Here is an 89057-nt window from a genome sequence, read left to right on the forward strand (position 1 = left end):
TGCTTGTTACCTATGGTGCAGCTCAGGAGGACAGTCTTAATGTATTCGACCGTGCCAACGAGCTTCTGGAGAATCAGAAATACGATGAGGCTTTGAAGGCTTATGAATTCTTCTTGTACGAGAATCCTGACCACCATCTCGTGCCTGCTGCCAAATGGGCGATCGCCAACATATTTTTCACCGTCAAGCAGGACTACCATAAAGCGGCGATCGCGTATCAGAATATCGTGAGTAAACATCGGGATACGGGTTGGGAGATTTTCTCGTTTGACCGTCTGGGTTTGTGTTATGAGAGACAAGACAAGTGGGAAGAAGCGGCACGAGTCTACGAATCCGCGCTGGAAAGACTCGCCGAACCGGTTCATTATGAATTGGCTGAGGACTGGAACGATGCATTCAACTCGAAACTGCTGGCATGCTACCGAAGGCTCGGTAATCAGTCCGGCATGATAACCATCTATGAAAGATCGTTAGAAAAGGATCCTGACGGACCATGGGCACCACAGTATCAGTTCGAACTCGCCAGTGTTCATCTCGAAATGAATGAAACAAGGGAGGCAGCAAGTCATTATGCGAGGGTTGTGGATCGCTATCCTCTGTCTGGTTATGCCGAAAGGGTTCGGGCTGAACATTTTGATCTCTTGATATCGCAGCTTGGCTATGACTGGATGCCGTTTTCCATCTTCAAGACCAGCGTGGAATTGAGCCAGTCAGGTCAATTTGATGAGGCATACAAGGGATTTGACCGGGTGATCGAAGAGAAACAGGCGACGGGTATGGATTATGCCGCCAGGTTCCAGCAGGCATTGACTGTTTTTCGCAGAACCGGCGATGCTGTTGCCCTGAGCGATATCGTCAGGACAAAGCGGAATGAATTTCCTTACGGAATCGGTGGTATTACTGAAGAGCGGTTCATCGGTATTCTGGATGCCATTATTGAGACTGAGAAGGTTACTACTTCGGACCCCGAGAACGCGGAGGCCTACCAGCGCATGGCATCTGCTTACTACGAAACCCAAGCATATTATCCTGCGATCGAAACATACAAGAGGGCAATAGAACTTCACCCTGAGAATAATGGTCTGTATAACATGCTCGGTTATTGCTACATTGGTATAGGGGCGTATGATGATGCAATAAATACATTTGGCAAAGTGATAGAAACGTCGCCGGATGACCCAAATTCTTATGACAGTATGGCAGAAGCCTATTTCAGGAAAGGCGATAGTGAACAGGCGATTCGTTACTACAAGAAAGCTGTGTCGGTGGATGTCAACTTCACGAATCCATACTATATGCTTGGGGAGATCTATCATGATATGAACAAGGACGATGTAGCCAGAGATTATCTGCAGAGATATCTTGAACTCGACCCTGGTGGCTTCAGAGCGGATGCCGCTCGCATGATTCTGAGCCAGATACCCGTGCGGTGATCATGGTAGGCGGTAGTTAATGGGTTTTTAGAGTCTGGAGGATTGATGTCAAACAAACAAGATAATGCATTTTCAACCTTCTATGAATCCGTCCGTAACAACAAATTACTCACGCAGGATACTACACTCATGCTTCACCTGGCGGCGGCAATATCTGTTGGATGTGTGTCTTGAGTGAAAAATTACCTTGGCGTGGCCAGGGAGCAGGGAATCACTGACGACAAAATAGAAGTTGTACGTTCAGTGGTCATGGCAATATCTGCATGCAGTGTTGCCAATCGGGCAGAAACTAGCAGCGTGCTGCCAGAAAAACAGAAGAAGGCTTTTTCTGATTTCTACGAATCGACACAAAAGAATCAGGTGTTGGGATTGCGCACCACGCGATTGATCCAGATGGCAGCCGCATTCGTGAATGGCTGTCCGACATGAATAACTCGCTTGCTTGGCGTTGCCAGGCAGGAGAAGATAACAGATGATGAGATCGGGGTTGTTCTTGCGATTGCGATGGCGGTATATGCAGGGGGAGTGAGGGGTCGCACAAAGGATGCTTTCAAAGCTAACTGAGGTGTCATGAACATAAGGATCTTTGTTACCGGTGGTACTTTCGATAAGGAGTATAACGAGTTAACCGGGGAGCTTTATTTCAAAGAAACTCATGTTCCCCATACCCTTATGCTCGGCAGGTGCCGCGTGGCAGTTGATGTGAGGACGCTGATGATGGTTGACAGCCGGGAGATCAGCGATGAAGACCGAGAGACGATCGCGCGAAACTGTGCTAAGGCAAAAGAGGAGCGTATTGTTATCACACACGGTACTGACACAATGGTCGATACGGCCCGGGTTATCGCCGAACAGGTCAAGAACAAGACGGTTGTGCTAACCGGTGCAATGGTGCCCTATACCTTTGGCAGTTCTGACGGACTGTTCAATTTGGGCAGTGCCCTGGCATTTGTCCAGACCCTGCCGAACGGCATATATGTAGTAATGAACGGACGATATTTCCACTGGGATAAAGTGCGCAAGAATACAAAGACGGGTGAATTTGAGGAGATCGAATAGTCCCATTTAACATGCGGAGGGTAATACTATGCTTCGAAAGTATCTGACTATCTACTTGACCGTTTTGCTGCTTGTTTCGTGTGCGCCCCGGCACGATGATGGCGTCAATGTATTGATCCTGGCGCCGCAGAACCTGGGGGCGAATTATTATCTGCTGCGTGATGTCATTGAAGAGTACGGATGGAACGTGACGCATACCGGTGTCCTGGACAGCATTACACCCTGTCCATGGTTTGCCAATCACGGTCAAATCTATCCACTTATTCCTGATGTGAAAATTGAGGACCTGGAAGACATCGGACATTATGACTGTTTGATGATTGCCCCGTCAACCGGCAACGCGGCTCCGGTTGAATACCCGGTTGGTGATATAATTGACAGTCCTGAAGCATTACACCTCATCAGGCGGGCGGCGTACTACGGACTGGCCGTCTTCGCTACTTGTGTTGGAGTCCGGACACTGGCCGCTGCTGATGTCATAAGAGGACGTTTCATCGTCGGGTCGCCGAGATTCCGTCAAGAGTACATCGACGCAGGCGCCAATTATATTGGGCGTCCGCAAAATGATAACCCTCCGACAATTGACGGGAACATTATCACCTGTGCGCGAGGACAATACTACAATTATGCAAATGTGATGGCAATCGCTACCGTTATCGAGAGTAATCAAGGTCGAGGTCATAAAGATGTCTTGAACGCAGAATACATCAATGCAAGGGATGTTGATTTTGAGAGGGGTCATGTGGTCTGGGCGAAAAATTACGGCGGCGCCGGTGCCGATGGTGGTCGTGCCTTTTGCATGACGCGGGATGGAGGTTTTCTTCTCGTTGGTTATACCTTCGCGCCTGGTGCTCCCGATGCGGATATGCTGGTTATTAAGACTGATGCAGATGGCAACATGACCTGGTCCAAACGCTTCGGCGGCGCAGGAGCGGAATATGGTAACGCATGTACGGAGACCGAGGATGGGTATCTAGTACTTGGTTACACCACTTCATTTGGTGCTGGGTCCAAGGATGTCTATTTGTTAAAGATTGATGATGAAGGGAATGAGGTCTGGTCAAAGACATTCGGCGGGACGAGTTGGGACGTTGGTACGGCATTATGCCAGGCTGTAGATAAACAATATTTCATATGCGGTTTCACTCACTCTTTCGGCTACAGCGAAGAAGACATTTATGTTCTCAAAATTGATGCACAGGGTAATACTATTTGGTCCAAAACATTCAGCGGGTGGCGCATAGATATGGCTAATTCGGTTCACGCCACGGATGATGGTGGTTGCGTGATTGCAGCGAGTAGCGGCAGCCACAGTGCGAACACTGATTTCTATTTGGCAAAAATAGACGAAGCTGGTGAAAAAGAGTGGTCACAGTCCTACAATGCACTAGGTGAGCATGGTCATGGATTTGATTGGTGTAAGGGTTCTTCACCCGCCGCAGATGGTGGTTGGATATTGACCGGATATTCTGACTGTAATGATATGATGGATGTGGTGGTCGTCAAGACCGATTCGCTTGGAAATGAACAATGGCTGACCTCGTTTGGCAACAAACCTTTCTATGAATATGGCAATGCGGTATGTCAGGATGTTGACGGTGGTTACGTTATCGTTGGCATGACAAAAGCAATGGTTCGGCCGACCGAGTACAACAAAAGAACATATAATAATGATATGTATTTGGCTAAGCTCAATACTGAAGGTGCTATTGTCTGGGATAAGGCAATCGGCGGGCATGGCGTGGAATGGGCAAATGCGGTTCGTATGAGTCCCGACGGTGATTTATTAGTGGTTGGACATTCGGATGGTGGCGCTGCGGGTTCGCTTGATGTTCTATTGGTAAAAATCGAAGGTTCTGCAGTTAGCAGTTTTTGACCGGGAGAAGTTTGAAGAATATGATTCCGTTCGAGGGAGCGTTTCCACATTGCTCGTATGGATAATATCAACAGATTATTGAGGGGCGACAAGAAGGTCATCGCCAGGACGATCAGCGCTGTGGAGAATAATACGGCCGAGAATCTCCTGGAGAGTATTTTCCCCCATACCGGTCGTGCATACCATGTTGGCATAACCGGCCCACCAGGTGCGGGTAAATCGACGCTGGTCAGTGCGATCGCAAAGCGGCTGCTTGCCGAGAAAAAGAAGGTTGGTATCATAGCGGTCGATCCTAGTTCACCTTTCTCCGGCGGGGCGCTACTCGGTGACCGGGTGCGCATGACCGAGCTTGCCTTAAATGAGAATATATTCATCCGGAGCATGGCATCACGCGGCAGTATGGGGGGTCTTGCGCAGGCAACGAAAGACGTTGCTCTCGTGCTTGATGCTGCGGGTATGGACTATATTCTCATCGAGACGATTGGTGTCGGGCAGGTTGAGTTGGATATTGCACAAGTCTGTGATACGACCGTCGTTGTATTGGTCCCGGAATCAGGTGATAGCATTCAGGCTATGAAGGCGGGACTCCTGGAGATCGCCGACATTATGGTCGTCAATAAGGGTGACCGTGAAGGAGCCGAACGTTTCATTACGGAGCTAAAGTTCGCTTTCGAAATGAGAGAACAGCACGCCGGGTGGGATCACCCGATTTTGAAGACAACTGCAACAAAGGGTGAGGGCGTGGAAGAACTCGTTCTGGCGATGGAATCACACGCCGGTTATTTGACGAAAACAGGGAAATTGGAGCATGAAAGAAAGAGAAAATTGTTGATCCGCATGCACGAGCTGATCGAACGGATGATAAGGTCGCATGTGGAGGCGAATGTAATGCCTAAAAATGATATATCCGGATTGCTGGAAAGTATGTACAAACGTCAGCTCAATCCCTATCGAGTCGCAAAGAATATCGCTCGAAGGATCATCAGGGGTAGCCGGTAGGAGGTTTGTATGAAAAGGCAAGAATGGAATGAGAAGTTGAAGACGTGCGAGGAGAGGCATGTGGAATTCACGACCGTCTCCGGTGTGCCGGTGAGAGTGCTGTATACGCCGGATGATATCGCCGATATGGAACACAATAGAGATTTGGGGTATCCCGGTGAGTTTCCATACGTGCGAGGTGTCTACACTAATATGTATCGGGGTCGTCTGTGGACGATGAGGCAGTTTTCAGGTTTCGGGACTGCCAAGGACACCAACCGGCGTTACAAATATCTCCTGAAACACGGCCAGACCGGTTTGTCAGTAGCGTTTGATTTTCCGACGCTTTACGGACGTGATTCGGACGATTCCTTTTCCCACGGGGAAGTAGGTAAATGTGGAGTGGCAATAGATAGTCTGCGCGATATGGAAATTCTTTTTGATGGTATCCCTCTCGACAGGATTTCCACATCTATGACTATCAATCCTCCTGCGGCAATGTTATTGGCTATGTATATTGCAGTAGGAGAAAAACAGAATATTCCTGCGAGAATTCTTACCGGCACCATTCAGAATGATATGTTGAAAGAGTACCAGGCCCAGAAGACATGGATCTACCCGCCCGTGCCGTCGATGAGGATTATTTCTGATATTCTCGAGTATTGCTCCGAACATGTCCCTAAGTGGAACTCGATATCAATTTCCGGATACCATATTCGTGAGGCAGGTTCGACTGCGCTGCAAGAGCTCGCCTTCACGCTGAAGAATGGTTTCACGTATGTGGAGCAAGGTATCAAGGCAGGTCTGTCCGTGGATAAATTTGCTCCTCGTCTTTCATTTTTCTTCAATGCGCATCTTGATTTTTTCGAGGAAATAGCGAAGTATCGCGCGGCGCGAAGGATATGGGCACGTATGATGCGCGAGAAATACAGCGCTGAAGATCCGCGGTCCTACTTGATGCGTTTCCATACACAAACTGCAGGATGCACGTTGACCGCGCAGCAGCCTGAGAACAACATAATTCGTACTGCTTACCAGGCGCTTTCTGCTGTCCTCGGCGGCACTCAGTCCCTCCACACCAATTCAATGGATGAAACCTACGCCCTGCCAACGGAGAAGGCAGCGAAGATTGCCCTGCGTACTCAGCAGCTATTGGCCTACGAGGCGGGTGTGGCCAATACGATTGATCCGCTGGGTGGCTCATATTATGTGGAATCCCTGACGAATGAACTGGAGAGAGGTGCCTACGAGTACTTCGCAAAGATCGACAAGTTAGGTGGTGTGATCCCGGCAATTGAAAAGGGATTTTTTCAGAAGGAAATATCGCGAAGCGCATACTCATACCAGAAAGCATTGGAGCGAAAGAATAAATATCATGTTGGTGTGAATATTTTTGAGGAAGAAGACAAAGCAGAGATCGATATATTGAAGATATCACCGCAGGTTGAGAAGGTTCAAAGAAAAAGGCTCAGAAAACTCAAGAAAGACAGGAACGGCAAGCGTGTAAAAGAGAAATTGCTGATGTTGCGAAAAGCGGCAAGAGATGGTGAAAACATCATGCCGCGGATTCTCGATTGTGTGCGTGAGTACGCGACACTCGGTGAAATGTGTAACACATTGAAGGAAGAATATGGTGTATATCATGAGCCGATCATATTCTAGAAATTTCGAAATGCGAAATTGTTTTCGGGAGGTTTTATGAGTGGTAAGATTCGGGTTTTAGTTGGCAAGCCAGGTCTTGATGGACATGATCGGGGAGCAAAAGTCGTTGCTGCAGCGTTGCGTGATGCGGGGATGGAGGTAATATACACTGGTTTGCATCAGACCTGCGAGAGTATTGTTGAAGCGGCAGTGCAGGAGGATGTGCAAGTCATCGGTCTTTCGATCCTGTCGGGTGCACACATGACGATTTTCCCCAAAATATTGAAGTTGCTGATGGCCAAAAAAGCTACTGACATACTAGTGATAGGCGGTGGTATCATCCCTGTCGACGATATGAAAAAACTTCGGAGAATCGGTGTGCGCATGCTCTTTGGCCCGGGAACGTCGACCTCTGAGATTGTGTCGTGGATAAAGGACAATACCTGTGAACCTAAGAAAACTGCGGCGCAGAAGAAAAGAACAGTCCGGAAGAAAGTCACCAGAAAGAGAAAGAAATAGATGAAGTTCGGCAAATTTGAATTATTTCCGATATCTGATGGATACTTCTGGCTCGACGGAGGATCGATGTATGGCGTTGTGCCTAAGGTCTTATGGGATAAGGTCTCTCCGGCCGATAAACAAAATAGAATTAGACTTGCCATGAATTGCCTTTTGATAAGGACAAACGACAAACACATACTAGTAGATACCGGGATCGGTGAGAAATTCGGTAGAAAGCTGAAGGAAATATACAGGCTTGATCGTGACGTGAATTTGATTACATCGCTGGCTCGGTACGGAATCAGCCCCGAAGATATCGATTACGTGATCAATACTCATCTCCATTTTGATCACTGTGGAGGCAATACCTGTAAAAACGTCGGGAAGTATGTTCCCACGTTTCCCAAAGCGAAATACGTCATACAGCAGCAGGAATGGTTTAGTGCGCAGAATACGGATGAGAAGACAAGATCAAGCTACCGGGTCAGTGATTTCCTGCCGCTGGAAGCGGCCGGACAGGTTTTGTTTGTCGACGGTGATTTTGACATTATGCACGGCATAAAGGTCTTGCTTACCAACGGTCACACACTCGGTCATCAGTCGGTGTTGATCGACGGCGGCAATGGCAGTGCACTGTATCTCGGCGACATCATACCCACGGTTTATCATCTAAAGCCTCACTATTTGACTGGTTTTGACCTGTATCCTGTTGATCTCATGTTGCGGAAGAAGGATATAATCGAAGCTGCCGTTAAAAACGACTATTTACTGATCTTCGAACACGATCCGAACATCGTTTTTGCACGCTTGAGGAAAACCGACGGCGTCTTGAAAGTGGCAACGGTCGACGGTGACGGCAATCGAGGTGGTGAACGGAAGGTAAGGAAGGCTGTAAAAACCCGTCGCCGGGGAAAAAAGCGACCATCAAAGTGAACTAAGGGATGCATTATCGCCTACGCTGGTTTGTGCAAATTTGCTGGTATGAATTATGTTTGAGTGACTTGATTATCATCGATTATGTTTTGCCCGGTGATTTGGTGAAGTGGGAGGATTGATGAAAGGCGACGACAAGATCAAGAGCCTCGAAGAGCTCGAGAAGGAAGCGCTGCTCGGTGGTGGTGAGGAAAGAATAAAGGCACAGCACGATAAGGGCAAGCTGACCGCACGGGAACGTGTACATCTGTTGCTCGACGAGAATACTTTCAGGGAAACTGATAAGTTCGTAACCCATCGGTGTGCTGATTTTGGTCTTGACAAGAACAAGGTGCTCGGTGACGGTGTAGTAACAGGGTACGGCCGAATAAACGGTCGAGTGGCGTGTGTTTTCGCTGAGGATTTCACAGTATTCGGCGGTTCTCTGTCTCTGGCCTATGCCGGGAAGATAGTGAAATTGCAGGATTTGGCAATGAAAATGGGATGTCCTATCATTGGTCTCAAAGATTCAGGTGGGGCACGTATTCAGGAAGGTGTAGACAGTCTTGCGGGTTACACGGATGTTTTTCTCCGGAACGTACTCGCTTCTGGTGTTATACCACAGATATCCGCGGTAATGGGTCCCTGTGCTGGAGGTGCGGTATACTCGCCAGCGATGACCGATTTCATAATCATGGTTGCCGGTTCCTATATGTTTCTGACCGGACCCGATGTCGTTAAAGCCGCGACACATGAAGATGTTACGTATGACGAGCTTGGTGGTGCAATGGTTCATAATGAGAAATCTGGCGTCGCGCATTTTGCGGTTGATTCGGAATTGGAGTGTATCGAACTCCTGAAGAAACTGTTTTCATTTATGCCTCAGAACAACTTGGAAGATCCACCATCTCTTGAACCAACCGATGATCCGAATCGCATGGATAAGAGTCTTGATACGATCATACCGGAGAGCCCTAACAAACCATATGATATGCTTGAGGTTATTAGAAAGATCGTAGATAACGGAGATTTTCTTGAGGTACACAAACATTATGCACCGAATTTGATCGTTGGGTTTGCTCGTTTCAATGGCAAAGCCGTCGGGGTTGTGGCTAATCAGCCCGCAGTTCTGGCAGGAGTTTTGGGACGAAACTCAGGCATGAAGGGCGCGCGTTTCGTTCGTTTTTGTGACTGTTTTAACATCCCGATCGTTACTTTTGTAGACGTCCCCGGATTCCTTCCCGGCACGGTACAGGAATGGGGCGGTGTGATCAAAAATGGAGCGAAGCTGCTTTACGCTTTTTGTGAGGCTACGGTTCCGCGAGTGACGGTCATTACCCGCAAGGCATATGGCGGCGCGTATTGCGTTATGAGCTCCAAACACACACGTGCCGATGTGAATTTTGCGTGGCCGAGTGCAGAGATTGCGGTCATGGGACCGGATGGTGCAGTGAAGATTCTCTACCGGAAGCAGCTGAAAGAGGCAAAAGATCCGAAGGCTCTGGAGAAAAAACTCATAGACGAATACACGAAGAAGTTCGCCAACCCATTTGTCACGGCCAGTAAGGGGTATATAGATGCTGTAATACGACCATCGGAATCAAGGCCCCGCATCATCGAATCTCTAGAAATGATAGAGAACAAGCGCGATTCAAATCCTCCGAAGAAACACGGGAATATACCACTTTAATATGCATAACATGCAGGATCGCTATACTCGCAGTAAACGCTGTAGCACTACGTTCGCCGTATCATTGCATTCGAAGGAGACGTCAGTGCGAGCATATGCGATGCTGCGAGGGCGGAGTGCCCGGTACTGCGAAGTTCAACTGGAGTTGAATTGGTTCTGCGAATCCGTTGAGGATGATACTGCTTTTTTGAGGAGATCATGTTCAATAAGATCTTAGTTGCCAACCGAGGTGAAATTGCGGTGCGGGTACTGAGGGCATGTCGTGAAATGGGTATCCAATCCGTAGCCGTGTACTCCGATGCAGATCGTAACGCCTTGCATACGCGTTACGCAGATGAGGTGTATCATCTCGGCGCGGCGCCGGCAACCGAAAGCTACCTCAAGATAGATAAGCTTATTCACGTCGCCCGAGAATCTGGTGCCGAGGCGATCCATCCAGGATATGGGTTCTTGGCTGAGAATACTGGTTTTGCGCGTGCTTGTGAGGAGAGCGGCATCGTATTCATCGGTCCGAACAGCCGGGCCGTCGAGCTGCTCGGCGACAAGATCGAGTCAAAGCGAACGATGAGCAATGCAAATATCCCTGTTATTCCGGGGAGTGAGGGTCCGGTCGTAAAAGAGGATGACGCCCGCAGGATCGTTGAGGACATCGGATTTCCGGTGTTGATAAAGGCTGCCGGTGGCGGTGGCGGAAAGGGTATGCGCGTCGTTCGTGAAGAGCAAGATCTCGGTAGCGCGATGAAACAGGCAGTGGGTGAAGCAAGGTCGGCGTTCGGCAATCCAACGATATTCATTGAGAAATTTTTGGAATCTCCACGGCATATTGAGTTTCAGATCCTTGCCGACAATCACGGCAATGTTGTACATTTATTTGAGCGCGAGTGTTCGGTGCAAAGGCGCCATCAGAAATTGATTGAAGAATCTCCATCCACCGTAATGACCGCTAAGTTAAGGGCGAGAATGGGTGAAGCAGCAGTGAAAGCGGTGAAGGTATCGGGTTATAACAATGCAGGCACGGTGGAGTTTATGGTAGATAAGGATAGGAATTTCTATTTTCTTGAGATGAACACACGATTGCAGGTTGAGCATCCCGTCACGGAGTTGATAACAGGTATTGATATAGTCAAGGAACAGCTCAAAATCGCGGCCGGTGAACGTTTGAATCTGACTCAAGATGATATTCGTATGACAGGTGCTGCGATCGAATGCCGCATTTCTGCCGAGGATCCTGAAAACGACTTTGCCCCATCCACCGGCAGGATCTTAGAATTGATCGAGCCGGGCGGTATTGGCGTGAGGGTCGACAGTGGGATCTATGAGGGATTCGAGGTTCCCATTTACTACGACCCCCTGGTCGCGAAATTACTGGTCTGGGCTCCAACAAGACAGGAAGCTATAATGCGCATGAAGAGAGCATTGAGCGAATACGTGATCAGGGGAATCAAGACTTCGATACCTTTTCATATTCTGGTCATGGGTCATCAAAAATTCATCGAAGGTGACTATGATACCACTTTCATTGATAAGGTTGTGAAGAAGATAGAATACAAAAAGCATCACCATGATGTGGCGGCTATTTCGTCGGTGTTGGGCAGGATCTTGAGCGACCAGCGTGCACGATTGCCGCAGAGTAAGGGAGGCAGGACCGCTAACCCGTGGAAGATGTCGGGGCGTAGAACAATGATGGATCGAGGCTAGTATGGCATACATGGTTGATGTTGATGGCAGAGAATTCCGTGTGGACGTCAAGAAGGAAGACGGCCGCTTAATCGTGTCTCTTAACGGTGAGGAAGTGGACGTCGAAATCGCCCATGAACAGGGTTCTCAATTGATGCTCATTGTAGAAGACAGGCCTTTTGCCGTCGTCGTTGAGTCTGATAGCCAGGTGATTGTGAATGGTGAGGCTTATACGGTTGATGTCGTCGACGAGCAAATACAGCGTATGATAAAGGCGAGTCCAGAATTAGCACATAAGAAGGAATTGGCTGTTAAGGCGGTTATGCCGGGTCTGGTAGTAGAAGTCAATGTGCAAGAAGGTGATTTTATTAAGAGCGGCGACGGATTACTCGTTATCGAAGCGATGAAAATGCAGAATGAAATAAAAGCGGCCCGCGACGGTTTGCTCAAAATGATCAACGTCAAACAGGGACAGACCGTGAATACTGGTGATACATTGCTCGTTATCGAGTGAGGGCATCATGCACTCGCGCTGTCTCTGAATACTGTTAATGAGGGATTATGATATTTTCACCTGAGGATTTGAGGGATTTCATACACGAACGGGATTTGGGCAAGCCCGGTGAGTATCCGTTTACCCGAGGCATCTATCCTTCGATGTACACGGGCAGGCTCTGGACAATGCGCCAGTACGCAGGCTATGGTACTGCCGAAGAGTCAAACAAACGCTACAAATACTTGCTTGCTCATGGCCAGACCGGACTATCCGTCGCATTCGACTTACCAACTCAGATGGGCTATGATTCGGACAATCCGCTGTCCGAGGGCGAGGTCGGCAAGACCGGCGTGGCGATCGACAGTCTTGCAGACATGGAGATTCTGTTTGACGGTATACCCCTGGACAAAGTCAGTACGTCGATGACCATCAATGCTACTGCTGCGATCATTCTCGCTATGTATATTGTGGTTGCCGAAAAGAAGGGCGTGAGTCCATCTGTGCTGGAAGGAACCGTACAGAATGATATCCTCAAGGAATATATTGCGCGCGGTACCTATATCTTCCCGCCTCTTCAGTCGATAAACATGACCGTCGATATTATCTCTTATTGCAGCAGAAATCTGCCAAAGTGGAATACGATATCGGTGTCTGGTTATCACATAAGAGAAGCCGGTTCGACGGCTGCGCAGGAGGTTGCATTCACCCTTGCGAACGCGATTTCTTACGTGAGGGCAGTGATCGATAAAGGGGTGCTGGATATTGATGAATTCGCGCCGCGTCTTTCGTTTTTCTTCAACGCCCACGTTGATTTTTTCGAGGAGGTGGCAAAATTCCGTGCCGCAAGGCGTATATGGGCGAAGGTGATGAAAGAAAGATTCGGAGCAAAGAACCCGAGGTCATGGATGCTGAGATTCCATACTCAGACCGCGGGGTCTTCGCTCACCGCACAAGAACCGTTGAATAATGCGATCAGGGTAACGCTTCAGGCCCTGGCTGCGGTGCTTGGAGGTACCCAGAGTCTTCATACGAATAGCTTCGACGAGGCGCTCTCGCTACCGACGGAGGAGGCCGTGCGCCTCGCATTACGTACTCAGCAGGTCATCGCGTATGAGAGTAACGTACCAAAAGTCATTGACCCCGTGGGAGGTTCCTACTACATTGAATCTCTGACCAATAGAATGGAGGTCGATGTCAATCGTTATCTTGAGGAAATAGACGGGATGGGGGGGTCAGTGAATGCCATTGACAACGGCTATTTTCAGAAGGAGATACACAAAAGCGCGTATGAGCATCAGCGGGCGATGGAACGCGGCGAGGTTAATGTCATTGGTGTAAACAAATTCTCAGATAACAGGTCGGCAAAGAAACACACAACGATGAGAGTATCGCCGGAGTCTGTACGTAAGCAAAAGGCAAGGACAGATGGGATCCGGAAGAAGAGGAATAAAGCAGAAGTGAAATATGGGCTTGAGATACTGCATCAGAAAGCGATGTCAGGCGAAAATCTTATGAATCAGATCATCGCTTGCGTCAGGAACTACGCAACTGTTGGTGAAATCTCCGACATCTTACGTGGTGTTTATGGTCAATTCAAGGAAAGACCCATATTTTAGATTTACACAGAGCTTAATAGAAACAAGGAGGATACATGCAGTTTGGTGTCCCTAAGGAGATACCACCATTCAAGGGAACCGATGAGTATCGCGTTGGTCTTTCGCCAATGGGCGCCCAGGAATTGACACTATGCGGCGCCAAGGTTTATGTCGAGAGCAAAGCGGGGGAAGGCGCGGGCTTCTCGGATGGAGATTATGAGAAAGCCGGAGCGACTATAGTATATTCGAAAGAAGAAGCCTACCGGCGGGCGGAAATCCTGCTAAAGGTAAGAAGACCCCAACAGGATGAATATGATTTCATCAAAGAGGGTCAGGTGATCATGGGTTTCATTCATCTGATAACGGCACGCAAGGAATTTCTGAAAACGATTTCGGACAAGAAGATCACGCTTGTCGGATATGAAATAATGCAGCAACCAGATGGTCGTCTTCCAATTGTCATACCATTCAGTGAAATGGCGGGTAAACTCTCGGTGCAAATTGCCGGAAGGCTTCTGGAATCTCCGCATGGGGGGCGGGGTATATTACTAGGCGGCATAGCAGGTATCCCGCCTGCCGAGGTCGTCATTTTGGGCGGTGGTACGCTTGGCTGCAATGCGGCAAAGACGTTTGCTGGCACCGGTGCCAACGTCTACGTGCTTGATGTCGATCGTAATAAGCTGGACCATCTCGCCTGTCATTCGACGAATATGAAAGTCACGACGCTTTTTGCCACGAGACACAACATTGAAAAGCTTGTGAAATTTGCCGACGTCGTGATCGGCGCTGTTTTGTTACCTGGTAGGCGGTCGCCGGTTCTTGTTACGGCTGATATGGTCAAGACAATGCGTAGAGGTTCGGTGATCATTGATTTCTCGATTGACCAGGGGGGATGTATCGAAACAGCGAAGATATCGCCGAGCGGAAAGTTCATCTACACGGTCGATGATGTCATTCACTTCTGTATGCCTAATGCGACAACGCTGATCGCTAGGACCGCTACCCACGCACTCACATCGAGTGTTTTTCCTTATCTTAAGATGATCACGGAAATAGGCTTTGAAAAAGCAGTACACGAGAATAAAACCCTTGCCAGAGGTCTTTACGCCGAGAAAGGCGAGATAAAGAAGGAGTTCCTGCCATGAGCTGGTTTGACGATTATAAAAAGAAATTGTGTTCCTTCGAAGAAGCCGTATCTGTAGTAAAAAGTAAAGACCGAGTTTATATAAGTGGCAATGCTGCAACGCCATTCCGATTGACCGAGGCGCTGGCTCAGCGAAAGGATAAACTCAGCAATGTTGAGATCACTCATGTGCTTCTCCTCGGTGATGACCCTCTGTCAAAACCGGGTATGGAACCACATTTCAGGCATAATTCACTTTTCGTCGGACCGGCCGATCGTGCTGCTGTCAATGACGGCCGCGCTGATTATACACCGGTGTTCCTATACGAGATACCCACACTATTCTACAGGAATCTGCTGCCTCTCGATGTTGCGTTTCTTCACGTATCGCCACCAGATGAACATGGATTTGTGAGCTTGGGTGTTGAGTGTCTGGGTTCGAAAGCAGCAGCAGAGACGGCAAAAATAGTTGTTGCCCAGGTGAATGACCGCATGCCAAGGACACTCGGTGATTCATTTCTTCATGTTTCGAGATTCGCGAAACTTGTTGAAGTTTCGGATGAACTGCCTGAATTGAACATTCCGCCGTTTACCGAAGTAGAAAAGAAGATCGGATACCATATTGCCAGCCTGGTGGATGACGGGTGTACGCTCCAATTAGGTATTGGTGGTATTCCCAATGCTGCGTTGAAGGCAATGTTCAGTAAAAGAGACCTGGGGATTCACACCGAGATGGTCTCTGACGGTATCGTCGAGGCGATAAACGCAGGTGTGGTTACTGGGTCAAAGAAAACGCTGCATCCGGGAAAAGTGATAGCAACTTTCTACTTCGGCACAAAGGATCTGTACGATTTTATTGACAACAATCCGATATTCGAAACACATCCTACAAACTACACCAACCATCCGTTCATTGTAGGTCAGAACGAAAAGATGATCGCAATAAACTCGGCCATTGAGGTGGACCTTACTGGACAGGTGTGCTCAGATTCGATCGGAACGCGTATCTATTCCGGGTTCGGTGGCCAGGTAGATTTCATCCGTGGTGCTGCTCAGTCTAAGGGTGGTAAACCGATCATCGCGCTTCCTTCCTCAGCAAAGGATGACACCATTTCAAAGATCGTGCCTACACTCAAGGTCGGGGCAGGGGTGGTTACAACGCGAGCAGATGTTCACTACGTTGTCACGGAGTACGGCATTGCTTACCTGCACGGAAAAAATTTGAAAGAAAGGGCTAAGGCGCTGATCGGGATCGCTCACCCCAATTTCCGTACAGCGCTTGAAGATGATGCCAAGAAGAGAAAGCTCATTTAAAATCGGATTGTCGGTTTTGGGTCACGATGCCCGTATCGATTTAAAGGTTTACGTTAATCGTCCATACAAACGTAACCGTAGTCCGCTTGATGGAACGGGTTTCGTATCCGACAACCGTCTTACGATCTTTGTTATATTAGCTCATGTCTAAGCTAAAGGATGAATATGGCAGTAAGTAATTCAGTGATGTGCAGATTCTTCTTACTTACTACTTCCTGCTCACTACTTTGTATTATATGAAACTCGAACATATAGGTATTGCTGTTAAGAGTATTGAGAGTCATCTGAAAACCTGGCGTGACACTTTTGGTTTTCGTTTGAAGATGATCACGGAAGCTCCGGAACAGAAAGTGAAAGTGGCCATGCTTGATGTCGGAGGAGTGACCGTTGAACTCTTAGAACCGACAAGCAAAGATAGTACGATTCAGAAGTTCATCGAAAAGAGGGGAGAAGGTCTGCATCATTTGAGTTTTGAGGTCGAGGATATCGAAAAGGCGATCGAAGATCTAAGGAGCAAGGGCGCGAGAATGATCGATGCAATTCCCAGGAAAGGCGCACATGCTGCTAAAATTGCATTTATTCATCCTCACTCTACTGGAGGTGTTTTGATCGAGTTAAGCCAGAAGTAGAATAGTGATTAGGAGGTGTGATGCATATCGAAACAGATGTTGTGCACGGTGGTCAACATCCGGATAAACATACCGGAGCCTTGTCACCGCCAATCTATCAAACCTCCACTTTTGTATTTCGTGACGCCGACCACGGCGCCCGATTATTCAAGGGGGAGGAACAAGGTTATATCTATACACGGATCAGTAATCCGACGATTGAGCTTCTTGCGTCGAAGATCGCTTTTCTTGAGTCCGCGCAAGCAGGGTCGGTATTCGCATCGGGCCTCGCTGCAATATTCAATGTTGTTGTCTCGGTCGTCAAGTCGGGAGAGAACGTCGTGTCAGACGATACCATTTACGGAGGGACGTATACCCTTTTCAAGAACGTGTTGCCTAATCTTGGCATCGAGGTTATTTTCGTTGACGCAAGTGATAGCGAGCAGGTCACGGCTTCGATCAATGAACGTACCAAACTCATGTTTGTCGAGACCCCAGCCAACCCAACATTGAAGATTATTGATATCGCTCAATGTGCAGAAACGGCATGTAGTAGAGGTATACCCCTGTGTGTGGATAATACTTTTGCCACACCTTACCTTCAAAAACCGATCGAAATAGGGGCTGATATCGTTGTCCATTCTGCAACGAAATACTTCGGCGGCCACGGCGACATCATAGGTGGTGTTGTTGTGGGCAAGCAGGATTTCATCAAAGATATGTGGAAGAGCGCAAAGGACATAGGTGCTTGCATATCTCCATTCAATGCCTGGTTGATACTGCGAGGTTTGAAGACATTGGCGGTCCGTATGGACAGGCACTGTATGAACGCGCAGAAGGTTGCTGAATTTCTTGCGCAGCACAATAAGGTAGAACATGTTTACTACCCGGGATTGAAATCCCATCCTGGATATGATGTCGCGTGCCGTCAGATGCGTGGGTTTGGGGGGATGGTTGGTTTTGATGTTAAGGGCGGCAAGGAAGCCGGCAAGGCGATCATGAATTCGGTGAAGTTATGTACTCTTGCGGTCAGTTTGGGTGACGTCGATACTCTTATTGAGCATCCCGGATCAATGACTCATTCCGGGTACAGCGAAAGTGAACTACTGGAAAGCGGGATCAATCCTGGATTTGTTCGTATCTCAATCGGTCTTGAGCACGCTGATGACATCATCGAAGATCTGGACCAGGCTTTGGAGAGGATATAGATAACTTGCGATGATAATGGCAGTTGTTAAGAAATGCGGAGGAAATAATGAATGAGGGCGTACAAAAGTACGTGGACAAGGCGAAGAAGGCTCTTGCCGAGCATCGTCGATATATTGATGAGGAAGTGAAGAAATGGAAATTCGATACGATTGCGGTGCACGGTGCGTACTCGGTACAGGAGGCGATAGAGAATAATCAGGGTTCTATCATCGAACCGATATTCATGAGTTCATCTCAGGCCTTCCGCGACAGCGATGAAATGGAAGCAGCATTAGCTTACTTGATACCGTCGTGGACGTACAGCAGAATTCATAACCCGTCTATTGGTTATCTCGAAGCTACACTGGCGTTGCTTGAGGGATATGGTTTTAGCGGCGAGACAGGATGCACTGTTGCGTCGTCAGGCATGGCTGCCATCGCCAGCGCCACTGACCCCTTTTTGGTCAAGAAGACTAAAGTATCCAGCGAGGCGATCAATTTTGTTTCTAACGCACAGATATACGGAGGGACTTTCCAACAGTTCAATATCCGCAAGATGCAAGAACGCGGTATCGAGTGCCGCTGGGTCGTAGAGCCTAACAGCATCGATGAATGGGCATCGAAGATCGACGGTAACACCCGTTTTCTTTTCGGTGAGCTTCCTTCGAATCCTGGCTTATCGTTCTTCAATCTCAAGAAGGTCATTGACCTCGCGCATGAACGCGGAATTCCCGCGATCTTTGATACAACGATAGCAACACCGGCGTTGCTGCGGCCCATTGCTCTGGGCGCTGATATTGTAATACATTCGGTAACCAAAACGCTCACTGCGAGTGGTTTTGGTATTGCGGGAGCCGTAATTGCACGAAAGCAAATCGTGTCCAATGTCGATAACGATGAGATGAAAGAAGATTTTGCGACGTATATTAAGCTGCTCCCAAACAGGGATGTTGGGTGGTGTTTGTCTCCAATGCAGGCGATTCTGACACTCAATGACATGCGGACCCTGCGCTCTAAGATGGATATTCTTAGTCAGAATTCGATGAAAGTCGCCGAATTCCTTGACGGTCATCCGAAGGTATCAGCGGTTAACTATCTGGGTTTGAAAAATCACCCCCTTCATGAGGTTGCTGCAAAATTTCTCTGGCTTGTCGACGCGGAATACGATGATCAATACAAAAAGCAGGTTAACAGATATGGCCATTTGATGTCATTCCAACTGAAGGGCGGTATTGCGTCGGCGCGCACTTTCTTCGATCATCTGAAGCGTATCTGGCGCGCAACCGATTTGGGACGGATCAAATCGGTGGCTACGATACCATCGATTTCCACCCATCAGCAAATGGGTGAAGATCTGCGTTCCATGGCCAGCATTCCTGTAGATTTGATAAGATTGTGTATCGGAGCCGAACATCCGGATGATATGATAGTCGATCTGGAACAAGCGCTCGAAAGCACATAAGCACGAAGCACTAAATCCTAAATTCGAAACAATACCGAATGACCAGAATACCAAATTCAAAACCGTTTTGAACATTCGTATTTAGGATTTGTTTAGTATTTCGATATTAGTATTTTGGATTCTCCATTGGAAGGAGGTTTGATGGTTGGTATTGTTGGATATGGTTCTTATCTACCCAGGTTCAGAATAAAGGTTGATGAGATTGCCAGGCAATGGGGTCGTGATGCAGAGGCCGTACGAAGGGGTCTCTTGCTGAAGGAAAAAACGGTCCCCGCTCAGGACGAAGACACGATTACGATATCCGTAGAAGCTGCCAGAAATGCCCTCCGCAGGGCAGAGATAGATCCTGCAGATATTGGTGCTGTCTATATTGGTTCAGAATCTCATCCTTATGCAGTGAAACCATCCGGTACTGTCGTTGCTGAGGCACTTGGTATAGTACCGGAAGTGCATGTTGCTGACTATGAGTTTGCGTGCAAGGCTGGTACCGAGGCAATGTTTGTAGCCTACAGTCTTGTCAAAGCAGATCAGATGAAGTACGCGTTGGCGATCGGTGCTGATACATCTCAAGGCGCCCCTGGTGATGCCCTTGAATTCAGCGCATCTGCGGGCGGTTCCGCATTCATATTCGGCAAGGAAAAAATCGTGGCCGAATTGCATCATACATACTCCTACACGACCGATACGCCTGATTTCTGGCGTCGCGAGGGAGCTTTCTATCCCTTACACGGCGGAAGATTCACCGGGGAACCTGCATATTTCAAGCATATTTTAGGTGCAGGTCAGGGTATACTGAAGAAGAGCGGTCTTAAGGCTTCGGATTTCAATTATGCGGTTTTTCATATGCCAAATGGGAAATTCCCGTTGACCGTCGGTAAGAAGCTTGGCTTCAAGAGGGAACAACTCGAACCAGGGTGGATAGTTCCTCTTATGGGTAATACATACTCAGGCTCATCGCCAACAGGTTTTTCGGCGACGCTAGATGTTGCCAAGAAAGGCGACATGATCCTCCTCGTTTCATTCGGTTCTGGTGCTGGCAGCGATGCATTTGTCTTCAAAGTTACCGAGCGAATAGACGAAGTACGGGACAGGGCAGACAAGGTCCGTGATATGCTGGAGACGAATCGTATCTACTTAGACTACGGCCACTATGCAAAATTCCGCGGTAAGATAATAATGAACGACTGAATAAAGGGGGTACAGATGCGTGAAGTTGTTGTTATTGGTTGTGGCATGACAAAATTCGGTGAACTTTGGAAACAATCCTTGAGAGATATTTTTGTGGAAGCAGCGTTAAAAGCCATCGATGATGCAGGGGTTGACCATATTGCTTCTATGTATGTAGGTTCAATGACTCCCGGTCTATTCGTGGGGCAGGAACATGTTGGAGCTTTGATGGCAGATTATCTCGGGACACCACAGATCCCTGCCGTAAGAGTTGAATCAGCTTGCTGCTCTGGTGGCATGGCATTTCGTCTCGGTTTATTCGAAGTCGCTTCCGGGCATAGTGAGGTCGTTTTGGTCGGAGGCGTTGAAAAGATGACCGATGGTGCAGACGTTACCTACGCCCTGGCAACTGCCGCTGATCAGGAATATGAGGTGTACCATGGTGTAACATTCCCGGGTTTGTACGCGATGATCGCGAGAGCACATATGCACAAATACGGTACAACCCGGCAGCAACTTGCATTGGTTTCGGTCAAGAACCATCATAACGGAGCGCTCAATCCAAATGCGCAGTTCAGAGGCGAGGTCACGGCAGATCAAGTAATCAAAGCAACTATGGTGGCTGATCCTCTTACAGTGCTCGACAGTTCTCCGGTTTCAGACGGGGCGGCGTGTGTGATTCTGGCATCGATGGATATTGCTAAAAAAATGAAAAAGCCGGCCGTGAAAGTGCTCGGTACTGGCGCGGCCACTGACACGCTCGCACTCCACGCGCGTGAGGACATAACTACGCTCAAAGCAGTCAAGAAGTCGGCTGAAGCAGCTTACAAGATGGCGGGTCTCAAACCTTCAGATATAAACCTTGCCGAAGTTCATGATTGTTTCTCGATCGCCGAGATATGCATCATCGAAGAACTGGGTTTCGTTGAGAAGGGAAAAGGCGGTTTGTTCACGGAGCAAGGTCATACCGCGTTGACTGGCAAGATTCCGGTGAATCCTTCGGGCGGGTTGAAATCGAAAGGACATCCGGTCGGTGCCACAGGTGTCGCGCAGGTAGTTGAGGTCGTCGAACAATTACGCGGCGATGCTGAAAAGCGCCAGGTCAAGAACGCGAAAATCGGTTTGACCCAGAATATGGGTGGTTCAGGTGCGTCATCGGTAGTTCACATCTTCTCAAATGCCTAGATGCCAAAAAAACTGAAGACCTAAATGGCCAAGAAGTTAAATAATAAGTATAGCATAAGTGATGAGTTGAAAGAAAGAACATTCTCGGACGGATTCAGGTATTTACTTTGATTCAGGAGGTATAATGCCATCACCAAGATATCATAGAGAAATGCCTCAGAGATACCGGCTTGAGGCTGCAAAATGCAATGGCTGTGGGCGAGTCGCTTTTCCCCCACGTTTGGTGTGCAATTGCGGGTCCCGCGAATTCAAGGGAGAAAGGATATCGGATTACGGTAAGATATTGACTTTCACGACAATCCGCGTTGCTCCAAAGGATTTTGAGACGGAAGTGCCCTATAGCGTAGCCATTGTAGAATCAGATAATGGCGTGAGGTTCACGACGCAAGTTGTTGACTGCCAACCGGAAGAACTGAAGATCGGCAAGAAAGTGAAGTTTGTTTTCCGGAAATTGTACGCAGAAGGACACACCGGTATTATATGCTATGGATATAAGGCTATACTCGTTTAAGACATTGTCATTTGTCGTACGGTTTGGCTGCCAGTATGGTTTTATGTCATTGTTAATGGCCGAAAGACCGTGGACAAATGACCAAACGGGCTGCGATGACGCATAACAATCAACCTTAGACTTTAGGATTATTATGTACAAAATTGAATCGAAAATAAGCACGAAGAGCGCAGAGTTCAGGGAAAACAAGACCGTCATGGAGGAGGCCGTACGCACCTTGAAAGAGCATCTGGAAAAGGTCAGAGAGGGTGGCCCCGAGTACATGCACAGGAAACACAAGGAAAGAGGCAAGTTGTTTGTCCGTGACAGGCTCAAACAGCTGTTCGATCCTGGCACTCCATTTCTCGAACTGAGCAATCTGGCGGCATGGGAGATGTATGATAACGAGCATCCTTCAGCCGCGATTATCACCGGTATAGGTGTCGTCCATGACCGTGAAGTGATGGTTGTTGCTCACGATGCCACGGTAAAAGGTGGTACCTATATTCCGGAAACAATTAAGAAGCACATTCGCGCGCAGGAGATAGCGATTGAGAACCGGCTGCCGTGTATTTATCTGGTTGATTCAGGCGGGATATTCCTTCCACTACAGGTTGGAACTTTCCCGGACAAATATCACTTCGGTAGAATATTCTACAATCAAGCGCGCATGTCCGCGGATAATATACCGCAGATATCAGTAGTGCTCGGTTTCTGCACCGCCGGGGGTGCCTATCAGCCAGCGATGAGCGATGAGGTGGTGATTGTCAAAGGAGTAGGCACTATATACATCGGAGGACCTCCTCTGGTAAAGGCGGCAACAGGAGAAGTCGTCAGCGAAGAGGATTTGGGTGGCGCCGATGTTCACTGCCGTATCTCAGGAGTTTCAGATCACTTCGCAGTCAATGATGAACATGCTCTGGAGATAACGAGAAATATCATTGAGAACCTTCCGAAAACTGGGAAATACTCTCTCGACCGTGCACAGCCGGTAGAACCTGCGTACGATCCTTCGGAACTCTATGGTATTATCCCGAGCGATTTGAGAAAACCCTTTGATGTGCGCGAAGTCATAGCGCGCATTGTGGATGGCAGTGAATTCCATGAATTCAAAACCCTTTACGGCACGACACTGGTCTGCGGTTTCGCGAGGATCATGGGATATCCGGTTGGCATCCTTGCGAATAATGGAGTTTTGTTTTCTGAATCTTCACAGAAGGGAGCGCATTTTGTCTCGATGTGCTCAGTGCGGAAGATACCCATTCTCTTTCTTCAGAATATCACAGGCTTCATTGTCGGCAAACGCTATGAGCACGGTGGCATTGCCAAGGATGGAGCCAAATTGATCCATGCTGTAGCAAACTCGCAGGTACCCAAGTTTACCATTATCATCGGTAATTCTTACGGCGCAGGCAACTACGGAATGTGTGGCCGTGCTTATGATCCACGCCTGCTTTGGATGTGGCCGACGGCAAAGATTTGTGTGATGGGTGGTGAACAGTCCGCGGGGGTATTGACCGACATCAAGGTCCGGTCTTTGATTAAAGAAGGAAAGAAACCAACCGAAAAGGAGATCGAAGAGATCAGAAAACCGATACTGGCCAAGTACGAAAATGAGTCAAGCGCTTACTATTCGACGGCACGGCTCTGGGATGATGGTATAATCGATCCCAAGGACACGAGAGTAATATTGGGCCTTGCCATTTCCGTGTCGCTGAATGCACCGATACAAGACCACAGGTTCGGAGTGTTCAGAATGTAATCTCTAATGAAAATACGAAGCACGAAATCCGATTCCGCAGCTACTCAAATCTTAGATCTGATTGTATATGCGAGAATACCCGTAAGGGTGAATTCTAAACAATCTCAAATGACAGAAATCATAAATTCGAAACGTTTTGGTCATTGTGAATTTGGATTTGTTTCTAATTTCGATATCAGGATTTCGAATTTAATATGAAGGGGGTAGTGTGGCGAAGATCAATCTGAAGAAAATTATCAAAGAGATCAAGGAACCCTGGCAACCCAGGGATATTCTGCACGTCCATGATACCGCACTACGGGTGGCAAAGATCGACGGCGCATATGATTGGCACGTGCATCTTAAAGAAGATGAATTCTTCTTAGTACTAAAGGGCAAGATATATGTTGATACTGAAAAAGGTTCGACCGAGGTTAAGGAAAATGAAGGGTATCTTGTGAAAAAAGGTGTAAGACATCGTTCGCGCGCAAAGAAACCAGCCTGGGTATTGCTGATTGAGCCAGTGCTTACTCGAACGAAAGGCGATATTGGTTAGTACCTATATAACATAACTGTGTTAAGAAGGGCTTACTATGCAAGAAAAAAAGTATGAAACGATACGCTGCGAGGCGAAGAAAAATATTGCGAATGTGGTATTTAATCGTCCGGATGTGCACAACGCCTTTGATGATGTAATGATCCGCGAGCTGGCCGAGGTGTTCGATCAGCTGGCAATGCGATCAGAGGTAAGGGCGGTCGTTCTGACCGGTGAGGGTAAGTCATTCTGCGCGGGTGCCGATTTAAATTGGATGCGCAGGGTCAAGGATTATTCGTATGAGGATAACCTGCGAGAATCACTGGAGTTATCTGACATGCTCTACAAGATCTATTCTTGCCCAAAACCGACGATTGCGCGAGTTAACGGCGCCGCGATTGGCGGCGGCACAGGTCTTGTTGCTGTATGCGATATTGCTGTAGCTGCTCGCAGCGCCAAGTTCAGTTTTAGCGAGGTTAAGCTTGGATTGATACCGGCTTGCATATCGCCTTACGTTATTAAGAAATGCGGTGAGGGTAAGTGCCGCGAATTTTTCCTAACAGGCGAGAGATTGTCTGCAGATAAGGCGTTATCGGCCGGATTGGTGAATGCCGTGGCCGAGCTCGAAGGGCTTGATGTTGTGATCGATCAATACCTGGCGCAGCTAATCTCCAGTGGACCTGAAGCAATAGCAACGTGCAAGGAACTTCTACGCAAGGTACCGCAGATGTCATACGATGATTTGAAGAGGTACACAGCCGAGATTATTGCCCAAATACGCATTTCTGAAGAGGGGCAGGAAGGCATGGCAGCATTTTTAGAGAAGCGCAAACCTGAATGGACAGAATGAAGCGCTGGATCACGCCGCTCGCAGTAAACGCAGTAGCACTTCGTTCACAGTATCATTACATTTGCAGATAGAGGTCCGATACTGCGAAATCAACTAAAGTTGAATTGATACTGCGAAGCCATCATGGATGATACTGGATTGTGAGGAATTATGTTCAAAAAAATATTGATCGCAAATCGTGGTGAGATTGCTATAAGGGTAGCCAGGGCATGCAGAGAACTTGGCATTTGCCCGGTCGGAATATTTTCAAGTGCGGACGAGTATTCCAGACATCTGCGGCACATGGACGAAGCGTATCTCGTGGGTGATCCTCCTCCTCAGGAAAGTTATTTGAATATACAAGCAATCATGGCCGCAGCGGAAGAGGCAGGTGTTGATGCGATACACCCAGGGTATGGATTCCTTGCTGAGAACCCGAGATTTGCAGAGGCATGTGAGGCGAGTGGCATTGTATTCATAGGTCCTAGTTCGAAGGCGCTTGCTCTGGTCGGTGACAAAGTTGCGTCGCGGAGCACCGTTAAGAAGGTTGGTGTTCCCATCATACCGGGTATGCAGATTGCCGAAAGGGAGATGACTTCTTTCAAGAAAATTGCCGAGCAGGTTGGCTATCCGGTGATTGTTAAAGCCTCGATGGGCGGTGGCGGTAAAGGCATGCGTATTGTCCGCACCGAGAAGGAACTCGAGGCAAGTATCGAAGCAGGGAAGAGAGAGGCAAAGAGTGCCTTCGGTGACGAAACCGTCTATCTTGAAAAGTACATCGAAAGGCCGCGTCACATTGAATTTCAAATACTCAGGGACAAGCATGGAAACACGTTGCATTTGTTCGAGCGGGAATGTTCAATACAGAGGCGCCATCAGAAGATAGTGGAGGAGACTCCGTCGACTGTCCTCGATGCTGAGCTGCGTCAGCGCATGGGCGAAGCAGCCAAAAAGGTTATCGAGGCTTCAGAATATACCAACGCTGGTACCGTGGAATTTTTGCTTGATGAGAGCCGCAACTTCTATTTCCTCGAGGTCAATGCCCGAGTCCAGGTTGAACATCCGATTACTGAAATGGTCACGGGAGTTGATCTTGTCCGTCACCAGATAATGATTGCAGCGGGTTCTAAAATCGATCTTAAACAAAGCTCGGTCGAACAACGCGGTCATGCGATCGAAGCAAGGATCTACGCCGAAGACCCTGAGAATAACTTCTTGCCGTGTCCTGGGAAGATTCTTTTTTTGAATGAACCAGATGGACCCGGGGTGCGAGTTGATTCTGGTATATATCAGGGGTGGGACGTCCCGCCGTATTACGACCCAATACTGTCGAAGTTGATCGTCTGGGCAGAGAACCGCGACATGGCGATAAAGCGCATGTCCAATGCGCTGAATAATTATGTAATTCTGGGTATCAAGACAAATCTTGGTTATTTAAAACGTATCATGGGGACCGCAAAATTCATTGCGGGCGATTATCACACGCATTTCATCGATGATAATGCTTCTGAATTGCGCATGGCTGATGATAATATTCAGGCCGCTATTGCCGCAGCTTCACTGATAGCCATGGGCAGGAAAGAGGGAGAAAAAGCCCTTATTCAGAGTGGTGACATACGACGATCGACGACACCGTGGCAGGAGATCGGAGATTGGGAAATCTGCAAAAGATAAAGGACAACATATGATAAGGTATGTTTCTTTTGGTGAATAGGGTAATATGAAATATCACTTGCTGTATTTGAAAGAGAAATATGACGTTGATGTCCGCAGCGGGGAAGATGAATTGGTCGTAACAATAGGTGACCAAAATTACACGGTTAACGATTTCATCATGCGGGAAAACTCGGCCAGCTTTAGAATGAGAGACAAGACGTATAGAATATTTTTTGCGCGAGATAATGCGAAAATATACGTTTCACTCGGTGGTGAATACTTCACTCTGGAGTTAAGCAGCCGGGCAAAGTACGGCTCAGAAGGAGGAGACCAGCAAGGAGGTAATGTCATTACTTCTTCGATGCCGGGATTACTTGTCAAATTGCTGGTGAAGGTCGGAGAGAAGGTTAAATCGGGGGACACGCTCGCGATCGTTGAAGCCATGAAAATGCAGAGTGAACTCCGTTCACATATTGATGGCGAAGTGAAGAAAATCAACTTCAAAGAAGGCGATCAGGTGGACGCATTCGTACCGATTGTCGAAATTGAAAATTCGACAATGACATAATCGCAGTATTGCTTCGCCCGCAGGAGACGCAGTATCGTTACACTCGCAGTAATCGCTTGTTTCTTCGAAACATGAAGTTCAAATACGAAGAATTGGAGGTCTGGCAGTTAGCCATAGAACTGATAAAAGCTATGTATGTGCTGCTAGAGAAATTCCCGACAGACGAAAAATATGATTTAATCTCGCAGGGTAAGAGGGCTGTGGTGTCAATTGCCCTGAATATCGCTGAAGGTAGTGGACGGCACACTGATCGTGACTTCAGCCTCTTCATAAATAGGGCAACTACATCGTTGCTGGAGGTCGATGCAGTATTGAAGGTTGGAATTGAACTGGGATACATAACACCGCAGGATTATTCTATTATTGATCCGCTGATAGAGAACGAGTATTTCAAACTCATTGCCTTTGATAAGTCACTCAGGAAGGGCTCCAGTACAAGATGAAGGTATTCACATTGAATTCTTGTGAGGCAAACAGGAGCGGTACTGCGAGTCCCGTCTTTTCGGGACGATTTTGCGAATTCGGTTTGGCGAATGATACTGCGAGCAAAGTGATTTGGACGTAAGATATGCATTTCTTGGCAATAGTTGCCTCTGAAAGGCGTAACGGTAACAGCGATCTGATAGGTCGTCTTTCTGTGAGATACGCATTGAAATCCGGTGTAGATTCCGGTGAGGTAGCATATCTTAAGAATTTCAGGTTAGAACAGTGCCGCGGTTGCCTGAAGTGTCTTGAAAAGAAACAAAAATGCTGTATTGATGATGACCTTTACAGATTGCTCGATATCATCCAGGAGGCGGATAGGCTTCTGGTGATCGCACCGGTATATGTTCTTGGTATTCCGGGCAAGCTGAAGATGCTACTGGATCGATACCTGGCGATTGCTGGGTACCTGAGCGCGCAAAGTGTGGGGCCCGGAGCAAGCATTGGCGTCGCCGCGCTGCCTGATTGGCATCAATTCCAAATACCCCTCACGAATCTTGTGCTTCTCGCATTGGGCAGGCGTATCGCAGACAGTATTGTGCTCTACGGGGCAGGACCCGGCGAGGTTTTGCTCAATGGAAGTATCACAGAGCTTTCTGTGCTGGTTGACAATCTGATAAATTGTCAGAATGGAAAGTACGATTCGACCGTCGCACAGAGATGTCCGGTAGATTATAACTGTCTGTTTGAACGTATCGAGGGTGATCGATTTCGCTGCCCAGTCTGTCTCACTCCTGCCCGGTTGACTGACAATGGATATTACTTTGATGCCGACGATTTGAATTGTCATCGCTGGACAGGGCAGAAACTTCAAGAGCATTTTGAGAATTGGGTACTCAAAACAAAGCCCAGATTCAAATCCATGTTAAAGGACATAATAAAAAAGAAGAGAGAAATGGGGATTTGAGTGAGTTCCGAAGGTGAAAACAATATACACTTCGTGTGTACGCGTGACGAAGGTTGGCAGATCGTCGAGAAGAACAAAAGATACTGGTTATCGAACTGCGGCTGCCGGGAGCAGAGAGGGCGGTGCAAACGGTCCAGGATGGACATCTGCCTTGACTTCCAGGAACGTAATACAGGAGGGGGTTCAAATCTGCACGAGGTACGTAAGGAAGAGATAGAAAGAGTGTTTGCGGAAGCGAAAGAGAAGCATCTTGTGGTTAGGCCTTTCCGTGATGACCAAGACAGAACCCGGGTTGCGGGTATTTGTTTCTGCTGTGACGACTGCTGCGGATATTTCCTGGATCCGAGAGAGAAATGCGATAAGGGAAGATATAGAGAAACTACTGATTTAGATAATTGCACTCATTGCAGTGAATGTGTTGAAGTATGCTACTTCGGTGCACGTAGCATGGTTGATGGTAAATTGGTGGTTGCGGCGGACCGATGTTACGGTTGTGGTCTCTGTACCGACATTTGTCCGACAGGATGCATAGGGATGGTCGTCAGAAGTACGGTCACGAACAAAATAAAAAAGGAGGTTTGATGCCGTTCGAATTTATTATTGCTGAGAAGAAGGACAGAATAGGTTTTGTGAAAATAAACCGGCCTGATGTATACAATGCGGTCAACGTCGAAGCGATTGTCGAATTAGAGCATGCGGTGCAGACATTCAATTGCGATAAGGATGTTCTGGTTGTTATTATTACAGGAGAGGGCAAGGCCTTTGTTTCGGGATCTGATATTTCCCGACTTGCTCAGATGGAGTCGATTGAAGCTCGCGAGTACAGCCAGATTGGACAACGTGTGCTTTCTTTTATTGAGAACATGGAAAAACCTGTTATCGCAGCCGTGAATGGGTTTGCACTTGGTTCGGGGTGCGAACTTGCAATGGCGTGCGACATCAGGATTGCTTCAGAGAAGGCAAAATTCGGTCAACCCGAGGTAAAATTAGGATTGATCCCAGGTCATGCCGGCACTCAGCGGCTCGCGAGACTGGTTGGTTCCGCAAAGGCCAAAGAATTGATATTCACCGGAGAGATGATCGATGCCCAAGAAGCCCTCCGAATAGGTCTCGTGAATAAGGTTGTAGCACCCGAGGCACTGCTCGACGAAGCCACGAATTTGGCAGCAAAAATAATGGAGGTCGGACCGACCGCCGTGCGTTTTGCCAAAACGGTCATTAACCGGGGTGTTGATGCAAATTTGACGACAGCGACTTCATACGAGACCGAAGCGTTTAGTATTCTTTTCTCCACCGAAGAAGCAAAAGAAGGAATGAAAGCATTCCTGGAGAAACGAAAGCCTAATTGGTGTAAATGATTGCAGTTTTGCTGGAGTCGTGCAACATAATGTCGTAGCGCCGCAGATTGCTAGCTATTGACGATAAGCTGAAAAATACTGGCAATGTATAGACGATATGATAAAAGAGCTGAATCGGCTGACCGGTGGTAAGACAGAATTTTCTTAAGGGGTCGAGATATATATCAACTGTCTGGAAAGAAATTAAGGTACAATATAGTGTTTGTAAGACCTGAGAAAAAATATGGGCACACGTCATTATTTGAATGGAGTCTAGAAGGAAGATATCTGAAGCAGGTAGATAACATGGCACAAACAGCAATAAAGAATAAATCTGACGACTTCGCCTGCGCCGCAACCGATAAGCGGACAACGCCCGCCGTTAGACAGAACATCTTAATAGAGGTAAATAACTTATGAATTCTCGGAAAATGCCACTGTTGAAAATAGGCAATTTTGAGGCCAAGATACCGATTGTTCAGGGCGGAATGAGTGTTGGTATCTCTTTGTCAGGATTAGCTTCGGCTGTGGCGAACGAGGGGGGCATAGGAGTTATTGGCACTGCTGGAATTGGTATGCTCGAACCTGACTATGCCACAAATTTCAGGGAAGCGAACATAAGAGCTTTGAGAAAAGAAATAAGAAAAGCAAAGGAAATGACAAGCGGGATTATTGGAGTCAATATAATGGTGGCGCTCTCAGATTTTGATGAACTCTTGCTGGTGGCAGTAGAAGAAGGTGTGGACCTGGTTTTCGTCGGTGCTGGGCTTTTGCTTAGGAACCCAAAAACATTGCCTCTGGCAAGGTTAAGAGAGGTTGCGACCAAGATTGTTCCTATAGTTTCTTCTGCAAGAGCTGCAAGAATCACATTTGAAAGCTGGGCGAGAAACTGCGATCATGTCCCCGATGCCGTGGTTGTTGAGGGCCCACTTGCAGGTGGACATCTCGGTTTCAAGAAAGAACAGATTGACGATTCTGATTATGCGCTGGAGAAGATACTCCCTGATGTTATTTCTGTAATAAAACCCTTTGAGCGGCGGTATAATAAAGATATCCCCGTAATCGCCGCCGGAGGCATATACACCGGGGCTGATATTTATAGATTTATACAGTTAGGAGCCAGTGGAATTCAAATGGCAACCAGATTTGTCGCGACTCATGAGTGTGATGCCTTCATAGAGTTCAAAAAGGCATACGTAGTATGCAAAGAGGAGGATATTGTCATAATAGACAGCCCCGTTGGATTACCGGGAAGAGCGATACGAAACAAATTTATAAATGATATATTCGCAGGTATGAAAAAACCCTTTAAGTGTCCATGGAAGTGTTTGAAAACTTGTGACTTCAAAAAAGTACCATACTGCATCGCTCACGCACTAACCAATGCCAAGAAAGGAAAACTTAAGAGTGGGTTTGCATTTGCAGGCTCTAATGCATTCAGAGTAGATAAGATAATTTCTGTCAAAGAATTAATTGCGACCTTGTTGATGGAATATAAAACGGCGGCGTGCATATAAACCGCTTCGCTCAAAACCGTCTCTTGGTGTTTATTTGAATCTGTTTCAATCCGTTTGAATCAATTTTCCGTAGGAAAAGGAGGTTTGATGAACCTTGATGAGAGACTCCAGAATGTAACAATTATCGGTGCGGCCGGTAAGATGGGTAGTGGTATTGGTGTGCTTATTGCTCAGGAAATGGCCAGGCTGAAATTAATACCCGAAAACAAAAATAATGTCTACAGACTCAACTTAGTCGATATGAGTGAGCAGGCGCTTGATGGTCTCAGGGCGTATATGAAGGCCCAACTCGTGAAAGCGGCAGAAAAGTCGACTGTGCTGCTAAGGGATCTATATAAAGATAGAAAGGATCTGGTCGAGAACAGCGATATCGTAAATGCCTTTGTTGATGATTCTACAAGTGTCTTAAACTACAGTATCGATCTGGGTATTGCTGCGAAAAGTCATCTCGTATTCGAAGCGATATTTGAGAATGAAAAAGTGAAGATAAAGATCTACAAAAAGTTGAATAGAATGTGCGGCAAAGATACCCTCTATCTGACAAATACGTCGAGCATCCCAATCGGTTATCTAGATGAAAATGCGGGTCTTGGCGGCCGGCTCATTGGCTACCATTTCTACAATCCCCCGGTGGTTCAAAGACTGGTTGAAGTGATTACGGCCAAGGGCACGACTGAGGAGTTGAGAACTGCCGCGGGCGAACTCGGTAAGCGGTTGCGCAAGAAATTAGTGCCAGCAAATGATATATCAGGGTTTATCGGCAATGGACATTTCATTCGTGATGGTCTGTACGCAATTGATGAGGTCGACAGGCTGCAGGCAAAATTCCGTTATGCGGGTGCGATCTACGCCGTTAACAGGATAACACAGGATTTTCTTGTCAGACCAATGGGAATATTCCAGTTGATCGACTACGTTGGCATAGATGTCTTTCAGTGTATATTAAAGGTTATGCGCACCCACCTTCCTGATGATACATTGAGAAGTAGATTGATCGATAGGATGGTCAAGTATAAGGTTCTCGGTGGTCAGTATGCAGATGGTTCACAGAAAGATGGATTCCTGAAATACGAGAAGAACCGTCCCGTAGGTATTTATGACGTAAGAAAGAAGGAATATTTCTCTATTTCCGAAGATTGGAAAAAAAGAATAGAGAAGAAATTGGGGCCGCTGCCGGAGGGCTTTGTTCCATGGCGTGGCCTACTCATGGACAGCAACAAGGACGAGAAACTGAAGAGGCATTTTGAACAGGTGAAGAAAATGGATACGCCCGGTGGTGAACTTGCGTCTGCTTTTTTGAGAAAAACGAAGGAAATTGCAGAGGGTCTTGTTAACAGAGGCGTAGCTAATTCGAGCGATGATGTCAATGCTGTCCTCACGAACGGTTTCTTCTGGCTCTACGGACCGATAAATGAATACATTTAGATATGAAATCCGAAGCACGAAATCCGATTCCGCGGCTACACAAATCTCTGATTTGATTGTATATGCGAGAATACCCGTAAGGGTGAATTCTAAGTCTTCCACGGGGAATCTATGATTTGGCCATTGAATTCACTGTCCCGAGCGGAGCCGAGGGGAATTCGACTTTACAATTTAATAGGAAAGGAGTGTTAAATGTCTTTTTTTAGAAAGAAAGTCTATGCTTGTGCTGGCTTCTATACAGTTTCATTGGGCTCTGGTAGAAAGGAGTTTCACCCCAAGAAGCCACGCCCCGGTATCGAACATTACATCAAAGAAGCTGGACTTGGAGTGATAGACCAAATAAAGAACCCCGAACATATTGATGAGGGTGTTATCGGTAACTTCATTGCATCGAGATTCTGTCACCAGGGCAACCTTGGCGGATTTTTTCCGATGGTGCATCCTACTTTTCAGTACAAACCGTGCATGCGCGTTGAAGGTGCATGCGATTCAGGAGGCTTGGCGCTCGTTGCCTCGGTAAAGACAGTGCTTGCGGACATTGCCGATGTGGTCATGTGCTTGGGCGTTGAGGTCCAGAACACTGTCAAAGCAGTGTACGGTGCTGATTATCTTGCCGCTGCGGGATGGTATTCTGGCGAACGTAAGAATGGGCACGCGTACTTCTTCCCCGACCAGTTTTCTCAGCGAGCCGGTGCGTGTTTTGACAAGTTCGGATACGATAGAATCCGCCCCGGTATGGCACGGTGGTACGTGAATGCGATCGAGAACGCGCGTAAGAATCCCAAGGCACAGGAATATCACAATGCGAACAGCGATCTCTACGGGACTGGTATGACATCACCGAGCCCCAAGGCTTTTTGTGAACACATCAATGTTTTTGATTGCTCGAAGGTTTCTGATGGTGCTGCTGGGCTGATTTTCGCATCCGAACAGGGATTGGAGAAAATCGGCATCAGTAAGAGGAATGTGGTCGAGGTCGTTGGTTACGCACAGGTGCAGGATAATCTGACCACACCACCAACTGATTTGACAAAATTGGGTACATGCGAGATGGCAGCCAAACGTGCATACGAGAGAGCGGGTATACAACCCAAGGAACTGGGTGTTTTGGAGGTGCATGATTGCTTCACTGTAGCCGGTCTACTCGCTGTCGAAGCAGCAGGTCTTGCTGGTTATGGTGAAGGCGCGGATTTTGTGAAGGCAGGCAATACCAGCCTTAATGGTTTAATCCCTACGAATACTTCTGGCGGGTTAATAGGCTATGGCCACCCGACCGGCGCAACTGGCGTCCGTCAGGCAGTTGATATCGTGCATCAACTTTCAGGCAAGGCGGGTGAATATCAGGTGCAGGTAACGTCAGACCGCCCATATGGAATGCTTTCGAGCATGGGTGGGAACGACAAGACCGTCGTCGCCATGATTTTCAAGAAGACGGATTGAAGTAGCCGGAGTTTCGATGATCGTTGGGAGCAAATTCTACAGATTGAACGAGATTAATTCTACGAACGATTATATAAAGGAGATAATGGAGAATGCTCCTGAAGGTACGGTAGTCATAGCTGATACCCAGAGCTCCGGTAGGGGAAGTAAGGGACGTTCATGGTATTCACCCGAGGGTGGTTTGTGGATGTCTGTTTTGCTGAAGCATCATCAGAACTGTTTGATTTCCCTCATTGCTGGCGTTGCGATCTGCGAGTCTTTTTCCGCATACGGAATCGGAGCCAAAATAAAATGGCCTAACGACGTATTGCTTAACGGCAGAAAGATTGCCGGTATCCTGCCTGAGATCGTTGACGAGAATGTTATTCTTGGTGTGGGCATCAATCTTAATGTCCGGCAGTTCCCTGACGATCTGCAAGAAAAGGCGAGTTCGATATTCATTGAAACGAAGAAGCATCTTGACCCGCAGAGTTTCTACCACCGATTGTGCAAGTCTCTCGACGCTTACTACGCTATTCTGAAGAAGGAAGAGGTCGATACGCTGCTATCAAAGTGGCGCGAATATACGTTGATGCACGGTCGTGACGTGAGTATTGAACTGCCGGACAGATTGGTTGTTGGCAAAGTCCTGGATATTGATCGGCAGGGCGCATTGATCATAATGCGTGCCGATTATGGCATCGAACATATCATCGCGGGTGACTGTAGGTTGTTGAATTGAGTGGATTGCATTCTACACTTGGTTTCGATGAGGCTCGAAAATAAAATATGATACATATCTATACAGGAAACGGAAAAGGTAAAACGACCGCGGCTTTGGGCCAAGCAATGCGGGCCATTGGCCACGGTCTGAAAGTCCTGATGATTCAGTTCATGAAGGGTGAGGTCAATTACGGAGAACTTGAAGCAGCAAAACAACTATCTAACTTCACAATCGAACAGTTCGGGCGTCCCGATTTCGTAAATCCCGAAAATCCAGATGAAACGGATATCCGTCTCGCAAAAGCGGCACTGGCGAGAGCTACTGGCGCCGTGAATGGCCACCAGTATGATATAATAATTCTCGATGAGATCAACGTTGCTGTAAATTTTGGATTGATAGAGACCAAAGATGTGATATCACTTTTCAAACAGAAACCGGAAGATGTCGTGCTGATACTGACGGGTCGCTACATGCCCGAGGAATTTGCACCTTTTGCCGATCTGATTACCGAATGCAGAGAGGTTAAACACTATTTCAACAAAGGCGCAAAGGCGCGCGAAGGTTTTGAATACTAGGATTGACACAGCGGGTAAATTGCGTAGAATACTGAAGGAGGTTCAATGATAATCCCCGTTGAAGAAATATGGAAGAGATTTCAGAACAAGTACAAGGCTGTTAATGTTGCAGCGCTCGAAGCGCGGAAGCTGAAGGAAGAACAAGGTAAGGGTCTTGTGGATGAAAAGATGAATCCGATCCTTGAGGCCCTGCGGCGCCTGCTGAGCGATAAAATTAAATTTAGGGAATGAGAGTATTGCTTGGCGTGGCCGGTTCAATTGCTGCTTTCAAATCACTTGAACTGGCAAGATTGTTGAGAAAACATGGGGCTGAGGTTCGCTTTGTTCTGACAAAATCAGCGCTTGAGTTTATTACCCCGTTGAGCTGTCAAACCCTGTCTGATGAGGAAGTGTACAGCGACCAGTTCGTGCTGACCACTGGAATCAAGCATCTGAGCCTTTGTGAATGGGCGGATATTTTCGTCATAGCACCGGCAACTGCAAATATCCTCGGTAAGGCTGCATGCGGTATTGGGGATGATCTACTATCAACCTCATTACTCTCTTGTCAGAAACCTATCCTTTTTGTTCCGGCAATGGATCAGGGCATGTGGGATAACCTCATCGTTAAGGAAAATGTTGCTTTCTTGAAGGAACACGGTTTCAGTGTTCTCGAGCCGGGTGTCGGAGCGCTTGCCTCTGGCAAGATTGGCCGGGGCAGATTTCCATCGGTGAATATTATCTTGAAGAAAATAATGTCCGTAGTTGAAAAAAGGCGGGATCTAGAGGGCAGAAAATTCCTCGTGACCGGCGGTCGGACTGAAGAAGATATCGACCCGGTGCGGGTTGTGACCAATCGCTCGACCGGTTTGATGGCGGCTGAGTTAATGCAGGCAATATTTTGCCGCGGAGGTACTGGCAAGGCTATTATCGGCGAAGTGGCTTGCCAATTGCCTGATGGTATGGACATTACCAGGGTGCGGACGTCCGCTGAGATGTTGGATGCATTGCACGAGCATTTTGCGTGGTGCGATTGTTTGATCATGGCGGCTGCGGTCGGGGACTATAAGCCGCAAGCTCAGAGTAATGTCAAAATCCACGATGAGACATATGATCTGAACCTCAGGAAAAATGTTGATCTACTCAAGGAGATTACTAAGCAGAAAGGAAACCGGACCGTTGTTGGTTTTTCTCTCGAAGAATCGGATCAACTCGCTCGAGCGCAGCACAAGATGAATGCAAAGAATATGGATTTAGTCGTTTTCAATTCGCCAGCAGCAATTGGCGCAACACGGGCAGCCATGAGCATGTTGAGAGCGAATTCTGAAAGAGAAGATATGGGAGAACAGACAAAATGGCAGATCGCGAACCGTATTCTCGATGAATGCATTATGGTTATGGACAGCAAAACCGATAGGTAGATGGAAGAAAAGAGAGTACCACCTCATTCACTGGAAGCCGAAGAATCGGTATTGGGTGCGATACTGCTGGACCCGAACGCTTTGCCAAAGGCGATGGAAATTATTAGCGAGGAGCATTTTTACCAGGCGGCAAATCAGAAGGTATTTCGGGCGATCCTGGGTCTGTTCAACCGCAACGTCACTGCGGATCTTGTTACGGTTACGGACTGGTTGAAACAAAACAAGATGCTCGATGAAATCGGTGGGCCTGAGTACCTGTCGAATATTGTAGGCAACATCCTTACGACGGCGAATGTGGAGCATCACGCGCGTGTCGTTTTGGATAAGGCGATCAAGCGAAGCGTCATTCAGGTCGGTATGGAGATGCTGAAGAACAGTTTTGAGGACAATCAGACAGCCGCCGAACTTGTTGACTATGCACAGAACAGTGTTTTCCAGATCAAAGAGAAAGGCCTCAGAAAAGAACCGGTCAGTATCAGAGGTTATATCACAAAAATAATCGAAACCGCTGAATCGATGCGCGGTGCTCGGATGATTACGGGAGTCGAAACTGGATACTATGAACTCGATGAGATAACATCCGGTTTCCAGAAAGGTGATTTTATAGTCGTTGCTGGAAGACCTTCAATGGGGAAGACGGCGTTTGTCCTAAACGTCGCTTCTTATGCGGCCATAAAGAATAATGTCCCGACTGGGATTTTCTCGGTCGAAATGTCCGGGGAAGCTCTGGTACAGCGTTTGCTGTGCAGCGAGGCAAAGGTGAGTCTGAAGAATCTCCGCAGGGGGATGCTGCGTAACGAGGACTGGGTCAATCTTGCAACTGCCGCTGGCAATCTTGATAAGGCTCCGATATTGATCGATGATTCGGCCCAGATGTCGATATACGAGCTGAAAGCCAAGGCAAGGCGTTTGAAAGCAGATTATGGCATCGGGATGCTTATCGTTGATTATCTTCAACTCCTGGATGGCCCCAAACTGGCCAGGACTGTCTCGAGGCAGCAGGAGATTTCAGAAATTTCGAGAGCACTCAAAGCTCTCGCAAAGGAATTAGATTGTCCGATGGTCGTCGTCTCGCAGTTGTCCAGGATGCCTGAGCACCGTGAACATAAACGGCCAATACTGGCTGATCTCCGCGAAAGCGGTGCGATCGAGCAGGACGCCGATGTTGTTGTGTTCATCTACCGTGATGAGGTGTATGATCCGCAGACCGAGAAAAAGGGTGTTGCCGAGATCATTGTGGCGAAACAGCGCAACGGTCCAACCGGTATCATCGAGCTGAATTTTTTCAATGAATTCACCCAGTTTGCCAATTTTACACTGAGAGAAGAGGAATTGGTTGAGGAAGAACGTGAACCTTTTTAGCGCGATCGGCGATTTTTCGTCTTTTTTATTCCGCAGTGTTTTCATACCCTGGCAACTCCAGCATTCTAGATATAGAATTTTGCGTCAGGTTTTCGAAGTGGGGATCGGATCCTTGCCGATTATTCTGATAATTGCTGCTTTTGTTGGTTTGGTTTCAATAGTCCAGACTTCGTATCAGGTGGCGGGAACCGTGCCGAGATATATACTCGGCATGACGGTCGGCCGCATGGTGATGATCGAGCTGGGACCGATCCTCACCGCCTTGATGGTCAGTGGTCGCTGCGCATCCTCGATGGCTGCCGAGATCGGGACCATGCGTGTGACCGAGCAGATCGATGCGCTGGAGATCATGGCGATAAACCCGCACAGATTTCTCAGTTTACCGCGGATAATCGGTACTTTCATCGCGTTACCCGTGCTGACAGTTATCGCCGAATTTGACGCGCTGTTGGTCAGCGGTGCCTATGCACATTTTTTCCTGGATATACCTTTTGGTGTTTTTAACTACGGCCTGACTCATCTCTTCTATGCCAAGGATTTCTTCGGTGGTCTGGTGAAGTCGCTTTTCTTCGCCGTTGTGATAGCGACTGCCGGGTGCTATTTTGGCTTCAACGTCCGGGGTGGTGCACGAGAGGTTGGACGGGCAGCAACCTACGCCGTTGTTACTGCTTCGATCCTGATACTCACATTGGATTTTTTGATCGCTTTGGTGATATTCGGATGATCAGCATAAAGAATCTGTCGAAGGCTTTTAACTCGTTGATCGTACTCAATGATGTAAGTTTCTGCATCGACGATGGCTCTCTGGTTGTGATCCTTGGACCTTCCGGCACCGGCAAGAGTGTGCTACTGAAATCGATGTTAGGGCTTATGGCGGTCGATAGCGGTGAGGTTCTGTTTGATGGAAAATCAATACAGAATGCTACTGATAGAGAGATATATGAGATACGGAAACAGGTTGGTTTCGTGTTTCAAGGTACGGCGCTTTTTGATTCCATGAATGTTTCGGAGAATATCGCACTTCCCCTGCGTGAGCATACTACACTTTCGTCAAAGGCTATTCGGGAACGCGTGTGCGGTCTCCTTGAGGTAGTTGGCATGGAAGGCAAGGCGGGTCTTTATCCACAATCACTTTCCGGAGGGATGAAACGACTTGTCGCTATAGCACGCGCACTGGCGCTTGACCCTCGTTATTTGTTCTATGACGAGCCAACAACCGGGCTCGATCCAATAATGACGGATAAAGTTGTTGCCCTTGTAAAGAGCTTGAAAAAGAAATACAAGAATAGTGGTATCGTTGTGACACACGACTTGAGCACAGCCAGGGCGGTGGGTGATCAGATATACATGCTAAAGAAAGGGAAGATAACCAAGTTGACAAAGATTGAAAAGGAATTATATGACTAAAGGATTGAGGGAAACTTTCGTAGGTATTTTTGTCGTTGTTGGCATCATTGTCTTTATTGCCCTTTACACCTGGCTTTCCGGTAAGGTCTTTTTACGCAATACGTATGACGCCAGGGTCTATTTTGAGGATGTCGAAGGATTGAGGGTCGGCGATCCGGTCCTTGTTTATGGGATAGAGAAGGGCAAGGTAAAATCAATGCATATCGATAGCAGCCGCGTGCAGGTGATTTTGGCCGTGGACCGTGACGTGCGCCTTCCTGATGATACAAGGATTTGTATTCGCGCGGTCAGCTATGTTGGCGCGGACAAGTATGTTAAAATAACACCCGGAACAAGTGATAAGATCCCCGATGTCTACTATGGCACCGGCGGCTCGCTTGACCTCGAAGCGTTGGGCAGCCAGCTGGATAGTCTGATAACGACTTTCGGGAAGATCGAAATACCCGATCTGGATGAAGCGGTGCGGAGATTCTCAGCAGATCTCAGCAAAAGTCTGGGACGGCTTCTGTCGATGTTGGAGGATCCGGTAGACAAAATTGACATGCTTGCAGTTCGATTGGATTCCCTTACGATTCTTTTCAAAGGAGACGGCACAGTTGGCCGTCTGCTGAAATCCGACGAGCTCTATGAGGAGTTAAGGGAAACCAATCTTGCTTTGAAAACTCTCATTCAAGATATCAACGAGAATCCGAAGAAATATATAAACGTAAAGGTGTTCTGATTTCTCTGTATCTGTCAATTCCCCCCAGATGAAAACACGATTTGTTTGCCAGCATTGTGGCGCTTTTGCACCTAAGTGGTTAGGCAGGTGCCCGGAATGTGGGTCGTATGCCTCAATGGTTGAGGAAATAATCGAAAAAAGAAAAGTAACGGGAAAGGCAAAAGGCGCAGCACCGGTATCTCTGCGTGATATTCCTTTTGCAGAGAAGGATCGAAAGAGCATTGGCATCAAAGAGCTGGACAGGGTACTCGGAGGCGGTCTTGTTAAGGGTTCGTTGGTCTTGCTTGGTGGTGATCCTGGCATCGGGAAATCCACGTTGATGCTTCAAATTTCGTCACTCATAGCGCGGAAAAAGGGCCGTGTCCTGTATGCCAGTGGTGAAGAATCGCCGTACCAGATCCGGATGCGGGCCGAGCGGTTAGGAAGTGTTGATGCAGCAATAGATCTGCTCTCGGAGACCGATTTGGATTCCATAATTGAATCTGCGCGCAAATGCGATCCAGAACTTCTGGTGATCGATTCAATACAGACTACATACAAGACAGGGCTTGCTTCGGCTCCAGGTTCAGTAGCTCAGGTACGGGAGTGCGGCGGTGATTTGATGCGGTTTGCCAAGGAGAGAGAAATAACAACAGTTTTGATAGGTCATGTAACAAAATATGGTGTAATTGCCGGTCCCAAGACGCTAGAGCATATTGTAGATACCGTCCTTTATTTCGAGGGTGATAAAGGCCAGCAATACCGTATCCTGAGGGCAATAAAGAATCGTTTTGGCTCGACAAATGAAATCGGTGTATTCGAGATGACCGAACAGGGGTTAAACGAAGTGGTTAACCCATCCAGTCTTTTCATATCCGAATCGGTCGCATCGGGTTCTGCAGTAACATCGGTCATGGAAGGTACGAGGCCTCTGTTGGTCGAAGTGCAAGCACTGACCAGCCCGGCGTCTTTCAACTATCCCCAGCGCGTGGCGACGGGTATTGACTACAAAAGGTTGGCAATGCTTCTTGCGGTATTGGAGAGACGCGTGGGCATTGGTGTGCACGGTATGGACTGTTTTGTTAACGCTGTTGGCGGCATCAAGATTAACGAACCCGGATGCGATCTCGGTCTCATTCTTGCCATTGCTTCTTCGGTGAAAAACAAAGTCATTGAAAAGGGTACTCTGGTAATAGGCGAGGTGGGTCTTGGCGGTGAAGTGAGAGCGGTCTATGGGGTTGAATCAAGGTTGAAAGAAGCTGAGAAGCTGGGTTTTAAGGTCGGTATCATTCCCGAGAAAAACAAACATGGTTCAGGAAACTTCAATATGAAACTTGTGGGTGTTAGTGATGTGAAAGAGGCTGTGAGAATTGCGTTGGTTTGAAGCTTATTATTGAGTAGGAGGAAAAATGCTTTTTTTTAAGCGCGAGAACAAATATGTCCTGGATTCTTCAAGCATTCTTGATGGCAGGATAGTTCAACTGTTCAGCAAAAGATTCTTTGAGGGTAGAATTATTGTTCCTCAGCTTGTGCATGATATCGTGCAGAAGGCAAGCGGTCCCAATTTTGAGAAGGTATTCAATTCATTGGCAAGCAACGTGCCCATCGAATATGTATTGGATAAAGGTAATGGGTTGATTGAAGAGATTTGCGTTCTTAGCATCGCCAGTAAGAAAAAGGCGAAGGTATTCACAGCATCTGATGAACTCTGCAGGCATGCAAAATCCTATCCTTTGGTCAGGGTGATCGATATAAGAGATCTTTATCGGACCCTAACCCCCATATTTATTCCCGGTCGTCTGATCGCGGTCAGAGTCCTCAAAAAAGGTTTGCGAGCCAACGAAGGCGTCGGTTACATAGAAGGAGTTAAGATTGTGGTTGAGAATTCGGCCAAGTATGTGAACCAGGTCGTTAATGCCCGTGTGCAAACGATGATCACGTCGGACAAAGGTAGTTTGGTTTTTTGCAGCATCGAAGAGGATCCATCAAAAAAGATGGTGCAGGGGCGGGACGACTCTTCACTCGGGGGACCTCGGTAATGGAGTATCTTGACGGGTTGCTCGAGAAGTTGACCCTGGCCATTGGCGTCGGCTATGGGGGAGATATTTCTGATGTGATCCTTCAGTGCCTCGATGCTGAAAATATCCCCGCGGTACTGGAAAAAGACGGCAGTGTCAGTGCCCACCTGAAAGGTGGAGGAAAACGTGGTGTTATGCTGGCGTGTCATGCAGATGAGATAGGATATATGGTGTCGAGGATCGATGTGGAAGGGCGTATATTTCTAAGCGAGATAGGAGGTACCGATGCGCGGATCCTTCCGGGGCAGGAAGTGATAGTCACGGGTAAGAGGAGGCTGAGCGGTTACATTGCCGCAAAACCCCCGCATCTTCTCTCGAAGGAGGACCGTGAGAAAGCCCCTCGTCTCGAGGATTTATTTGTTGATACTGGACTGGCGCCTTCGGTAGTAAAGACGGATGTTCGAATAGGTGATTATGTTACGTTTGCCGGCCTGTACGGGAAATTGCCGGGCGATCTGCGGACGGTAAAAGCGCTGGACAACCGAGCGAGTGTTGCTTGCGGCATTTTGGTACTCAAGGAGTTGGCAAAGAAGAGAAGCGGTATCGACGTGTATTTTGTTGCCACCAGCCAGGAAGAATACACGGGGCTGGGAGCGAGGATTCATGCTTACCGCCTGCCGATTGAATACGGTATTGTCGTTGATGTCTCTCATGCAGAACATCCAGACCTGAAAGATTATGAATATTTTCCATTGAACAGCGGTCCTACTATACTGCGGGGCGCTACGATACCTGCAGGTCTCTTCGAGCGGCTTACGAAAACGGCAAATAAATTGAAGATACCATATCAGATAGAGGCAGTACCAAGCGTGACCGGTACTGATGCAGATGATATCGCGTTCAATCGCGATGGCATACCTACATGCGTTTTGAATATACCATTGCGTTATATGCATACGCCGATTGAAGTAGTATCCTTGAAGGATATTGAACGGACCGCCACATTGATTACACAATTCATAAGAGGGTTCAATTAATGTACGCTTCGTGATGTGAAATGGTTGTGAAGGAAACGGGCTTAGTCCATATCATGCTGGACTAAGCCTTTTTTTTGGGTGAGTCGTCCATTTCTTGACTTTGTCACTATCTTCTATAGAATAGAAAATGGCCAAGATTAGAATCCTTTCCGCTGATGTACGCGATAAGATCGCGGCCGGCGAGGTCATTACGCGGCCAGTTTCAGTGGTGAAAGAATTAGTCGAGAACGCTTTGGATGCCAGTGCCAGGAAAATCGAAATCGAAATCAGTGATGGCGGTAAAACAAAATGTCTGGTCAATGATGACGGATCCGGCATGGGCAGAGAGGATGCGCAGCTCGCGCTTGAAAGGTATGCAACAAGCAAGATTGGATCACTGGATGATATGGAGCGCGTCAGGACATATGGTTTTCGAGGGGAAGCACTCGCAAGTATTGTTCAGGTCTCGAAATTCGAGATAGAAACGTCCGATGGTTTGGTGGGAACCAAGATCATTGCCGAAGGGGGGTTGATAAAGCGTATCCTCGATTCAGAAAGGCCCCAGGGAACAAGGATAAAGATTGCCGACCTCTTTTTCAATTTACCCCCTCGGTTGAAATTCATGAAGTCTGCAACGTGGGAACGGCGTTTGATTGCCGATTTGATAAGTAGCTATGCAGTTATTTCTCCGGATATATCATTCTATCTTGGGGACGATGGCCGAGCGATACTGAACGTGACCGGAGTAAATTCCACCCTCCAGAGAGTCAAAACCCTATTCCCGAGAAGAATATCCGATTCCTTGGTTGAAGTTGATTTCCAAATTGGGGCTACACACATTGCCGGTGTAGTATCGCTACCTGGCATGACTGAAAAACATCAGCTTAAATATATATATGTGAATTCAAGGCCTGTGAAGTATCCTCGCATCTATCGTTCATTGATCGAGTTATACCAGGACCCTCAATATCCGCCTGCTTTCGCGGTGAACATCATGGTTGACCCCAAGTCTGTTGACGCGAATGTTCATCCAACAAAGAATGAAGTCAAGTTGAGTGACGAACGGTACATAGTGGATCTGCTATGCCAGGTGGTCAGGCGTGCGATATACAAGAAACCGATGAGCGTGGAGTACGACAGTACTGAGCAGAAAGGTAGCCCTGCATTGGTTACAAAAGGATTTGTTCAAGATACTATTTTGCCTTATGGCGAAGGACAGAGATTCGAAGCCGGCCGAACGACTGAAGAATTTTGGCAGCTCCACGAGACTTATATACTAGCCCAGACCAAATCCGGCATGATCATTGTCGATCAACACGTGGCTCATGAACGTATCATCTATGAGTCCATAATGCGGGGAAAGGTGCAGTCGCAGCGCCTTCTTTTTCCTATTACGATAGACCTTACTCCAGAAGAGTACAGGATCTATGAAAAGACGAAGCATGCCCTCACCGATATGGGCATTGAATTCAAAGAGTTCTCAAGTCGCACAATTGTCATCGACAGCCTACCATCAGATGCACACATAAATCGCGAGGAGATCGCGGGTATTTTTGGGGAGCTTAGTTCAATAGGCGACCTGATCAAAGAAAAGGCGGAAATCGCCCGCGTTGTCGCATGCCGTGGTGCGATCAAAGCAGGGCAGAGACTTTCGTCTGTCGAAATGCAATCATTGATAGATCGGCTGTTCGCTACGGAGAATCCCTATACATGTCCTCACGGTCGTCCGATCGTATTAAGGTGGACGATAGAAGAACTGGCACACAAGTTTGGACGAGGGTGAACGTTTTACATTGACAGCAGATACAATTTCCGTATAATCATCCGATGGCAAGATTTTTCATCGAGGGAGGTAAACGACTCTCGGGTGAAGTTAACGTATCCGGTGCCAAGAATTCAGCTTTGCCAATAATCGCGGCTACGCTTCTGACTGACAAAAAAGTAACACTGAAAAATATACCTGATGTCTTTGATGTCCGAACCATGCTTGAGCTGGTGACTCATCTTGGGGCGCGTGTCGAATTCAGAAGAAACACTCTAGTAATACATACACCGAGGGTAAGGCGGTTGGAGGCGCCGTATGACATCGTTACTAGAATGCGCGCATCATACTACGTCCTGGGGGCATTGATTGCGCGCGAGAAGAAAGCCATTGTGGCAATGCCTGGTGGTTGTGCGATAGGCCCGAGGCCAATTGACCTGCACATCAAAGGTTTCAATACCCTTGGTACGAAGATCGCTATCGCCGATGGATATATCAATGCGGATGCGCGCAACCTTCGCGGGCAGAACGTAGATCTGCAGGGACCGAAAGGCACTTCAGTTGGTGCTACCATCAATGTTATGCTGGCTGCAAGCGGCGCACGGGGGAAAACAGTCATAAGCCCGGCTGCGGCCGAACCTGAAGTGATCGACGTTGCGAATTTTCTCAAAACACTGGGTGTTGAGATTGATGGACAGGGGAGTCATGAAATAACGATAAGGGGCTGTGACTGTTTCAATAGCGGGGTCGAGTACAAGATCATCCCCGACCGTATTGAAGCGGGAACGTTTGCCGTCGCTGCGGCGATAACCCGGAGTAATATATTGATAAAACGAGCAGTTCCTGAACATATGACGAGTTTCCTTGAGAAGCTGCGCGAGATTGGCTTAGTTGTGAGAGAAACAGATGATGGCATCGCAATAAACGGTGGTGGGCAGAGAAAAGCCACGAATATCTTTGTCGCACCGTACCCCGGGTTTCCAACTGACATGCAGGCACAATTCATGGCTCTGCTGTCGACAGTTCCTGGTACAAGTACGATCAAGGAATCGATATTCGAGAATCGTTTCATGCAGGCTATCGAGTTGATGCGAATGGGTGCGAATATCACTATTGAGGGTGACACTGCTGTTATCAAAGGAGTAAGAAAGCTTTCTGGTACGCAACTCATGGCATCAGATCTCCGTGCATCCTCGGCACTCGTGTTGGCCGGACTTGCGGCCGAGGGGACCACCGTGGTTAGACGGATATACCATCTTGATCGCGGCTATGAAAAATTCGAAGTGAAATTGCGCAGACTTGGTGCAAGCATACGTCGTGGAAGATGAAGGAAAAACAGAAGAAAATTGTGCGCATTGGTAGCGTGAAGATCGGAGGTGGATATCCAATTGCGGTACAGTCGATGACCAAGACCAAAACGGCTGATATTGCTAAAACCGTTAACCAGATCAGACGGCTGCAGAGGGCTGGTTGTGAGTTGATTCGCTGCGCAGTTGTTAGCCGTGATGATGTCGCGGCACTGAGACAGATCAAGAATTCTGTGACTATCCCGGTGATTGCGGATATACATTTCGATTACCGCTTGGCCCTGGGCGCGATCAAAGCCGGGGTCGACAAGATAAGAATAAACCCGGGTAACATCGGTGACCGTTGGAAAGTAGACGAGATCATCAGGCACGCTAAGGCGAGTGACATTCCAATCAGAATAGGTGTCAACTCGGGCTCGCTGCCTAAAGAGATACTGGCGAAGCATCAACATCCGACCGTCGATGCTATCGTCGATTCGGTAAGAGCGGCAACGGGAGTTTTCATAGAGAATGATTTCACCCAAATTGTTATCTCCGCGAAAGGTGTTGATGTGCGTGAGACGATTGAGGTATATAGAATATTGAACGAGCAGTTTGCTTTTCCACTTCATATAGGCATTACGGAAGCCGGATTGCCGTTATGGGGAGCGGTCAAAAGCGCGGTGGGTTTGGGCATTCTTCTCTATCATGGTATCGGTGATACAATAAGGGTGTCTTTGACTGCCGACCCCGTGCGCGAAGTCGTTGCAGCCTATGTTGTACTTAGCGCGCTGGGAATAAGACATAGAGGTCCGATTCTTGTCAGCTGCCCGATGTGTGGTCGATGCGAGGTGGACATGGAGCATATTGCCCGTGATGTTGAGAGACGCTTGAAAAAGTACGGTTCTTTTATGAAGGTAGCGGTCATGGGTTGCGTTGTTAATGGCCCTGGCGAAGCTCGTGAGGCTGATTTCGGCATTGCATGTGGTAAGGGAATCGGTGCCGTTTTTGCGAAGGGGAAGGAGATCCGACGCGTGAAAGAAAGCAAACTTGTTGAAACACTCTTTGAGGTTATCGATGAGAACATTGATAATTGACAACTATCTTCCGAACTCGCCGCAAGTCGAGAATTTGTATAACGTTCTAAAGGATATAACAGTGCATACCGTCGAGATCAAAGATTATTCTGCAATTCCTCCGGGAGAAGAATTCAAACTCTACGATGTGATCGTTCTGTCGGGTTCGCAGCGTAAGCTTGCCGAGCCTGGTATCATGGATACTTACGCTTACGAAGTAGATTTCATCAGGTCGACTGAAAAACCCATGCTGGGCATATGCTTTGGTCACCAGCTTCTGTCGATGGCGTTCGGAGCGGAAGTCATTGATATGGGGATGAAGGTAGAGGGTTATTACATGGTGGAACGAACGAGTGACAACGAAATCTTTGAGGGTCTGCCAACAAAATTTCTCGTGCTTGAATCACACGAGGAAATGGTGGTCGATGTGCCGTTTGACTTTGAACTACTCGCCGGTTCTCCGAATTGTCCGATCGAAGTGATGAAGAGTGGGAAATCACCGATTTATGGAGTGCAGTTCCACCCGGAAAGATTTGACCAGGAGCACCCGGCGGGTAAGTTGATACTAGAGAATTTCTTCAAGTTAGCAAGTTGGTATACCAAGTAAAGGGGTTGGGACTATGAAGAGGGACATTGATGCATTGATGAAGAAGATGAATGTTGATGCGATATATGCAGAGGGACATGCCAGTCGAGATACAAATATGTACTACTTATTGAACGGAGCGAACATATTCGCGCACTATATTAAGAAACGGGGAAAACCCGCTTACGTCGTTCACGCGCCGATTGAACGAGAAGTTGCGGCAAAATCCGGCCACCGTCTGATCAACATAAACACATATGACCGCCAAAAGTTACTTGAGAAATACAAAGATTTTCAGAAAGCGAATGCGTACTTCATTGCGAAATTGTTCGATGACTTGAAGGTAAAGGGCAGTGTCATATTCTACGGCAATTTTCCTCTGGGGGATGGCTACAAGTACATGAAGCACATACTCAGGTTCAACAAGGACGTGAGATTGCATGATGGTGATGAGAGAGGATTGATTACTTGTGCTCGTTTGACCAAGGGCGAAGAGGAGATTGCACGGATCAGGAGAGTACGCGATGCAGTGATCCGCTCGTTCAATGCAATGTTGGCTACCGCCCGCAAATGCAGTATAAGAAACGGTTTTCTCATGGCGGAGCGCAGGCGTAAACTCTTAATAGGCGATCTCAGGCGTGTTGTCAGACGCGAATTGTTTGCGCATGGCGTCATCGATTCTGGTGGTTTGATCATTGCCCAGGGCCGCGATGCAGGTGTTCCTCATAATAGCGGCCGCGACCGTCAACCGGTTAGAGCCGGGGTGCCGATAGTGTTTGATATTTTCCCGCAGGAGATTGGCGGCGGATATTTCTTTGATTTTACAAGAACCGTATGTTTTGGTTCCGCACCGCAACCTGTGAAAGAGCTTTATAAGACGGTTTCATGTGCTTATGATTATGCGTGTAGCCTGCTGAAAGTAGGAAGTAAAACACGGGACATTGAGCAGAAGGTTTGCGAATTCTTTGAAAGGAAAGGGCATAAGACGTTCTTGAGCAATACTAAGACACAGGTTGGCTACTGCCACTCACTCGGTCATGGTTTGGGCTTGAATATCCACGAAAGTCCTTACTTCAATGTATTCAAGACGAACAAATATCGCATCGAACCGGGTATGGTATTCACGATTGAACCCGGATTGTACTATCCCGAGAAAGGTTATGGCGTAAGGATCGAAGATGTCATTCATGTTACGGAGAAAGGTAAGATCGTTAATTTGACAAAATATCCTCGCAGACTCGTTGTGCCGATTTGACCGAATATAATACAATAATAGCAGATTTCCAGAATCATCTACTCGCGCAGGGTGATGAGTTAGCGACAATGCGTGCGTATCAATACGACCTCAAGCAACTTAATCTTTTCTTGGAACAGGGCGGTAAGCAATTCTCATCGGCCACGGTCCGAGATCTAAGGGCTTTCGTACACTCGCTCTCGGATATGCATCTCAGCGCGGTTTCGATCAACCGCAAGATATCTGCCATCAAAACTTTCTATCGATTCTTGCTGCAGAACAAAACTGTGTGTGAGAATCCTGCGGAGGAACTGGAATTGCTGAAAACAAGGCGCAAACTTCCGCTTGTCCTTTCGGTGGATGAAGTCAGTGCTATCGTAGAAGCGGCTAGCAAGAAGACTCCGCTCGGGCTGCGAGATCGGGTATGCCTGGAGTTGTTATACTCTTCTGGCTTGAGGATTTCCGAATTACTTTCTTTAAAGCTCAGTGATGTGCAATTGAATGAGAGACTACTCAGTGTTATCGGTAAGGGCAACAAGCAGCGTCTTGTGCCTTTCGGCAACAAGGCCAGGGTGGCGGTCGACGATTATCTCCTTGCTGGCAGGCCTTCCATTCTTAAGAACAAAACATCTTCCGTTTTTATCCTCAACGCGCGCGGCAGAAAACTGTCACGCATGGGTTTTCTGAAGATTTTGCGGGGCTATTGGGTCATGTCCGGGGTCAGGAAGAGAGTAACACCCCATACGTTTCGCCACTCGTTCGCCACCCACCTCCTGGAAGGAGGCGCCGACCTGCGGGTCGTACAAGAGCTATTGGGTCATGCCGACATCTCGACAACACAGATATATACTCATATCGACCGAGAGTACTTAAAAGAAGTACACCGTTTGTATCATCCGCGAGCTTAGCGGCGCACCTCGGTCGAATTATCGGTGATTTTCACTTTAGGTGGTAATAATTAGATGTAATTTTGTCTCAAAATCCGTCATTGGACATGCGTTATTGACTTTTCGTGAATAACGAATATACTCTGATTACGATGCGGGAGTAGCTCAGTGGTGGAGCATCACCTTGCCAAGGTGAGGGTCGCGGGTTCAAATCCCGTCTCCCGCTTTTTGAACAAAATCGCGTGCGTTTTCCGTGTACTCATTTTCCTGGCTGCACAGAGTAAGGCGGTATAGCCAAGTAGCAAGGCGGCGGTCTGCAAAACCGCTATTCGCCGGTGCAAATCCGGCTGCCGCCTTTTTTCATTTTGCACATAGCAAATCCTCCCATTAGCAGTTTTCTCTGTTGAATATTGACACCGGATTGTCATCTTGTATAATTGCGAAAAAGGAGGAGTATGGCACTAGTATTATTGTTTCTTCAAATCACTGGCTCGGGGTTTACCGCAACCAACCCTGCAGTCATCCGCGGCGCCGGCGGTCCGGATGCGTACGGCTACCGGTGGATTGATAGTGATACGGTTGCTCCGGGCGCGCCGACTTACAGTTGGATAGATATTTCGACGATCGGCACTCAGGTGGCCGGGCTCGGTGATGACAATGTCGTCGGGCCTTTCGACATAGGGTTCGATTTGCCCTACTATTGGTATACGGTGAATTCTTTCTTCGTAGGTTCAAACGGTTATATCGCGTTTGGCGATAACTTCCTCGAGGCGTCTCCGTTTCCAACAATGCCCAGCACTGCCCGTCCCAATAACGTTCTTGCTCCGTTCATGTCGGATCTCGACTTCAGCGTCGGCTCACCGGCTTGTTACTACTGGACAAATGTTGCGCAGGACACTTTTATTATCGCGTACCACAATGTTCGTTTCTGGAACAGTCCTACAAGCTTGAACACGTTCGAGATCATCCTCTCACGGGCTGATAGCTCGGTTCGCTTTCAGTACGAAACACAGCAAGGCTTGCCGTCGGGTGGCTATGTAGACGGTCTCACTGTCGGCATAGAGAACATTGCCGGTGATGTTGGTCTCCAGTACAATCATGACCAATTGCCAACTTATAACGCAATTCATAACACTCTGGCGATCCTTTTCTATCCGCCCGACAGCACATCGTACGAGGTCCATGATATTGGCATCACAAAGATAATGAATGATGTATCCGGCGGGTTTTTCCTCTACAACGGCGATACCGTGGAATGCTGGGCATTGGTCAAGAATATGGGTAACCAGACCGAAACCGGGGTCAATGTCTATTGCCAGATACGAAATGCAGCTAATACACTCGTCTTTGCCGATACCATGGCAATATCGTCGATCGATCCTGGCGATACTGATTCGTTGGTTTTCGCACCTGGTTGGTCGACTACAACTGATGGTCTCTACCGGATGAAAATAAAATCAATGCTCGGTGATATGGTGCCTAATAATGATTCGATCATGCTTGAATTCCGTGTAGTTACCTATCCTGTTGAACTGATGTATGATATCGGTTTCGCCCACACTGGTTTTGCCTGGAATGGTGTAAATTCCGGCTACGGCATGAGGTTTGTGCCCCCCGTGTATCCGACGAAGATCAACACGGCCAGGTTCAATGTCAATTCGGTCACCGGTACTCCGATCGTAACCGTTCAGATCCTTGACGATGACGGACCCGGCGGTATTCCAGGTACTGTACTTTATGAAACGGCACAGCCGGTGGCTGCAGCGCAATGGTATGATATAGATGTATCCGCACAGAATATCGAGATCACAGATGGGGCTTTTTACATTGGATGCATAACAAATACAGCTTCGGCGCCGTATTTTGGCATGGACACAATGCCGCTATCTGGCCGTCAGACCTGGGAGTACACCGGTGTTTGGGCACCGTATCGGGAGAATGAGACGCACGATGTGTTGATCCGTGCCATGGTCGGTTTTGGTACGGGAATCGATGAGTACGAGTTGCTGCCTGGTGTTAACGCCACTGAGATCGTCGCGCTGCCTAATCCTTTTGCCATAAGGACAGCAATAAACGTGCCGCCATTTCATAATAAGGTTGATATTTACGACGCGGCGGGCAGAAGAGTGCGGACGTTGAGCGCTGAGAATGGTATTGCTTATTGGCATGGCGACAACGATTCAAAACAGAAACTCAGTCAGGGCATCTATTTCGGCGTTGTCGGTGATAAAATGGTTAAGATAATCTTACTGAAGTAGACGGTATATTTACTGATCATCAAGGGGCAAGGCACGCTGAGTGTTTTGCCCCTTTTTTTGTTGTTGTTGGTTGAGTTTGTTCAGATCAGCGGATTTTGATGATCTTGACCTTAGTCTGATTTTCGTCGACCACAAAATAAACGCCAGGTGAAACCGGTTCGTGCTGAATCCGTCTGCCGGATATATCATATATGATTGTATTTCCTTTATTCATGAATTGTTGTAGCGATCCTGCGATAATCGTTGGGCCGGAGTAAATCTTACATGCATGAGGTTCTCGCGATTCGTGAATAAACGTAGGGGTGTCAAGATTTCCAAAGATATCATAGCTATTGATGTTGTACTGCATCCACACTGCCAGGCAATTTTCGGAGCCGATGGCGATATCCGGGCTCGATCGGTCTCCGCTCACGGGGTCGGATATTTTGAAATTCGAACCGAGCAGCTGCCCATCGGTCGAGATCCTTTGCCCGTAGATATCTCCGTTCTGGCTCCACACGGTAAGGAACATATTATCGCCGGTGACTCTCTGCATTGACTGGTAGCCGGGTCCGACTGCGATCGGTATTACATCGTTGATCAATGTCCCGCTGGTGTCGACTATTTGACCGAACACCTCATCACCGGCATAACTTGTTTGTTCATTCCAAACGATCAGATAACGTCCATCGGCGTACGCAATATCCGGAGTGTAATAATGGTTCGTTTGTGATAGTGTTATTTCGAACGCATCACCGATGGGTTGTGCCTGGTCATTCAAAAATCGTCCGAAGACCCCATATGGTTCATCGTACGCATACCACACAGCAAGACAATGTCCATCTCCAAAACTGACGCTCGGATGGTATTCCAGATAGGAATCTTTTCCGAAGAGTATACCTGAATCGAGCACGGCTCCTTGTGTTGTGACTCGTGCGGCCCTGACTTTATGCATTCCGCCGAAATCACCTTCAGACCATACAACAACATAATGTGACCCGTTGAAGACAATGTCAGGCTCCCTTTCGACCCCTATGTCGTTTTTGATAGGCACCGAACTGATCGTATCGAGGTATGGAGTGACACGCACCCCCATTATGTTCCCGGAACTTCAGCAACTGTCACGGAAGACAGCGAGAAAATTCTGTCCATCGAATGATGCTCTGACTCCGTGAGTTGTGACACCGTGGTAAAGAAAACGGCCATCCGTATCAAGCACCGTTCCATCTGGGCGCACGCGCGCAGCGAATATCGAACCCCCAAACGTCAAGTCAGACCAGAACGCGTAGTATGTACTCTCCGCAAAGATAACGCTTGGATAATACTGAAATTCGGTGTGCTGGCAGATGGGAAAATCGGCTGCCAGAAGGATTGGCAATAGATAGTTGGCGATCATGCAAAAATGATTCCGGGAAGCACCATATCGATGGTGCCACGAACCGTGCTCACGGTGGACTGTTGACCAGAAAAGTGCATATCACTGCACGACCACAACTTTTTGCCGTGCTACCAATTTATCCTTTTCATAGATGTTCATGAAGTATACGCCCGGTGTGTTTATGTTCACTCTTTGGTTCCTCTGGTCAACCACCAGTCGGCCCGTGATGTCATAGATCTTAATACGAATATCGCCGATGTTCAATCTCACTGCGAAGTTACCACGATTAGGATTTGGTAATTTCAGTATGTCATTGAGTTCGGTTTTTACTATCTCTTGAATTCCGGTTCCCGATGTGTTGAGGAAAAGAAAGTTCCCGCGGCTGGCATGCCAGTTCGTCACGATCAGATCGAGATCGAGAGAGTAGGTGTAATCGACCCACAAGGTCTCGGGTTGTGTAATGATATCGGCAACCGCGATCCATCCGTCCACGTACGAGAAGCAATATTGGTCAAGATCGAGTGGTCCGGTGTTTCTTCTTACCTGAATGACACTTTTGAGCCATCTGTTCTGCAGATAGAATGTCCTTGAAGTGGCATCAACTACATGTATTTCATCGGTTATTGTTGTGGGTAAGGTGTTGTCGATATCACCAAAGCTGATGTTCTCGCAGACCAGGTGGTAAATGCTGGTAGGGATCCATTGCCATGAAGGTGTCTGTGGCAGCGAGCCGGAAGTGTTCTCAAAGACCTTGATCGACTCCCACCATCCTCCTGCGGCCAGGTCCAGATCACCGTCCCGGTCAACATCTCCCAGGGCGACGCATGAATAGTAATTGAGGTTCTGACTGGTCCATACCGGGAGAGTATCGAGGGTTGTTCCACTATTGAGGTATAGCTCACAATTGCTGGTCCCGCCGGTCTGGGCATTGTTTGCACACACTAAATCGAGATCGCCGTCGTTGTCGATGTCGCCAAAAGCGATCTTCAATGTGCCCAGGCTGTTCGCGGATTGCCAGAAGGGAATGGTATCAAGATTTCCACCGTTGTTCAGGTATATGAGATTCTTGCGATGGTGCCCGGCAAGAACAAGGTCCAGATCACCATCCATTTCAATGTCGACCCACGCTACGTCGTAAAAATAGGACGTTATATTGCTTTCCCAGCACGGTAGTGTATCAATGGTTCCGTTATGGTTCAGATAGACTTTTGCACGTTGGAGGCTATCCGTGTACTCTTCGCCGCAGGCGACAGCAAGGTCGAGGTCGCCATCACCATCCACGTCACCGAAGGTGCAGGCAAAAGAGTTATCGAGGTCAGATGGCTGCCAGGCTGGTGTCTGCTGGAAGGTACCCGCTTGGTTGTAATAGATCTTGTCGTATTGTGGCGTAGAAGGATCACCGTAGTTTGCCACTGCAAGATCAGGATACCCGTCATAGTTTATGTCGCCTATGCTTATGTGTGCGTTGTACCCGATATCTGATGAAATCCACGATGCGATTCTTTCGAGAGTGTCGGTATCGTTGTAATATACGCGATTGGGATCTTGATCCATATCATTGCCATTACCCGTTATGAAGTCAATGTCTCCGTCTAGATCGATATCGACAAGTGCGCCGCCAGTGGAATAATCATCATCTATCGATTCCCAGTCGGGTTGGTCTGGATAGGGAATTATTAGAAACAGACAAAACAGAAGATTGTACATTGTTCTCCTTTCGCTGATAACCGAAAAATTATAACAATATGTTGGAACGTGTCAACATCTGCACCGACATGACTTATTGACTCGGTGTCGACTATCCTTATAATGTGCGAACATCATGGGATTTGAGATATGCAACTGAGAAGCAGAGCAATGCCGGCCGAAAACGATAATACGAAAGGACTTCTCTATGCGGTAGGTGGCACACTGCTCGTGTCGACCAACTATATTACGGCTAAGTATGCTCTAAGAGGTATTAATCCGGAGACGTTCAGCTTTATCTGGACAGTAGCGGCAAGCGTTTATGCCTTTCTCATTATATTACTGACCGGTAAGCATAGAGAACTACCGATCCCGCGAGGCTCGGTATTGAGCATTGCCATACTCGGTGTGGCTACGGGTACAGGCATGATCCTGGCATGGAGCGGGCTGGCCTTACTTGATCCCTCATTTGCCTCGTTTCTGTGGAGATTTTCTCCGGTCCTTATTATCATTTTGAGTTTCTTTATTCTGGGCGAAAGACTGCGTCTGATCGAAGCGGCGCCGATTGCGGCAATGGTATTGGGCGGTGCAGTCACTACTTTAGGCAGGTGGCATATTGTCGGAACGGGTGTCGTACTCACCCTGATGGGGTGCGTCGCAGTTGCCGTTCAGATGCTGGTCGTGAAAATGAATGTGAACAGAATTCACCCAAACATCATGGTTTTCTTGCGGGTATCCCTCGCTGCTGTGATCACTGGTCTCTGGGCCGCTGTCAGCGGGAAGCTGGATCTCCATGTTGGAATTTCCTATATCCTGGTTGCGCTATTAGGTGCTTTTCTTGGTCCGTGTGCGAGTTTTCTGTTGACTTTTAGGTCTTATCGCTACTGGGATCTATCGCGATCGAGCATCGTTCTGACCGGTCAGCCATTACTTGTCATACCCATGGCTTATATTGCATTCGGCAAACTCCCTACCGGGTTCGAATTACTGGGTGGACTCATCATTCTTGGCGGTGCTTTCTGGCTTGTTTGGCTTCATCGAGCACGCATCTGGCAGTAACAAAAAGTCTTTACTATTGACAATTACTACAGTAGGTATATACTTGCATTAGTAGAAGATCAACTGTAGCATCACAAATTTCAAAGTGTCTTAGAAAGGGGGTGAAACTGATGGAGTATGGCGCACAGCAGTCCTATTTCGCTGCCTATTGGATCTGGTGGCTAATATTCTATGTATACATGTCAGTGTGCTTGATGATGATTGCCAACAAAACAGGGACCCCAAATTCATGGTTGGCATGGATTCCCATAGCAAACATCTATCTTATGTGCAAGATCGCCGGCAAACCGGGTTGGTGGCTCATTCTTTTTTTCATTCCGATCGTCAACATAGTCATCGGCATTATCGTTTGGATGAAGATATCTGAGGCGAGAAAGAAACCTGCCTGGCTCGGTATTCTGATGATAATACCATTCGTTAATCTCATCATTCCTGGAATTCTGGCTTTCACCGAATAATACACTGGCGGATGTGATGATAAGGGGTGTCTTCGCCCTAAGAAGCGCGAACACCCCTTATTTACTTACGCAACGGGTAACGTCTTCAGAAAATAGCGAGGTGGTTGTATAGCCTATGTTTCGGTTTTTGTGACCGATTCCATGAATGCTCTGACAGTCTTGAGCAGCGTGTCATATTTTTCTTTGAGATCCAAGTACTTCTTTTTGTAATCTTCTTCAGGTGCACCTGATTCTGGCAGAGCATGCTCTGCTGCATCTTCGTCAAATAGTGTTTGGATAGACGACACTATGTCATCTGCTGTCTTCTCGCTGCTTTCCGGGTCGTGCGACTTGACCACATCCAGGAATCCTTCTTCCTCAAGCCATACTCTTGGATCTATGAAATCGCTGGGGTGCTGGCGCTTATGCCATGCTTCGCGTGCCTTTTCATAATCTATTACAAGACCCGGGCATGCTTTTTTAATGACCTCGAGGTAGCGGCTGGGGAAGCCAATGTCATTTTCCGCATACCTTATCAACTTGTATCCTTTGTGTGTTCGCAGAAAGACATCCCTGGTTTCTTCTTCACTTTTCTTATAGATTGCTATGACTGGCGGTATGCCTATGGAGAGCTTCTCGCACACGCGGTCGATCAGCTGCTTCGACAGCATTTCAGATAGAAGATTCACGTTGGCGATTATAAGGTCGAGGTCGTTCTTGAACTTCAAGAATAACTGAAGGCATTCCTCGATCGAATCAACACCGATGATCCTTTCGCGGCTGATAAGGTCAGCCAGGTTTTTCCTTACGTCTTTGTCCGGTTCAACGAGTATTATCATGATTCTATGCAATTATAGAGTATTATAAGCATTTGTCAAGAATGCAGTGAATTTGCAGGTAATAGTCTCAGGATTGCCGCGGAACAGACAATTTAGTGGATCGAATTTTTACCTCTCGGCGAAATCTCAGCCGGATAAGACTTGACATCGAAGTCATTAGTCCATATAATTGATGAACGGATGAGTCTATGAGAGCGAAAAAAGTGTCCAAGAAAAAGATGAAAAAGAGAAAGGCTCGGCCTAAATCTCCTGCCCGTAAGGCAGGAAGCCGGGTTCAAAAGGCAGTGAGATCGGCCCGAAAACGCTTGAATACTGCCAAGAAAGTCAGTACTCTGCCAGTATGTGAAAGACTGACGTATTTACTGACGAGGACTTCGATAGTCATCTATGCATCAAAAACCGGTGACGATTATGGCGCGACCTTTGTGAGTGATAATGTTCAGAGGGTGACGGGCTATAGCTACAGGTCGTTTGTCAACCGCCCGAATTTCTGGTTTGATCATATACATCCGGATGATCAGGAAAGGGTGCACCGTGAAGTAGAACGGGTCTTTGAAGATGATTATCATGAGTATGAATACCGGTTCAAGCACAAGGACGGTCATTATATATGGGTACATGATGAGATGAGGTTGATACGAGATTCCAAGGGTAACCCGGTGGAAATAGTCGGATACTGGACAGACATTACCAGGCGCAAAGAGCTGGAAATGGAGGCAGAAAAGCGTGCCAATCTGGTCAGTGGATTTATGGAATCGGCAAGTGAGGGTTTTGCACTATTGGATTCCAAATTCAACGTCATTGCTGTCAATCGGTTCTTGCTGGATAAGTTCGGTGTCAAGAAAGAAGATGCTCTCAGGATGAATTATTTCGATATATCAGGCGTGGCTTATGAGTCCGGGAGATATGAGGAATACGTTGAGATACTCGAGACTGGAAGACCCCGCTTTTATGGTGATTTGGTTTTGCCGCCTGAGTATGACAACAGACATGTTTCCGCGCAAGTGTTCAAGGTTGGTGATTGTTTGGGACTCATTATCAGGGAAGTGACCGACGAGGTCAAGCGCCAAAAGGAATTGAAAGAGAGTGAAGAGCATTTTCGTACCCTGCTCGAGGCATCGAATGCCGGTATCATCTTTCAGGATGTGGATGGTATTGTCATACGTGCGAACAGCCAGGCTTGTGAGATGCTCGAAATGAGTGAATCTGAATTGTGTGGTGCTAAACTCACCGACATATGCAGTCACGTGATTGATGAATATGGCAAGGAGTTGGGAATTGATGATTACCCGGTGACAAAAACACTGCGGACCGGAAAGCCGGTTCAAAACGTAATGGTCGGTATACCGGTTGATGAGCCCGGTGAGACAAGGTGGTTCCTTGTGAATTCAGATCCTGTTGTGGACCCTGAAACAGGCAGGTTAGATGAGGTTCTATGCTATTTCGTGGACATCACGGGGCAAAAGTACATGGAAGATCAACTTGTAGAGAGTGAAGAGCGATACCGTCAGATATTCGAGAATTGCCCGGTCGGCATCGGGATTGCAGATTCTGAAGGCAAGGTAGTTACGGCAAATAATGCCATGCAGCGCATCACCGGATACAGTCTTGATGAATTCAAGAAGGTCAACCTTGCCGACACGTTCGAGAATTCTGAGGATCGCGACATGATGATCAAGATACTCAATGAGAAAGGGCAGGTTTCAGATTATCGTGTCCGGCTTCTGCGGAAGGATGGCACACCATATGATGCGGTCCTCAATATATCCCGTATAGAAATAGGGGGCAGAGTTTACAACCACACTATGTGTCATGTTGTTACGCCTTAAAATCATTGCCCCTGTAAAGTATCTGGCTGAAAGAAGAACGATCGATTAGCTGCCGTAGGATTTTATATACTCTTCTACAAGACTGTCAAGCACGGCGAGGGGAACTGATCCATGTCTCAGGACGACATCATGGAATTTCCTGATGTCAAATTCATCGCCGAGTCTGCTCTTCGCCCTTGCTCTTAGCTCCAGTAATTTGAGTTCTCCGATCTTGTACGCGCATGCTTGCCCCGGCCAGACAATGTAGCGGTCGATTTCTGAATATGAACCCCACCCCAGGTTAGATAGAAGATACTCATATGCCCTTTCCCGTGTCCACTTCTTGTAGTGAATTCCTGTGTCGATGACAAGACGTAAGGCTCGAAACAGTTCGGAGCGCAAGTAGCCGATCAGGCTTTCGGTGTCGCCGTAGAAGCCATATTCGCCTGCCAGTTTCTCCGCGTACAGTGCCCATCCTTCGACGTATCCAGTGAAGAAGAATAGTGTCTTGAAAACTCGTGCTTCTGAGTGCTCTTGTTCGAGAGCGATCTGCAGATGGTGCCCGGGTATTGCTTCGTGATATGTAAGAGCTTTCATACCTGACTTCTGATGCTGGTAGGAGAGGTTCGCGTAGAATATGCCGCCTTCTGAACCATCTAGTTTCGGCTGCTGGTAATAGGTGCCTATCACCTGCACCTTGTATTCCGGCACACGGGCGACGTTTACCGTCGTTCGAGGGATTACCGAAAACATCAGTGGCAGTTTGTTCTTGATGCTATCGATTATCGCCTGGTATGAAAGGATCGTTTGTATTTTGCCTTCTTCGGTTGACGGGAAGAAATACTTCTCGTCCGCCGTGTTTCCTGAGATCTGCATGTACTGGCCTAACAGGTCGGAAAATTCGCCGTTGCCCGTGATCCCCAGTTTCCTGAACTGGCGTTTGAGTTCCTTCTGTATACGTTCAACTTCCTCAAGACCAAGGTTGTGTACCTGCTCAGGGGTCATGTTGGTGGTCGTGTGATTGCGTAGACAGTATCTGTAGTATTCATCGCCGTCAGGTAGTTTCCAGACACCCGCATTTTGGTCTGCTTTTTGCAGCAAGATTTCCACCTGTTCGATCATTCTTTTGTATGCCGGGTAGACATTGTCCTCCAGGGCGTTTGCAGCTTGCATGCAAAGATTTCTCTTGGTACCGTTAGTGATGCCTTCAATTCCGACGATGCGTGAGTAGAATGATGTGTAGAGCAGGTTCTGCTCGCAGGATACAGAAATGAATTCATTGAGTAGCTGAAGATAATTTCCCACAATATAGGAGGGTGGTATGATACGTTTTTCTTCCTGTATTTTCATGCGTTCGAGCAGTTGTCCCACCTTCATCTCGATTTTTCTTAGTCTCTGTATATAGTCCTGCGCATCGGCAACACTTGAGATTCTATGGTGCTCGGTCATCATGGTCACGAAAGTGCCGTGAAGTCCGAACAATGGGTTTATGGTGTATGTGTGGTTGGAAAATCTCTCACCTTCGAGTTCATTTTCCAGAAACCATTTAAGGACCGAAGCCGCAATACGTTGAGAAGAAGAAAGCCTTTCCTGATCATACTCCGAGACCCAGCTGTGGTATTTCCTGTACAGATCATAGATCTTCTGTATTCCGTATTCTGACTCGTCATCGAGTGCATCGTTCCTTACCACGATGTCCCATTCGGGCGGTATCCCGATCGAAGTTCCTGTTTCTGGTCTCAGTTGAACATATTCATTGAAGAAATTTCTGAACAGTTCTTCGATGTTTTGGGGCCGCTGCTGAGCTTGTGTGCAGACTGCGAAATTTATGGTTGTGATCAGGAGCGCAAATCTTACCTTGGTACTCATCATCAATTTAATGATAGGGTACTTCATGAAAGCCCTCCACCGTTTAATTCATTGTGCATGGTACAGTGTAATCGAAAGGCTTACATTCGGCTCACAAATAGGCTCAGACCGGAGGGTTCTTTGCGTTCGACTCGATCCTATGGATGCTTCAGTTTTCTCCCAGATTGACTACCTTGAATACGGTCTTGGTATCATTACCTGATACCTGCACGAAGATAATACCTTTAGGAAAATCGGCGCTTCGAAGCCTCAGACTGGTTGCGCCTTCGATGTCATGTCCGCGTATCCTTCTAACTATCCTGCCCGTAATATCGTAGACATTGATGCTAATCAAATGGCTGGTTTTTGGAATGTTTATGTCTATGGTTCCCCGCCAGATTGTGGGCATTTGAAGTATGCCGTTCTCAGGGGAGAGTACGATAGAGCCTTCACTAATACTCAGTTCTGACAGCATTGCCTTACTGAAGTATAGATCATTATCATCTCCGTTGCGGCCATCGGTCCATATCGCATATAGATATTGACTGTCACTGAGACAGATATGATACTCGCCCATGAAATCGGCAAGACTGGTAAATGACGTGTCTGATACCCTGATACTCGGGCCGAACGTGGCGCCGCTATCTGAGGAATACTGATAACGGACCTCGAAGACGCTCGAGAAATTGGTTGGCCAATCTGGAGTATGGTAGTAGATGACGTGTAAACCACCATACGCGTCAAAATGTACCCATCCCTTGCACTGTCCACCTGCCGTCACGTCATTCACAACGAGGGGAGTACTCCATGTGGTACCACCATCAGTTGACCGCACTCCTAGGATGTCCCAGCCGCCGTAGTCGTCGTTGACCCATGTGCCAAAAACGACATCACCACGTGCAGTTATCGAGTTTATCGGCGCGCGATCGCCGTAGCTGGGTGTGTACGACCAGTTGGCCAGATATACCTCTGGAAGCCAGTTATCACCGTGGTCGGTCGATTTGCGGTAATAAACACCGCCCGTCCCTGCTACTAGCAGCAGATGGAGATTCTCATTCTCATCCATACCAAGGGCGTTTATGTACCGTCTGTTCCATATAAGGTTTGCAGTGAAGCTCTGTCCATAATCGGTTGATCTGGCAAACCAAAGACCTAGTTGTCCTGCGGTCTGCTGCCATGCAATATAGATCTCATTGTCGTTTACCACCATCCATGGTTTGTCGACTCCATTATATGGGTTGACCTGGGTTGTATCTGCCCAGGTCTGTCCGCCATCTCTCGACAGATAATGTTTCATGAGTGTTGCCGAATATTGGATGAGCATATGCACGTGGCCCGAGTCATCCACGCCTATTACCGGGTCGGTATGCCAGATGATACCGGATGCCATGTCAGTGAAAGGGATTTGTGTGAATGTTTGACCAGAGTTTAACGAATAGGAATAAGGAGCAATGGGTACAGTAGCCCGTTCTGCGGTGTTGCAGATGGAAAAGACCGAATCTCCCCATACGGCAAAGCACGATTCCCCCTGGTTGAGCGTATCCCATGGTTCATCCGTACTCACTCTGATATTAGTAGACCACGGCGGGTCAGCCCAGAGGGATACAACCAATGCCAGCAGCACGATAGTGGAATACCTCATCGCTCCTCCGTTTTGATAGGATGGCGGACTATTGATATCCGGTCGATTTCTATTTCAAAAATCCCGGGTGCTGCATTCTCGATGAAAACGTAGAGAGCTGGGTTTATACCGGGGGTCAATGCTGCCGGGAATTCAGTGCCGGAGAACATTGCGGCGTGCTTTAGCATGATCGTCACATCCCGCCATTCTTCGTCGGCTGCGATGATGCTCTCGCCAGCATAATAATCCGTGCACGTTCCTTTACGGAAGAAATACCTTATGCGTACCGTATTTTCATTACCCTTAACACGTATTACCAGAGCATCATTATCGGAGAACGCGATTTCTCTATCTACGTGCAACCAGGCCGATGCAAAACCCTCGAACTGCGGGTTTGCCGTGAGTCTGACACTACCATCTCGGTGCATAATCTCTACATGGTAGTCGTACAATTGTTGCATCGCTGATGTGTTTTCGCTAAAGTCTTCCTGCCACATGATAGATGCGGTCAGAAAGAGAATTAGAGAGATCATTATGCCTCCTTTCGAAGCTATTCTATATAAATGATCTTTTCGATGGACCTTGCATTATGCGTCTTCAATTCACAAAGGTAAACACCGCTTCCTAACCGCCGGTGTGCTTCGTCGGTACCGTCCCACAACACCGATGACTGATGACCGATAGCAGATACCTGCTCAAATTTTCTTACTAACCTTCCACTTGTGTCATATATCCTGATGTCTACATCTTCGGCACTGCTTATATGTCGGTTGTCCGTTGTCTCGTATCTGATATCTGTGCAGTTTGAGAAAGGATTGGGGGTAACGGTCAATGAAATCGTAGCCACATCCTTGTCATTCGATTCGTTGATCCCGACATCAGGCTCTGTCTTCAGGAGCCACGCATCATCGTGTGTTTCGAGTAGAAACGCGGAACCGCCAATGATGTATCCGCCATCGTCACACAGGTCAACGGCGCTGCATTCTGCCGCATCGCCGCCACTCCACATGCGCGCCCATATAGAATCACCAGTCGCACCCAGTTTCATCAACCATACAAAACTCTGGGCAAATGGGACGAGGCTCTTTGCACCCCCGACGATATATCCGCCGTCTGTGGTTTGTTGTACCGAACGGAATTCCTCATGTCCTGGACCGCCATAGACAAATGCCCACAACGAATCACCCGCGGAATTTGCCTTCAATACCCAGGCGTCCTGTATGAGGGAACCGATCTGCCCGGTATGTCCTGCGGCAACGTATCCTCCGTCTGCTGTCGGTGTAAGCGAACTAAAGATCTCGCTGCCAAGCCCGGAATAGCGGCGCGTCCAGGCTGGGTTGCCGGCGGAATCGGTTCTTATCAAATAGGCTTCATAGGCAATGCTATTTAACTTGCTGGCAGTGAAGACATAGCCCCCATCGCCCGTCTGGTGGAATGAAACGCCGGGCCCTGCTGCGAAATCTTCATAGATCCTTGTCCATAGCGTATCACCGATCGAATCTGTCCTCAGTATCCAGGTTCCATAGATGCCACCCAAAGATTCGGTCTGACCGTAGATAGCGTAGCCACCATCATCTGCCCGCAGTACGCAGAAACCGATGTCGTCCTGAGTGCCTCCATATGTCTTAGTCCATAAGGTATCACCATCGGCATCCGTTTTAAGGATCCAGAGGTCACCGTTCTGCGTCGCTCTGAGCCCGACAGCGATAAACCCGCCGTCTTCAGTCTGCTTTGCCGAGAAACCACAATCGTCGCCTGTTCCACCGTAGATTTTGGTCCATATCGAGTCACCCTGTTCATCTGTACGCATTAGCATGAGGTTTTCATTCCACGAACCGCAGAGTATGTATCCATTGTCAGGCAATTGTTCTACCGACTGGAACCACTCGTAGGGCCCCGTGACTCCGTACAATTTTGTCCAGACCGTGTCGGGTACTTGAGCAGAAACCGATATCATCGTTAATAAAAGCACTGAGATAATGATGCTCAAAAAAGGGATCTTATTTATGACTACCATTTTTCCTCCCGGTTGGTATTGTTCAGAGAATATTATTGAAGCTCCGGATTTTGCTGATCACAATCGTGTACAGGTATACCTGTGTAATCGATGACTGTCAAGTATATATACTTGTACCAGCGTGAAGAGACAATAATATTCCAGTTGCAGAAGAAACGGTATCTCAAATGCATCAAGGTTGATGTTGAGATACCTCGCAAATCCTCTCAGTTCATTGAGTCTCCGCATCACGTTATCTTAAATACTAATCTCACGTAGTGCTCACAAGAAATCTCAAAAAACCGGAGTGTTACACTGTTATTAAATTCGCTTGACTATGGTGAGTCCACCTATATACTGGTATTGAGATGGGCCCATCCAAAGGAGACCCGTGAAGAACAATAAAGCACCGCAGCTCATACTGAAGATCATTTCTGTGCTCATAATGTTCGGTGGAGGGGTGCGGTTATTTGCGGAAAGAAAGATATTCGAATCCTTCCTCATTGACGAACTTTGGTCTTCTCACCCCTATTTCATCTATATTTACAGGGTTCTCGGGGGGTTTGTTGTGTCTGCAGGTGTCATGCTCTTCACGATCGCCCGTGATCCAATTCGATATGAAAAATCCCTTCAAGTTAGTGGTTTCTGTTTTTCCTTTATTGCCTGCGTCATGTTTTTAAGCGGGTTATTGCTGAAGATGTCGTTCCTTCATTATGCCTTTGACTTTGTTTTCTGCCTGATCACAGCCTGGGTGTGTTTTGCACTGTACAAACAGAATGCGGGTATGCCGGCTGACAGCAAATGACCGTGCCTGACAAGAAAGAACAGGTCAAAAAGCGGACGTTGAGCATTTCGGTGCGTGAATTGGTAGAATACACGCTGCGCTCTGGCGACTTGAATTTGACTTTCTTTAGCACTGACCGACCGGTGCAGGCAATACATGTTCATCAATTAATACAAGCGGCAAGACCAGTTGAATATACACCGGAAGTACTTGTCAGACACATTGCAGAAGCCGATGAATACCGGTTGCACATCGGCGGCAGGATCGATGGTGTTTACGACAACGGTCAGCGTGTTACCATCGATGAGATAAAGACAACACGCAAAGCCCCGTCAAATGTACGGGAAGAAGAAAACCAAATTCACTGGGGTCAGGCCAAGTGCTATGCTTACATATACGCAATTCAAAATGGCCTGGCTGAAATAGATGTTCAATTGACATATTATCAGATCGAAGAGGGCGAGCGTGTCGAGATCCGGCGTACTTTTTCGACCAAAGATCTGGTTCGTTTCTTCGAATCGTTGGTGTCTTCGTATTTGCAGTGGGCAGGTGCGGTCGTGAAGTGGATTGAGTTGAGGGACCGCTCAATTGAGAAGATGAGTTTTCCCTACGATGGTTACCGGCCGGGTCAGGAACAGATGATCGGCGCTGCAGCCTCGGCTATCGAAGATCGAGTGCCTCTTTTGATCCAGGCGCCAACCGGCATTGGTAAGACCATGGCCGTTATTTACCCGGCCGTCAAGGCACTTGCTCAAGGGCTGACAGATAGAGTATTTTACTTGACAGCACGGACCACCGGAAGAAATACGGCGGAGCAATGTTTGGAGACGCTCAGAGCGAATGGGGTGAAATGTAAGTATCTGAGCATTACCGCAAAGGAAAAAATATGCTTCAACCCGGCAAAATCGTGTAGTGGTGATGACTGCGAATATGCCCGTGGTTTCTATGACCGGATTAATGAGGCAATTGCTGACGCATTCAGCGGGGAAAATTTCACGAGAGATACTATACTTAGTATTGCCAGAAGACATAGGGTATGCCCCTTTGAGTTCTCGCTCGAGTTATCTCTGTGGGTAGACGTAATCATATGCGACTATAACTATTTTTTTGACCCAAGGGTATATTTGAGGCGATTCTTCGAGGACGGAGACAGTAATCACGTTGTGCTTGTTGATGAAGCTCACAATCTGGTTGACCGGTCGCGGGAGATGTATTCAGCAACTCTGCACAGAATGCCGCTCAGTGCCGTCAGGAGAAGCGCGAGAAAGAGAGTGCCCGGTTTGTACCGTATTCTGGGTAAGGTCAATGCATGGCTGGTCAGAGCGGGAGAACAAATACCTGAGGGTGATACAAGCATGGCTGCGGAAGAATGCCCGGTTGAACTGTGCCAGTTGTTGCGGAAATTCACGGATGCAGCTGAAAAGTGGTTGTCGAGAAATGAAACATCGAAGCTCCATGATGATATTCTGGAGATCTACTTTGATGTGCGGAGATTCCTGAACACTGCGGATAGATACGGGACGAATTACGCAACATACTATTCCATCATTGGCGGGGATTTGGCTGTGAAGATTTTCTGCATCGATCCATCAGAGCATTTGGAGGCGAAACTTCAACAATGCAGGTCCACAATATTTTTTTCTGCAACGCTGATGCCCATAGAATATTTCGCGAAATTGTTTGGGTGTGGCAGCGATGCGCGCGCAATCTCACTACCATCACCATTTCCCGGGGATAACCTCTGCGTTCTGGTCGCGGGGAAGATTTCCGCCCTTTACAGATACCGTGAATTCACCAAACATGAAGTTGCACGCATGATCGCTGCCCTGATCGACAGGAAGAAAGGCAATTATCTGGTATTCTTTCCTTCTTATGAGTATATGAAAATGATCTATGCGATCTTTCAGAGTAGGAGGCCTAATGTAAGGTTGATCGTGCAGGAACCGAGTATGTCTGAGCAGCAGCGAGATGAGTTTCTGAATAATTTTAGCGCCCAATCCGATGGTTTTCTTACCGGGTTCGTAGTCATGGGTGGTTTTTTTGCCGAGTCGATCGATCTCGTAGGTGAGCGACTCACCGGAGCGGCGATCGTGGGCGTCGGTTTTCCTCAGATTTCACTGGAGAGGGAGTTGATCAAGGCATACTTTGACAGCCAGAATGGCTCGGGATTTGCATTTGCCTATCAGGTTCCGGGTATGATAAAGGTTCTCCAGGCAGCGGGCAGGGTCATTCGCTCTGAACACGATACGGGTGTCGTGTTACTTATTGATACACGGTATACCAGTCCTCCATACAGCCTGATGTTTCCCGAGGGTTGGCGTCCTTCTTTTGTCAGTAGTGTTGAGAAAGCAGGCACATTGCTGCAGGAATTTTGGAACCGTAAGATCTGACACGTCATGAAGAATTGTGATACGGCTCTGGAAGATCTGGTCGTGCTGCTGCTAGATTGTCAGACAACCGGGGCGAATCCAAGGAGTGGAAGTGTCATTGAAATCGGCTGGGCTCGTTCGGACGCGTTGGGCGACGGGGAGGAGGTGTCGGGGATCAATGCGCGTATATTCAAAAAGCCGTCTGATTTCGAAATACCAGCACGTGTACAGAAAATCACAGGGATAAACATGGACGATATCGTTGCCGGTTCTGACCCGGAAGATGTTTGGGCGGAGATATTAACCACGGCGGAAGCGGTCGTCAGGTTGAACAGGAAACAGATGTGTCCTACTGTTATACATTTTGCGAAATTTGAGCTACCGTTTCTTACTAAACTGCACGCCATGTTTGGAGCAAAGAAGGATTTCCCGTTTACATTCATATGTACGCATGAGATTTCCAGGCATCTGTTCCCCGAATTGCCGAGGAGAAGCATCAGGGCCATAGCCGGGTACTTCGGTCACTCGCTCCATGAACTGAGGCGTTGTAGAGAACATGTTCAGGCGACAGCAATCATCTGGCGTGAAATCTTACGCGTGCTAAGGGAAAGACACGGCATCAAAACATTTGAGCAACTGATGGGATGGCTTCATCAACCAAAGGTCATTGTTTCAACGAGCAGATCGTATCCAATGTCGGCGCACGCGCTGCAGAGGTTACCCCAAAACCCCGGTGTTTACCGGATGCTCCGCTCCAATGGTGACGTATTGTACGTAGGTAAAGCGAATTCGATAAAGCAGCGCGTGAGGAGTTACTTCAGGAAGGGCAGCCGGCATCCTGAACACATACTCGAGATGCTTTCTCAGGCCAAGCGTCTCGACCTTACCGTCACCGAATCCGTGCTCGAAGCTGCAATCCTCGAATCCGATGATATCAAAAGACTCATGCCGCAATACAATATTGCTTTGCGCAAAGGTAATCGGGATGTCTGGTTCTACTCAAATGACTTTTGTGAATATGGCCCGCAGCCGACAAGGAGACATAAGATCGGCCCGATTGTCGACCGTGAGGCAATGTCTAATTTTGCGGCGATCATTAGGGTAACCGAGATGGGTGACATATCTGGGACCGCCCCGGAGTTGTTGATGAGCGGCATCGGTGTACCTGAAGGATTTGCTCCTGAATACAAGTGTATTAAGGCAGGCTACGAAATATTCATGAAACGTCACGCGGGTGTTCTAAGGAGAAGAGCTGCTGCCCAATCCCTGAACGCAGTTGGACGGCAACTATGGATAGAAAGGCAGAAAGGTAAGATTTGCGAGAATACCGAAATGGAAGACCTTGTTCTTAGGAGTATTGAGATACCCGCATGGACACCCGATTCAGTCTGTCGATTGATCGAATCTAATGTTATACGTGCGGGTCATGCGATGCGCCGGGCACACTGGTTTATAATGTTGACCGAATCGACTCTGGGATGGATAGAATCATCGGTTTCAGACGGAAGCTATTTCCTGATCGTTTTTGAAAAGGGACAGATACTCTATCGCCGGGTTCAGACTATGGGAGAGCTTCCGATCCCTCCCGGCCACCGCCGACATTTTATTGAGAAGCAGCGCAGTTTTGACACCATGACCTATGATCGCATGCGTGTGGTGACGACTGAAATCAGGAAGGTCATAAGCTCAGGCAGGTGGTTTGAAATAAGATTCACCCCGGTCAATACACTCGGTTGTGATGATCTGATCAATTTATTGAGCTGGGTATAACCTGATTCCTCAAGGCCAATGTGTATTGACATATGTACAGGTGTAATTATAATCACTGGCGTAATTTCTTGTTGTTAGCGACAAATATGCCTGGCTGCAGAAATTATGGTTGCTTTTTCAGGGTCGATGTATTAGATGTCGATCTCATTTCTTGAGGTTTGGAATTTTGTGCATAGGTATGAGTAGAAAGAAGAATCTGAAAGTTCTTATGGTCACGGATGCCTATTACCCGTACCCTTCGGGGGTATCCGAGTACGTACACTGCCTGAGCAATATACTTCGGAATCTAGGGCACACAGTAGACATCGTAGCAACTTCATTTGGCAGAAAAGAGGATAGCAAATACGATGCAATCCGGATCGGCAAAGTACTTTACGTTCCTTTGAACAAATCATATGCGACAGTGCCGGTTGGATTTGATGTTCCTGCAAAGATGAAGTATTTGATGCAAAGCTCCCGGTATGATGTGATTCATCTTAACGGCCCGATTTTCCCAAATCTATCCTATTTTGCGCTGAAATATTCAAGCACGAGGACAATTTCAACCTTTCACACATCATCAGAAAAAGTGAGCGGTTTTGGTGGAAATCTGTTCAAAAAGATATTCGGCGATATGAATGCGAAAATAGATGTGAGGATCGCTGTTTCAAAACAGGCTCAGAGGACAAACGAAATGTACATCCCCGGAAAGTATCATATTGTGCCTCTCGGCATTGACGTTAGAAGGTTCGCCCCGCGAGGGGATAAATGTGCCGAAATTGGGCGGAATTCGATTCTCTTTGTCGGTAGGATGGATCCCAGAAAAGGATTGCACAGACTGCTCAGAGCTTTTACAGTTGTGAAGCGTGAGATGCCCGATGCCTTGCTCTTTATCGTTGGCAGTGGCCCTGCGCGCGCGAAATATGAGAGAATGGCAGTGGATTACGGTGTCGGGGATTCCGTAATCTTCAAGGGTGTGGTGGCGATTTCTCAGCTTCCAGAGTATTTTCGTTCCGCCACAGTCTATACTTCGCCGGCCGAGGGGGGTGAATCGTTCGGTTTGGTGCTTATTGAGGCGATGGCTTCAGGCGTGCCGGTTGTCGCTTCAAGCATCGCAGGCTATGATGAAGTTATCGAGAATGGACGCAACGGTATCCTGCTCGATACAGATGATCCCGCAGCATATGCCGAATCTTTGTTGAACGTTCTACAGAGTGCCAAACTGAGACGGACTTTGATCGCCGAGGGTTTGAAAGATGTGACGACCAAATATAGTTGGGATATTATAGGACGCAGGATCGAGCGATTCTATTATGAATGAAGTATATCATATTCCTGAAAGACAGAGTGATTTTGCCAAACACCACGGTTGAATGAAAAATTCTTAGTTGAACATTTTGCGACAACTCAAGAAAAATGGGGAAGCGGCAGGAAACTCCACTTCCCCGTATACTTTTCCTTGGTGTCTACTTGATCAAAAGTAACTTCGTGTTCCGCACGTATTCGCCGGCCTTGAATTGTACGAAATATATTCCATTGGGCACTGACTTTCCGCTTGCATCACGGCCGTCCCACATGACCGATGAGGAATAGCCGGTGACTGATAGTTGCGTGGAAAAATCCTTGATTAGTTTGCCGGTTACATCGTACACGAGTAATGAGATATCCTGTGGCGCATATCCATCATCCTGTATAGAGTAGCGCATTTCAGTTGCGCCTCTCGATGGATTCGGTACAACGTTGAAGTACGTGCCTCCATTCTGGTCGAGTCTGTTCTCTTCGACATAAGTGTCGAGCACGAAATTCGCAGTCACTTCCTTATCGGCGTTCATTATGATCGAATCGGGGTTTTGCGAACCCCATAGATTACCGCTCCAGTGGCTGAATATCCACCCTGAATCAGGCACAGCAAGGAGTTCGACCACCGTACCGCGTGGGTATTGAGCCATGTTCGGAGTTACTTCTACGGTGCCATTGCCGACCGTGTTGACCGTCAGTATAACAAATTCTGTGATGAACGTGGCCGTGATGAATTTGTCATCGTCCATGATGACGGTAGCGGGATTTGTGTTACCAGACAGGTCGTCGCCCCACGCGTTGAAGATCCATCCGGAATCCGGTATTGCCGTGACTTGGACAGGAGTGCCTGGATCGTGCCATGGTGTGTCAGGCTCGATCTCAACAGCGCCGCTGCCGGCAACCCTGGTGTGTATATAATATGACAGAATATAATCCCAGCCGATCGCATCGAACATATTCCGGTCGGGCGCCCTGAAGAAATTTGGGTAGAATGTCTCTCCGGAACCGATAGCAGGCTGCATGATAGCATTGACGTTGTATTGGCTGAAATGTGAAGCCTGATAAGGTTCGCCGTCTGACATCTGGTACTCGACTTCTATCATATCAGAATTGACATCGTCATTGCCGCCTGATATGTCAACCATGCGCGCTGTAGTCTGGAAATCATACCAGGTATCTGGATTATAGTTACCAGTGCCGTCACTATCCTGGAATCGGTACATGTCGAGTGCGTCGATGTCCTGCGCGTAACCGTCAGCGTTCGAAACAAAACCCAATACATGTCCTACTTCATGGGCGGCAACAGACTGGAAGCACATGCCGTAAACTCCGTCACTCGGGGTGTAATCCCACGTGAAATTCGAGCTGAAAGTAATCTGCGCGGCGAGGCTCGGGAAAGAACCGATCACCGCATTATAGGTTGCCACCAGAAAATATACGCGGTCTTCGTTCGTTACAGTAGAAGTTGCATAAGTATAACGGACCGGTATTGTGTTATCCGGCGGTAGTTGAAGTTGGATAGAATCGTCCGCATCCATATCAGCGATAAGACTCGCACGTGTTATCGAGTAAGACGGATTGCCCGCGTAGTAGCTCTGAGCCATACCAAGTATACCGGGTCCTAGAGGGGCAAAACCGATATTAATGCTGACTTCCACGTCGTCATCGAACCGTCCTTCAATAAATACGGCGACAGATTCCAGCGCGGCCAGTGCTTCTGCCGGAACACTCGTACAGTTGTAAACGATATTGATGCCGCGTCCTGCTCGACCTGCGCTGACTATGGTTTTGTTCGGTGCGTTATCGAAATCTTCGCGTGCCTGCAAAGCCATATCCCGGAATTCCGTCGGGGACACCCGCGAAAGGTCGCTGCCAATGACCGGATATATTAGACTTCCGGTCTCCAATTCTACGGTCGAACCGTCGAGATAAAGCCTGCTTTGCATTACGGGTCCCGGTTCGCGGAAGTGATAGTCTTTCTCAAGATATCTGAATTGCTCTGCCATAATGAACCGAGGTATCGGGAAGATGGTAGCGCACAGCAGAACGAATGCTACTCCACAATTAAGGTGCTTCATTAAATCCTCCTTCATAGACTATTCAAGCACTCTGATCTATTCGATAGTATGCACCTATTCAGCGGTATAGTTAATCAAGGTACATTCAGTAATAATATCGATTGTCCGAGGAATGTCAAGGAAGGTGTTATGGGGTCAGGTCTTGACTATTGACAAAGTCTGAGTGTGGCGGGGTCTACCAGGGAGTTTTTTTCCACGAAATCTGACGAGGGTGATAGGCATTGGGCCACTATTGTCAATAGTCAAGACCTGACCCCACAGCTAGATGATTGGATATCTGCAAAAGGAAATGCCCGGCACAATTGGATCGCGCCGGGCCTGTGTATTCATTGATATTTTAACGTACAAGCAGCAATTTCAATGTTTCCTGGTATTCACCGGCCTTGAATTTGACGAAATATATCCCGTTGGGTGTCGGCTTGCCGTTCGCATCACGGCCATCCCAGGTTACCGATGAGGGATAGCCGGTAACCGATAGTTGCGCAGAAAAATCTTTGACGAGTTTGCCGGTTACATCATACACGAGTAATGAGATATCCTGCAGCGCGTATCCTGCATCCTGTACAGAGTACCGCATTTCAGTCGCGCCGCTCGATGGATTCGGGAAAATGCTGAAGTACGTACCTCTGTTCTGGTTGAGTTCGTTTTCTTCGATATAGGTATCGAGTATGAAATTCGCGGTCACCTGTTTATCTGCATTCATAAGGATCGTATCGGGATTTTGCGAGCCCCAGAGATTGCCGCTCCAGAAGCTAAAGATCCAACCTGGATCAGGTACGGCTGTGAGCTCTACTTCTGAACCCCGTGGATAATATGGTAGATCGGGTACTCGATTGACAATACCGTTTCCTACGACGCTGACGGTGAGCGTACAATTGATGGTCTGGAATGAACCAATAACCGATTTGTCATAATCCATGACGAGGGTTGCAGGGTTTGTATTGCCGGTAAGATCGCCACCCCACACAGTGAATTGCCATCCCGGATCAGGCACAGCGGTGAGTTCGACCGTATCTCCGGACGCATGCCACTGTGTATCTGGATCTACTTCCACTGATCCTCCGCCCCACGCACTCGTCACCAGATAGTAAGAGAAGAGGTAATCCCAACCGATCGCGTCGAACATGTCTCGGTCCGGAACCTGGAAGAAGTTCGGGTAAAAAGTTGCTCCGGCGCCGATGGCGGGTTGCATTAGTGCGTAGACATTATTCTGGCTGAAATGTGAAGATTGATAAGGGTCACCGTCGGACATCTGGTACTCTGCCGCGATCATGTCGGCGTTCGCGTCATCGCTTCCCGGTGATTCATCAACCATTCGTGCAGTGGTCTGGAATTCGTACCATGTGTCCGGATTGTAATTCCCCGTACCATCAGAACGCTGGAATCTGTAGATATCGAGTACTTCCATGTCGTTGGTCAAGTAGGATGAACCGCAGCCAAATCCGAGGACGTGCCCGATTTCATGGGCAGCCACGGATTGGAAGCAGTGACCGACCACGCCGTCGCGCGGGTCATAATCAAACGTGAAATTCGTGCTGAACGTTATCTGCGCGGCCAGACTCGGGTAGGAACCTATGACTGCATTGTATGATGCAACACGGAAATAGACACGATTCTCGTCGGTGATGGTCGAACTGCCGTAATTGTAGCGGACCGGGATCGTTGCCGTGGTTGGCAGCCATGTTTGAACCGAGTCATCAGCATCCATATCATTGACCAAACTGGTGCGGGTCGTTGTCCATGAAGGATTACCTGCGATATAGCTCTGGGCGGTTCCGAGAATGCCCGGCCCCAGTGGTGCGAAAGTAATGTTTATACTTACCGAGACTTCGTCACTGTAAAGCTGTTCGATATATACTGCAACGGATTCCAGTGCAGCAACCGCTGCCGGCGGGACGCTCACACAATTGTAGACAATATTTATGCCCCGACCGGTGCGGCCAGCGCTGACTATTGATTTGTTCGGTGCATCCTCGAATGCCTGGCGCGCCTGCAGAGCCATTGTGCGGAATTCCTCGGGCGTGACCTTTGAGAAATCGCTCCCTGTTACTGGATAGATCAAGCTGCCGGTCTCGAGTTCGATGATTGAACCGTCAAGATAAAGACGGCTCTGCGCTTTAGGACCCGGTTCATAGAAGAAGTAATCTTCTTCTGTATAACGCATCTGAGCCGCCATGGACAAGATCGGCAGGATACACAGAAGCATTGCTGTGGTTCCCATCCTTTTTACCAAAATCCTGTTTCTCATCATGTCCTCCTGTTTGGATAATTTAATGTGTCTATTATTCATTTTTCTGTTTGCTAAAAATGTTCGTAGATAAAATAGTTATGAATAATAATAGTAAAATTCACGGGCATGTCAAGATTATAACACCAGCCTGCGGTGACTACGTGTTTTGTAGCTTGACATTACATTTATTCGACCTATAATCTATTCGGAAGAAGGAGGATGAGATGAAGGTGCCTGGATTCTTTGTATCGCTATGCATAATCGTAATTGGCGCACCTCTCTTTGGTCAGATCACAATTGACTGGACCGAAGTCCCCCAGTATACCGGTATCGAATTTATTCATAACGGTGTCAGCGATGTAACGGTCGAACTTGGCGTATCTGGAGGACCAAAAACCTGGTCGTTCTCAAACCAACCTATGGGTTCCCAGAATACCTATGCGTTGATCGTGCCGCGTACCTCCACACCGTTTGGTGATTCGTTCCCTGATGCAAATCTTGTGCTTCAAATCACGGAAGATGGCGACACGGTTTATGCATACGGTCAGATCGCTCCATCTTTTGGCAGTAATTTAGGGTTGGGCAGTGTGTCACCGTTGACGACATTTTTCAGATTTGAACCGACGGACTCTTACCCGCTACCGATGGTTTATGGTGCCAGCCGTTCCTATCAATATGGATACACGTTGTCATTGGGCCCGGTAATGGATTTGCGGACTGACAATTACGGATTGGAGACAGTCGACGCATATGGTTTCGTGATCATTCCATATGACACGTTTGAATGCTTGCGCACGTGTTCATTTGATACAACCGTATCGACAATACTGGTGAGTGGATTTCCCATTTCGGTTGATACGACGACGCATATCATCTATGATTTCCTTGCCGAGGATTATGGACTCATTGCCCACGTTCTCAGTAATCCTGAAGAAACGAACCCCAACTATACCGAGGCATCTTTTCTCGAGCGCCTCAACGGTTTTTCTACGGGGATAAACGAATCGAAACACATTGCCGTGATCAATTTCTCATGCCAGCCTAATCCATTCTCGAAGCTGACCATCATACGATTCTCTATACCTGGAGGAGTAGACAGTAGACAGAACACAGTAGGCAGTATGAGGGTTTACGATCCTACAGGACGCTTGGTTAAGTCGTTTAATCTGGAATCGAGTATCGAGAATCAAGAATCGGCAATATCCTGGTCTGGCGATGATAATACGGGCAGGAAATTACCTGGTGGCGTGTATTTTCTGGTAGCGGACGTAGATGATAGTCGCTTCAGCCAGAAGGTGTTGTTGATTAGATAGGGTAGATGGAACAGCGGGTTTGGCGCAATGATCTATTTGCAGCGTTACTCACAGACGGGGTAAGAATATGGAGGATTAATGAAAGAAACGTTGTTAGTTTTGCTGGCAATGATGCCAGTGCTCCTGGCGCAGACTGATATGCCAAGAAAACCTCTAAGCAAGGATATGAAGCCAGTTCTGCTCGTTATCGACATTCAGGAAAGATACTTGCCAATGATGGCTTCTGAAGAGAAGGACCTGGCGCTGCGCATGATAAACGGTGCAATATGGATCTTTCGGCAGCACGACTTGCCGGTTATCCGGGTGTACCATTCGGATTTGCAGTTCGGCCCTAACCCCGGTGATAAAGATTTCGAATTCCCGTCGAGCGTGATCATAAAAGACGACGACGTGAAAGTCATCAAAAATTATCCGAGCGCGTTTACGAAGACCGAACTTGAGGCAATTCTGCGTGAGAAGGACATAAACACCGTATTCCTGTGCGGGTTGAGCGCGGTGGGTTGCGTGCTTGCAACCTACTTCGGTGCTATGGATCGCGGTTTTGAGGCTTTTATGGTAAAGGATGCGATCATGAGTCACAAGGCTGACTATACAGAGGTCGTGAAGGAAATTACTGAAACGGTTACCTTCAAGACCCTGCAGTTCATGCTTGAATATTTAAGAAAATAGTGATCGCAATGGTTGGTTGTGAATAGATGGTAAAGGAATAGGAGAGCAGCATGCAAAGTAGTAAACTCTACGTAGGGAATGTTAGCTATTCGGCGACGGCTGAGGAGTTAAGAGAGCTGTTCGCTCAGTATGGTGAAGTGAAACAAGTCAATCTAATGGAAGGCAGGGGGTATGGTTTTGTTGAGATGTCCAACACTGAAGAAGCGACCAAGGCCAAGGACGCGCTGAACGGTTTAGACTTTAAGGGTCGGACCCTTAAAGTTGACGAAGCACGTCAGCCCGGCAACAAAGAAAAGAAAGGTTTTCGAAAATACTGAGACGATTGCCGCAATAGACAAAAGTTAAACACCGGTTCTGCTTAGCTTGACGCTCTATAGTCTCTTGGTGGAGACCGTTTTTCAAAAAATCACTACATCGTATTCGTGTTCAATCGGTCTAGAAGCAACCAGTGTGATATAATGTATCATAGGAGGAATAAGAAACAAAATACAGGTCGAAATGCTCGGCGGTTGTTTCGTCGAAGCTGTTGACGCGGTTGAATGCGATAGCCCAGGCATATTGATCCTGGTATAAACACTTCTCCGCGTAACACGGAATCCGGTAAGGCCGGTCATTCCATTCGCTGTAGGTTGCCCTTATACACTGGTATAACACAGTCGGGTCTTCACCGATATCACCAGCCTTTTCCTGCATCCGGTTGATCAGTTCATCTCTCAGTGCAATTGAGAGATCTGCCCCGGAATAGTTTTCGGCAAATACTTCGTGTATGTCACCGAATGGTACTGTCTCAGGATCAGATGTGTAATCTGTATTCGTTACTATGACCACAGGGTCGCATTCCGGTGTTGAGGTACAGCTGGACAGAACGAGAATGGAGCCGATCAGCAATGTGTACAGAAGATGCTTTCTTTTCACTCGATACCTCCCTTCTGGCCCACCAGCGGGCCGTGGTCTATTATAGGGTAAGGACTCACGCGTCACTCACAAGTGAGGTCACAGCGGGACTAACTGTACCATTCTGTCCATCAATCCTCTATAGTCCTGCTGATAGTGTAGAAAGGCCCGAATTGTTACTTCGGCGAGCAGCTAAGTAACGGTAAATGCTGAAAATGTCATAGGTTTAAGTATTCATCGATATGTCTACACAGGGGTTAATAAACTTAAGTGTAGTTTGCGGAAAATGTGTGCCATTCTGACACATATCATGTTCAACCGAGTCAAAAGAGACAACAATTTGTCCTTGTGTCACTATTTTGTGCCATATTGGCGCACCCTATGTATCGATTTTTTGGTCAACCTTCAAAAAACTTATGATTTTTCAAGCAATCAGTCTCGGCATGAATATTGCAATATATCTGAGTGTAGGATAAAAGAAGTATAATATCATTTTTCTGAGAGATTTCTCAGAAAGGTGTGTTGGCTTTTGTGTATTTTTATTACATTGCCCTTGATGTTTGTAAACATAGCGATAGAGTGTAGTCGGAGGTTGGGTGGCGAAGAGGCGTAAACGAAGTCGGAAATCGTATATGAAGGACTACCGCCAGAATTACGGCGATCTGATGCGCGATCAAATCAGTGATTGGTTCAGCAATCACCCGGATTATCTAAAAAAGTACTGTAAAAAGTGGCGGGAACGACATCTCGGTTATTTCAGGAAATGGCGGCATCGAAATAGATCCACGTACCTTGACTATCAGCGGAAATGGCGTGCGCAACACCGCGAAAGAGTGAAAGCGTACATGAGGGGTTACATGCGCCGCTACCGCAGTGGAGAGCCAGAAATGGCATTAGAGGATCAAATGGGAGGAAGCCTTGCTCTGGATTAATCCAGTATATTGTGCGCATAGGGTAAGAGTTTTCATACTATAACTAAAGAACTGTAGGCATACGCTAACTTCCCAGCGTATGTGTTGTTAACAATTAAAAAAACATCTTGCTGCAAAAGCAGGGTCGAGCGGTAATATGATGAACAAAGAACTCGGAAATTATTCTTCTATATTGATGATCAGCCAGCAGTTGGAGGAGGACGTATATGAAACCATTCCGTAAGCATGTAGCCATCTCAATAGATGGTGGTGCGTTGAAAGGTGTGATGGTAACCCGTGCACTGGCAATTCTTGAAGACCATCTGGGCAGACCGGCCCACGATATATTCCGTGTTACGACAGGAACCTCGACTGGTGCCATTATTGCAGCGGGTATTGGCAGGGGGTTAAGCGGCACGCAGATGTACGACCTCTATTGTGAATTGGGTGGCGTTGTCTTTCGCAGAACCCTGCGCAGCATGCTTTGGCCTTTGACCCGCTACCGTTTTTCTAACGAGCCTTTGGCGAATGCTCTGAAGCAGTACCTTGGTGAGGGGATGATGAGGGAATTCTGGACGGCAGAACCGCCGACCGATGTCGTTATCACTGTCTTTGATCTTGTGGAGAAAAGAACTCGTTTCGTAAAACCCTGGAAAGATGAATACTCCACCTGGCCGATCCTTAAGGCGGTCCTGGCGTCGAGTACAATACCTACTACATTTCCTGTCGTTGAGGGAAGGTATGTTGACGGCGGGGTTGGTTCTTACTGCAATCCGTGCTACATTGCAGCGTATGAACTGTGCTTTTGCCTAAATTGGAATCCAGCTGAAACGACTCTCATCAGCCTCGGCACAGGTCGCGAACCGCATTCTCTAAAGACGGGTGATGCTGATCGGTTCATGGTGTGGGATTGGATCGGTCCTGTAATAGGTGCTTTCATGCAAACTGCCGATGATCAACAAGTACATGTTGTCAAAACGTTCTTCGAGAGACTCGACTTCCGCAGATTTCAGGTTGATTTCCGTGAGCCCGTAAAGAGCGATGATCCAAAAGAAATACCTAAACTTGCTGAATACGGGGAAGAACTGGCGCGGAAAATTCTCAACGATGAAACCGATATAGCTATGGAAATCAAGGCAAAACGCACGCTCCAGTCCTTGTAGTTGAAAGACAGGATTTTGTGTTTCTCTGCATCATCTGATGCACAGAAATTTCGATGACTAGGTTGTTTGCAATGTTGAGATGCAGACAGGTAAGAATCCCGCCCCGCAGCTGTGACGATGCGGGGCGGGCCTTGTTTGTATAGTATAGCTATTTAACGAGTACTAGTTTGTACGTCGCGGTCTGCTCTCCTGCATCGAGTTTGAAGAAGTATATGCCGTTCGCAACAGTGCGGTTATTATCATCCTTGGCATTCCAGAAGACGGTGTTGGTTCCTGCATCTACGATGCCATCAACAAGCGTGCTGACCAGCCGGCCTGCACTGTCATATACCTTGAGCGATACCCTGCTTCTTGCCGAAGTATTGTAGGTGATGAGAGAACGTCCCCGTACTGGATTCGTCATCGGCGCGAAACCAGTAGCAAGCGGGGCATCTTTGCTCGGTGATTCTTCAATTCCAGTATACAGATAGTTTATCACTCTATTCATCATCGTATCCCGGTCCGCCTCAGCATTGATTAGTTCAAATGCGAACCCATTGAAGAAGAGATAGTACGGAGTAACCGGTGGTCCCACGGCGATCGTGTTGCTCAAGTTCGATTCGTTCTGCATCTCGGTCCATGAAGTGCCATCCGGGTTGATCTGGTCTGCGTAGTCATATATAATAGTACCTGTGGTCGGTGATGAAAATCCGGACATGATTGGTCCAACGCCTGTTACCTGGGTGCAATATATGTCATCCACATGCGAGCCAACATGCATCCAACTCACCGGGTCGATATCATACAAGACATCCTGGGAAGAGAGCCACAGCTTGCCAGGGTTCATGACGTTCAAGAGATAGAGGCCAATTTCAGTAGTATCCGTGGCTGTCAATGTATTTGACCAGTCTTCACCCGTGGCCCATACAACGATCTCATAGTTACCCATGACCGCGGCATCAGGTGCCACGCCGCTGCTGTCAAAAACGACCCACTTGTCATAAGCAAGCCCGAGGTTATTGAACGACGTTTCGTAGTACGTTTCAACGTTAGGTAAATTCTCGTCGTCATCGACATAGAGTATTTCCGCCCCCGCAGAAACGTAACCGATGTCCATCTTATAGACATTGCCCGTGGTCCAACCACAGCTCCAGAGATAAGTACCGTCAAAAGCAAGGTCCTGTATTTCAAGGTCAGGGCAAGCAAAGGACGTTATCACTGCACCGGTGACCGGGTTCAGCTTGTAAATGTAATCGGTTGCCTGGTCAGAATTCCAGAGAACATTGTCATGCCAGTCCCAGGTAAGACCAGTGGAAGCCGTGCCCTGCGAAGGGAATTGTCCCCAGATAGCGCCTGTCGCCGGGTCGAGTTCCCATATGGTATTGTTTGCCCAGTTCGTATTCCAGATCGTGTCGTTCATCCAGGCAAGACCTTCGCACGATGCTCCGGTGCCCGGACCCGGGATCGAAGCCAATACTGCTCCGGTTACGGGGTCGAGTTTGTAGATGAGTATGGTTCCGCCGTCCGCACACCACAGATTTGTTCCATCCCAGCACAATCCCGTGGCTGTGGTGCTGGGTGCTGGTAACGAATCAAGGACGTTGCCCAGGGTGTCCATTCTGTATATTCTATCGAGCCCATCGCTGCCGAGCCAAAGGTATTCCCCATCCCAGGCCATACCGTCGACATTATTAGAGGGCGCGACGAATTGATAGACGACTGTACCTGTGTCTCTTGGTGCATTATTGCTGCGTGGAGCTCGTGCTGCATCTCTGTGTGGGGCTACCGTAGCGCTGCCCATTTCGGTCAAGCCGAAAATCGCAAGCGTTGCGATTACACAAAAGACCGACATTCTCTTGAGCATCATTCACCTCCCTAATACTTTGTTGGTGTGTTGTTTTATTACGATAAATCTTTTTACGAACTAAGAATGAAGTAAATTACTATTTATTATAAGAGCATATAGTTATAGGTCAAGTCTTCTTATCGAGACCTAAGTCTCAGTTGGGGACAGGCATAACATTTTCAACATTCCTGCTATGCAGAATGATTATAGTTGTATTAAATTCTCATTCTATGCTGAACGCAGAGGAAAAACATCGGGGTTCTTACTGTTATCAGTCATTTCCCGGGTTGACCAGGGAATCTAACTACGTCAGTTCACCTCGAGATCATCCGGTTCCGTTTGAAACTAGAAAGGCTGACGGTGACAAAAGAGTTGACAGCTGTCCCCCGTATTTTATTTCAAGATCACGAGTTTCCCCACGTTCTTTTGCCATGGTGATTCCAGTGTGAAGAGGTAGATTCCAGCGCTGACCTTTGCTTGCCATTGGATTGCATGGACACCAGCAGATATGACGCTATTTATCGGTGTGTCAACTAGCCTACCTGCACAATCAAAGATTCGCAGCGATATCAAGGCTTCACGCGGCAGGGCCAAGACAAAGGTGGCCTCACTTCTCACCGGATTGCCTTTCAGTTCTAATGCACTGTATTGAGGCATGATACTCAATTCTTCGATCCCTGTGCAATTGGCAATGAACCAGTAATAACTCGATGGCGCACCAGCAGGATCAACGGCTGCGTTGCAGGGTTGTGCCGCGTCGACTGCTTCGATATAGTACCTGACTGTATCGTATGGATTGGCCACCGCAGATATCGAGTCCAAATACCAGTTAGGTGAACCATTCATGATCATTGTCGTGGATATCCAACCGGGGTCTTCATCCCGTTTGTAATGCAGAACCACCGAGTCTATTCCTGCCAGATTGTCAGTAACCATCGTGCGAATCTCAAATGGACCGGTGAAAGAAGTGTCATTCCAGACCGAAGTAGATTCGATAACCGGAACAGTGATATCAACACCGAAACTATCCGGTTCAGAATAAGGACCATCATTGCCTGCCAGGTCATATGCCTTAACGCGCCAGTAGTACCGGTTCTCGGAATGATCTATGATTATGCCCGTAGTATCCAGAGTATCAACGATCAGCGGAGTAACAAAGCCAAATAAAGTATCAACCTGGAGTACGTAACGGATTGATGAGCGGTGAATATCTAGATCCTGCACCGATTTTTCTAAGTATGGCTTTTTATCGAGTGCTTTTCTCAATGCTAAACACGAGACCGGATTCCACTCAAAGGCAACCAGTGTATCGCTCATGAATATTCCATCCACCGGTGCAGTCAATACGGGTGCTACAGGTATGTCAGTGTCAATCTCAAATTGCCATGTTGATGAGAACGCTCCTTCATTACCTGCCAGATCGATTGCTTTTACACGCCAGTAATAGACAGTATCAGCCAGTACGGTAGTAAATGTCGTGTCGGTCGAAGTAGTTTCAACCAAACCCTGGGTAAAGCCGTCATCTAATGCGTACTGAACTATATAATAGTCAGTGCCGCTCAGGTTATCGTTTGTCGCGTGCCAGCTAAAATCTACTATATTGTCATTCAGATATGTATTATTTGCAGGAGCGATCAGATTTACGGCAGGGGGCGGTGTGATATCAACACCAAAGCTATCCGGCAGCGTATAAGTACCCTGGTTACCTGCCAGGTCATACGCCCTTACCCGCCAGTAGTGGACGTTCTCGCTCAATGTAACGGTGGTCGTGGTTGCTGTCAGCGTATCGATCACGAGTGGTGAGGTGAAAGCCGTGATGGTATCCACTTGAAGAATGTAGCGTATAGGGGCGTCGATATTCGTTAGTTTTTCCAGAAGTGACGGTCGGTCTGATGCATTTTTTTGCGCGGTGGGCAATTCGTCAATATCTCCGTTGCCGGCAATTTCTGTCACCGTGGTCCACTCGAAATCGACTTGCGCGTCAGTCAACCATGTTCCGCCAATTGGAGAGACAAGCGCTGGTACTGATGGCGACGAAGTGTCAATCTCGAATTGCCATGTCGTTGAGAATGCGCCTTCATTATTTGCGGCGTCTACTGCTTTTACACGCCAGTAATAAGTAGTATCACTGAGGACTGTCGTGAATGTCGTATCGACTATGGCGGTGTCGACCAGCCCCTGTGTGAAAGCATTATCAAGGGCATATTCGAGCACATAATGATCTACCCCGCTGATATTGTCACTCGCTGCATGCCAGATGAAATTGACTGTGCTGGTAGTCAGGTAACAACTATAGGACGGCGAGCTTAAGGTTACAGTGGAAGGAGCGGTTGTATCGATGACAACTGTCCATGTTTCATTCGATTGTCTTGAGTTGTTAGCACTATCATAGGCGACCACGTACCAGTCGTTGTAACCTTCGTCCAGGTCATAATCGACGGCCCAATTGGTGTCAGGACCAGTATGTCGTAGTACGTCTTCTATGTATATTCTATAGTCCTTAATCCCACTTCCTGTATCAATCGTTGATTCCCAGACAAAGGTCGGCCGCAATATGGAAAAGACGGTAGAATCTGAAGGAGAGATGAGGCTGAATGGCTCCGGCGGCACGGTCTCAATACCTGTGGTATTGCCGATTTCCCAATGGAGCAGTGCTGGGTCATTAGGTGAATCTGTGAATTTGCGATAAAAGAGTCCAACTAGACGCAATGTATTGTACGTTAGCGTGTCCAATGCTGAGAGATCAATGCTCCCAATTGCCAGTGTAGTGTAGAATCCCGTTGAGTTTCCGGGTAGAGCAGCATCAGGTACTACTTGCCATGCGCTGGTATAATATTCGACCTGTAGGCCGATTGAATCCTGCGCACTTGCTTTGTTCCATACCGCATAGCCCCAGTGCGGACGGGCATAAGTTGCAGACAAATCGCCATAATTCGCCGCGACTCCTGTCAGCGTGCCTTCATCGGTCGCTAAAGACGACGAGGAGGTCAAAATGATATTATCACAAGCACAAGCCCATCCCCAGTGTGAACTCGTGGATTCATCATGATACATCCACTGAAACTGAACAGAATCAGCGGGTAGGTATCCGGTCAAATCGATTGTAGCAGTACCGCTAACGCTTGATGTATAAGTGGCAACAGTGTTCCAACCACTCCAAGTACCATTGAAGAACCGTGTTTTCACTTCGTATGTCTCGCCAATCTCGTAGACCTGAAAACCGTAGCCGTAAGTTATCTCGAGACTCTCAGCATTAACAGGGATGTGAAGTGAAGGAGAGACCAATGCTTCGTTATAGTTAATGGCGCCGCTACCTGCAGCATCGTCGTCATAATACGCGTAGTATGAGCCATAGCTTGGCGGCGGATACGAACCAAGCGCACCCGTCGTTCCGACATTCCAGTCAATACCATCTCCGTTGCCGTCGATTACGGTCCAACCCGATGGGATTCCGCCCGACTCAAAATTCTCTTGAAGTAATGTGTCGACGATTTGCTGACCGCCTGATGGATTGAGTACCACACTGTCTCCCTGGATGCTCGTTCCATTGAGTACATTAAAACCGAATTGTGCGGCCGTTGTCTGGAACCACGAGCATGTGTTTGACGGCAGGGACGTGCCGATGGTGAGTGATCTTTTTACCGTGTAATTCGTCCACGTTCCCGAGCCAGTGGGGTCAGTACATTTGACCTTCCACCAGTATGTTGTTGAGTCTTGAAGTGGCGACGGGAATGTGAAATTTGCCGTGCTACCGCTTGTATAGGTCGTTGTGGTTGAACTATCAGGACTCGCAAAATTCGGGTCAGTGTCCCAGAGAATTCTGTATTGGATGTTGTCATTCTGCGGGTCGTTCGAATAGAACGTGAGGACGGGCTGTGTGTCAGGCAGGCGGGCAAAGTCGAGCGGCTTGACGATCGAAGGTACTTCCGGCATTCCTGCTTCGGTTGTGACCGCGAATCCTTCATATGGGTAGTGATTCTGGGCTGTAGCCGTGACCCACATTGTGTCATTGGGAACGCTTGCCGTTACGGTTATGGTCGCGATACCTGATGAGTTGGTATACCCTCTGCCGTAAAGTCCGGTGTCTGTTTTGCCCATCAGGCAAACCAATGCATTCTGTATGGGTGTTATGTTATCATCCTCCCTGACCGTGACCGTGAAGGCATTTGTACCGGCATTGACGGTACTGTTGTGGCTCACTGCCATTGAATCCGGGTCATCGGTCCATAGCGGCATCTCAGGGTCGCCGAAAAGATTATATTCAAACAAACACCACCGCCAGACCCAGGTTCCTATCGACCCAGCTCTCTGGTCCTTGGCAGCAGCAAGGACCTCCCCCAAATGGTATGCCGATGTGCCAAAGAGTTTTCTGTAAAACCAGACAGAGAGTTCACCAGAGGGCCCGAGCGCGCCTTGCGGAGATGTATATCCCCATCCATATCTTGAATTCATTATCGTCGCACTTGCGCATCTTTTGTTGACGTTGACCATGCGCTCGGCAAGACAGTCATAACTCGCGGCAGAACCCGCTTCGTCAACCGCGCCGCAAAAGCATCCCATGCCATTGACAATGGCTGCTTCTGTTGAGTCGTTCGTTTGTGCACCAACATCATTGTAGTAGTAGTATGCATTCGTACCATAATTGTAATACTCTCCGTATTCATTTCCATGACCGACCATATGACAGAAGTTATATCCCTGGTTGAGCGAATCTCTTGTGACATATCTGGACATGAGGCCGAGACTTTCATAGATCTTTGATTTTTGCCAGTCATTTGGGATGGTATCAGCGATCGTGTCATTTATGCCGTTGCCGTAATTACCGCTCCAGAGGTTGCCCACAGGCAGGAGGATCTTTTTGGTGAAGGCTGCTGACGGAGATTTTTCATAGGTGATCACTTTACTCACGAAATTATTGATTTGAGTTATGTTCTTAACTGGTGCCCTTCCTACATACACATCACTGTATCCATCTACGCCATCAGTGAATTGTCCATAGATACCATTGCCGTTTAGGTCCCATGTGCCGTCGAGGTCTGAGAAATAAAGATCAGTAGGAATGGTGTCTTCATCAGTATAACCACCGACACCGCTTGTATAAAAATATGCGTCCCGTCTTGGGACGTATTCTTCGCTGTGTTCAAAGTCACACTGTCCGGCAAGGAGGAAGTAGACCGCGCCCGAATCCGCCGTCTCGGCTATGAAGTTCCTTACTTTCGTCGCATTGTCTACTCCGCCGTAATTACTGTAGATCCATGATGTAGTCACTATATCAGTGGGGACTCCTTTCTTGGTTTTCCAGTCCTTTAATGGTGTAAATGCACTGACAAAAGAGGCGTCGGTAATAATGATATACTCGCTGTCCCATGTTCCTCTCTTTAGAGGCGGTGACCAGATGTCCACTTCATTATTGTTTTCTACCAATATTCGTACTCTTGCCTGGGCAAGTGTTTTCTGGGTGGCGGTAATGGCTTTCACTGGTTCGGCACCGTTTCGATAGTGTATTCTGAAAGAAATAGTACTGGTGAGAAAAAGTCTCTTCGTTGATGGGTTATGGCGCAGTGGAGTAACTGCCACAGTGATAATACGGTAACCAGCCAGATTTCCTTCGTGCATGTATTTGACAATCGTTTCCGGGTACAGGGCATCCAATGAGTAGATCTCCTCGTCGGGTAGGGTGAATTCACCGGGTTGAGAAGCCGATATCGGTTGCGGTTCTTGGGAAGGGAAGATGTTGAACGTGCCTGGCAGATACTTGCCTTCTTCCCGAAGGATCTCTATACGGTCGAACTTGGAACCAGGCGGGATAACGAATGAAAGATACTTGGTTGGTAATTTCGGATGGCCCGGTTCTTCGAGGTGGGTGTAATTCGGAATCGAAACGTGGTCATATCCATTATGCACCTCGAATATAAGCTCGCCAGTACTAACATAGCAATTGTTGTCAATTATGCCAGCAAACATGGTTAATGGCACAATAATGCATATCAAAAACATTGTATATTTTGACATAATAGCT

The 89057-nt window shown here is 47.7% G+C and carries 76 protein-coding genes and 2 tRNA genes; 65 read left to right on the top strand and 13 right to left on the bottom strand.

The window, feature by feature from the left end:
• The 53 genes from OEV79_05255 to OEV79_05515 all read left to right on the top strand — a co-directional run.
• Window positions 1–1433 (top strand): tetratricopeptide repeat protein (locus tag OEV79_05255; protein ID MDH4210837.1); only part of this gene is annotated, 1433 nt, incomplete at its 5' end.
• A 45-nt stretch (window positions 1434–1478) separates the two neighbouring features.
• Window positions 1479–1607 (top strand): hypothetical protein, encoded by a 129-nt coding sequence (locus OEV79_05260; GenBank protein ID MDH4210838.1) that lies wholly within the window; start codon window positions 1479–1481, stop codon window positions 1605–1607.
• Window positions 1608–1862, top strand: a complete 255-nt coding sequence (locus OEV79_05265; protein MDH4210839.1) for a hypothetical protein — start codon at window positions 1608–1610, stop codon at window positions 1860–1862.
• A gap of 141 nt (window positions 1863–2003) precedes the next feature.
• Window positions 2004–2492 carry an asparaginase gene (locus OEV79_05270; protein ID MDH4210840.1) on the top strand — a complete coding sequence of 163 codons (489 nt, stop codon included), beginning with the start codon at window positions 2004–2006 and terminating at the stop codon, window positions 2490–2492.
• 28 nt (window positions 2493–2520) lie between these two features.
• On the top strand, window positions 2521–4368 hold the full coding sequence (locus OEV79_05275; protein MDH4210841.1) for a DJ-1/PfpI family protein: 1848 nt from the start codon (window positions 2521–2523) through the stop codon (window positions 4366–4368).
• Between the two features lie 57 nt (window positions 4369–4425).
• Window positions 4426–5367: a methylmalonyl Co-A mutase-associated GTPase MeaB gene (meaB, locus tag OEV79_05280; protein MDH4210842.1), complete on the top strand. Its 942-nt coding sequence runs from the start codon at window positions 4426–4428 to the stop codon at window positions 5365–5367.
• 9 nt (window positions 5368–5376) lie between these two features.
• Entirely contained in the window at window positions 5377–7008 is a 1632-nt protein-coding gene (locus OEV79_05285) for a methylmalonyl-CoA mutase family protein (protein MDH4210843.1), read from the top strand.
• Window positions 7009–7044: 36 nt separating this feature from the next.
• Window positions 7045–7506: a cobalamin B12-binding domain-containing protein gene (locus tag OEV79_05290; GenBank protein ID MDH4210844.1), complete on the top strand. Its 462-nt coding sequence runs from the start codon at window positions 7045–7047 to the stop codon at window positions 7504–7506.
• Window positions 7507–8421, top strand: coding sequence for an MBL fold metallo-hydrolase (locus tag OEV79_05295; GenBank protein MDH4210845.1), 915 nt, complete (start codon window positions 7507–7509; stop codon window positions 8419–8421).
• A 121-nt stretch (window positions 8422–8542) separates the two neighbouring features.
• Window positions 8543–10090, top strand: a complete 1548-nt coding sequence (locus OEV79_05300; GenBank protein MDH4210846.1) for an acyl-CoA carboxylase subunit beta — start codon at window positions 8543–8545, stop codon at window positions 10088–10090.
• A gap of 198 nt (window positions 10091–10288) precedes the next feature.
• A complete protein-coding gene (gene accC / locus OEV79_05305) occupies window positions 10289–11788 on the top strand; it encodes an acetyl-CoA carboxylase biotin carboxylase subunit (protein MDH4210847.1) in 1500 nt (499 codons plus the stop codon).
• Window position 11789: 1 nt separating this feature from the next.
• Complete coding sequence (locus OEV79_05310) at window positions 11790–12281, top strand: biotin/lipoyl-binding protein (GenBank protein MDH4210848.1); 492 nt, start codon at window positions 11790–11792, stop codon at window positions 12279–12281.
• A gap of 47 nt (window positions 12282–12328) precedes the next feature.
• Window positions 12329–13879 carry a methylmalonyl-CoA mutase family protein gene (locus OEV79_05315; GenBank protein MDH4210849.1) on the top strand — a complete coding sequence of 517 codons (1551 nt, stop codon included), beginning with the start codon at window positions 12329–12331 and terminating at the stop codon, window positions 13877–13879.
• 35 nt (window positions 13880–13914) lie between these two features.
• Window positions 13915–15003, top strand: coding sequence for an alanine dehydrogenase (locus OEV79_05320; GenBank protein MDH4210850.1), 1089 nt, complete (start codon window positions 13915–13917; stop codon window positions 15001–15003).
• Window positions 15000–16295, top strand: a complete 1296-nt coding sequence (locus tag OEV79_05325) for a 4-hydroxybutyrate CoA-transferase (GenBank protein MDH4210851.1) — start codon at window positions 15000–15002, stop codon at window positions 16293–16295. Before OEV79_05320 ends, OEV79_05325 begins: the two co-directional genes overlap by 4 nt.
• Before the next feature lie 236 nt (window positions 16296–16531).
• Window positions 16532–16924, top strand: a complete 393-nt coding sequence (gene mce, locus OEV79_05330) for a methylmalonyl-CoA epimerase (GenBank protein MDH4210852.1) — start codon at window positions 16532–16534, stop codon at window positions 16922–16924.
• A gap of 20 nt (window positions 16925–16944) precedes the next feature.
• On the top strand, window positions 16945–18111 hold the full coding sequence (locus tag OEV79_05335; GenBank protein MDH4210853.1) for an aminotransferase class I/II-fold pyridoxal phosphate-dependent enzyme: 1167 nt from the start codon (window positions 16945–16947) through the stop codon (window positions 18109–18111).
• Between the two features lie 47 nt (window positions 18112–18158).
• Window positions 18159–19553, top strand: a complete 1395-nt coding sequence (locus OEV79_05340) for a PLP-dependent transferase (GenBank protein MDH4210854.1) — start codon at window positions 18159–18161, stop codon at window positions 19551–19553.
• A 141-nt stretch (window positions 19554–19694) separates the two neighbouring features.
• Window positions 19695–20741, top strand: coding sequence for a hydroxymethylglutaryl-CoA synthase (locus tag OEV79_05345; GenBank protein MDH4210855.1), 1047 nt, complete (start codon window positions 19695–19697; stop codon window positions 20739–20741).
• A 15-nt stretch (window positions 20742–20756) separates the two neighbouring features.
• Window positions 20757–21905, top strand: a complete 1149-nt coding sequence (locus OEV79_05350; GenBank protein ID MDH4210856.1) for a thiolase domain-containing protein — start codon at window positions 20757–20759, stop codon at window positions 21903–21905.
• 124 nt (window positions 21906–22029) lie between these two features.
• Complete coding sequence (locus tag OEV79_05355) at window positions 22030–22416, top strand: Zn-ribbon domain-containing OB-fold protein (GenBank protein MDH4210857.1); 387 nt, start codon at window positions 22030–22032, stop codon at window positions 22414–22416.
• Window positions 22417–22549: 133 nt separating this feature from the next.
• On the top strand, window positions 22550–24157 hold the full coding sequence (locus tag OEV79_05360; GenBank protein ID MDH4210858.1) for a methylcrotonoyl-CoA carboxylase: 1608 nt from the start codon (window positions 22550–22552) through the stop codon (window positions 24155–24157).
• A gap of 208 nt (window positions 24158–24365) precedes the next feature.
• A complete protein-coding gene (locus OEV79_05365) occupies window positions 24366–24692 on the top strand; it encodes a cupin domain-containing protein (protein MDH4210859.1) in 327 nt (108 codons plus the stop codon).
• Window positions 24693–24729: 37 nt separating this feature from the next.
• A complete protein-coding gene (locus OEV79_05370) occupies window positions 24730–25521 on the top strand; it encodes an enoyl-CoA hydratase/isomerase family protein (GenBank protein MDH4210860.1) in 792 nt (263 codons plus the stop codon).
• A gap of 150 nt (window positions 25522–25671) precedes the next feature.
• Window positions 25672–27174: an acetyl-CoA carboxylase biotin carboxylase subunit gene (gene accC, locus OEV79_05375; protein ID MDH4210861.1), complete on the top strand. Its 1503-nt coding sequence runs from the start codon at window positions 25672–25674 to the stop codon at window positions 27172–27174.
• Between the two features lie 46 nt (window positions 27175–27220).
• On the top strand, window positions 27221–27724 hold the full coding sequence (locus OEV79_05380) for a biotin/lipoyl-binding protein (protein ID MDH4210862.1): 504 nt from the start codon (window positions 27221–27223) through the stop codon (window positions 27722–27724).
• 71 nt (window positions 27725–27795) lie between these two features.
• On the top strand, window positions 27796–28167 hold the full coding sequence (locus OEV79_05385) for a four helix bundle protein (GenBank protein MDH4210863.1): 372 nt from the start codon (window positions 27796–27798) through the stop codon (window positions 28165–28167).
• A 125-nt stretch (window positions 28168–28292) separates the two neighbouring features.
• Window positions 28293–29114 carry an NAD(P)H-dependent oxidoreductase gene (locus OEV79_05390; GenBank protein MDH4210864.1) on the top strand — a complete coding sequence of 274 codons (822 nt, stop codon included), beginning with the start codon at window positions 28293–28295 and terminating at the stop codon, window positions 29112–29114.
• Window positions 29115–29696 carry a 4Fe-4S binding protein gene (locus tag OEV79_05395; GenBank protein ID MDH4210865.1) on the top strand — a complete coding sequence of 194 codons (582 nt, stop codon included), beginning with the start codon at window positions 29115–29117 and terminating at the stop codon, window positions 29694–29696.
• Entirely contained in the window at window positions 29696–30472 is a 777-nt protein-coding gene (locus OEV79_05400; GenBank protein ID MDH4210866.1) for an enoyl-CoA hydratase-related protein, read from the top strand. The genes OEV79_05395 and OEV79_05400 overlap by 1 nt, the downstream gene beginning before the upstream one ends.
• A 410-nt stretch (window positions 30473–30882) precedes the next feature.
• Window positions 30883–31968, top strand: a complete 1086-nt coding sequence (locus OEV79_05405) for a nitronate monooxygenase (protein MDH4210867.1) — start codon at window positions 30883–30885, stop codon at window positions 31966–31968.
• 87 nt (window positions 31969–32055) lie between these two features.
• Window positions 32056–33393: a 3-hydroxyacyl-CoA dehydrogenase family protein gene (locus OEV79_05410; protein ID MDH4210868.1), complete on the top strand. Its 1338-nt coding sequence runs from the start codon at window positions 32056–32058 to the stop codon at window positions 33391–33393.
• 192 nt (window positions 33394–33585) lie between these two features.
• The gene (locus tag OEV79_05415; GenBank protein MDH4210869.1) at window positions 33586–34833 is read left to right on the top strand and encodes a 3-ketoacyl-CoA thiolase; all 1248 of its coding nucleotides are present in this window, start codon (window positions 33586–33588) and stop codon (window positions 34831–34833) included.
• Window positions 34834–34849: 16 nt separating this feature from the next.
• Window positions 34850–35554, top strand: coding sequence for a biotin--[acetyl-CoA-carboxylase] ligase (locus tag OEV79_05420; protein ID MDH4210870.1), 705 nt, complete (start codon window positions 34850–34852; stop codon window positions 35552–35554).
• A 47-nt stretch (window positions 35555–35601) separates the two neighbouring features.
• A complete protein-coding gene (gene cobO, locus OEV79_05425; GenBank protein ID MDH4210871.1) occupies window positions 35602–36111 on the top strand; it encodes a cob(I)yrinic acid a,c-diamide adenosyltransferase in 510 nt (169 codons plus the stop codon).
• 45 nt (window positions 36112–36156) lie between these two features.
• Complete coding sequence (gene rpoZ, locus OEV79_05430) at window positions 36157–36342, top strand: DNA-directed RNA polymerase subunit omega (GenBank protein ID MDH4210872.1); 186 nt, start codon at window positions 36157–36159, stop codon at window positions 36340–36342.
• Entirely contained in the window at window positions 36339–37511 is a 1173-nt protein-coding gene (gene coaBC, locus OEV79_05435; GenBank protein ID MDH4210873.1) for a bifunctional phosphopantothenoylcysteine decarboxylase/phosphopantothenate--cysteine ligase CoaBC, read from the top strand. The genes rpoZ and coaBC overlap by 4 nt, the downstream gene beginning before the upstream one ends.
• Entirely contained in the window at window positions 37512–38873 is a 1362-nt protein-coding gene (gene dnaB, locus OEV79_05440; GenBank protein MDH4210874.1) for a replicative DNA helicase, read from the top strand.
• Window positions 38860–39597 carry an ABC transporter permease gene (locus OEV79_05445; protein ID MDH4210875.1) on the top strand — a complete coding sequence of 246 codons (738 nt, stop codon included), beginning with the start codon at window positions 38860–38862 and terminating at the stop codon, window positions 39595–39597. The genes dnaB and OEV79_05445 overlap by 14 nt, the downstream gene beginning before the upstream one ends.
• A complete protein-coding gene (locus OEV79_05450) occupies window positions 39594–40280 on the top strand; it encodes an ATP-binding cassette domain-containing protein (GenBank protein MDH4210876.1) in 687 nt (228 codons plus the stop codon). The genes OEV79_05445 and OEV79_05450 overlap by 4 nt, the downstream gene beginning before the upstream one ends.
• A complete protein-coding gene (locus OEV79_05455; GenBank protein ID MDH4210877.1) occupies window positions 40273–41001 on the top strand; it encodes an MlaD family protein in 729 nt (242 codons plus the stop codon). Before OEV79_05450 ends, OEV79_05455 begins: the two co-directional genes overlap by 8 nt.
• A 28-nt stretch (window positions 41002–41029) precedes the next feature.
• On the top strand, window positions 41030–42364 hold the full coding sequence (radA, locus tag OEV79_05460; GenBank protein MDH4210878.1) for a DNA repair protein RadA: 1335 nt from the start codon (window positions 41030–41032) through the stop codon (window positions 42362–42364).
• A 25-nt stretch (window positions 42365–42389) separates the two neighbouring features.
• Window positions 42390–43019, top strand: coding sequence for a hypothetical protein (locus tag OEV79_05465; GenBank protein MDH4210879.1), 630 nt, complete (start codon window positions 42390–42392; stop codon window positions 43017–43019).
• Complete coding sequence (locus OEV79_05470) at window positions 43019–44035, top strand: M20/M25/M40 family metallo-hydrolase (protein MDH4210880.1); 1017 nt, start codon at window positions 43019–43021, stop codon at window positions 44033–44035. The genes OEV79_05465 and OEV79_05470 overlap by 1 nt, the downstream gene beginning before the upstream one ends.
• Window positions 44036–44162: 127 nt before the next feature.
• Entirely contained in the window at window positions 44163–45797 is a 1635-nt protein-coding gene (mutL, locus tag OEV79_05475; GenBank protein MDH4210881.1) for a DNA mismatch repair endonuclease MutL, read from the top strand.
• A gap of 44 nt (window positions 45798–45841) precedes the next feature.
• On the top strand, window positions 45842–47104 hold the full coding sequence (gene murA, locus OEV79_05480) for a UDP-N-acetylglucosamine 1-carboxyvinyltransferase (protein ID MDH4210882.1): 1263 nt from the start codon (window positions 45842–45844) through the stop codon (window positions 47102–47104).
• Entirely contained in the window at window positions 47101–48159 is a 1059-nt protein-coding gene (ispG, locus tag OEV79_05485) for a flavodoxin-dependent (E)-4-hydroxy-3-methylbut-2-enyl-diphosphate synthase (protein MDH4210883.1), read from the top strand. The genes murA and ispG overlap by 4 nt, the downstream gene beginning before the upstream one ends.
• Window positions 48140–48745: a gamma-glutamyl-gamma-aminobutyrate hydrolase family protein gene (locus tag OEV79_05490; protein MDH4210884.1), complete on the top strand. Its 606-nt coding sequence runs from the start codon at window positions 48140–48142 to the stop codon at window positions 48743–48745. The genes ispG and OEV79_05490 overlap by 20 nt, the downstream gene beginning before the upstream one ends.
• Window positions 48746–48758: 13 nt before the next feature.
• Window positions 48759–49979 (top strand): Xaa-Pro peptidase family protein, encoded by a 1221-nt coding sequence (locus OEV79_05495; GenBank protein ID MDH4210885.1) that lies wholly within the window; start codon window positions 48759–48761, stop codon window positions 49977–49979.
• A complete protein-coding gene (xerD, locus tag OEV79_05500; GenBank protein MDH4210886.1) occupies window positions 49976–50866 on the top strand; it encodes a site-specific tyrosine recombinase XerD in 891 nt (296 codons plus the stop codon). The genes OEV79_05495 and xerD overlap by 4 nt, the downstream gene beginning before the upstream one ends.
• Before the next feature lie 133 nt (window positions 50867–50999).
• A tRNA-Gly gene (locus OEV79_05505) sits at window positions 51000–51071 on the top strand.
• A gap of 58 nt (window positions 51072–51129) precedes the next feature.
• Window positions 51130–51201 (top strand) — tRNA-Cys (locus OEV79_05510).
• Between the two features lie 99 nt (window positions 51202–51300).
• Window positions 51301–53103 (top strand): hypothetical protein, encoded by a 1803-nt coding sequence (locus tag OEV79_05515; protein MDH4210887.1) that lies wholly within the window; start codon window positions 51301–51303, stop codon window positions 53101–53103.
• An 85-nt stretch (window positions 53104–53188) separates the two neighbouring features.
• Here OEV79_05515 and OEV79_05520 read toward each other — a convergent pair whose 3' ends face one another.
• The 3 genes from OEV79_05520 to OEV79_05530 form a co-directional block, all read right to left on the bottom strand.
• Window positions 53189–54172, bottom strand: coding sequence for a hypothetical protein (locus tag OEV79_05520; GenBank protein ID MDH4210888.1), 984 nt, complete (start codon window positions 54170–54172; stop codon window positions 53189–53191).
• 21 nt (window positions 54173–54193) lie between these two features.
• Entirely contained in the window at window positions 54194–54478 is a 285-nt protein-coding gene (locus OEV79_05525) for a hypothetical protein (GenBank protein ID MDH4210889.1), read from the bottom strand.
• Between the two features lie 81 nt (window positions 54479–54559).
• The gene (locus tag OEV79_05530) at window positions 54560–56167 is read right to left on the bottom strand and encodes a T9SS type A sorting domain-containing protein (protein ID MDH4210890.1); all 1608 of its coding nucleotides are present in this window, start codon (window positions 56165–56167) and stop codon (window positions 54560–54562) included.
• Between the two features lie 129 nt (window positions 56168–56296).
• Here OEV79_05530 and OEV79_05535 point away from each other — a divergent pair, with 129 nt between their 5' ends.
• Together OEV79_05535 and OEV79_05540 are read left to right on the top strand one after the other, a co-directional pair.
• A complete protein-coding gene (locus OEV79_05535) occupies window positions 56297–57205 on the top strand; it encodes a DMT family transporter (GenBank protein ID MDH4210891.1) in 909 nt (302 codons plus the stop codon).
• A 110-nt stretch (window positions 57206–57315) separates the two neighbouring features.
• Window positions 57316–57663 (top strand): DUF5684 domain-containing protein, encoded by a 348-nt coding sequence (locus OEV79_05540; protein ID MDH4210892.1) that lies wholly within the window; start codon window positions 57316–57318, stop codon window positions 57661–57663.
• Between the two features lie 113 nt (window positions 57664–57776).
• Here OEV79_05540 and OEV79_05545 read toward each other — a convergent pair whose 3' ends face one another.
• Window positions 57777–58481, bottom strand: a complete 705-nt coding sequence (locus tag OEV79_05545; protein MDH4210893.1) for a hypothetical protein — start codon at window positions 58479–58481, stop codon at window positions 57777–57779.
• A 188-nt stretch (window positions 58482–58669) separates the two neighbouring features.
• On the opposite strand from OEV79_05545, the gene OEV79_05550 reads away from it, so the two are divergent.
• Entirely contained in the window at window positions 58670–60310 is a 1641-nt protein-coding gene (locus OEV79_05550; GenBank protein ID MDH4210894.1) for a PAS domain S-box protein, read from the top strand.
• Between the two features lie 45 nt (window positions 60311–60355).
• Here OEV79_05550 and OEV79_05555 read toward each other — a convergent pair whose 3' ends face one another.
• From OEV79_05555 to OEV79_05570, 4 genes are all read right to left on the bottom strand, one after another.
• A complete protein-coding gene (locus OEV79_05555) occupies window positions 60356–62185 on the bottom strand; it encodes a DUF885 domain-containing protein (protein ID MDH4210895.1) in 1830 nt (609 codons plus the stop codon).
• Between the two features lie 121 nt (window positions 62186–62306).
• A complete protein-coding gene (locus OEV79_05560) occupies window positions 62307–63779 on the bottom strand; it encodes a hypothetical protein (protein ID MDH4210896.1) in 1473 nt (490 codons plus the stop codon).
• Window positions 63776–64291, bottom strand: coding sequence for a hypothetical protein (locus OEV79_05565; GenBank protein ID MDH4210897.1), 516 nt, complete (start codon window positions 64289–64291; stop codon window positions 63776–63778). Before OEV79_05565 ends, OEV79_05560 begins: the two co-directional genes overlap by 4 nt.
• 17 nt (window positions 64292–64308) lie before the next feature.
• Entirely contained in the window at window positions 64309–65775 is a 1467-nt protein-coding gene (locus OEV79_05570) for a T9SS type A sorting domain-containing protein (protein ID MDH4210898.1), read from the bottom strand.
• Window positions 65776–66145: 370 nt separating this feature from the next.
• Between OEV79_05570 and OEV79_05575 the strand changes: the two genes are divergently transcribed.
• The 4 genes from OEV79_05575 to OEV79_05590 all read left to right on the top strand — a co-directional run bounded on the left by OEV79_05575 (window position 66146) and on the right by OEV79_05590 (window position 71977).
• Complete coding sequence (locus tag OEV79_05575; protein MDH4210899.1) at window positions 66146–66559, top strand: hypothetical protein; 414 nt, start codon at window positions 66146–66148, stop codon at window positions 66557–66559.
• A 2-nt stretch (window positions 66560–66561) separates the two neighbouring features.
• Window positions 66562–68928: an ATP-dependent DNA helicase gene (locus OEV79_05580; GenBank protein ID MDH4210900.1), complete on the top strand. Its 2367-nt coding sequence runs from the start codon at window positions 66562–66564 to the stop codon at window positions 68926–68928.
• A gap of 6 nt (window positions 68929–68934) precedes the next feature.
• Window positions 68935–70677, top strand: a complete 1743-nt coding sequence (locus tag OEV79_05585; GenBank protein ID MDH4210901.1) for an exonuclease domain-containing protein — start codon at window positions 68935–68937, stop codon at window positions 70675–70677.
• Window positions 70678–70855: 178 nt separating this feature from the next.
• Window positions 70856–71977, top strand: a complete 1122-nt coding sequence (locus tag OEV79_05590) for a glycosyltransferase family 4 protein (protein MDH4210902.1) — start codon at window positions 70856–70858, stop codon at window positions 71975–71977.
• 145 nt (window positions 71978–72122) lie between these two features.
• On the opposite strand, the gene OEV79_05595 is transcribed toward OEV79_05590, so the two are convergent.
• Window positions 72123–74033, bottom strand: a complete 1911-nt coding sequence (locus OEV79_05595; GenBank protein ID MDH4210903.1) for an NF038122 family metalloprotease — start codon at window positions 74031–74033, stop codon at window positions 72123–72125.
• 337 nt (window positions 74034–74370) lie between these two features.
• A complete protein-coding gene (locus OEV79_05600; protein ID MDH4210904.1) occupies window positions 74371–76281 on the bottom strand; it encodes an NF038122 family metalloprotease in 1911 nt (636 codons plus the stop codon).
• A gap of 206 nt (window positions 76282–76487) precedes the next feature.
• Between OEV79_05600 and OEV79_05605 the strand changes: the two genes are divergently transcribed.
• The 3 genes from OEV79_05605 to OEV79_05615 all read left to right on the top strand — a co-directional run bounded on the left by OEV79_05605 (window position 76488) and on the right by OEV79_05615 (window position 78562).
• Complete coding sequence (locus OEV79_05605; protein MDH4210905.1) at window positions 76488–77576, top strand: T9SS type A sorting domain-containing protein; 1089 nt, start codon at window positions 76488–76490, stop codon at window positions 77574–77576.
• A gap of 78 nt (window positions 77577–77654) precedes the next feature.
• Complete coding sequence (locus tag OEV79_05610; GenBank protein ID MDH4210906.1) at window positions 77655–78245, top strand: cysteine hydrolase; 591 nt, start codon at window positions 77655–77657, stop codon at window positions 78243–78245.
• A gap of 50 nt (window positions 78246–78295) precedes the next feature.
• Window positions 78296–78562, top strand: a complete 267-nt coding sequence (locus tag OEV79_05615) for an RNA-binding protein (GenBank protein MDH4210907.1) — start codon at window positions 78296–78298, stop codon at window positions 78560–78562.
• Window positions 78563–78680: 118 nt separating this feature from the next.
• On the opposite strand, the gene OEV79_05620 is transcribed toward OEV79_05615, so the two are convergent.
• Window positions 78681–79160, bottom strand: coding sequence for a hypothetical protein (locus tag OEV79_05620; protein ID MDH4210908.1), 480 nt, complete (start codon window positions 79158–79160; stop codon window positions 78681–78683).
• Between the two features lie 575 nt (window positions 79161–79735).
• Here OEV79_05620 and OEV79_05625 point away from each other — a divergent pair.
• Window positions 79736–80071 (top strand): hypothetical protein, encoded by a 336-nt coding sequence (locus tag OEV79_05625; protein ID MDH4210909.1) that lies wholly within the window; start codon window positions 79736–79738, stop codon window positions 80069–80071.
• 206 nt (window positions 80072–80277) lie between these two features.
• Entirely contained in the window at window positions 80278–81213 is a 936-nt protein-coding gene (locus OEV79_05630) for a patatin-like phospholipase family protein (GenBank protein MDH4210910.1), read from the top strand.
• Window positions 81214–81361: 148 nt separating this feature from the next.
• Here the strand turns inward: OEV79_05630 and OEV79_05635 are convergent, their stop codons facing one another.
• Together OEV79_05635 and OEV79_05640 are read right to left on the bottom strand one after the other, a co-directional pair.
• Window positions 81362–83059 (bottom strand): T9SS type A sorting domain-containing protein, encoded by a 1698-nt coding sequence (locus tag OEV79_05635; GenBank protein ID MDH4210911.1) that lies wholly within the window; start codon window positions 83057–83059, stop codon window positions 81362–81364.
• A 372-nt stretch (window positions 83060–83431) separates the two neighbouring features.
• The gene (locus tag OEV79_05640) at window positions 83432–89014 is read right to left on the bottom strand and encodes a C25 family cysteine peptidase (protein ID MDH4210912.1); all 5583 of its coding nucleotides are present in this window, start codon (window positions 89012–89014) and stop codon (window positions 83432–83434) included.
• Window positions 89015–89057: the final 43 nt, after the last annotated feature.

Source organism: candidate division WOR-3 bacterium (assembly GCA_029858255.1).
Classification (GTDB): Bacteria; Hydrothermota; Tepidihabitantia; order SM23-42; family SM23-42; genus SM23-42.

Coding starts and splice junctions, on each gene's coding strand:
- OEV79_05470 (MDH4210880.1), top strand. CDS start 43,019: ATGGAGTATCTTGACGGGTTGCTCGAGAAGTTGACCCTGGCCATTGGC.
- OEV79_05555 (MDH4210895.1), bottom strand. CDS start 62,185: ATGAAGTACCCTATCATTAAATTGATGATGAGTACCAAGGTAAGATTT.
- rpoZ (MDH4210872.1), top strand. CDS start 36,157: ATGATAATCCCCGTTGAAGAAATATGGAAGAGATTTCAGAACAAGTAC.
- OEV79_05525 (MDH4210889.1), bottom strand. CDS start 54,478: ATGATCGCCAACTATCTATTGCCAATCCTTCTGGCAGCCGATTTTCCC.
- OEV79_05385 (MDH4210863.1), top strand. CDS start 27,796: ATGAAGTTCAAATACGAAGAATTGGAGGTCTGGCAGTTAGCCATAGAA.
- OEV79_05635 (MDH4210911.1), bottom strand. CDS start 83,059: ATGATGCTCAAGAGAATGTCGGTCTTTTGTGTAATCGCAACGCTTGCG.
- OEV79_05530 (MDH4210890.1), bottom strand. CDS start 56,167: ATGTACAATCTTCTGTTTTGTCTGTTTCTAATAATTCCCTATCCAGAC.
- coaBC (MDH4210873.1), top strand. CDS start 36,339: ATGAGAGTATTGCTTGGCGTGGCCGGTTCAATTGCTGCTTTCAAATCA.
- OEV79_05515 (MDH4210887.1), top strand. CDS start 51,301: ATGGCACTAGTATTATTGTTTCTTCAAATCACTGGCTCGGGGTTTACC.
- OEV79_05320 (MDH4210850.1), top strand. CDS start 13,915: ATGCAGTTTGGTGTCCCTAAGGAGATACCACCATTCAAGGGAACCGAT.
- OEV79_05345 (MDH4210855.1), top strand. CDS start 19,695: ATGGTTGGTATTGTTGGATATGGTTCTTATCTACCCAGGTTCAGAATA.
- mce (MDH4210852.1), top strand. CDS start 16,532: ATGAAACTCGAACATATAGGTATTGCTGTTAAGAGTATTGAGAGTCAT.
- OEV79_05565 (MDH4210897.1), bottom strand. CDS start 64,291: ATGATCTCTCTAATTCTCTTTCTGACCGCATCTATCATGTGGCAGGAA.
- OEV79_05340 (MDH4210854.1), top strand. CDS start 18,159: ATGAATGAGGGCGTACAAAAGTACGTGGACAAGGCGAAGAAGGCTCTT.
- OEV79_05455 (MDH4210877.1), top strand. CDS start 40,273: ATGACTAAAGGATTGAGGGAAACTTTCGTAGGTATTTTTGTCGTTGTT.
- OEV79_05495 (MDH4210885.1), top strand. CDS start 48,759: ATGAAGAGGGACATTGATGCATTGATGAAGAAGATGAATGTTGATGCG.
- OEV79_05380 (MDH4210862.1), top strand. CDS start 27,221: ATGAAATATCACTTGCTGTATTTGAAAGAGAAATATGACGTTGATGTC.
- OEV79_05400 (MDH4210866.1), top strand. CDS start 29,696: ATGCCGTTCGAATTTATTATTGCTGAGAAGAAGGACAGAATAGGTTTT.
- OEV79_05630 (MDH4210910.1), top strand. CDS start 80,278: ATGAAACCATTCCGTAAGCATGTAGCCATCTCAATAGATGGTGGTGCG.
- OEV79_05465 (MDH4210879.1), top strand. CDS start 42,390: ATGCTTTTTTTTAAGCGCGAGAACAAATATGTCCTGGATTCTTCAAGC.
- OEV79_05295 (MDH4210845.1), top strand. CDS start 7,507: ATGAAGTTCGGCAAATTTGAATTATTTCCGATATCTGATGGATACTTC.
- OEV79_05315 (MDH4210849.1), top strand. CDS start 12,329: ATGATATTTTCACCTGAGGATTTGAGGGATTTCATACACGAACGGGAT.
- radA (MDH4210878.1), top strand. CDS start 41,030: ATGAAAACACGATTTGTTTGCCAGCATTGTGGCGCTTTTGCACCTAAG.
- ispG (MDH4210883.1), top strand. CDS start 47,101: ATGAAGGAAAAACAGAAGAAAATTGTGCGCATTGGTAGCGTGAAGATC.
- OEV79_05260 (MDH4210838.1), top strand. CDS start 1,479: ATGTCAAACAAACAAGATAATGCATTTTCAACCTTCTATGAATCCGTC.
- OEV79_05285 (MDH4210843.1), top strand. CDS start 5,377: ATGAAAAGGCAAGAATGGAATGAGAAGTTGAAGACGTGCGAGGAGAGG.
- OEV79_05410 (MDH4210868.1), top strand. CDS start 32,056: ATGAACCTTGATGAGAGACTCCAGAATGTAACAATTATCGGTGCGGCC.
- OEV79_05270 (MDH4210840.1), top strand. CDS start 2,004: ATGAACATAAGGATCTTTGTTACCGGTGGTACTTTCGATAAGGAGTAT.
- OEV79_05390 (MDH4210864.1), top strand. CDS start 28,293: ATGCATTTCTTGGCAATAGTTGCCTCTGAAAGGCGTAACGGTAACAGC.
- OEV79_05570 (MDH4210898.1), bottom strand. CDS start 65,775: ATGGTAGTCATAAATAAGATCCCTTTTTTGAGCATCATTATCTCAGTG.
- OEV79_05450 (MDH4210876.1), top strand. CDS start 39,594: ATGATCAGCATAAAGAATCTGTCGAAGGCTTTTAACTCGTTGATCGTA.
- OEV79_05275 (MDH4210841.1), top strand. CDS start 2,521: ATGCTTCGAAAGTATCTGACTATCTACTTGACCGTTTTGCTGCTTGTT.
- meaB (MDH4210842.1), top strand. CDS start 4,426: ATGGATAATATCAACAGATTATTGAGGGGCGACAAGAAGGTCATCGCC.
- OEV79_05350 (MDH4210856.1), top strand. CDS start 20,757: ATGCGTGAAGTTGTTGTTATTGGTTGTGGCATGACAAAATTCGGTGAA.
- OEV79_05335 (MDH4210853.1), top strand. CDS start 16,945: ATGCATATCGAAACAGATGTTGTGCACGGTGGTCAACATCCGGATAAA.
- OEV79_05355 (MDH4210857.1), top strand. CDS start 22,030: ATGCCATCACCAAGATATCATAGAGAAATGCCTCAGAGATACCGGCTT.
- OEV79_05540 (MDH4210892.1), top strand. CDS start 57,316: ATGGAGTATGGCGCACAGCAGTCCTATTTCGCTGCCTATTGGATCTGG.
- OEV79_05300 (MDH4210846.1), top strand. CDS start 8,543: ATGAAAGGCGACGACAAGATCAAGAGCCTCGAAGAGCTCGAGAAGGAA.
- OEV79_05550 (MDH4210894.1), top strand. CDS start 58,670: ATGAGAGCGAAAAAAGTGTCCAAGAAAAAGATGAAAAAGAGAAAGGCT.
- OEV79_05535 (MDH4210891.1), top strand. CDS start 56,297: ATGCAACTGAGAAGCAGAGCAATGCCGGCCGAAAACGATAATACGAAA.
- OEV79_05415 (MDH4210869.1), top strand. CDS start 33,586: ATGTCTTTTTTTAGAAAGAAAGTCTATGCTTGTGCTGGCTTCTATACA.
- OEV79_05370 (MDH4210860.1), top strand. CDS start 24,730: ATGCAAGAAAAAAAGTATGAAACGATACGCTGCGAGGCGAAGAAAAAT.
- OEV79_05595 (MDH4210903.1), bottom strand. CDS start 74,033: ATGAAGCACCTTAATTGTGGAGTAGCATTCGTTCTGCTGTGCGCTACC.
- OEV79_05585 (MDH4210901.1), top strand. CDS start 68,935: ATGAAGAATTGTGATACGGCTCTGGAAGATCTGGTCGTGCTGCTGCTA.
- OEV79_05490 (MDH4210884.1), top strand. CDS start 48,140: ATGAGAACATTGATAATTGACAACTATCTTCCGAACTCGCCGCAAGTC.
- OEV79_05310 (MDH4210848.1), top strand. CDS start 11,790: ATGGCATACATGGTTGATGTTGATGGCAGAGAATTCCGTGTGGACGTC.
- OEV79_05605 (MDH4210905.1), top strand. CDS start 76,488: ATGAAGGTGCCTGGATTCTTTGTATCGCTATGCATAATCGTAATTGGC.
- OEV79_05590 (MDH4210902.1), top strand. CDS start 70,856: ATGAGTAGAAAGAAGAATCTGAAAGTTCTTATGGTCACGGATGCCTAT.
- OEV79_05420 (MDH4210870.1), top strand. CDS start 34,850: ATGATCGTTGGGAGCAAATTCTACAGATTGAACGAGATTAATTCTACG.
- OEV79_05405 (MDH4210867.1), top strand. CDS start 30,883: ATGCCACTGTTGAAAATAGGCAATTTTGAGGCCAAGATACCGATTGTT.
- accC (MDH4210861.1), top strand. CDS start 25,672: ATGTTCAAAAAAATATTGATCGCAAATCGTGGTGAGATTGCTATAAGG.
- mutL (MDH4210881.1), top strand. CDS start 44,163: ATGGCCAAGATTAGAATCCTTTCCGCTGATGTACGCGATAAGATCGCG.
- OEV79_05545 (MDH4210893.1), bottom strand. CDS start 58,481: ATGATAATACTCGTTGAACCGGACAAAGACGTAAGGAAAAACCTGGCT.
- accC (MDH4210847.1), top strand. CDS start 10,289: ATGTTCAATAAGATCTTAGTTGCCAACCGAGGTGAAATTGCGGTGCGG.
- OEV79_05600 (MDH4210904.1), bottom strand. CDS start 76,281: ATGAGAAACAGGATTTTGGTAAAAAGGATGGGAACCACAGCAATGCTT.
- cobO (MDH4210871.1), top strand. CDS start 35,602: ATGATACATATCTATACAGGAAACGGAAAAGGTAAAACGACCGCGGCT.
- murA (MDH4210882.1), top strand. CDS start 45,842: ATGGCAAGATTTTTCATCGAGGGAGGTAAACGACTCTCGGGTGAAGTT.
- OEV79_05325 (MDH4210851.1), top strand. CDS start 15,000: ATGAGCTGGTTTGACGATTATAAAAAGAAATTGTGTTCCTTCGAAGAA.
- dnaB (MDH4210874.1), top strand. CDS start 37,512: ATGGAAGAAAAGAGAGTACCACCTCATTCACTGGAAGCCGAAGAATCG.
- OEV79_05290 (MDH4210844.1), top strand. CDS start 7,045: ATGAGTGGTAAGATTCGGGTTTTAGTTGGCAAGCCAGGTCTTGATGGA.
- OEV79_05560 (MDH4210896.1), bottom strand. CDS start 63,779: ATGAGGTATTCCACTATCGTGCTGCTGGCATTGGTTGTATCCCTCTGG.
- OEV79_05610 (MDH4210906.1), top strand. CDS start 77,655: ATGAAAGAAACGTTGTTAGTTTTGCTGGCAATGATGCCAGTGCTCCTG.
- OEV79_05615 (MDH4210907.1), top strand. CDS start 78,296: ATGCAAAGTAGTAAACTCTACGTAGGGAATGTTAGCTATTCGGCGACG.
- OEV79_05360 (MDH4210858.1), top strand. CDS start 22,550: ATGTACAAAATTGAATCGAAAATAAGCACGAAGAGCGCAGAGTTCAGG.